The sequence below is a fragment of the Pseudomonas sp. NPDC087029 genome (assembly GCF_044745345.1).
Lineage (GTDB): Bacteria > Pseudomonadota > Gammaproteobacteria > Pseudomonadales > Pseudomonadaceae > Aquipseudomonas > Aquipseudomonas faucium.
The window spans coordinates 54,422-138,760 of record NZ_JBIVAB010000015.1 but is presented as its reverse complement, the minus strand read 5'-3'; the positions used below and the strand labels follow the sequence as shown (position 1 = coordinate 138,760).

The following is an 84,339-nucleotide window of genomic DNA, read 5'->3' as shown; positions in this document are numbered from 1 at the left end:
GCTGGCAACCATGGCCTATCAGGCATAGGCACGTTGCAACAAATGTAGGAGCGGATTTATCCGCGATGCGCCGCGCGGGCGGCGCTCGATCTCATGCTCGCCACAACTCTCACGGCTAGCCCATAGGGCTCGCCACAACCCTCACGGCAAGCCCCATCAATAGGGCTTGTCGCCAATGATGCCGGCGCGGTTCATCTTGCGGTGGCAGGGCGGGTAGTCCATGACCGCGTAATGCTGGGTGCTGCGGTTGTCCCAGATGGCAATGCTGTTGGGCTTCCAGCGCCAGCGCACCTGGTACTCGGGGATGGTCGCCTGGCTGATCAGGTAGCGCAGCAGCTCGGACGCCCCTGGGTTGAAGTCCTGCCCGAAGCGAACCCGCTCAGGCGTGTGGTAGTTGCTGAAGTGGGTGGCGAAACTGTTGACGAACAGCACCTTCTCGCCGGTTTCCGGGTGGGTGCGCACCACCGGGTGCTCGGCATCCGGGTAGCGCGCCTTGAGCGCCAGGCGCTTGTCGATGGGCATGGCGGCGCCAAAGCTGGCCTCGATGCTGTGCCGCGCGCGCAGGCCTTCGATTTTGGCCTTGACGTCCGCCGGCAGGCGCTCGTAGGCCACCACCATGTTCGCCCACACGGTGTCGCCGCCCACCGGCGGGCATTCGAGGCAGCGCAGCACCGCGCCCATGGAGGGGTTCTCGCGCCAGGTGGTGTCGGTGTGCCAGGCGTTCTCGTAGCGGTCTACCGGCGTTTCTGGCGACTTGTGGATCTGCACCAGGCCCGGGTGCTCGGGGTGGCTGCCGACCACCGGGTGGTCCTCCAGCTCGCCGAAGCGCCGGGCGAACGCCACGTGCTCGGCGTGGCTGATGTCCTGGTTGCGCAGAAACAGCACGCGGTGCTTGAGCAACTGCTGGCGAACCTCGGCGAACAGGCCGTCGTCGTGGATCGCGTCGGCCAGGTTCAGGCCCACCAGCTCGGCACCGATGGTGCAGGTCAGTTGTTCGACTTGCATGATGTGGCCCGCCCTTAGATGCAGAAGATCGATGAACCGGTGGTCTTGCGTGCCTCCAGGTCGCGGTGGGCTTGCACGGCGTCCTTGAGTTCGTACTGCTGGTTGATCTCGATCTTGATCCGCCCGCTGGCCACATGGTCGAACAGCTCGCCGGCCAGGGCGGCTTTCTCGGCCGGGTCGGCGATGTAGTCGGCCAGGGCCGGGCGGGTCAGCATCAGCGAGCCCTTCATCGCCAGGATCTGCGGGTCGAACGGCTCGATGGTGCCGGAGGCGGTGCCCACGCAAACCATCAGGCCACGGCGCTTGAGCGAGTCGAGCGAGCCCATGAAGGTGGTGCGCCCGACGCTGTCGAACACCACGTTCACGCCCACGCCGTCGGTGATCTCGCGCACGCGGCTGGCCACGTCCTCGCGGCTGTAGTTGATGATGTGGCTGCAGCCATGGGCACGGGCAAGCTCGGCCTTGGCCTCGGTGGACACGGTGCCGATCACGTTCAGGCCGAGCAGCTTGGCCCACTGCGACACGATAAGCCCGACACCGCCGGCGGCGGCATGCAGCAGCACGCTGTCACCCGGCTTGAAGGCGTAGATGCGGCGCAGCAGGTAGGACGATGTGAGGCCGCGCATGGTCATGGCCGCGGCGGTTTGGCAGCTGATGTTGGCTGGCAGCTTGATCAGCGGTGCGGCCGGGATGATGCGCTCGGTGCTGTAGGCGCCGAGGGTGTTGATGAAGCCTGTGTAGGTGACGCGGTCACCGACCGCGACGTTGCTTACGCCCGCGCCCAGGGCCACCACCACGCCAGCCGCCTCGACGCCGATGCCGTTGGGCATGGGGATCGGGTAGGTGCCATTGCGAAAATAGGTGTCGGCGTAGTTCAGGCCCACGGCCTCGTGGCGAAGCAGGACCTCGCCTGGGCCAGGTTCGCCCACCTCGACATCTTCGTAGCGAAGGACTTCGGGGGCACCGGTTTCGTAGAAGCGCACGGCTTTGGCCATGGGTGTGTTCTCCAGTCTGCATTGTTGTTGTGAGCGTTGGATCACGCTGGAACAGACTGTAGGGCGGGGGTGCAGCGGGGCGCTTCACATCGGGTGACAGGTGCCTGTCTTTTCATGACAGGGGCCTGACGGACACGGCAGCCAGTGCCCGCCAGCTGCCCGGGCTCTATTTAGGCATCAATACCGTGTCGATCACGTGGATCACGCCGTTGGCCTGCATCACGTCGGCAATCGTGATCGCGGCCTTGCCGCCATTGGCATCCACCACCCACAGCTTGCCGTCATGCAGCATGACGGTCAGCGGCTCGCCCTGGACGGTTTTGAGCATGGCCTTGCCACCGTGCATCTTGGCATCGGCCATCAACTGCTTGGAGGTGTGGGTACCGGCCACCACGTGATAGGTCAGCACCTTGGTGAGGTCGGCCTTGTGTTCCGGTTTCACCAGGTTGTCGAGCGCCCCTGCCGGCAGTTTGGCGAAGGCTTCGTTGGTGGGCGCAAAGACCGTGAACGGGCCTTTGCCGTTGAGGGTGTCGACCAGGCCCGCGGCCTTCACGGCGGCCACCAGGGTGGTGTGGTCCTTGGAGTTGACGGCGTTCTCGACGATGGTCTTGTTGGGGTACATGGCGGCCCCGCCGACCATCACGGTATCGCCGGCAAAGCTCGGTGATGCGGCAAGGCAGAGGGCTGCGAGGCACGTTGCGGCAATGCGTTGAACAAAGGTAAGCATGATGCGACTCCTCGATCGTTCGTGCCTTCGAATGAAGGTGTGCAATGTACGAGGCAGGCGCCGAAACGGATGCATCACAGCGACGATATCTTGCCCTGGGCGACGACCGGTCCTGTCGGCAGCCCGGTGGGCGAGCCGTTGGGTGGCTCCAGCGACACGGCCAGCACGGCGCCGTCGATGAGCGCGCCATCCAGCCCGGGCGGCACGTCGAGGCTGACGGCATCATCGGTTGGCAGCAGGCCCAGGGAATGCGGCTTGCCATCGGCGCCGATCAACCAGGCCTGGGCACTCTTGCCTTGCCAGTCGTGGCTGCGGGTCGGCACGAACAGCACGGTGCGGCCCTCGGCCAGTACCGTGGCGGCGAACAGGGTATTGCCGTCGTTCTGTTGCAGCCGGGCGAGCAGGGCGGGTGCCGAGGGCGGTGCAGAAGGCGCTTGCAGCAGCGCCAGGGAGGCCACCAGCAGGGCGGCGCACAGTGCCGCTGCGGTCCAGCGCCAGAGGCGGATGTCGTTCCAGCCGCCGCGGGGTTTGCTGGCGGTGCCGGCGGGGAACAATTGGCGCTCGATGGCGCGCCATGTGCCCTGCGGGGCCTGGACCGGGGCGATCTGTGCCTGCCAGCTGTCGAAGTGCCGCTGCCAGGCGGCGATGCTGGCCTGCAGGCGTGGGTCCTGCGCGGCGCGGGCCTGCAGCTGCAGGTGTTGCTCGCGGGGCAGCACGCCCAGCACGTACTCGGCGATCAGCAGGTCGGGGTCATTGTCATCCGGCTGTTGGTTGTCGCTCATAGGCCCAGGCACACTCGAAGTCGAAGCAAGCCGCGGCGAATCCAGCTTTTCATGGTCCCCAGCGGGATGCCATGGCGCTGGGCCAGTTCTGCGTACGAATAGCCTTCGAAGAAGGCCACGCGGATGTAGCGTTGCTGGTCGGCGTCCAGCGTCTCCAGGCAGCGGTCCAGCTGGCTGCCCTGGCGCTCGCGCTCGACGGTTTCACTGACGCTTTCCTGTTGCGGCCATTCGTGCACCGCATCGAGCGTTTCGCAAGGGTGCAGCACACGGCGCCGGTCAATGGCCTTGTGGCGGGCCATGCTGGCCAGCCAGGTCACGGCGCTGGCCAGTTGCGGGTTGAACGTGGCCGCCTTGAGCCAGGCATTGGTGTACACCTCCTGCAGCACTTCCTCGGCCTCGGCGCGGTTGCCCAAATAGTGCAGGCAGATGCCGAACAGGCGGGCGGAAGTGGCGTGGTACAGGGTCTCGAATGCCAGGCGGTTGCCTTGGGCGCAGGCCTGCAACAGCAGGTTCTGCGCCGTGGCTGTGCTGTTTGGCACGGATTGCGGATCGATCGTCACCTGGCTCTGCCCCCGCGCAGCTTTGCAGCTACTGTAGTCGGCTTTTGCCCCTGAGGTGGCCAAGCGCTCACTCCACCGCCTCGGCCAACCCCTGGTCCTCGCCCAAAAAGCCTCCGCTCTGGTGCTGCCAGAGCCGCGCGTAGGTGCCATTTCGGGCCAGCAGCTCGCTGTGCGTGCCTTGCTCGATGATGCGCCCTTCGTCCATCACGATCAGCCGGTCCATGGCCGCGATGGTGGACAGCCGGTGGGCGATGGCGATCACGGTCTTGCCTTGCATCATTTCATCCAGGCTCTCCTGGATCGCCACTTCCACTTCCGAGTCCAGCGCGCTGGTGGCTTCGTCCAGCAGCAGGATCGGCGCGTTCTTGAGCATCACCCGGGCAATGGCGATGCGCTGGCGCTGGCCGCCGGACAGCTTGATGCCGCGCTCGCCGACCAGGGTGTCGTAGCCACTGTGGCCCTGGCGGTCGCTGAGCTGCTGGATGAAGCCATCGGCCTGGGCATTGAACGCGGCCCTGCGGATTTGCGCATCGGTGGCATCCGGGCGGCCGTAGGCGATGTTGTCGCGGATCGAGCGGTGCAGCAGCGAAGTGTCCTGGGTGACCATGCCGATGGCGCTGCGCAGGCTGTCCTGGGTCACCTTGGCGACGTTCTGGCCGTCGATGCTGATGGTGCCACTGTCAACGTCGTAGAAGCGCAGCAGCAGGTTGATCAGGGTGGACTTGCCGGCACCGGAACGGCCCACCAGGCCGACCTTTTCACCCGGGCGAATGTGCAGGCTCAGGCCATCGAGCACCTGGCGCTCACCGTTGTAGTTGAAGCTGACGTTGTCGAAAGTCACCGCACCGCCTGCAGTCACCAGCACCCCGGCATCCGGCGCGTCCTGCACCTTGGGGCCGCGGGTGAGGGTGGCCATGCCGTCCTGCACCGTGCCGATGTTCTCGAACAGCGAGGTCATCTGCCACATGATCCAGTGCGACATGCCATTGATGCGCAGGGCCATGGCGGTGATCGCCGCCACCGCGCCGGTGCCGACCTGGCCCTGGTGCCACAGCCACAAGGCGTAGCCGCCGGCGCCCAGGATCAGGCCGACCACCAGCGCCTGGTTGACGATTTCGAACTGGCTGACCAGGCGCATCTGGCGAAAGCCGGTCTGCTTGAAGTCTTCCATCGCCGCCCGGGCGAAATGCGCCTCGCGCTTGGAGTGGGAGAACAGCTTGACGGTGGTGATGTTGGTGTAGGCATCGGAAACCCGGCCGGTCATCGAGGAGCGGGCGTGGGCCTGCTCCTGGCCGACCCGGCCCAGGCGCGGCACGAAGTACAGCATGGCCAGCCCGAACAGGGCGAGCCAGGCAATGAACGGCAGCATCAGTTTCAGGGCAAAGCCACCGGCCAGGGCGATGATGGCGATGAAGTACACGCCGATGCCAGGCACGATCTCGATCAGCGTGAACAGCACCTCGCGCACCGCCAGCGCGGTCTGCATCACCTTGGTGGTGACCCGCCCGGAGAATTCGTCGGAGAAGAACGACAGGCTTTGCCGCAGCATCAGGCGGTGGAAGTCCCAGCGCAGGCGCAGCGGCAGGTTGATCGCCAGCACCTGGTGTTGCATCAGGGTGCGTAACGCCACCAGCACGATACTCGCCAGCAGCACCAGGCCGATGCCCCACAGCACACGCATTTCCTCAGCGCCGACCGCGCCGCCCGACTGCCAGGTGGAGAGCAGGTCGACCACCTGGCCGAGGAAGGAGAACAGCCAGGCTTCGTAGATCGACACGCCGGCACTGAACAGCGCCAGCGCCAGGATGTAGCCGCGCGCACCGCGGGTGCAGGCCCACATGAACCGCACCAGGCCCGCCGGGGGCGGTGGGGCTTCGTCGGGCGGAAATGGATCGAGCCTTCGTTCGAAGATACGCAGCATGGTGATTTCCCTAATGATCAGCTGGGCGCGCTTGGGGCAACGTCGACGGCGCGCCGATCCGGTAACCATACATCAGGTTCATGCGTTTCTCTGTCCGAGGGGCCGCTGCGCAGGCCAATCGCCGGCAAGCCGGCTCCCACACAGGGCAATGTGGCTTCTCCTGTGGGAGCCGGCTTGCCGGCGATTGGGCTGCACGCGCTTACTTGCCGTGCTTGGCCTGCAGGGCCTTGGCTTGTTCCAGGTGGTGCTGCAGGGTCGGCAAGGCGTCGCTGGCGAAGGCCTTGAGTTCAGCCTTGTCGGAAGACGCCGCTTCCTTCGTGAACAGCTCCACCGCTTTTTCGTGGGCATCGACCTGGTTGTTGACGTAGGACTTGTCGAAGGACTCGTCGCGCCATTCGAGGATCATCTTCTTGACCTTGTCGGTCAGCGCCGCGTCATCGGGCACGCTGATGTCCAGGGAGCGGGCGATGTCGCCGAGCTTCTGGTTGGCCTTGGTGTGGTCGGTGACCATCTGCTGGGCGAATGTCTTGATTTCGGCATCCTGGGACTTCTCCATGGCCAGGTTGCCGGTCACCACCTCGGCGATCCCGGCCTCGGTGGCGGCATCGACGAAGTCATTGGAGCTGGCGGCCATCACGTGGAAGGAGGCCATGCTCATCAACAAGGTAACGCCGGCGATCTTGAAAAATGGCTTGCTCATCTTTCACTCCTCAAAGGGACGCGACTTCGATGTCGCATTCGGTTGAGCGGCGCTGGCGGGCAAAGGTTTAATTTTTCTACACCCACCGTTGGTCCCCCCGTTGGCTATCCCGATCGAATCCCTGCCGATTGGCGAAATCACAGTTTGTAGTCACGGTGGAGGCACCCGGTATGACGGTGATGAGCCCTGCAGGCACTCGCCAATTGGCGCAATTGGCAGTCGATGACCCGCAAACGCGTTACCAGGCCATGCTGCAAGGCCCCTACCCAGGGGGCCGTGAGTGGCTTGCCTGGCAGTTGCGCCGTACCGAGGCGCTGGCCGACGACCTGCCCGATACGCCCGCAGCGCTTGCCCAGTGGGCCAGCGCCCATGCAGCCAAGGTGGCCGGCGAGCACGCGGCTTATCTTCGCCAGCGCGCCGATGGCGCCCCCCGGCGCTACTTCGCCACTCGCGCCCAGGCCTTGTGGTTCGTGCAACAGGTCGCGCCGACCAAGCTGGTCGATGGCGCCTGGCTGCACGCCACCTTGCGTCACTGGCGCGACCCCCGTTGGCACGGGTTGATCCGCACCTTCCTCGAAGAACTCGGCGACGGCGACCCCCGTTGCAACCATGTGCTGATCTACCAGCGGCTGCTGGGCCGCCTCGGCTGCACCCAGGCCATGCCGCTGGAGCCCGCCAGGTACCTGCAGGGCGCTTTGCAACTGGCGCTCGGCGAGCACGGCGAGGCCTTTTTGCCGGAGGTGATCGGCTACAACCTGGGCTACGAACAACCGCCGCTGCACCTGCTGATTACCACCCACGAGCTGGCCGAACTTGGCATCGACGCTCATTACTTCCGCCTGCATGTGACCATCGACAATGCCGCCAGCGGCCATGCCCGCCGCGCGCTGGACGCGCTGCGCCTGCTGATGCCTGTCGACGATGCGCAGGCTTTCTATGCGCGGGTTCGGCAGGGCTATCGCCTCAACGAAATGGGCATCGATACACCGTCGCTGATTGCCAGCTTCGACCTGCAAGCGCAACTGGTGGCCGCACTGGAGCGCAAACGGGTATTCGGCCAGTGCATGCACGGCGACCACTGCCTGCTGCAAGGCCGCACCATCAACCAGTGGCTTGCCGAGCCTGCCGGGATGCCGGGCTTTTTGCGCGCACTAGAGGCGCAGCGCTGGGTGCGGCGCGGTGAAGACCCGCAGCACAGCCGTTTCTGGACCCTGATCGACGGCCCGGTGGCCGCCATGTTCGGCGTGTTCAATGCCTATGAAAAACAGCTCTGGTATGACTGGATCGCCAACGACTGGCCGGGCGTGACCTACCGGCGCGTGTCGCCCGGGCAGTGGGAAAAGGAACTGGCGCTGGAGCCCGAGCACGACACCTCGCAGGGCCTGCCTGGCGTCGAACGCATGATCGAGCAGATGTCCGCCGGCCGCCATGCCGAGCCCGAGGGCCTGCGCGCCACCCGCGACTTCATCCGCGCCACGGGCCTCGCCCACGGAGGGCCGCACTGATGTTGCTCGACCAGCAGCAGGCCCAGGCCGACCACGCGCTGTTGCAACTGGGGCGGCGCCTGCGCGCCGATGGCTATCGCTTCATCTGCCCGACACCGGCCACGCAGGCGCGGGTCAATGCCCGCCCCGAGCTGCACCAGGCCCATGACCTGCGCGGTGTGTTCGGCTGGAGCCGGCCCTTCTCACCGGCGTTGCTCAGCGCTGACGAACTGCGGCAACTGACCGCGGCCGGCGTGCTGAAAGAGCAGGGTGGCCTGCTGCGCAGCACGGTGCGCTGGTCGAGCCTCGATGACCTGCTGCTGGTGCATTCGGCCTGGCCTACCGACAGCAGCGACGCGGTGTTCTTCGGCCCCGACAGCTACCGCTTCGCCCAGGTTATCGGCAACCACCTGCAGCACCGTACGACGCCGCTGCAGCATGCCGTGGACATCGGCTGCGGCAGCGGCATCGGTGCGCTGATGATCGCCCGCGCCGCGCCCCATGCGCAGGTCAGTGCGCTGGACATCAACCCCATGGCGCTGCGCTATACCGCCATCAATGCGGCGCTGGCCGGTATCGCCACTGTGTCGGTGGAGCCCAGCGACCTGCTGGCCGGCATCACCGGCAGCTTCGACCTGATCGTGGCCAACCCGCCGTACATGCTCGATGCCGGCAAACGCACCTACCGCCATGGCGGCGGCGCCCTGGGCGCCGAGCTGTCGTTGCGTATCGTCGAACAGGCGTGCCAGCGCTTGGCGCGGGGCGGCACATTGCTGCTGTACAGCGGTGTCGCCATGGTCGACGGCCGCGATGCCCTGCATGAGGCGGTGCGGCAGCGCCTGCACGGGTCGGCCTTCAGCTGGGCCTACCGCGAAGTGGACCCCGACGTGTTCGGCGAACAGTTGCTCGAGCCTGGCTACGAGCAGGTCGAGCGCATTGCCGCTGTCGCCCTGACCCTCACCCGCAATGGCTGACCGGGCCATGCCTGCAACCTGCACGTTCGGCATCGAGGAGGAATACCTGCTGGTCGACCTTGCCAGCGGCCAGGTGCAGGCCAGGCCATCGAAGGCCGTGGCCCGTTGCTGCCGGGAGGCTCTGGGCGCGCATTTTGCCGAAGAGATGTTCTGCAGCCAGATCGAGCTGGTGTCCCCGGTGCTCGGCAACCTGCACCAGGCCCGCAGCTTCTTCGGCGAGCACCGCCAGCGCCTGAACCGCGCGCTGGCCGACCACGGGCTGGGCCTGTATGGCGCCGCCAGCCACCCCAGCGCCCAGTGGCGACGCCAGCAACCCCGCAGTAGCGGGCATTACCGCCAGCTCTTCGACGACTACCAGGCCGTGGCCCGGCGCAGCCTGCTGTCGGGGTTGCACGTGCATGTCGGCGTGCCTGCCGGGTGCGACCGCATGCAGTTGATCAACCGCGTGCTGTACTGGCTGCCGTTGTTTCTGCTGCTCAGCACCTCGTCGCCGCTGTGGAGTGGCGAGGTTACCGGCTACCGCAGCTATCGCCGGGTGATCTGTGGCGAATGGCCGTACATGGGGCTGCCCGAAGCGCTGCCGGACTGGAACGCCTACCTGCGCTACCGGGCGCTGCTGCAACGCACCGCAGCGCTGGATGCCAAGGGGGATTTCTGGTGGGCGCTGCGCCCGTCGCGGCGCTACCCGACGGTCGAGCTGCGCATCTGCGATGCCTGCCCGCGGCTGGAGGATGGGCTGGCGATTGCAGGTTTGTTCCGCCACCTGGTCGAGCATGAACTGCAGCCCCGCGCGGGTTCGCGGCCGATGACCCGTGAACTGCGCTGGGTCACCCAGGAGAACTACTGGCGGGCCTGCCGCTACGGGCGCCAAGGCACCTTCATTGGGGTTCACCAGGAGCAACCGGTGACTGCCACAGGCTGGCTGGCGCAGTTCGAGGCATTGCTGCCTGCGGCCTGCGTGGATGCCGAGCGCTCGTTCAGGCACGCGGCGCGGATCATCGCCGAGGGCACCAGTGCCGAACGCCAGCTGGCGGCATTCGAGCAGGCCCGCACGCAAGGTTTCGACTTGCGTGGGGCGATGCGGGCGGTGGTGGGGCAGGTGCTGGAGGATGCCCGGCATTGACCCGGCACCGCCGCTGGCGGTCAATCAACCGGCCGTGCCGTTGTCCAGGCGCAAATCTGCCGTGCCGAGCGCGGTCAGTTCCGACTCGATGTTCTGCGTACGGCATAGCCCCAGATAGACCAGGGCCGAAACCGCCAGGCCTATTGGCATGCTGATGTCTGCACCGCCCAGTTGCTCGGCGATGTAACCGGTGTACAGGCCCGTGTTGGAGAACGGCAGCATGGCGATGAAGCCCACCAGGTAGGCGCCGATGCCCCTCCAGTTCCAGCGGCCATAGATGCCATTGGGGTTGAAGATTTCCGTGATCGAGTAGCGCCCGTGCCTGACGGCGTAGAAGTCCACCAGGTTGATGGCGGTCCGAACGGGCAGCAGGTTGCCATTGAGCGAGGCGAAGGCCTCGCCGTCGCGGCTCAAGCCCCACCGTTTCAGGTACTGATCAAACATTGTGGGCGAAATCCACCTCATAGATGCCACGGGCAGCACGCACGGGCATGGCGCTTTCGATGGGCCTCACGTCAGCCAACTCCCAGGCCAGCCAGCCTTCTTCAAAGTAGCTGGCGCAGGCCGCCTGCATGTCCGCGAGCACGAATGGCCGCACCGCCTTCACGCGGACGATGGCCACGGCGATACCGTCGGCATCTTCATCGCCTTCGGCATGCAGGAAGCGGCCGTTTTCCACGATCAGCAAGTCTTCAGAGGGGGCGAGGTCAGCAGGCCAGCGGCGTACCTCGAGGGTTTTCTCGCCAGAAGCGATCCGGCTGCCGCTGGGGCGGACGATTGACAGGGCTTTGATGGTGCGCTCCTTGATTGAACCGGCGAGTCTGGCTGGCTGCCCCGAGGTTTGTCAAAACCACTGGCCAGGGACGCTGGCCCTAGCGCATCGCCTGTTCGCATTGCTCGTATATTTCAGCAATCATCGCCCGCTTGCGCCGGGTCTCCAGGCAGCACAGGTAGTAGCTGATATGAAAAGGCTGTTCGACGAAGTCGATCGCCTTGGTGCCCGGGCGGTCGGCATATTCCACTGCCGACACAAACCCCACGCCAATGCCCTGCACCACCGCATGCACGATGGCCTCGCGGCTGTTGAGCTGCATCTTGCAGTTGAGCTTGATGCCATGGGCCGCGCACCCTTCCTCCACCAGCTGCCGCGTGCGCGAACCTTGCTCGCGCAACACCACCGGCTGGCCGACGATATCGGCCACGCTCACCTGCGCCTGGCTGGCCCAGGGGTGGTCGTCGCGCACCACCGCGAGGATGGGGCAGGTGCGGTACAGCTGGGTAGTGAGCCGTGGGTCGAACTCCGACAGCGCCAGGATCGCCAGGTCGATATCGAAGTTGTACAGCCGCTCCAGGGTGCCGGTTTCGCTGCTGAAGGAGGTTTCCACGTCGATGTCGGGGTAACGCTGCATGAGTGCGTAGGTGAGGCTCATGGCAATGGGCGGGGACACCGCGCCGATGCGCAGCATGCCGTGCTTGCGCTGGCGGAAGCTGCGCAGCAGCTGGATCGCTTCGTCTTCCTGGCCGAACAGGCCCTGGGTGATGTCGTGGAGCTTGTCGCCTGCGGCGGTGAGTTCGATGAAGCGCCCGCGGCGGTGGAACAGCTCGACGGAGAAGGTTTTCTCCAGGGCGCTGACCTGCTCGCTGATGGTCGGCTGGCCGATGTTCAGCAGCTGTGAGGCCTGGGTGAAGCTGCCGGTGCTGGCCACCGCGTGAAACGAGCGCAGCCACTTGTGGTACTGGTACATGCAGGGCAGCTCCAGAAGGCGTGAACAAAGGCGGGCCAGCATAGAGCATCGGGCCCGCCACTCGCCATCGGCCCGCCCCATCGCGAGGGCGGGCCGACCCTGCGTGCTAGCAGCCCTGGGGCATCTCGCCGCGTGCCAGGCGCTGGTTGATGGCCTCGATCACCGCCGGCAGCTCGGCGATCGTGTCGATCAGGTAATGCGGGCGCGAGCCTTCGAAGGCCTGGCCAATGCGCGAACGGGCGTGTTCGAGCGCTGCCGCAGGGAGCGCCTTGTACTGCTCGTAGGTCAGGCCCAGTGCATTGCCCGAGCAGGTCAGCGCCACGGTCCACATGCCCGCCTTGCGCCCTTCGAGGATGCCCGGCCAGGTATCGTCTACCTTCACGCAGGCGGCCACATCATCGACCTGCAGCGCGATCACGTTGGCCAGGGCCTGGGCCGGGTAGGGGCGGCCATTGGGCACTTCGTCGGTGGCTACCACATGGTCGGCCACATAGCCGTTCTCGCGTGCCAGGGCCACCACCTTTTGCATGACGACGGCCGGGTAGCCGGAGCACGAGCCGATTTTCAGGCCCTTGCCGCGCAGGGCTTCGATGGCCTCCAGGGCGCCTGGGATCAGCGCCGAATGCAGGGCGATCTTTTCGATCTGCAGCGGCATGAAGCGCTCGTAGATCGCGGTCACGTCAAGGTCGGTGGGCGTGCGGCCGAAGGCGGCGCGGTAGCGCTCGGCAATCTGCGGCAGGTCGCATAGGGTGCGGATATGGTCCCACTTGCCCATGCCCATCGGGCCGCGGGCTTCTTCCAGGGACACCTCGACACCGAACTCGGCGAAGGCTTCGACGAAGATCTGGGTGGGCGCGAACGAGCCGAAATCAACGACGGTGCCAGCCCAGTCGAGGACGACTGCCTGAAGCCGGGTAGGTTGCGTGTAGTGCATGTTGATACTCCACTTTCAAGGGGCGAAGGGGCTGCCTAGCGGCGGATGAACAAGGCGACGGCGGCGCTGGAAAGGCACGCGGCCGTCACCACGATGAAAATCAGCGAAGTGTTGCCGGTGCTGTCGAGCATCGAGCCGATCAATGGCTCGGCCAGGCCGGCGAACAGGTAGGAAGAGAAATTCATGATGCCGGTGGCGGTGCCGGCGCGCTTGGCGCCGACCAGGTCCGGGCACAGTGCCCAGAAGCTGGACGCCGGGCCGTAGACGAAGAAGCCGCAGAGAAACAGCGCCACCAGGCCGATCGCGCTGTGGGCCGGCAGGCTCCACATCCACAGGCTGGTGGCAGCGCCCAGCAGCATGTAGAGCATGATCGCCAGGTAACGCTTGGAGCCGAACAGGCGGTCGGACACCCAGCCGTTGCTCAGTGCGCCGATGGCCATGCCCACCGGCAGCGCGACGGTGATCCACTTGGGGTCGATGAAGCCGTCGCCGTGCTTCCAGTCGGCGCCGAGGAAATGCACCGGCACCCAGACGATCAGCCCATAGCGTGCGGCGTTCTGGAAGCCCAGCGACAACGCGGCGATGATCAGGCGGGCGTTCTTCAGCACCGCCTTGTAGCGTTGCAGGGAGCTTTCCTGCTCGCCCACGGCTTCCTGGCCCTTGTCGTTGGCGTTGGCCACGCCGGTATCGGCCAGGGGCTCGAAGCCCATGTCCTGGGGGCGCTCACGGGCAATCAGGTAGAACAGGATGCCGCCTGCGAGCATCAGCAGAACGGGCAGGCGGAAGATCCAGCGCCACTCCAGTTGCAGCACTTCCAGCACCACGATCGAGGTGATGTACGACAGGATCGACGCGCACCCGGCCGCGAACACATAGAAGCCATAGACCTTGCCGCGCTCACCGGCGCTCCACCAGTTCGACAGCAGGCGGCTGCCCGGCGCCCAGCCCAGCGCCTGGAAGTAGCCATTGAGCCCCCACGGCAGGATCAGGCTGGCAAAGCCGCCGGCGAAGCTGGTGACCCAGTTGGCGGCGCACGACAGCACCGCGCCCAGGCTCATGATGCGCCGCCCGCCGAACTTGTCGGCGAGGTTGCCGTTGATCGCCTGGCCGATGGCGTAGGCCCACAACATGGCCGCCGAGGCCCAGCCCAGGGTTTCCTTGCTCAGGCCGAACTCGGCCTGGATGCCGGGGATGGCAAAGCCGAAGGTCTGCCGGCCGGTATAGAAGAACAGGTAGCAGAACATCGCGGCCAGCAGCATGCGCCACTGTGCCAGGCGAAACGAGGAGGCAGGTACGGCAAGGCTTGCATAGGTTTGCGCACGGTTCATGGTGGTTTTCCTTGTTGTTCGTTCCCGCCGGCCAGGCCGCGCAGGTGGGCACTCTTTTGCGGTGCATCAGGAAATGCCACGGCAGGCCGTGGCGGTGGGTTGCCTTGCCCTCAAGCGGCCTGGGCGCCGATGAAGTTCTTGCCGCGTGCCCCTTGCAGGGCATAGGCGATGATCTGCTCGGCCTCGGCCGCCGACACGCCGTAGTCGGCAAAATCGGTCTTCACCCCAAGCCCGTGGAGGAAGCTGCGCAGCTGCACCTGGGCCAGGGCCAGGTCGTCGCCGAACACCTGGCGCAGGGTGCGGTCGCGGGTTGCATCGCGGCCCCAGGCCAGCCCCAGCACCAGCGGCAGGATGAAGGAGCAGGCGATGCCATGGGGCAGGCCGTGGCGCAGGGTCATTTCGTAGGAGATGGAATGGGCGAGGGCGGTCTTGGTATTGGAGAACGCCATGCCGGCCTTGAGCGCTGCCAGTGCCATGCGTGCGCGCAGTTCCTGGTTGGCCAGGTCGCTGCGCAGCTTGGGCAGGCACTCCAGGATGTCGCCGATCGCGGAGATGGCAAAGCTGTCTGAGAGCGGGTTGGCGTTGATGTTCCAGATCGACTCCAGGGCGTGGGACAGGGCGTCCAGGCCTGTGGAAACAGTCACGCCGGCCGGCACGGTGAGCATCAGTTGCGGGTCGATGATCGCCACTTTCGGCCAGGTGCAGTCCAGGTGCAGGGAGTACTTCTTGTGGTTGGCGCTGTCCCAGATCGTCGCCCATGGCGTCACTTCGCTGCCGGTGCCGGCCGTGGTGGGCACGGCGATCAGGCCCTTGCAGCGCGCCGGCACGAACGGCTTGGCAGACGACAAGCCGCGCAGCAGCTCGTCGAAGCTGCCGTTCTCGGTGCCGACGATCAGCGCCTTGGCGGTGTCGATGGCGCTGCCGCCGCCGACGGCGATCACCGTTTCACAGCCCGGCGCCTCACGCCAGAAGCGTTCGTAGGTGCCGCGCAGCTGGGCGACGTCGGGGTTGGGCTGGACATCCTCGACGATGTAGGCCAGGCGCTCGCCGAGCAGCGCCTGGATACGCGCCAGCAGGCCCAGGCCGCGGGCCTCGGGGAAGATCACCAGCGCGACCTGCTGGCCGGCGGTGAGGGCATCGAGCTCGAGCAGGCTGGCGCAGCCGAAGCGGGTATCGACCGGGTTGTGGAAACGAGCAGTCATGGCGACTCCCTGGTTTTTGTTGTTGGAGGTTGTCGCCATCGTCGGGGCCGCCCTCGCATAGCTCAAATCGATTGTTTGCAGGTATCCATCGGCTGGGCCGATAGGGAGAGGCACGGGGCGTCTAGCTTGCAGTGATGAGGTCATGGCAAAGGCACGTGATCAGTGACGGGCAGTGCCCTGGATGGCGTAGCGCAGGCGGCTCGAAAGCAAGTCGGCAAGCACCACCATGAGGGTGATGACCAGGATGCAGGTGGCGGTTTCCTGGTACTTGAACAGCTTCAGGCTGCTCACCAGTTCAAAGCCAAGGCCGCCCGCGCCGACCATGCCCAGCACCGTGGCCGAACGCAGGTTGACCTCGAAGCGGTACAGCACCACGGCAATCCACGCCGTGACCACCTGCGGCAGCACGCCGAAGGCGATCACCTGCAAGGCGTTGGCACCCGTTGCGCGCAGGGCTTCGATCGGCCCCTGGTCGATCTCCTCGATGCTCTCGGCGAAGAACTTGCCGAGCATGCCCACCCCGTGCAGCGCCAGGGCCAGCACGCCGGGGAACGGCCCGAGGCCGACGGCCGAGACGAACACCAGGGCGAGGATCAGTTCGTTGATGCTGCGGATCACGTTGAGCATCTGCCGCGTGCCCTGGTGCAGCCAGCGGTTGCGGTGCAGGTTGCGGGCGGCGAGAAAGCCCAGCGGCACCGCCAGCAGGATGCCGAGCAAGGTGCCCCAGAGGGCGATCTGCAGGGTTTCCAGCGCCGGGCGCCACAGGCTTGGCAGAATGCTCAGGTCCGGTGGCAGCGAACGGCCGAGGAAGTCGCCGATCTGCGGCAGGCCGCTGGCCAGGTCGGCCCAGCTCAGTTGCGCGCCTTCGGCGCTCCAGTGCAGCACGCCGAGCGCCAGCACCAGCAGCACGCCGCTGCTTAGCCAGCCGCGCGCGCTGCGCGGGGTGTTGACCAGCCATTGATGGGTCTGCAGGTTCATGTTCAGGCTCCCGCACCGGCGCAGCGGGCGCTGGCGGTGAATTGAGGCAGCGGCTCGCTGGCCGCCGGGCTTTCGTAGATGCGCTGCAGGGCCTGCTCGTCCAGTTGCCCCGGGCGGCCGTCGAACACCAGGCGCCCGCTGGCAAGGCCGATGATGCGGTCGCCGAACTCCATGGCCAGGTCCACCTGGTGCAGGTTGCACACCACGGTGATCCCCAGGCTGCGGGCGGCGTCGCGCAGGTAGTGCATCACCAGGTGCGCGGTCTTGGGGTCGAGGCTGGCCACCGGCTCGTCGGCCAGGATCACCTGGGGGCGCTGCGCCAAGGCGCGGGCAATGCCCACGCGCTGCATCTGCCCGCCAGACAGCGAATCGGTACGCGCCGGCGCCTTGTGCTCAAGCTCCACCCGGCGCAGGCAGTCGCGCGCCAGGGCCACGTCTTCGCGGCTGAACACCTGCAGCAGCGAGGCCAGGGTGCTGCAGTAGCCGAGGCGGCCGGTGAGCACGTTCTTCAGTACCGACAGGCGCGGCACCACATTGTGGTGCTGGAAGATCATCGCCACGCGCCGGCGCAGCTCGCGCACATCGCCGGTGCCCATGGCGTCTATCCCGGCGACCTGCAACTGGCCGCCATCGGCCTGCGCCAGGCGGTTCATGCAGCGCAGCAGGGTCGATTTGCCGGCGCCGGAGCGGCCGAGGATGACCACGAATTCGCCAGCCTCGACTTCAAGGTCGATGCCCTTGAGCACCGGGTTGTCGGCGTAGCCTTTGCTCAGGCGCTGGATGCGGATCATTTCAGGCTCCGCAGGTTCAGGTCGAGCACCTTGGCGGTGTCGCGCACCACGTTGTAGGCGGCGTCGCTGGTGGGCTGGAAGCCATTGAGCAGGCCCTGGTCGCCCCATGGCACGTCCTTGATCGCGGCAAAGGCGCCGCGCAGCTTCTGCTGCAGTTCGGGGTCCAGGTTCTTGCGCCAGACCATGGGCGATTCGGGGATGTCGGGCGAGGTCCACACCACGCGCAGGTCGTCCTGCTTGACCTGGCCGCTGTTGATCGCCCCGCTGAGGATGCGATCGGCCACGGCGGCGGCGTCGACCTTGCGGTTGGCCACGGCGAGGATGCTGGCGTCGTGGGAGCCGGAGAAGATCACCCGCGAGAACAGCGCCTGCGGGTCGTGGCCGGCCTGCTCGAGGCCGGCCTTGGGGAACAGGTGGCCCGAGGCCGAGCTTGGGTCGACGAAGGCGAAGGTATGGCCCTTGAGGTCATCGAGGGTGCGGATCTGGCTGTCCTGGCGGGCAATGATCAGGCTGTGGTAGGCGCTGCTGGCGGTTTTCTTGGTCACGGCCACGGCGAAGGCTTCGGCCCCGGCGACCTGGTTGGCCAGCACATAGGAGAATGGGCCGAGGTAGGCGACATCCAGCTTGCCGGCGCGCAGGGCTTCGATCACGCCGTTGTAGTCGGTGGCGACGAAGGGCTTAACCGGCATGCCCAGGCGCTGTTGCAGTTGGTCGAGCACCTGCTGGCTGCTCTTGATCATCGCCTGGGAATCCTCCGAGGGGATCAGGCCGACGGTGAGCACCTGCTGGGCCTGCACCGCTGGCGCGAGCAGCAGCGGAACCAGGGCGAGCGGGGCAAAGCGGAACAGACGAGCGAAGGAAGTCATGGGGTTACCGGAGGGGTTGTTGTCGGTAACGCCAAGCTAGGGCTGTCATGTGACAGTCACCGCATCAGTTCAATATCGGTTTTCCCAGCCAACCATTCAAAGGATCTATGGATGTCCACGGCCCGCCTGCGCACCTTTCTCGCCGTTGCCCGCCATGCCAGCTTCAGTGCCGGTGCCAGAGCCATCGGCTTGAGCCAGCCGACCGCCACCAACCAGATCCAGGGGTTGGAGCGCGAGTTCAACGTCGAGCTGTTCCATCGGCGCGGCCGGCGCATCGAGCTGACCGACGTGGGCCGGGCACTGCTGCCGATCGCCCAGCAGCTGTCGATGCTCGAGACCGAGGCGGCGGGGCTGCTCAAGGACTCGGGCAAGCTCAACCGCGGGCATTTGAAGCTGGGTGCGGTGGGCCCGTTTCATGTGATCGAGATGGTGGACCACTATTGCCGGGAATACCCGCAGATCGAGGTTTCGATCCGCATCGGCAACTCGGCCTCGGTGCTCGAAGACCTGGAAAACTACGTGATCGACATCGGTGTGCTGGCGGGGCTGCACGATGACCCCAACTTCGTCGCGCACCTTTACGCGCGCCACCCGGTGGTGCTGTTTGCCCATGTCGAGCACCCGTTTGCGCGCCATGACCAGGTGCCGTTGCAGGCCTTGCAAGGCCAGCGCCTGCTGCGCCGCGAAAGCGGGTCGACCACCCGCCTGGCGCTGGAGCGGGCCCTGGAGCGGGCCCAGGTGACGCCGAAGGTGGCCATGGAAATCGGCAGCCGCGAGGCCTTGCGCGAGGCGGTGATCCGGCGCCTGGGCATTGGGGCGGTGTCGGAGGCGGAGTACATCGCCGACCCGCAGCTGAAGATGATCCGCATCGAGGGCGACCCGGTCTGCACCGAAACCTATCTGTATCACCTGGTCGAGCGCAGCAATAACCAGATCGTCAGGTCGTTTCAGCACTGCTTGAAACCGCAAATGAAATCTTTGCATGAGTGAACTTGAGTGTTTCCCATAAGCAGACTAATACTTAAGCACTGCCGGAAGAGGGATGGTCATGCAGATTCGATTCGTTGTGGTGCCCGCCGTACCCCGCCAGAAGGAGGTATTTCCGCGACGCATCGGCTTTCCCAGCGTGCTGGGGGAGGGGTATGACCTGTATGACACGCAGGACAAGGTTCGCCTGAGCCTGAATTTTCCGACGCGCGCTGAAGCGGAGTTCGACTGTGCATGCCGCAATGGTTGCCAGGATGCCAATGAGGCAAGTGTCGTGGGGAGTGTTTGAGGGTTGGCAGGAGATCGTTTGTGTTGGTGAGATCGCGCGCCGCCCGCGCGGCGCATCGCGGATAAATCCGCTCCTACATTTGTTGCAACGTGCCACGGTCTGTCAGGCCATGGTTGTCCGCTTTTAGCGCCCGCCGAGAAATCGCGTCGTGCCCCCAAGGCTGACAACCATGGCCTATCAGGCATAGGTACGTTGCAACAAATGTAGGAGCGGATTTATCCGCGATGCGCCGCGCGGGCGGCGCGCGATCTCATGGGCCCCATTCATCCCATGACGGCCACTGGGCCATCACACCCAAACCGCATCCCAATGCGGATAATCTCCCACCTTCTCCACCAACCCAGCTCTCAAGGGATTGGCAATGATGTATCTGGCGGCCATCACCACATCCTCTTCCCGGCGCAAGGCGCGATCGTGATAGCCAGCTTGCCAAACGGGAACAGATCGGCACCCGGCTTTGCGCAACATATGGCTTGATCGAGCCTTGAAGCGGCGCATCAAGTTACTCAGCGTTTCATCCTTCAGCGCGATCAGCCAATGAACATGGTCAGGCATAACTACCCAGGCCAGTGACTGGCAGCTGTTTTCTTGGTCAGCCTGGCGAAGGTGCCTTATCACTGTCCGGGCATGTTGGAAATCCAGGAACAAGGGACGGCGTTGTTGGGTGACGGTGGTAAGCAGGTAGATTCGGCCGGGTTCAGAGCATCTGCCGCGACGGAGCAGACAACCTTTGGGGCTGGGCATGTGATCATCCGTGAATGGGGTGTTCTGGACAGCCTAGCGGTGGTGATTTTTCGGGGAGCAAGGTTCTTTTGCAGGATGTGAGGCCAGGTGTTCGGGGTTAGAGATTTTGCGCCCATGCGATCGCGCGGCCTTTGTAGGAGCGGATTCATCCGCGATGAGGCCAGCCCAGCCAACACAAATCCCAACGCAATGGAACTGCCCCAACCCCACCCGAGTCGCATCCTTTAACCCCCGCAAAAAAAGGATGTCGGCAATGAAAACCATCACTCGACTGTTCACCGGCCTCGCCCTGGTCGGCGCACTGGGCGCTTCTGCAGCCTGGGCCGATCAACCCGGCGCCGACTGGACCGTGACCAAGGACCAGGCCGAAGCCACGCTCAAGGGCGCCGGCTACACCCAGATCACCAAGATCGAAGCCGATGACGGCCATTGGGAAGGGGAAGGCATGAAGGCGGACGGCAAACGCTACGAATTCCACGTCGACCCGCACACCGGCGCCATCACCAAAGACGAGCTGGATAACTGACCCGCTGCGCCGTTCGCCCAGCCCGAATTCAGACCGGGCGAACGGCGCGGTGCTCACACCGCCTGTGCGTGCGGCACCTGCACCGTGGTCTTGTTCAGGTCACCGCCCACCTGCTCCTGAACCTTGGACACGATGTACGCCCCGATCGGTATCGCCGAGGTCGCCGCCGGCGACGGTGCATTGCACACGTTCACGCTGCGCGCCGTGTTCACGAACAGGAAGTCGTCGATCAGCTTGCCTTCGTTGGACACTGCCTGCGCCCGCACCCCGGCCGGGTAGGGCTTCAAGTCTGCCTTGGTCAGGCTCGGGCAGTACTTCTGCACGGTCTTGAGGTAGGCGCCCTTGAGCAGCGAATTCTTCATCTCGATCAGCCCCGGGCGCAGGTTGTCGCGCAGCACTTTGCGGATGCCGCGGTGGCCAAGCATGCTGCCCAGGTCGCTCAAGGAGATGTCGGACTTGCGATAACCCTCGCGCTTCATCGCCAGCACCGCGTTCGGCCCGACCGTGACCGTGCCGTCGATCATCCGCGTCAGGTGCACGCCCAAAAACGGCATCGACGGGTCGGGGATCGGGTAGATCAGGTGGTTGACGATCTGGTTGTGCTGCGGCGGCAGCAGGTAGTACTCGCCCCGGAACGGGCAGATGGTGAAGCTCGGCTGCACGCCGAGCATGCGCACGATGCGGTCGGCCATCAGCCCCGAGCACGACACCAGGTAGCGGGTGCTGTAGGTGCCGCGGTTGCTGCTGACGACGATCGAGTCGGCGCGCTCGACCAGGCCGGTGACCTCGGTGTCGAACTGCACCGTGCCGCCTTTGTTCTGGAATTCCTTGCTCATCTGCGCGGTTACGGCGGCATAGTTCACGATGCCGCTGGAGGGCACGAAGATGCCGCCCAAACCGACGATATTGGGCTCGCGCTCGCGCAGTTCGCCAGCCGACAGCCAGTGACGCTCCAGGCCATTGGCCGCGGTGCGCTCCCACAGCGCGCGCATGCGCTCCATTTCCAGCTCGTTGGTGGCGACCAGCAGCTTGCCGCACTCGTCGTAGGCGATGCCGTGCTCATCGCAGAAGCGTTTGGTGGCCTTGTTGCCCTCCAGGCAGAACTTCGCCTTCAGGCTGCCGGGCGTGTAGTAGACGCCGGCGTGGATCACGCCACTGTTATGGCCAGTCTGGTGCTGCGCCGGGCCGCTTTCCTTTTCCAGCAGCAGCATGCGTGCGTGCGGGTACTGGTCGGCCAGTTGCATCGCCGTCGACATGCCGACGATGCCGCCCCCGATGATCACGAAATCGTACATGGGTGTGTTCCTTGAGGCTGGCCCCGGCGCTTGCACGCCGAGGCCAGCTGGCACGTTAGTTGGAGGTCTGGCCGCGGTGGTGTTCCATTTTCGGGAAGCTGAAGTAGCCACGCTGGCGCATCAGTTCGCGGCGCAGGCCCGGGTGGGCGACGAAGCGGTCACGGCCATGCAGCCAGAACAGGTTGTTGATCAGCAGGAACGAGCCGACCGCCACCGGGATCGACACCTTGCTCACGCTGTTCTCCAGCGATTCGCCCAGCTGGAACAGCCAGGTGCCTTCCTCGAAGTTGTCCGGCTGCACGAACTGGTCGATGTAGCGCATGGTCGGGCGGCCCACCGCGTCGGTGTCGAACACCGCGTGGAACACGTCCTCGCGGGTGTTCTTGCTCGGCGGTGCGGTCCAGCGCATCACGCGGCGCGCCAGCGGGTGCTTGTAGAAGGTGTCCAGCTCAGCCCAGTCGTCCAGGTGCTGCAGCAGCGAGTTGCCACCCTCCATGTTCTGCTCGTCGATCTTCATCATCAGCACGTAGTCGGTGATCTGGTTGACGAAGGTGCCGTCGTTGTGCAGCTCCATCACCCGGTGTGGCTGGCGCAGGTAGCTGTCGGAGTTGTCGATGTTCTCGACCACGAAGCGCGCATAGAACTGGCCGCTCATGGCATCGAAGTTGGAACGGCCCAGCAGGTGCGCCACGGCGGTGGAGAGCTTCACCATGTCTTCGGCCTGGGCAACGCTGTCCAGGCCCTCGGGCACCACCAGCAGGCCGCCGGTGCCGCGGTCGAGCAGGGTGTTGACGATGACCGGGCGCAGGGTGCCCTGGCAGATGTCATCGAGGATCTTGCCCACCTGGAAGCGCAGGAACGACTTGTACTCCAGCGCCTGCACCGGCCACTGGGCGACTGCCGCGACGAAGGCCTCGACGGTCTGCTTGCTGAAACGCAGCTCCAGCAGGCGGTCGGACTGCGGCGTCGATTGCAGGGTGAAACCGTGCAGCAGGGCAGGTTGCTCGAGGGCGGGCATATCGATGCGGGTGATGGCGTTCATGGCGGCTCCTGGGGATCAACTGGTCAAGTGATGGCGCCAAAATATCGCTGAAAATTCAAAATGTCTACATTTTAGTAAAACGTAATAATTAAATGTTTTTGTTAACGTTCTGCGTTGCCTGGTCGAGTTCGGTATGATAGGCGCGCCTTGCAAGAGAGCCCTGTGGATGGACCTGACCGATCTCGCTGAAACCACCTCCGATGCTGCCTATGCGCGCTTGAAGAGCGACATTCTCCGTGGCGCCTACCGCCCCGGCGAAAAGCTGCTGATGAGCGCCCTCAAAGACCGCTATGCCGTCGGCGTCGGGCCGATGCGCGAGGTGCTGGCGCGGCTGGTGGGCGAGCGGCTGGTCAGCGCCATCAACCAGAAGGGCTACCGGGTGGCGACCATGTCGCTGGACGAGATGGTCGATGTCTACAAGGCCCGTGCCCACCTGGAGGCGCTGATCGTCGGCCTGGCGGTGGAGAAGGGCGACGAAGCCTGGGAGGCGTCCATCGTGGCCACCTCGCACACGCTGTCGAAGGTGGTCGAGCTGCACACCCCGCAGGAAATGGTCGATGTCTGGGATGCCCGGCACAAGGCCTTCCACAACGCCATCGCCAGTGGTTGCGGGTCCAAGAGCCTGCTGCAGGCGCGGGCCTTTCTCCAGGACCAGGCCGAGCGCTACCGGCAGATCTGGCTCAAGCGCACGGTGCTGTCGGAAGAAGCCCTGCGCCTCAAGCGCGAGGAGCATGCCGAACTGGTCGGCACCATCCTCGGGCGCGATGCGGCCAAGGCCAGCAAGATGATGCTGGAGCACCTGATGACCCCGGTGCCGATCATCACCCGCATCATCGAGCGTGAAGCCGACATTCTCTAACCACGCCGCTATCACCCCCTCATTGCCCTGATGTCGCGAGCGCCGGAATGCACCCGGCGCTCGCGATCGTGTGTCCGCGTCGCTTGACTCGTGAAATTTTTCATGTATTTTTTCATGAAAAATAAGTCCAATAATTTCACGGTGGTGCTGAGCGATGACGATGCACGAAGAGGTCGAAGCCCTGGCGATCCTCATTCACGACTTGCGCAAGTTCAAGAACCTGACGCTGGGCGAGCTGGCCGAGCGCGTCGATCGTTCGGTGGGGTTTCTGTCCCAGGTCGAGCGGGGCGTGTCGCGCCCCACCGTGGCCGACCTGACCGCCATCAGCGAAACGCTCGGTGTTTCCACCGCGTACTTCTACAACCTGAGCAAGCCGCGTGAAGTCAGCTGGGTCACCCGCCCCCACGAGCGGCGCACCTTGTACCTGGCCTCGGGCATCACCGACGTGCTGGCCTCGCCGACCATCGCGGGCGCCTTTTCCATGCTCGACAGCCGCCTGGAGCCAGGCGCGACCAGTGGCGAGCAGTACCTGAGCGACCGCTCCGAGCAGGGCTGCTTCGTCCTCGAGGGCGAACTGACGGTGTGGCTCGACGATGGCGAGCCGGTGACCCTGCAGGCCAACGACAGCTTCCAGCTCAACCCCCACGCGCATTTCCGTTACGCCAACCTGACGGACAAGCTGACCCGCGTGCTCTGGGTATTCAATTGAATTCGTTCACATAACAAGGATAAGAAGATGAGTGTCATCTTTGCGGATCTGTTGACTGAAGTACGTGCCTTTCGCGCCAAATACCCGCAGGTGCGTTACGTCGACCTGATTGCACTGGACATCCCCGGGCACTTCTATGGCAAGCGCTACCCCATGGACATGCTCGAGAAGGTCGCCGCCGGCACCCCGCTGAAGCTGCCGCAGAACTGCGTGCTGCTCGGCACCCAGGGCGGCCTGTACCCGATTGGCGACTACTGCTTTGCCGACGGCGACCCGGATGCCCCGCGGCGCCTGGTGCCGGGCACCCTGAAGCCGGTGCGCTGGGAGCAGGAAGTGATCGCGCAGATGCTGATCACCTCCGATGGCACCGCCAAGCCCATCGAATTCGAACCGCGCGAAGTGCTGGCGCGGGTGATCGAGCGCCTTGCCAAGCGTGGCATCCGCCCGGTGGTGGCGTTCGAGCTTGAGTTCTACCTGTTCGACCGCACGCTCAAGGACGGCCTGCCGCAGTTCCCGCGCGATGCTGCCACCGAGGATCAGGACGACCAGCCGAACATGCACATCGAGCGGCTCTCGCGCTTCTCGTCGGTGCTCCACGAGATGGTCGATGTGGCCAACGAGCAGGGCGTGCCGGCCAACGTGATCACCGCCGAGCTTGGCCCGGGCCAGTTCGAAATCAACTTCTCCCACTGCGACGATCCGCTCAGTGCGGCGGACTGGTCGGCGCTGTTCTGCCGCAGCACCCGCGGCGTGGCGATGAAGCATGGCCACCGCGCCAGCTTCATGAGCAAGCCTTACCTGGACGCCCCGGGCAGCGGCATGCACGTGCATGTGAGCCTGTACGACAACGACGGCAACAACCTCCTGGCGGGCCGCGAGCAGCGCAACCTGCGCCATGCCGTGGCCGGTTGCCTGGAGCTGCTGCCGCACTGCATGCCGATCTTCGCCCCCAACCACAACGCCTACCGCCGCTACGGCGCCATGGTCAACGCCGCCAGCCGCGCCAGCTGGGGCTTCGAAGACCGCGATGCGTGCATTCGCATCCCCGAGTCCGACCCGCGCAACCTGCGCATCGAACACCGCCTGGCCGGCGCCGATGCCAACCCGTACCTGGTGCTGGCGGCGATCTTGACCGGCATGGAGCACGGCCTGGAGCGTGGCGTGGAGCCCATCGCCCCGCTCAACGACAACCGCCAGAGCGGCATCGACTTCCCCAAGGATGCCCTGAGCGCAGTGGCCGCCATGCGCCACCACCCGGTGGTCAACCAAGGCCTGGGCAGTGAGTTCGTGATGGTCTATTGCGAGAACAAGCGCCAGGAACAGCTGGATTTTCTGAATGAAATCAATGCACGCGAGTACCGCTGGTTCCTGTGACCCGCGCTGCACCTTCCAACCACAAGTTTGACCCTGACTTGCAAGAGTGATTTGCCGGAGGATTGATATGCCACGTGTGCCTGTTATCGGCATTACTGCATGCACCAGCATGATTGAGCAGCATGCAACCCAGACGATCAGCGAAAAGTACGCACGCGCTGCCGCCAATGCGGCCTGTGGCCTGCCCATCGTGATTCCCAGTCTCGCTGAGTTGATGGATACCGCCGACATACTCGACACGGTGGATGGCCTGATCTTCACCGGCTCGCCGTCCAATATCGAACCGTTGCACTACAACGGCCCGGCCAGTGCGCCAGGCACCCATCACGACCGCCTGCGCGATGCCACGACCTTGCCGCTGATGCGTGCGGCGATCGCCGCCGGTGTGCCGGTGTTCGGCATCTGCCGGGGCTTTCAGGAGATGAACGTGGCGCTGGGCGGCACCCTGCACCAGAAGGTGCATGAAACCGGCACGTTCATGGACCACCGTGAAGGCAAGGACGAGCCCCTGGCCCAGCAATACGGCCCGCGCCACAAGATGCACATCCAGCCCGGCGGGCTGATGGACCGCATGGGCATACCGGCGCTCATCGACGTCAACTCCATCCATGGCCAGGGCATCGATGTGCTGGCGCCCGGGCTGCGCGTGGAAGCCATTGCCCCGGACGGCCTGGTGGAAGCGATTTCGGTCGAGCACGCCAAGAGCTTCGCCCTGGCCGTGCAATGGCACCCGGAGTTCCAGGTCATGGACAACCCGCATTACCTGAAGATGTTCCAGGCGTTCGGCAAAGCCTGCCGGCAACGCTCGGTGTTGCGCCAACTGATGTTGAAGACCGCCTGAATAGACAACAGACATTTCCCGCAGCCCGGCTGCTCGACTTGATGGAGAGAGAACAATGACTGACAAGCACTCGCAGACCCTGGCCTGGCAGGCCATGAGCCGTGACCATCACCTGGCACCGTTCAGCGATGTCAAGCAACTGGCCGAGAAGGGCCCGCGCATCATCACCTCGGCCAAGGGCGTGTACCTCTGGGACAGCGAAGGCAACAAGATCCTCGATGGCATGGCCGGCCTGTGGTGCGTGGCGGTTGGCTATGGCCGCGACGAGCTGGCCGAGGTGGCCAGCAAGCAGATGAAGGAACTGCCGTACTACAACCTGTTCTTCCAGACCGCCCACCCGCCGGCGCTGGAGCTGGCCAAGGCGATTGCCGACGTGGCCCCGCAGGGCATGAACCACGTGTTCTTCACCGGCTCCGGCTCCGAAGGCAACGACACCGTGCTGCGCATGGTCCGCCACTACTGGGCGCTCAAGGGCCAGAAGGACAAGAAGGTCATCATCGGCCGCATCAACGGCTACCACGGCTCCACCGTGGCCGGTGCAGGCCTGGGCGGCATGAGCGGCATGCACGAGCAGGGCGGCCAGCTGCCGGACATCGTGCACATCCCGCAGCCGTACTGGTTCGGTGAAGGCGGCGAGATGACCGAGGCCGATTTCGGCGTATGGGCAGCCGAGCAGCTGGAGAAGAAGATCCTGGAAGTGGGCGAGGACAAGGTCGCGGCCTTCATCGCCGAGCCGATCCAGGGCGCCGGCGGCGTGATCATCCCGCCGCAGACCTACTGGCCGAAGGTCAAGGAGATCCTCGCCAAGTACGACATCCTGTTCGTCGCCGACGAAGTGATCTGCGGTTTCGGCCGTACCGGCGAGTGGTTCGGCACCGACTACTACGGTCTCAAGCCCGACCTGATGACCATCGCCAAGGGCCTCACCTCCGGCTACATCCCCATGGGCGGCGTGATCGTGCGTGACAGCGTGGCCAAGGTGATCAGCGAAGGCGGCGACTTCAACCACGGCTTCACCTATTCCGGCCACCCGGTGGCGGCGGCGGTGGGCCTGGAGAACCTGCGCATCCTGCGCGAGGAAAAGGTCATCGAGCAGGTTCACGAAAAAACCGCACCCTACCTGCAGCAGCGCCTGCGCGAGCTGGCCGACCACCCGCTGGTGGGCGAAGTGCGCGGCCTGGGCATGCTCGGCGCGATCGAGCTGGTGCAAGACAAGGCCACCCGCGCCCGCTACCAGGGCAAGGGCGTGGGCATGATCTGCCGCCAGCACTGCTTCGACAACGGCCTGATCATGCGCGCCGTGGGCGACACCATGATCATCGCGCCGCCCCTGGTGATCAGCCTCGAAGAGATCGACGAGCTGGTGGAAAAGGCCCGCAAGTGCCTGGACCTGACCTACCAGGCGCTCCAGTAAGGCCATGGCACCTCGGCAGGGCGCCAAACCCTGCCGCGGTGCCCGCCGGGCATGCGCTTGATTTGTGGAATTATTCAGGTATTTTCCATGCCAATAATTTCGCAACCTCTGGCCGCGCTCGATCATGGTTCACGAAGAAATCGAACAACTGGCAACCCTGCTTCGCGACCTGCGCAAGTTCAAAGGCCTGACCCTCGGTGAGTTGGCCCAACGCATCGGCCGTTCGGTGGGCTTTCTGTCCCAGGTCGAACGCGGCGTCTCGCGCCCGACCGTGGCGGACCTGACCGCCATCAGCGAAGCGCTCGGCGTGTCCACCGCCTACTTCTACAACCTGGAAAAGCCCCGCGAGCTGGACTGGGTAACCCGCCCCCACGAGCGGCGCACGCTGCACCTTGCCGGCGGCATCACCGATGTGCTGGTTTCGCCCACCATCACCGGTGGTTTCTCCATGCTCGACAGCCACCTCGAACCCGGCGCCACCAGCGGCGAGGAGTTTCTCAATGACAGCTCCGAGCAGGGCTGCTTCGTGCTCGAAGGTGAGCTCACGGTGTGGCTGGACGAAGGCGAGCCGGTGACGCTGCGCGCCAATGACAGCTTTCAGCTGCAATCCCACGCCAGCTTTCGCTACGCCAACCTCACCGACAAACCTACCCGCGTGCTCTGGGTGTTCAACTGAGCCGCCACCTGCCTGAGTAAGAAAAGCGCAGCCCAGGCTGCGCAAAGTACCCTCGCCGATCCCCGATCAAGCGGCGCGTTGCTCACCCTTGAGCACTTTCTTCTGCGCTTGCATGGTCTGCCCCAATTCCTCCAGCAGGTCTTTGCCCAGCAATGTCTTGGCCGTGGGGAACAACGCGTCTTCTTCTTCCTCGATGTGGTGCTCGAGCAGCTCCTTCAGCACTTTGACCCGGCCGGCGAATTCGAGGGTGCCGGTATCGGTGTGCAGCAGGTCAGGCAGCACCAGCGAGTCGACGGTGCGGTGTTCTTCCTTGGCCTCGTAATACATCTTCGCTTCCTCTTTGCCACCGGCCTGCTTGATGGCCGGGTAGAGGATCTGTTCTTCGAGTGCAGTGTGCACTTGCAGCTCCTGTTCGATGCGATGGAGCAGTTCGGCGCGCCGTTTGACCGCACGCTCGGTGGTGGAAGACAGTTCTTCGAGCAGCTTCTTGACCAGTTTGTGGTCCTGGATCAGGAGTTCGATGGCGTTCATGGGCAACCTCTTCGCGGATGGTGAACCCGGGCTCTCCTGGATGGGAGCCCGCCTTGTGCAGCAGAGCCGAGCGGCAGTGCCGTTCACAGAATGGGTTTGCCTCCCGTCACGGCATACCGCGAGCCTGAGATGTAGCTGGCCTCGTCCGAGCCCAGCAACACATAGATCGGGGCGACCTCCACCGGCTGCCCCGGCCGCCCCATCGGGTAGCCCGAGCCAAAGTTCTTCACCGCCTCGTCGGGCATGGTGGCCGGAATCAACGGCGTCCAGATCGGGCCAGGCGCCACGCTGTTGACCCGGATGCCCTTGTCTGCCAGCAACTGCGCCAGCCCGGCGGTGAAGTTGGCGATGGCGCCTTTGGTGGTGGCATAGGCCAGCAGCTTGGGCGAAGGGTCATCGGAGTTGACCGAGCTGGTGTTGATGATCGAGCTGCCCTTGGGCATCGACGGCAAGGCCCGCTTGCAGATTCGAAAGATGGCGGTGATGTTGACGTCGAAGGTCATCAGCCACTCGTCATCGTCGATCTCGTCAAGGCTTTCATGGGCCATCTGGAACGCCGCGTTGTTGACCAGGATGTCGATGCGCCCGAACTTCGCCACGGTCTGGTCGACGATGGCATGGCAGTGCTGTTTCTGCGCCAGGTCGCCGGGCAGCAGCAGGCATTGCCGACCGGCGGCTTCGACCCAGCGTGCGGTTTCCTGGGCGTCTTCGTGCTCATCCAGGTAGGCAATCGCCACATCCGCGCCTTCGCGGGCGTAGGCGATGGCGACGGCGCGGCCGATGCCGCTGTCGCCCCCTGTGATCAGCGCGATCTTGCCTTGCAGCCGGCCGTGGCCGGTGTAGCTCTGCTCGCCGCAGTCCGGGTAGGGCTCCATCTTGCGCTGTGAGCCGGGGACGCTTTGCGGCTGTGAAGGGAAGGGCGGGGTCGGGTAGTCACGCATGGTGCAAGCTCCTGCAGTCGAGAACACATACCTGTTCGAACGGGGCGCGCCGCCAGTGTTGGACGCGATCGCGGCTCGATACGACGGGCGGTGGTGGCCGGGCCCGGCTAACGCCGCTTGCGCTGTGCCTCGGTGATGAGAAAGCCGGCAACGAAGCCCAGTAGCGCAGCCCCCGCCAGGATCACGTAGCCGTTGTTCAGGCGCCTCCAGACGGCATTGGCGGGTGGCTGCGGTTCAGGCACCGCCACCGCAGGCGGCATGGCTTGTGGCACAGGCGCGAAGGTCGCGCTGTCTTGCATGGGCGTAAGCTGCAGCGCTGTGCCGTCAACCAGCTTCAAGGCCAGGCCTTCGATGGTGCCGGCCACGCGGTCCGCAAACACCGGTTCGCCCTCGGCATCGAGGCTGTCGTAGATGAACCGGGTGCCTTCCAGCCAGCCCACCGCCGTCAACAGCTCCGGGCCAAGGTAGTACTTGCCGTCCTGGAAGAACCCCGGGAACTGATGGGCGCGCTCGACATTCTCCACGCAGTAGCGCTCGCCCCGTTTCATGCCTGTGGCTTGATCGATCATGGTGCAAACCCCTCTCGGTAACTGGTTGCTTCGGGCTACTGGAAGTCGCTGCCCAGGGTGCCGGACGCCGCGCCGGGCACGAGAATGACCTTGCGGCAGTCGTCCTGCTTCTGATCGAACAGCTTGTAGCCCAGGGCGGCTTCTTCCAGGGCCAGGCGGTGGGTGACGATCAGTTCCGGTTGCAGGCGCCCGTCCTCGATGTATTCGAGCAGCTCGGGCAGGTACTTGTGCACGTGGGTCTGGCCCATCTTGAAAGTCAGGCCCTTGTCGAACGCGTCACCGAACATGAAGGCGTGGATGAACCCGGCATATACGCCGGGAACGCTGACCACGCCGCCCCGGCGTACTGCGGCGATGCTCTGGCGCAACGCCTTGCCGCTGCTGCCCTCGATCTTCAACGCGGTCATTACCGTTTCCGCCGTGCTGCCCTTGGCCTCGAAGCCGACGGCGTCGATCACGGCGTCCACGCCGCGCATGCCTGGGGTCTGGCGGATGATGCTGTCGGCGGGGTCGTCATCCTGTTCGAAGTTGATCGGTAGCACGCCGTAGGCTTGCTGGGCGTAGGCCAGGCGGTAGTCATTGTCGTCCACCATGAAGATGGCCTGGGCGCCGAGCATTCGTGCGCAGGCGGCGCTCAGCAAGCCGACCGGGCCGGCGCCATAGATCGCCACGGTAGAGCCCTGGCTGATCTGGGCATTGATGACCGCTTGCCAGGCAGTCGGCAGGATGTCGGAGAGAAACAGCACTTTGTCGTCGGCAAAGTGGGTAGGCACCTTGAACGGGCCGATATTGGCCTTGGGCACCCTCACGTAATCGGCCTGGCCACCAGGGATGCCGCCATAGAGATGGCTGTAGCCGAACAAGGCGGCCCCCGGCGGTATGCCTTTGCGGTTGATGATCGAGCCGCGGCCGGTGTTGGTGGTTTCACAGGCGGCAAACAGGTCGTGCTGGCAGAAAAAGCAACTGCCGCAGGCAATGACGAAGGGGATCACCACCCGGTCGCCGACCTGTAGCCCGGTAACGGCGCTGCCGATGTCCTCGACAATGCCCATGAACTCGTGGCCGAAGATATCGCCGGGTTCCGTTGCCGGAATCTTGCCCCGGTACAGGTGCAAGTCCGAGCCGCAGATGGCGGTGGCGGTCACCCTCAGGATGATGTCGTCCGCTTCCTGAATGCTGGGATCAGGGACGGTATCGACTCTGACATCGTTGGCTCCGTGGTAGGTCAGTGCTCTCATGGCGGGCAACTCCTGCGAACGTAGGAAGGCAAGGTGTATGCAGGTGAAGCCAGGGGCGGTGGCAAAGTTCAGAGGAAACTGTTCAGTGGCGCCCACTTGGGCAACGCCAGGGCCGATCTTGGCCTAGAGTTAGCGGCACGGCAGCTGGCGCAATGAAATTATCCTGCGCGCGCCACAACTATTTCCTACGGCGGATGTCATTTTCCGAAGCTGGCTTCCTTATCGGGAGCCAAACCGGCCTTTTTCAGGAGCGAAGCGCACATGGCAGCACTGCAGAACAGCACGTTGGACGCGATTGTCGGCAATCAGGCGCAGTTGCTGGGGGAGTGGCTCGCGGCGCTGGAAGCCAACGGCGCGGCACGCAATATTCGCGAGCAGGACCTGCGCCAGGAAACCCGCGACTTCCTGCAACTGGTGGTGGACGGCCTGCGCAAGGGCAGCGGCAACCAGGTGGGGGCCGAGGGCTGGGAAGAAACCCGCCACTTCCTCGAGAAACTCTCGGCCAGCCGTGCCCAGATCGGCCAGGAATCGCACCAGACCGCCTATTTCATCTTTGCCCTCAAGGGCCCGCTGTTCACCCTGCTGCAAGCCCACTACCGCGAACAACCGGCGCTGCTGGCCGAGCAGCTGTGGGAAATCTCGCAACTGCTGGACGCCTTCGGCCTGCACACCATCCGCACCTACCAGAAAAACCGCGAGGCGGTGATCAAGCGCCAGCAAGAAGAGCTGCTGGAGCTGTCCACCCCGGTGGTCAAGCTGTGGGAGGGCGTACTGGCCTTGCCGTTGATCGGCACCCTCGACTCGCAGCGCAGCCAGACGGTGATGGAGTCGCTGCTGCAGCGCATCGTCGACACCGGCTCCGAGATCGCCATCATCGACATCACCGGCGTGCCCACGGTCGACACCCTGGTCGCCCAGCACCTGCTCAAGACCGTGACCGCCATCCGCCTGATGGGCGCCGACTGCATCATCAGCGGCGTGCGCCCGCAGATCGCCCAGACCATCGTGCACCTGGGCCTGGACCTGGGCACCCTGACCACCAAATCCAACCTGGCCGACGCCCTGAAGCTTGCGCTCGCACGCTTGGGCACGGCCACTGGCGAGAAGGTGTGAAACGATGGAGCGCATTCCCATTCTGCAAATGGGCGAGTTCCTGCTGGTGACCATCCAGGTCGACATGCATGACCAGCTGGCGCTGCGCCTGCAGGACGACCTCACCGACCGTATCGACCACACCTCGGCGCGTGGCGTGCTGATCGACATCTCCGCGCTGGACATGGTCGATTCGTTCATCGGCCGCATGATCGCCAGCATCTCAGGCCTGTCGCGGATCATGGACGCCGAAACGGTGCTGGTCGGCATGCAGCCGGCGGTGGCGATCACCCTGGTGGAGCTGGGCCTGACCCTGCCCGGGGTGAGCACGGCGCTCAACGTCGACCGTGGCATGCACCTGCTGCGCCAGCGAGTGGGCCGCCCATGACCACTCGCCAAAGCGGCAGCCAACCGGTGCGCATCGAGCAGGACGTGGTACTGGCCCGCCAACTGGCGCGCAAGGTCGCCAGCGACTGCGGCATGCGCCTGGTCGATTTGACCAAGCTGGTCACGGCCGTCAGTGAACTGGCCCGCAACACCGTGGTGTATGGCGGCGGCGGGGACATGGACTGGGAAGTCATCGAAGAGGCCGGGCGGGTCGGCCTGCGCCTGGTGTTTCGCGACGAAGGGCCGGGCATCGCCGACGTCAAGCTGGCCCTCACCGACGGCTGGACCTCGGGTGGCGGCCTGGGCCTGGGCCTGACCGGCGCACGCCGGCTGGTCGATGAATTCGAACTGGACACAGCGCCCGGGCAAGGTACCCGGGTAACGATCACCCGATGGACGTGAACCTCAGCGCGAGCCTGACCCAGGTGTTGCGCCTGGACGATGCCAGCCAGGTCGGCCACGCCCGCCGGGTGGTGCAAAAGCTTGCCGAACAGCACGGCTTTGCCGCCAACGACGCCGGCCGCGCCGCCATCGTCGCCACCGAACTGTCGAGCAATGTGCTCAAGCACGCCGAACAGGGCGAGCTGCATGTGCGGGTGCTCGCCCATGGCGAGCATCACGGCCTGGAGCTGGTGGCGGTGGACCGCGCCAAGGGCTTCGACCTGCACAGTTGCCTGGTCGATGGCTATTCCACCGGCGGCACCCAGGGCATCGGCCTGGGCGCGGTCAGCCGCCTGGCCCAGGTGTTCGACGTGCACGCCGATGGCAACGGCGCGGTGGTGCTGGCGCGCCTTTACCCGCAAGCGCACCCGGCGCGCGACCTGCGCATCGGCGTGAGCCACCATTCGCTGCACGACGCCCCGGCCTGCGGTGATACCTGGCACGTGGCCCTCGGCGAGCAGCGCCTGAGCGCGCTGGTGATCGACGGCCTGGGGCATGGCGAGGAGGCCGAACGCGCCGCCAAGGCCGGCGCCCAGGCGTTCGTCCAGGGCCCGTTCAATGCCCCCGAGCTGCTGCTGGGTGACCTGCACCACGCCATGTCCGGCACCCGCGGCGGTGCCGTGGCCATCGCCCAGTACCAAGGGGCGGGCGACAAGCTGGCCTTCATCGGCATCGGCAATATCGGCGCCACCCTGGTCGGCGGCGAGCGCCCGCGCGGCCTGGCCTCGCACCCGGGCATCGTCGGCGGGCAATACCGCAAGGGCCAGGTGTTCGACTACGCTCACGTGAAGGGAAATCTGTTGATCATGTTCAGCGACGGCCTGCAGTCCCGTTGGAACCTTCAAGCCTACCCCGGCCTTGCCCACCGCCACCCGGCGGTGATCGCTGCGGTGTTGCATCGCGACTTCTGCCGAGGGCGGGACGACGTGACGGTGCTGGTCATCGACCTGGAGGCCGCGCATGGCTGAGCCAACCCCCACCCCCCGCAGCGAGCAAGAAGCTCTGCTGGCCCGCCTGCAGGCGGAAAACCAGGCCCTGCGCGCCGAACTCGAAGAAACCAACCAGGGCGTGCTGGCGCTGTATGCCGAGCTGGACACCCAGGCCGAGCAGCTGCGCCAGGCATCGGACCTGAAAAGCCGCTTCCTGTCGTACATGAGCCACGAGTTCCGCACGCCGCTGGGCTCGATCCTGAGCATCACCAGCCTGCTTTCCGACGAGGTGGACGGGCCGCTGGCCAAGGAGCAGCAACTGCAGGTGGCGTTCATCAGCACCGCCACCCGCGAGCTGAGCGACATGGTCGACGACCTGCTCGACCTGGCCAAGATCGAGGCCGGGCGCATCACCATTTCGCCGGCCTGGTTCGACATGCTCGATTTGTTCGCCGCCTTGCGCGGGATGTTCCGCCCGATCGTCGACGCCGGCACCGTGGACCTCATCTTCGAAGAGCCCGAGGGCTTGCCGCGGATGTTCACCGATGACAAGAAGCTGGCGCAGATTCTGCGCAACTTCATCTCCAACGCCCTGAAATTCACCACCCGTGGCGAGGTGCGGGTGTCGGCGCAGTTGCACGGCAGCGATCAGATCCGTTTCGCCGTCAGTGACACCGGCATCGGCATTGCCCCGGAACTGCTGGGCGGGTTGTTCGAAGACTTCGCCCAGCTCGACTCGCCGCTGCAGAAACGCCTGCGTGGCACCGGCCTTGGCTTGTCGCTGTGCAAGCGTTTCGCCGCGCTGCTGGGGGGCGAAGTAGGCGTGGACAGTGCGCCCGGTGTGGGTTCGTCGTTCTTCGTCATCCTGCCGCTGGCGATTGCCCAGGAGGGTGCGGATGAAAACTGACGCGCGCCTGCTGATCGTCGACGACAACGCCGCCACGCGTTATGCACTGCGCCGCCGCCTGGCCCTGCACGGCTACCAGGTGCAGGAGGCGGGCACCGGGGGCGAGGGGCTAGCGCTGATTGGCAGCGAGCAGTTCGATGCGCTGATCCTCGACGTCAACCTGCCCGATATGAGCGGCTTCGACATCGTCCGGCTGCTGCGCGCACAGCCGGCCACCGTGTTGCTGCCGGTGATCCATGTCTCGGCGGCATCGATCCAGACCGGCGACATCATCACCGGCCTCGATGCCGGCGCCGATGCCTACCTGGTGCACCCGGTGGACCCGGATGTGCTGGTGGCCACCCTGCGGACTTTGCTGCGGGTGCGCGACACCGAGCGAGCGCTGCGCGAAAGCGAAGCCAACTTCCAGGAAATCTTCACCAACGTTTCTGCGCCGATCGCGGTCCTCGGCAGCGGGCTCAAGGTGCAGGAGTGCAACCACGCGTTCGCCCGGCTGATCCAGGACAACCGCAACCCCGACGCGCTGCAGCAGTGCTTTGCCGATGGCCAGCAGGCCAACCTTGCCGCCCTGCACCAGCACCTGGCCGAGGGCCGGCGCTGGCGCGGCACCCTGGCCATGACGGTGGGTGGCGAGCCACGGGATACCGAGTGGCAGCTGTCACCCTACCGGGCGCCGGGGCTGTGCCTGGTGTTCGTCGAAGACGTCACCGAGCACCGCCACCGCGAACGCTCGCACCTGGCCCGCCTGGACGATGCCAACCTGCAGCTGGCGCGGGAAATGGCCCATCGCGAACAGACCGAGGCGCAGCTGCTGCAACTGCAGAAGATGGACGCCCTGGGCAGCCTCACCGGCGGCATCGCCCATGACTTCAACAACCTGCTGACCGGCATCATCGCCAGCCTGGAGCTGATCAACAAACGCGTGGCGCAAAACCGCCTGGAGAAGGTGCCCAGCTATGCCGACGCCGCGCTCAGCTCCGCCATGAGCGCCGCCTCGCTGACCCACCGCCTGCTGGCCTTTGCCCGCCAGCAACCGCTGGACACCCGCCCGGTGGACATCAACGAGCGGGTACGTTCGCTGGAAGAGCTGATCACCCGCACCATCGGCGAGCGCATCGAACTCAAACTCGAGCTTTCCAGCGAGCCGACCATCGCCCTGGTCGACCCGATCCAGCTCGAAAGCGCGGTGCTCAACCTGGTGATCAACGCCCGCGATGCCTTGGCCAAGGGCGGGCACATCTGGGTCAACACCTCGGCCAGTTGGTCCCATGGCGACCCCAACCTGCAGGACGGCCCCTATGTCGCGGTGACGGTGCGCGACAATGGCAGCGGCATTGCGCCGGAGCTTTTGCAAAAGGTCTTCGACCCGTTCTTCACCACCAAGCCGGTGGGCCAGGGCACGGGGCTGGGGCTGTCGACCATCTACGGCTTCGCCCGCCAGTCGGGCGGCCATGTGGCCATCCGCAGCGTGCTCGGGCAGGGCACCGAAGTCACCCTGATGCTGCCGCGCAGCAGCCAGCAGGAAGTCAGCGAGGTGCGCAACCCGCAGCTCGGCCAGCAGGGCGCCGGCGAGCATGTGCTGGTGGTCGAGGACATGGCCTCGGTGCGCCTGTCGGTGGCCGAGGTGCTGATCGATGCCGGCTATCGCTGCACCCTGGCCGAAACCATCGAGCAGGCGCTCGACCACCTGCGCGAGGATGCCGGCATCCACCTGCTGCTGACCGATGTTGGGCTGCCGGGCATCAGCGGCCGGGAACTGGCCGACATGGCGCGCACCTACCGGCCCGGGCTGCCGGTGCTGCTGATGACCGGCTACGCCGAAACGGCGCTGGACCGCCAGGCGTTCCTCGACACTGGCATGGACCTGCTGATCAAACCGTTCCAGATCGCCGAGCTGCTCGACAAGGTGCGACGCACCCTGGGCCAGGCAGGCTAACTGGCTGGCCCGCCCAGGGCAGCCCGCACCGGTCACTTCTTGCCAGGCAGCACCGAGCCAAGCACCTGCTTGGCCGTCTGCAGGATGACGCCGGCCTGGTCAGGGTCGCCCTTGAGCAAGGTGGTGGCGAACTTCTTCGCCTGCTCAAGCTTGATGTGCGGCGGCAGCGGCGGCACGTCGGGGTCGGTCTTGAATTCGATCAGCACCGGCCGGTCGGCGCTCAGCGCGCGCTCCCAGGCATCTGCGATGTCTTCTTCGCGGTCGACGTAGATGCCCTGCAGGCCGATGGAGATGGCGAACAGGTGGTACGGCACATCGGGGATCGACTGCGACGCTTCGAACTTGGGGTCGCCTTCCATCACCCGCTGCTCCCAGGTCACCTGGTTGAGGTCCTCGTTGTTGAACACCGCGCAGATCCATTGCGGGTTGTCCCACTGTTGCCAGTACTTGGCCACGGTGATCAGCTCGGCGAGGTTGTTCATCTGCATCGCGCCATCGCCCACCAGGGCCACCACGGGCCGCTGCGGGTGGGCGAACTTGGCGGCGATGGCGTAGGGCACCGCAGCGCCCATGCAGGCCAGGCCGCCGGACAACGAGCACTGCATGCCTTGGCGCACCTGCAGGTCGCGGGCGTACCAGTTGGCGCAGGAGCCCGAGTCGCTGGTGACGATGCTGTCATCGGGCAGGCGCGGCGACAGCTCGTAGACCACGCGCTGCGGGTTGATTGGGTCGGCCTTGACCAGGGCGCGCTTTTCCAGGGTCTTGTCCCAGCGGGCGCGCCAGCCTTCGACCTTGTTGCGCCAGCGGCGGTCGCGCTTGGGGGTGAGCAGCGGCAGCAGGGCGCGCAGGGTTTCGCTGGCATCGCCAACCAGGTTCACCTCCATCGGGTAGCGCAGGCTGAGCATGTCGGGTTGCAGGTCGATCTGCACGCCGCGGGCCTGGCCTTCCTTGGGCAGGAATTCGGCATAGGGGAAGCCTGAGCCGATCATCAGCAAGGTGTCGCATTCGTTCATCAGCTGGTAGCTGGGTTCGGTGCCAAGCAGGCCGATGGAGCCGGTGACCCAGGGTAAATCGTCAGGCAGCACGGCCTTGCCCAGCAGCGCCTTGGCCACGCCCGCGCCGAGCGTTTCGGCCACCGCGATGACCTGCTCGGTGGCCTGCAAGGCCCCGGCGCCGACCAGGATCGCCACCTTGCGCCCGGCGTTGAGCACCTCGGCGGCGCGCTGCAGGTCGGCCTCGAAGGGCACCACCTTGGGTTTGCTGTAGCCGATGCCGGAGTGCAGGGTGCCGTGGGCCCTGGCGGGTTCGTGGTAGGGCAGGTCCTGCAGGTCGTTGGGCAGGATCACCGCGGTGACGCGGCGCTCACCGACGGCGGTGCGCACGGCGCGGTCGAGCAGGTGGCGGACCTGCTCGGGGGTGGAGGCCTGCTGTACGAAGGCGCCGGCCACGTCCTTGAACATCGACAGCAGGTCCAGCTCCTGCTGGTAGTGCCCGCCAAGCGCAGCCCGGGCTTGCTGGCCGACGATGGCGAGCACCGGCTGGTGGTCCATGCGTGCGTCGTACAGGCCGGTGAGCAGGTGCGAAGCGCCGGGGCCGGAGGTGGCGATGCACACGCCCAGCTCGCCGGTGAACTTGGCGTGGGCGCTGGCCATGAAGGCGGCCATTTCCTCATGGCGTGCCTGGATGAACTCGATCTTGCCGTTGGCCCGGCTCAGCGCGCCGAACACGCCGTTGATGCCGTCCCCGGGGTAACCGAAGATGCGCCTCACGCCCCATTGGTACAAACGCTCAACCAGAAAGTCGCCTACCGTGCCTGTCATCGTCTGCTCCTGTCATGTACTCGATAGGGGTCTGGACTGGGCGCGTTTCGCGAAAGTTTCATCGGTCTTGGCTCAGCCGCCCGAACCCCCTGCGCCCGAACCGCCGCCGCTCGAACCACTGCCGCCGGTACCACTCCCAGAGCCTGTACCGCTGCCGCTGCTGCCGCCGGTTCCGCTACCCGAGCCGCTGCTGCCATCGCCGCCGGTGTTGTCCGTGCCGTTGTCCCGGGTGCCGCCGTTGCCGGTGCCCAGGCCATCGCCGGGTGTGCCGGAGCCGCTCGCGCCGCCCTGGCCGTTCATCTGGCCGCTGTCCAGGGGCTGGTTGCCGGGGGTGCGCTGATCGTTGAGGTCGGTGGCGGCCAGGGCGATGGGCACGCTGGCGCCGAGGCACAGGGCGAGCAGCAAAGCATGGGGTCTTAGGGTTTTCATGGTGAAGCTCCTGTTTTTGAGGTGGCTACCCAGTGTTCGGCCTGCCCGGCGAGGGCGGGTGCCCGCAGAGCGACGAAAGGCGTGCAGCGCGCTTGTACCTGCGGAACGACCGCGTCCACGGCGCAGTCCACCCAAGGTCGGAGCATCACTTTCCCGAGGCACCTGCGCAGATGACCTTCATCGTCTGGTTCGCCATGCTGGGCGCGGTGCTGTTGCTGCTCGCGCTCTCGTCCTCCTACCTGCGCTGGATGCCTGTCACATCCTCGGTGGTGTGCCTTGGCCTGGGCATTGCGCTGGGTGGCTCCGGCGTGGGCCTGCTGCACCTGGACCTGGCAAAGGCCAGCGGCTGGATGGAGCACCTGACCGAGGTGGCGGTGCTGTTCTCGCTGTTCTTCAGTGGCCTGAAACTGCGCCTGCCCCTGGCTGACCCGCGCTGGCGCATCGCGGTGTACCTGGCCGGGCCATTGATGCTGGTGTGCATCAGTGGCGTCAGCCTGGTGCTGCACTACGGCTTGCACCTGAGCTGGGGCCTTGCGGTGCTGATCGGCGCGATCCTGGCGCCCACCGACCCGGTGCTGGCCACGCTCGTGCAAGTGGTCGATGCCCGCGACGCCGACCCGGTGCGCTTCAGCCTGTCGGGGGAGGCGGGGCTCAATGACGGCGTGGCGTTTCCCTTCGTCATCCTCGGCTTGCTGTTGCTGCAGCCTTCCGCGCAGGAGGGCTTGGCCGGCTGGCTGCTCAAGGACGTGCTCTGGGCGGTGACGGCGGGGCTGTTGTGCGGCTACTGGATGGGGCGTGGGCTGGGCAAATTGACGCTGTACCTGCGCCTGCGCAACGACGACAGCACCGTGTCGCCCAACGATTACCTGGCCCTGGCGCTGATCGCCCTGGCCTACGTGGCCGCCGAGCTGCTGCAGGGCTACGGCTTTCTCGCGGTATTCGCCGCGGGCCTGGGGCTGCGCCAGGCCGAGGTACGCACCTCCAGCAGCCCGCAGGCGCCGGCCGCCGAGCACCTGGTGCAGCCGGTGGTGGGGCACCAGCATGTCGCGCCGGAACAAGCGGTGAAGGGAGATGTGCAAGGCCTGGGCGACTCGCAGATCGCCGCAGGCATCATGCTCGGCGACATGCTCGCCTTCGGCAGCCTGGTCGAGCGGGCCATGGAGGTGTTTCTGGTGACCTTGCTGGGCGTCGTGCTGCTGGAGCACTGGGACTGGCGCGCCGTGATCGTGGCAGGGGCGCTGTTTGCGCTGATCCGCCCCCTGGGCGTGATGCTCGCGCCGCTGCGCGGCAGGCTGAACCTGGCCCAGCGCGGCCTGCTGGGGTGGTTCGGGATACGCGGCATCGGCAGCTTCTACTACCTGTTCTATGCCGTGAACCACGGCTTGCTGCCGGCCGCCGCAGTGGAAAGTACCAACCTGGTGCTGTCGGTGGTGGCCTTGAGCATCCTGCTCCATGGGCTGAGCGTGCAGCCGTTGCTGGCCCGCTACGAGTCGCGCAAGGGCAGGGGTTGAGCGGCTACAGCAGCTGGTCGAGGGTGATCGGGAAACCCCTCACGCGTTTGCCCGTGGCATGGTGGATCGCATTGGCCACCGCGGCCGCGACCCCGACGATGCCGATCTCACCGACGCCCTTGGAGCCCAGTTCGTTGACGATGTCATCGTTTTCCTCGACGAACAGCACCTCGATATCGCCGCAATCGGCGTTCACCGGGATGTGGTATTCGGCCAGGTTGTGGTTGAGGACGCGGCCCAGGGCATGATCGGTCAGCGTTTGCTCGTGCAAGGCCATGCCCAACCCCCAGACCACGCCGCCGAGTATCTGGCTGTGCGCGGTTTTCGGGTTGACCACGCGCCCGGCCGCGATCGCGCTGACAACGCGGGTGACCTGGACCGTGCCAAGGTCCTCATCGACCTGCACCTCGACGAACACGGCCGAATGGGTGGCGGTGGCGAACGGTTGGCGCCTGGCACTGGGTTCGGCGTCGATCTGCGCCTCGAAAGCCCCCTCGCTGGAACCGGCGACGATATCCGCCAGGGCAAACCGGTGGCTTCCCGCGTGCAGATGGCCTTCGGCGAAAACGATCTGTTCGCTTGCCGTGGCCGCCACCTCGGGGTAACGCTGGCGGGCCTGTTCGAGTACCTGGGCGCGCAGCACCAGGCACGCCTGGCGCACCGCCGAACCCACGGACGAGACAGTGAACGAGCCGCCCTGAAGCGGTGCCGTCGGCAGTGAGGAATCGCCCAGCTTAAAGGTGACGTCCTGCACCTTGGCGCCGATGGCATCGGCGGCGATCTGGGTCATCACGGTGTAGGTGCCGGTACCGATGTCGGTCGTTGCGCTGCTGACCGTCACCTGCCCCTGGGCATCGATGCGCGCCTTGGCGCTGGCCTTCATCTGCAGCGCCTCCCAGACCCCGCCCGCCATGCCCCAGCCGACCCGTTGACGCCCCTTGCGCATGCTGCGCGGCAGCGGGTTGCGGCTGTGCCAGCCGAAACGCTCGGCGCCTTGCGCGTAGCACGCCAGCAGTGCCTTGCTGGAGTACGGTTTGCCTGTATTGCCGTTGCTGGGCGCAAAGTTGCGCCGGCGCAGCTCCAGCGGGTCGATGCCGGCTGTGCAGGCCAGCTCGTCCATGGCGCATTCCAGGGCGATCATGCCCGATGCGGCGCCCGGCGCCCGCATGTCCAGCGGGGTATAGACATCGAGCGGGGCGAGGCGATAGCTCAGTGCCACGTTGTCGCATTGGTAGAGCATGCCGCTCCATTCCACCAGATGCTCGGTGAAGTCTTCGAAGCGCGAAGTCTGGCCCACGGCATCGTGGGCGATCGCCAGCAATCGCCCGTCGGCCTGCGCGCCCAGGCGTACCCGCTGCTGGGTGCGCGGGCGGTAGCCGAAGGTGAACATCTGCTGGCGTGTCAGGGTGACGCGCACCGAGCGCTGCAGGTGCAGCGCTGCCATCACGGCCAACGGCAGCTGATACTGCGGGCGCAAGCCCGAGCCGAAGGCACCGCCGACGAATGCCGCGAGCACCCTGATCCGCTCTTTGGGCAGGCCGAACACCTTGTGCAGGTAGTCCTGGCAGTTTTGCGTGCCTTGGGTCTTGTCGTGAATCTCCAGGGCGCCGTCGGGTTGGTAGAGCACCGTGGAGGCATGCGGCTCCATCGGGTTGTGATGTTCGTTGGCGGTCAGGTAGGTGGCGTCTACCTGCACCGCTGCGCTGGCGTAATGGCCGGCAAAATCGCCGCGCGGGGGCGGCGTCTTGGCAGGTGCCGGGTGCGTCTGCGCCAGCGCGCCGAGCAGGTCGGTGGCGTGCGGCTCCTGGGCGTACTCGATGGTTATCAGCGAACCGGCGTACCTGGCGAGCTCCAGGCTGTCGGCGACCACCAATGCCAGCGGCTGCCCGCTGTACAGCACCCGGTCGTTGAACAGCGGCCGGAAGGCCGCGCCCTTGGCCGCGTCGGCATCCTTGTAGTCGTCGTCATAGCTGGAGATGTGCGGGCGCTGCTGGTGGTCCAGCACGGCCACCACGCCCGGCACCTTCAGGGCCTGGGCCGTGTCGATCCTGAGCACACGGCCCCGGGCGATGGTGCTGCACACCACGCTGCCATGCAGCAGCCCGGCTTGCGGGTATTCGCCGGCATAGCGCGCCTGCCCGGTCACCTTGGCCACGCCGTCGACACGGTCCAGCGCTTTGCCCACCACACGCGTGTTGTCGTTCATGACTTCGCCCCTCTGGCTGCAGCCTCGCCCAGCGCCCGCACGATCGCGCGCTGCGCCAGAGCTACCTTGAAACCGTTCTGGCTCAGTGGCTGCGCCCCTTGCAGCAGGGCATCGGCCACGCGGGCAAACAGCGCGGCAGAGGCCGCCTGGCCCGGCAGCATCTGCTCCACGGCAGGGTCGCGCCAGGGTTTGTGCGCCACGCCACCGAGCGCCAGGCGGGCGGCGCGGATCACGCCGCCGTGGATGTGCAAGGCGGCGGCGACCGACACCAGGGCGAAGGCATAGGACGCACGGTCGCGAATCTTCAAGTAGCGGTAATGGCTCGCGAACTGCGGCGGCGGCAACTCGATGGCGGTCACCAGTTCATCCGCGGCCAGTTGCGTGTCGCGCTCCGGGGTGCTGCCGGGCAAGCGGTGCAAGTCTGCGAAGGCGATCTGCCGCTGGCCGGCACGGCCTTCTACATGCACCACCGCTTCGAGTGCCGCCAGCGCCACGCACATGTCCGAGGGGTGTGTGGCGACGCAGGCCTCGCTGGCGCCGAGGATGGCGTGAATGCGGTTGAGGCCGCTGCGCGCCGGGCAGCCGCTGCCAGGTTCGCGCTTGTTGCAGGGCGTGCCGGTGTCGTAGAAGTAGTAGCAGCGGGTGCGTTGCAACAGGTTGCCACCCACGCTGGCCATGTTGCGCAGCTGCGGCGAGGCGCCGGCGAGGATGGCCTCGGACAGCAAGGGATAATGCTGTTCGACCTGCGCATGCCAGGCCAGGTCGGCATTGCTGACCAGCGCGCCGATCAGCAGGCCGCCGCTGGCGGTGGGCTGCACGCGGTCCAGGCCGAGCCCGGTGATGTCGATCAGGCGTTCGGGGCGCACCACGTTCTCCTTCATCAGGTCGACCAGGTTGGTGCCACCGGCGATGAACCTTGAGTGGGGCGTTGCCAGGTGCAGTGCTTCGCCGACTGACGCTGGCTTGTGGTAGCTGAAAGGGGTCATGGGCGTGAGCCTCCTTTGCCTTGGGCCTCGGCACGCATCAGCGGCAAGGCCTCTTCCACGGCCGCGACGATGTTGCTGTAGGCGCCGCAGCGGCACAGGTTGCCGCTCATCTGCTCGCGTATGGCAGCGCGTGTGGTGGCCCGGCCCTCCTGCACCAGGCCGATGGCGGAACAGATCTGCCCCGGGGTGCAATAGCCGCACTGGAAGGCATCGTGGGTGATGAATGCCCGTTGCATCGGGTGCAGCGCGTCGCCGCAGGCCAGCCCTTCGACGGTGACCACCTCGGCGCCGTCGCACATGACGGCCAGGGTCAGGCAGGCATTGATGCGCCGGCCATCGCGCAGCACTGTGCAGGCCCCGCATTGGCCGTGGTCACAGCCTTTCTTGGTGCCGACCTGGTCGAGCTGTTCGCGCAGCAGGTCGAGCAGCGTCGTCCACGGCTGAACCTGCAGCGCCAGGGGCTGGCCGTTGAGTGTCAGGCGGATGGAGTGCGCTGGGCCGCCTGGGGGAGAGAGTGCGGGCATGGCAAGTCCTCACGGTTTGGGGGGCGCACAGTGGGCTGTGTCTATGTGCTGCGACTGGTAGGGCTGGGCAAACGTTCAGCGCTACTGCCCGAACGCACGTCAGCGGCACCTGTTGGCCGATGATCGCCTCGGGCAATCATCGGCCATGCCGTAACGCGACCTAGTGCAAGCTACGGCGCCGCACCAGCCAGTAGGCTGCCGGTATCACGAACAACGACAGCAACGGCGCGCTCAACATGCCGCCGACCATCGGCACGGCGATGCGGCTCATCACCTCGCTGCCGGTGCCGCTGCTCCACAGAATCGGCAGCAAGCCCGCCACGATCACCGCCACGGTCATCGCCTTGGGCCGGATGCGCTGCACTGCACCTTCGCCAATCGCCTGCAGCAGCGCCGCCTGGCCGTGCTCGCCATTGGCCTGGCGCTCGGCCCAGGCGTTGTTCAGGTAGATCAGCATGATCACCCCGAACTCCGCCGCGACCCCGGCCAGGGCGATGAAGCCGACCCCGGTGGCCACCGACAGGTTGAAGCCCATCAGGTACAGCAGCCACACCCCGCCGGTCAGGGCGAAGGGCAGGGTGGCCATGATCAGCAGCGCTTCGCCGAGGCGGCCGAAGGTGAGGTAGAGCAGCACGAAGATGATCGCCAGGGTCGCCGGCACCACCCAGGCCAGGCGGGCGTTGGCCCGCTCCAGGTATTCGAACTGGCCGGAGTAGCTCAGGCTGGTGCCTGCTTCGAGCTTCACCTCGCGTGCCACCGCCTGGCGCAGGTCGGCGACCACCGACGCCAGGTCACGCCCGCGCACATCGATGTACACCCAGCCCGAGGGGCGGGCGTTCTCGCTCTTGAGCATCGGCGGGCCCTCGGCGATGCGCACCTGGGCCACGCTGCCCAGGGTGACCTGGCCACCCAGCGCCGTGTAGATCGGCAGCTGGCGCAGGGCCTCGACCGAGTCGCGCCATTCGCGCGGGTAGCGCAGGCTGATGGGGTAGCGCGCCAGGCCTTCGACGGTTTCGCCGAGGGTTTCGCCGCCGATGGCGCCGGCCACGATGGCTTGCACGTCGGCGATGTTCAGGCCGTAGCGGGCGGCGGCCTGGCGGTCGATGTCGAGGTCGATGTAGCGCCCGCCGGTCAGGCGTTCGGCCAGCGCCGAGGTCACCCCCGGCACGCCCTTGGCGGCGCGTTCGATGGCCAGGGTGGTGCGGTCGATCTGCGCCAGGTCGTTGCCGGCCACCTTGACCCCGATGGGGCTCTTGATGCCGGTGGCGAGCATGTCGATGCGGTTGCGGATCGGCGGGATCCAGATGTTGGTCAGGCCCGGCACGCGCACCCGGCGGTCGAGTTCCTCGACCAGCTTTTCGCTGGTCATCCCGGGCCGCCACTGCTCCTTGGGCTTGAGCCGCACGGTGGTTTCGAACATCTCCAGCGGCGCCGGGTCGGTGGCCGACTCGGCGCGCCCAGCCTTGCCGAACACGCTGGCGACCTCTGGCACGCTGCGGATCAGCCGGTCGGTGCGCTGCAGCAGCTGCGAGGCCTTTTGCGCCGACAGGCCGGGCAGGGCGGAGGGCATGTACAGCAGGTCGCCTTCGTCCAGCGGCGGCAGAAATTCGCCGCCCAGCTGGCTCAACGGCCAGGCGCTGCTGAGCAGGATCGCCAGCGCGCCCAGCAGGGTCAGCCAGGGCCTGCGTAGCACCGCGTCCAGGGCCGGGCGGTACAGGCGGATCAGCCCGCGGTTGAGCGGGTTGCGCGCCTCGGCGGGCAACGGCCCGCGGATCCAGTAGCCCATCAGCACCGGCACCAGGGTCACGGCCAGGCCGGCCGCGGCCGCCATGGCGTAGGTCTTGGTGAAGGCCAGCGGCGCGAACAGCCGGCCCTCCTGGGCCTGCAGGGTGAACACCGGGATGAACGACAGGGTGATGATCATCAGGCTGAAGAACAGCGCCGGCCCTACCTCCACCGCCGCATCGGTCATCACCTTCCAGTGCGCCTCGCCGCGCAGCGCCTGCCCGGGGTGGCGGGCGTGCCAGGCCTCGACCCGTTTGTGGGCGTTCTCGATCATCACCACGGCAGCATCGACCATGGCACCAATGGCGATGGCGATGCCGCCCAGCGACATGATGTTGGCGTTGATGCCCTGGTGGCGCATGACGATCAGCGCGATCAGCACCCCCACCGGCAGCGAGACGATCGCCACCAGCGACGAACGCAGGTGCCAGAGGAACGCCGCGCACACCAGCGCGACCACGATGAACTCCTCGATCAGCTTGTGGCCAAGGTTGCTCACGGCGCGGTCGATCAGCTGGCTGCGGTCATAGGTGGTGACCAGCTCGACGCCGGCCGGCAGGCTGCTTTTCAACGTGTCGAGCCGGGCCTTGACCTGGGCGATGGCCTCGCGCGCATTCTTGCCACTGCGCAGGATCACCACGCCGCCCACCGCCTCGCCCTGGCCGTCGAGCTCGGCGATGCCGCGCCGCGCCTGCGGCCCGAGCTGCACGCTGGCAACGTCGCCCAGGGTCACCGGGGCGCCGTTGGCCGCCAGGCGCAGGGGGATGGCGCGAAAATCGTCGAGGGTCTTCAGGTAGCCCGAGGCGCGCACCATGAACTCCGCTTCGCCCAGCTCCAGCACGCCGCCGCCGGTTTCCTGGTTGGCCTTGCCGATGGCGTCCGCCACCTGGCCCTGGGTGATGCCCAGGCTGGCCATGCGCAGCGGGTCGAGCTGCACCTGGTACTGCTTGACCATGCCGCCGATGCTCGCCACTTCGGCGACATCCGGCAGGGTCTTGAGCTCGAAGCGCAGGAACCAGTCCTGCAGGCTGCGCAGCTGCGCCAGGTCGTGCCCGCCCGTGCGGTCGACCAGCGCGTACTGGTAGATCCAGCCCACCCCGGTGGCGTCCGGCCCGAGCACAGGCTTGGCCGAGGGCGGCAGGCGCGACTGCACCTGGCTCAGGTACTCCAGCACCCGTGAGCGCGCCCAGTACAGGTCGGTGCCGTCTTCGAACAGCACATAGACGAAGCTGTCGCCGTAGGCCGAGAAGCCGCGCACGGTCTTGGCGCCGGGCACCGACAGCATGGTGGTGGTCAGCGGGTAGGTGACCTGGTTCTCGACGATCTGCGGGGCTTGCCCGGGGTAGGAGGTGCGGATGATCACCTGGGCGTCGGAGAGGTCGGGCAGGGCGTCGATCGGCAGGCTGCGCAGCGAGAGCATGCCCCAGGCCACCAGCAGCAAGGTGGCCAGCAGCACCAGGATACGGTTGGCCACCGACCAGCGGATGAGCTTGGCGATCATGGCTGGCCCTCCAGCCCGGTGCTCGCTTCGATGCCCTTGAGGCTGGCTTCGGAGTCGATCAGAAACTGCCCCGAGGCCACCACCTTCTGGCCGGCTTGCAGGCCTTGCACAATGGCGACCTGGCCGTCGCTCTCCTGGCCCAGCAGCACCTGTACCGGGCGGAAGCGGCCCTGGTCTTCGGCGAGCATCACCAGGTCGCGCTTGCCGGTGCGGATCACCGCTTCGGCCGGCAGCAGCAGGCTGTCATCGGCCTGCTGGCCTGGGCGCAGCAGCACCTGCGCGGTCATGCCCGGGCGCAGGCGGCCAGTGGGGTTGGGCAAGGCGATGCGCAGGCGCAAGGTGCGGCTTTGCCGGTCGGCATCTGCGAGCAGGGCGGTCAGCGTGCCCTTGAGGGTTTCGCCGGGGTAGGCCGGCAGGTGCGCCTCGAGGGCTTGCCCCTCCTTGAGGCCGCTGGCCTGCGCCTCGGGCACCGCCGCTTCGAGCCACACCGTGGCCAGGCCATTGATGCGCGCCAGGGTCGCGCCAGCGCTCAGGGCCATGCCGGGGCGCAGGTCCAGCGCCTGGATCACGCCGGCGCTCGGCGCCACCAGCGTTACCGCGTTGTGCACCTTGCCGCTGCGCGCGACCCGGTCGACCAGCTCGCTCGGCATGCCCGCCAGCAGCAGGCGCTGGCGGGCGGCGGCCAAGAGCGCGGCATCGCCCAGCTGGCGCAGCGCGAGAAACTCTTCCTGCAGGCCGGCCCATTCCGGGGCCAGCACGTCCGCCAGCGGCGCCCCCTTGGCCACCACGTCGCCCGTGGCCCGGCCATAGGTGCGCTCGACAAAGCCTGCGGTACGCGCTTGCAGCACGCTGAAATCCCGTTCATCGAAGGCCAGCACGCCGCTCACTTGCAACGCGCGTTGCAGCTTGCCACGGGTCACGGTGGCCAGGCGCACCCCGAGGTTCTGTTGGATGCCTTGGCTGATCTGCACCGCAGGTTGCTCGCTGTCGTTACCTGCTTCGGCATATTTGGCCACCAGCTGCATGTCCATGAATGGCGACTTGCCCGGCGCCGGGAAGTGCTGCTGCGGGTACATCGGGTCGTACCAGTACAGGGGCTGTTGCTCCGCTGCCGCGGGTGCCGGCTCTGGCTGGGCCGAGTGCCCCAGCCAGTAGCCCGTGCCGGCGCCAATGGCCAGGGCGAGGGTGGCGATCAGGCCGATGGATGGGGTGTTCATGTGCGTACCTCTCCATACACGAAGTGCAAGCGGGCTGCGGTCGCCGCCAGTTGCCCTTGCAGGTCGATGTCTTGTAACTGCGTCTCGACGCGCTGACGCCTTGCCGAGATCACCTGGTCGAGCGGCGACTTGCCCGCCCGGTAGTCGGCCAAGCTCAGGCGCACCCGTTGTTCGGCCAGGGGCAGCAGGGTTTCGCGGCTGCGCGCCACTGCCCGCTGCAGGCGCTGGTAGTCCGCCAGGTCCGCTTCGAGCTGCGCGGTGTGCTCACGCAGGGCGGCTTGCTGCTCGTCTTCCAGTTGCCGTACCTGGGCCTGGCGGGCGGCGATCATCGGGTCTTGCCGCGAGCCGCTGAACAGCGGCAGCTGGAAGCTGACCTGAACGCTGACCATGTTGCTGAACGCGGGGCCGCGGCGTTGGTAGTCGACCTGCCAGCCCCAGTCCGACTTTTTCTCGGCAATGGCCTGCTGCACCTGGGCTTGCGCCTCACGGGTCATGGCCCCGTAGGCCGCCAGCTGCGGGTGAGCGTGGAGGGTGTGCAGGTAATCGGCGGCGCGCACCGGCCATTGGGGAAACGCCGGCGCCTGGGCGTCGGCGTTCTGCCCGATCCAGCGCTTGAGCGCGGCGCGGGCCTGGGTGGCCTGGGCCAGCAGCTGGTCCTGCTGTTCCTCCAGTTGCGCGGCCTCCTGGCCGGGGACCAGTGCATCGGCAGACGAGCCACCGCCTGCGGCCAGGCGCGCGCGTACAGCGGCTGCCAGCAGGCGGTTCTCGCTGAACAGCGCGTCGAACTGCTGCAGTTTGCGTTGCAGGGTGTACGCCGTGATCCACGCTTGCGCGGTGGCCGCACGCACTTTCAGGCGCTCGAACAGCACTTCGGCATCCGCCCGTTCGACAGTGGCCTGCGCGGTTTCGACGCGGGCTTTGCGTTTGTCGCCGTTGGGCACTTCCTGCGCCAGGCCGACCACCTGCATGGTCATGAAGTCGCGGTTGGTGCTCCAGCGATCGCTGCCATCCACCGGCAGGTTCTGCAGGCCAAGGTTCAGCCGCGGGTCGGGCAGTTCGCCGGCGGGCAGCACGGCGTGGCGCGCTGCGGCCACCTGCTCCTGGCGGGCCTGCAGCGAAGGGGCGTTGCGCTCGGCCAGTTGCAGCGCAGCGTCCAGGGACAATGAAGCCGCCTGCGCTGAGAGTGTCGGCAGCAGGAGGATCAGGGCGGCCACCAGCGTGCGCCCTGAAGGGAGATGAAGGGGAGTCATGAACATGAGTCCTTGAAAAAACCAGCGCACAGGCGCATGCCATCGCTCAGCCGCCAAGGCAGAACGATGCTGTGAGGTTCAGGCAAGGAATCAGAAGCGCGGTGGGCGCCAGCGGTCGGGAGGGGCGCGGGATACCAGGCTCACGGCGTAGGTATCGCCGGGGCGCGGGGTGGCGAACGACAAGGCAGGGTCGAGCAGGCTGACTTCAAGTGCGCTGGCGGTGCTGCATTCCTGGCCGACCTTGCAGGCTTTGGAGGCGTGGTCGGCGGGCTTGCCGGGGGCCTGGTCCTGGCAGCAGTCGTGCTCCATGCCGGCCATCATGGCCATGCCCATGGCCTGCATGGGGCAGGGCGCCACGGCCGAGTCGACGCCCGCCATCCCGTTGAGGGGAAGCGAGAACATGAGCATCAGCAGGGTGAGCAGTCGCAGGGCGCGGGTCATGCGGGCGAGTCTAGGCGATTTCGGTTAGCGCGGCATTAACCAAATCGCCCCGTGTGCGCTTTACAGGTCCAGCGTGCCGTCCTCGCGCGGGGCGGCGTTGGTGAGCAGCCTGCTGGCGCTGGCCGGGTGGTTGGCCAGGCGGTCGCTGAGGTCCCAGATTTCCAGCATCTTGGCGTATTCGAAGGCGTGCAGCGGGTCGGCCTGCAGCCAGCGTTCGAAGGCCGCATGGTCGTCGGCGCAGCAAGCTTCATCGTGCAGGCGCAGGCACCAGCTGGCGGCTTCGCTGATGACGGTGTCGCTTGCCTGCGCAGGAGGGGGCGGTTTCATGTTCGGCTTCCTCTGTGACCGGGCCGCCACAGTAAGCAAGCAATTGCCAAAAAAACGTTAAAAAAACATCAGCAAATGGCATTGGTGAGGGCAGGCACCGGCTTGGCCGGTGTTCGCGGGGCAAGCCCGCTCCCACAGGGGTTTTATCCGGCACAATACGCCGGTTCATCATTCAGCTTGCAGGGATTGCCCATGCTTTACGTCGTCATGCTCGGAGGGCGTCATCCGGGCGCCAAGATCGAAGTCCACGATGTGGTCTTCGCCCACGCCGATTCGCTCGAAGCGGCCTACCCGCAATTGCGCAGCGCCTGGTTCGGGGCGGCCAAAGGGCTGCACGTCGATTCCTGGCTTGCGGTGGATGGGGTGGATGGTTATCGCGTCGAGCTGCGCCAGGAGCGGCCAGCAGCGGGCGCGCCGCGGTTGTACTTCATCAACCTTGGCGGCTACGAGCAGCAGGTGTTCGGCGAGGCCCACCGCTACCTGCTGGTGGTGGCTGGCAACAAGGCCGAGGCCAAGGCGCTGGGCAAGAAACGCATGCAGGCCGATTGGCTGAAACCGCATACCGATGCCCTGATCGATGTCGATGATTGCCTGGCCATCGACCAGGTGGCGGGGGCGTTCGTGCACCTGGTGCAAGGGCAGCATGCCGAGACGGTGGTGAGGAGTGATTACATCCTGCTTTGAGGGGGGACCGTGCGGGCCTCATCGCCGGCAAGCCGGCTCCCACAGTGGGGCAGCGGTGTCCTTTGTGGGAGCCGGCTTGCCGGCGATGAAGCCGGTCATGGCTCAGCAGCGCGTCCCTGCGCAGGGTCAAGCGATCAGAAGCTGTACTTGGCGGTGAGCATCAGGTTGCGCGGCGTGCCCCAGGTGTCGCCGGCGTAGTTCACGGAGCTGGCGATGGCGGAGTAGTACTTGCGGTCGAACACGTTGTTGGCGTTGAGCTGCAGGTCCAGGTGCGGGTTGACCTGGTAGCCGGCCATCAGGTTGGTGATGGCATAGGCGCCTTGCACCAGGCGGTACTGGCTGCCATCGGCGACGGTGAAGTCGTTGTAGAGGCGGCTCTGCCAGGTGATGTTGCCGCCGATGCGGGCCTTTTCCAGCGGGCCTTGCAGGCGGTAGTTGGTCGACAGCTTGAACAGGTGCTCCGGCGTGTCGGTGTCGAAGCGCTGGTTTTCCTTGGCCGGGTTGGCAGCGTCCTTGAGCGTGTGCACGCGGGCGTAGGTGTAGCCGGCGCCGACTTGCCAGTTCGGGGTCAGGGCACCCTGCAGTTCCATGTCGACGCCTTGGCTGCGCACTTCGCCGGAGGCCACGTAGCAGTTGGTCGGGTCGCTGCAGCCGTTCAGGTCGGTCTGCGCGACGGCGCGGTTTTGCTGGTCGATGCGGAACAGGGCGATGCTGGCATTCAGCGCGCCGTCGAAGTACTCGCCCTTGACGCCAATTTCGTAGTTCTTGCCCTCGATCGGCTTGACCGGGCTGCCCGAGGCATCCTTGTAGCTCTGCGGGTTGAAGATGTCGCTGTAGCTGACGTAGACCGAGTGGTGCGGGTCGAGGTCGTAGATCAGCCCGGCGTAGCGGGTGACGTTGCGGGTGACCTTGTAGTCGGCGCTGGCGCTTTCCTTGTTGTCGTAGTCGTACCAGTCCAGGCGGCCGCCGAGGATCAGCTTGAGCGGGTCGGCCAGGCTCAGGCGGGTGGTCAGGTACACGCCTTCCTGGGTGGTGACTTCGCGGGTGTTGCCGGTGTGCCTGAAGTCAGGCTTGGCGCCGTTGAGCGGCCAGTTGGTGTCGTAGGGGCTGTAGTTGCGCGTGTCCATGTCGTAGATGCGCTTGCTGGCCCCGACCACCAGCTCGTGGGTGCGGCCAAAGGCCTGGAACGGGCCGCTGAGGAAGCCGTCCACCCCGGCCTGGTTTTCCTGGTGTCTGGACTGGTACACGGTGCGCGACAGCGGCGCTTGCAGGCCAGCCCAGCGCGACTGGTAGGAACCGGTGAACGCGGCATCCTGCTGCGAGTAGTTGGCGTTGACCTGCAGCGCCCAGTCGTTGGCCAGGCGCTGGCGCACCTCGGCGAACACGGTGTTGATCTCCTGGTCCTTGTTCTCCCAGTCGGTACCGGGGTTGTAGGAGCGCGAGAAGCCCATGTGGTGGCCGTCCAGCGCGGTGGGCATGGCGCCCCAGAAGTAGTTGGTGTTGTCCTTCTGGTGGGAGAAACCCAGGGTCAGGGTGGTGTCTTCACTGAGGTCGGCCTCGGTGACGGCATAGAACAGGCCATGGTCTTCTTCGACGTCGTCGATGAAGCTGTTGGCGTCGCGGTACGACGCCACCACGCGGCCGCGCACCGTGCCGCTGTCGTTCAGCGGGCTGGAGGCATCGAGTTCGCCGCGGTAGTTGTCCCAGCTGCCGGCGGCGCCGGTGAGGGTGACCTTCTGCTCGGCCAGCGGGCGCTTGCGCACCAGGTTGATCGCCGCCGACGGGTTGCCGGCCCCGGTGACCAGGCCGGTAGCGCCGCGCACGATCTCGACCCGGTCGAACATCGCCAGATTCGGCTGGGCGCCCACCGTCCAGCCCTGGTAGCCGCTGGGGATGCCGTCATACATCAGGTTGTCGATGTCGAACCCGCGGGCCGAGTAGGTTTGCCGGCCGGGGCCGTTGGAGTAGTCGAGGAACAGGCCGGGGGTGGCGTCGACCATATCGTTGATGCTGGTCATGGCCTGGTCGTCCATGCGCTGGCGGGTGATGACGGTGACGGCCTGTGGCGTTTCTCGCAGGCTCAGCGGCAGTTTGGTGGCGGTGGCCATGGCGCCGGTGGTGTACGAGGCCGAGCCTTCGGTGGTGCTGCCCAGCTGGTTGGAGCTGATCTCGGTTGCGCCCAGTTCCAGCGTGGCAGGCGGTGGGTCTTGAGCCACAGCGGGGCTGGCGATGGCCATGCACACGGCGATGGCGAGCAGATTGCGAGCGGGGAGGGCGCGCGTGGGCGCAAAAGAGGACTGCATGGGCGACTACTTCCTGATTGCTAATGCGTGTGAGAATGATTAGCAATAAGTGTGTCAGGATTTGTCGCACCTGATAAGTCTGGTATGCCAGAAAAATCACAAATTTTTCACATTTGCGGGTTCTGCCTATTCGCCGGGCGAGATCTTTTTTCCGCGCTGGCCGGCGATTTCCAGCGCCTGGCCATCGCGCTGCTTGCCTTGCCGGGCCAGGCCTTCGAGCTGGGGAATCAGCATGCCCTCCGGCAGATGCCGCCAGAAGCGCCCGGGCATGTGCAGCCGCAAGGCATCGGGGTTTAGCCGTGCCGGGTTGAAGGTGTGGCGGTAATAGGTACGCCACAGCTCCGCACCAGGATCATCGGCATTACGCGCCCATTGCCGCCAATCGTCAGGGCATTGGCGCTGATATTCGAACGCTTGGCCATCGAAGCGAATGCCGTCCTGGGGCGTTGCGATCAACCAGCGCTGGCGCCCCAGGCGGTCGGCGAAGTGGGGGCTGGCGCTGTGCAGGATGTCGTGGGCGGGTTCGTGATAGGCCACCAGGTCAAGCTGCAGCTGTTCGGCCAGCTGCGCAGGCAAGGGCACGAAGCGCACGAAGGCATGCAGGTGGTGGGCTTCGCGGCTCACCTGCTTGATGCGCCGGTGCAGCTCGCTGCCCAGGCGGTCGCCGGCGAGCATGGCGGTGCGGTCGCCGTGGGCCACCCGCCAGAGCACTTCGTAGAGCAGGTTCCAGCGTTGCTCGCCGCGATAGCGGGCGGCTTGCTCCAGCAGCGGCAAGAGGGCTGCAGGCACCGTTGCGCGGAAGGGGCCGGGGCCCTCGGGGGGCGCCGCCGGTATGGCCAGCAGGTCTGCCATCGGGCCTTGCGACCAGGTCACCGCGGCCGGGTCGATGCCGTGCCCAAGCAGCTTGCGCGCCTGCTCGCGCCAGGTGTCGAAGCGTTCGTCGCAGTCGAGCGCGATCATCCCCACAGCCCCATCTGCACCGGCGCCTGCGGCTCGCGCAGGCGGGCGCGCAACAGCCCGCTGCGCAAGTCGGCGTCGGCTGGGCGGTAGTCGCTGGTGACGATGAACGGCCTGGCCTTGTCCAGCACGCAGCGCAGCTGGATCAGGTCGTCGTAGCGCACGCGCCGTTCACGGCGCAGTTCCACCAGGCGCTGCACGCTGCGCAGGCCGATGCCTGGGATGCGCGCCAGCAATGCCGGCTCGGCGCGGTTCACGTCCAGCGGAAACACCTCGCGGTTGGCCAGGGCCCAGGCCAGCTTGGGGTCGATGTCCAGCGCCAGGTTGCTGCCTTGGCCGAGCAGCTCGCCGGCCTTGTAGCCGTAACCGCGCAGGAGGAAGTCGGCCTGGTACAGGCGGTGTTCGCGCAGCAGCGGCGGGGCGGCCAGGGGCACGCTGCCGGGGCTGTCGGGGATCGGGCTGAAGGCTGAGTAGTACACGCGCTTGAGGCCGTAGCCCTGGTACAGCGATTCGGCGTTGCGCAGCAGGGTGCTGTCGTCGGTGGCATCGGCGCCGACGATCACCTGGGTGCTTTGCCCGGCCGGGGTGAAGCGCGGCGCTTTCGGCTCGTTGGCCACGGCCTGCTGGCCCTGGTGGATCACGCCCATGGCCTGGCGGATGGTGTGCGCGTGCTTTTCCGGGGCCAGGCGCTTGAGGCTGGCGTCAGTGGGCAGTTCGATGTTGACGCTGAGGCGGTCGGCCAGGCGCCCGGCCTCTTCGATCAGCAGCGGGTCGGCATCGGGGATGGTCTTGAGGTGGATGTAGCCGCGAAAGTTGTGCTCCTCGCGCAGCAGGCGGGCGACGCGGATCAGCTGCTCCATGGTGTAGTCGGCCGAGCGGATGATGCCCGAGCTGAGGAACAGGCCGCTGATGCAGTTGCGCCGGTAGAAGTCCAGGGTCAGGCGTACCACCTCCTCGGGGGTGAAGCGCGCCCGCGGCACGTTGCTGGAGCGGCGGTTGACGCAGTACTGGCAGTCGTACAGGCAGAAGTTGGTGAGCAGCACCTTGAGCAGCGACACGCAGCGCCCGTCCGGGGTGTAGCTGTGGCAGATGCCCATGCCATCGGTGGCGCCCAGGCTGTCGCTGCCGCGCGAGCTGCGCTTGGGGGCGCCGCTGCTGGCGCAGGAGGCGTCGTACTTGGCGGCGTCGGCAAGGATGCCGAGCTTGGCGATGAGTTGCATGGGGCGGTCTCGTTATACTGATTATTCATACAGTATTTGCCGAGGCGGCCGATTGCAAGAGGGGCGCGGATGGGCGGCGCCCCGGGGGCTACAGGGGTTTGCGCATGAACACCCGGGCAAAGCCGTGCTCGTGTGCCCGGTGGGTCTCCTGATAGCCGAGTTTCTGGTAGATCGCGATGTTCTCGGTCATGCGTTCATGGGTGTAGAGGCGGATGGCCTGGCAGCCGGCCTGCCTGGAATAGTCCTCGCAAAACTGCATCAGCGCCTTGCCCAGGCCTTGGCCTTTGCACGCGGGCAGCACCGCGACATTGGCCAGCAGCATGTCGCTGCCTTCGCGCTGCATCACCAGCACGCCTGCCACCTGGCCGGCCTCGAGCGCGACGTACACCTCGTGGTCTTCGACCACTTGCTGGTAGTCATCGAGCATCGGCCCTGGCGGTTTGCCGATCCTGGCGATGTAGGGCGAATAGGCGCCATCGACCAACGCGCGGATGGCTTCGACGTCGTCGCGCGTGGCGCGGCGCAGGGCAGGGGCTGGGTTCAACTGGGCGACCTCCGTGAAAGGCCCCGAGCATAAACCCTGGGCGCGGGGCGAGGATAGGTATGAGCGTGCCACGCTTCACTCCGCGCATTTCATATCCAAGCGCTTGCAGCCCCGTGATAAAACGGCCCTCGAACGCCCAATTACAATGCTGCGCAAACCGGCCCCGGGCCGCTTGCACGCCAAGGAACACCGATGTCTTCGAACCGCCTGTTTGGCACCTTCTGCCTGGGCAGCTACTTGCTGTCACTGTCCTACGGCACCACCTTTCTGCTGGCCATGACCTTGCGCGCCCATGGCGCCAGCGAGGCCGATGCCGGCTCGGTGATTTCCACGGCCATGCTCAGCACCTTCCTGGCCGTGGTGTTTTCCGGGCACCTGAGCGACCACCTTGGCGCCGCCAGGTCGGTGGCGGTTGGCGCGGTATTTCTCGCGGCGGCGTGCCTTGGGTTTGCCACCTGGCCGGGCAATGGCGGGGCGATGATGCTGTTCGGCTTGCTGCTGGGGTTTGGCTGGGGGGTGTTCTATACCCTCGGGCCGATCATCGTGGCCATGCTGATCGAGCCGCAGCGGCGGGTGAAGTACTTTGCCCTGCTTTCGGGCTGCATGATGACCGGCATCGGCACCGGGCCTTTGCTCGGGCGGGTGGCGCAGGCGCTGGGCTATCCGGTCGAGGCGGCCTTCGTGGTCGCGGCCGCGGCCAGTGTGCTGGGGGGCGTGATGTTCTGGCTGATGGCGCCGCGCCTGCAACCGCATCAGGGTGCGGTGGCCGTGAGCCGGATCAGCCCGGCGGCGGCGCGCTCGGTGCTGTCGTCCAAGGCGGCCTTCGCGATCCTGATGGTCGGCTTGGGCGGCGCGATCTTTGGCGGCTTGTCGAGCTTCCAGACTTCCTATGCCGCGCTCTTGCAGCTGGACTACTCGCTGTTCTTCATCGGTTTCATGTCGGCGGTCATCACCTGCCGGCTGCTGGTCGCGGGCTTTATCGTCAAGCGCGACCCCTACCTGATGGCGTGCCTGCTCACGGCGCTGATCGTGCTGTCGGTGCTGATGTTCATGTTCTGGGTGGCGAGCCCTGGCGGGTACCTGCTGGCGGCGATCGTGCTGGGGGTCGGCTATGGCCTGACCTACTCGGTGATCAACGGGCTGGCGGCCAACGAGGCGCCGGCGGGGCAGACTGCCCAGGCGCTGGTGCTGTTCAGCCTGGCCTACTTCATCGGTGTGTTCGGCTTTCCGCTGCTGGCGGGCAAGGTCATCGTCGAGGCCGGGATGGCTGCGCTGCTGCAATGGGTGCTGGCGATAGCCTTGCTGAACTGGTCGATTACCGTGGCGCGCCTGGCTTGGCGGCGCAGGCGCGCGGTGGCGGTGGCCTGAGGCATTTGCTTAGGCGGGGGGCATTTTGGGAGCTGGCTTGCCAGCGATCACCGGCAGAGCCGGTGCCATGCGCCGCGGCGTCTGCATCCACAAAGTCAGCGGCGTGATCGCGGGGGCTGCGTTATGATCCGCGCCCCGCACCGGAGCAGCCCATGGCCAAAGACATCGACAACCCCTGCGTTTCCCTCTGCCAGCTCAACAGCGAGCTGTGCGTGAGCTGTGGCCGCACGCGCGAGGAAATCCGCAAATGGCGTGGCATGAAGCGCCCGGAGAAGATGGCCACCGTGCAGCGCGCGGCCACGCGCATGAAGGCCATCGCCAAGAAGAACGCCAAGCAGCGCTGAACGGCGCAGTCAGCGCGCCACCATCCCACGCAACAGCAACTCGATCATCTGCCGCACCTGCAGGGCATGCCCGGCAAAGTCCGGCTCATCCTGGCTGGCCAGGCGCAGGAACTGCAGGTGGCCGTAGTCGTTGATCAGAAACGCCACGTAGTCCACATCCAGGTCTGCACGCAACAGCCCGCGCTGCTTGAAGTCGCTCAGCACCCGGGCAATCTCCTGCACCAGCACGGCATTGACCTTGCGATACGCCGCCGGCAGGCCTTCGCCTGACTGGCCGATGATCTGCGGCAGCAGCTCGCGCCACAGCGCCGCCGGCAACATGCCAAAGGCATGTTCCACCACTTGCCGCTCCAACTGGCACAAAGCCTCGGCGGGGTCGTCCAGGCGGCCGATGCGCTGGCGGGTGGCGACCATCGCGCGGGCGTCGGACTCGCGCAGCGTCTCCAGCACGATGGCCTGCTTGCTGGTGAAGTAGGCGAACACGGTGGGCGCCGACACCCCGGCAGCCTTGGCGATCTGCTCGACGGTGGTGGCCTGGTAGCCCTGGCGGGCGAACAGCGCCACCGCCGCTTCCCCGATGGCCTGGCGCCGCGCCGCTTTCTGTTGTTCCCGCAATCCACTCATGGTCTGCCTGTGCCCTGTGCGTGTTCTGCGCAGAGCATACCCGTTTTCTTGTGTCGCAATAAAATTTTATTGACTAAAACATCTTATCGAATAAAGATTTGCCTCGACCGGCGCAGACCGGCCCCTTGCTGCATTTTTCGAACTGCCCTGTACACAAAAAAAATTCTTACAGGAGCGTCACCATGCGTCACTTCCTCGGCACCTTGGTGCTCGGCAGCCTGCTGGCACCGTGCGCCCTGGCCGACTACCGCTTCACCCTCGGCCAGGCCCAGGGCCAGGCAAGCGTTGCCGCAGGGGCGGCGAGCATTGCCACCCATGGCATCAATTTTGGTGCCGGCCACAGCGACCAACGCAGCGGCCAGCCACGGGGCCAGGAGGCAACCTGGCAGGAGCTCTACCTCAAGCCCGGCGTTGCCCTGCAGTACGCCCGGAATGAGCAGCGCGTGCTGGAGACCGGCCTGTCCCTGGTGGCCACGCACACCTTTGGCGACGGCGATGCCGCAGGCTACACCCGCAGCGATGACGGCCAGGTGGCGGTCGAGCAGGCGTTCGTTGGCGTTCGCCAGGGCGACTGGGGGCTGCGCCTGGGCAACCAGGACTATCAGGTCGGCAGCGGTTTCATCGTGATGGACGGCAACCTCGACCTGTTCGGCGAGGGCGATTACTGGCTCGGCCCGCGCAGCGCCTTTCACGACGGCGCGCTGCTGAGCTACCAGCACGACAGTTTCAGCGCCCAGGCTTTCAGCCTGGCGGCCAGCGACCGCTTGCAGGGCGACTACCGCCTGCAAGGCGCCAACCTCGACTGGCGCATGGCCGACAGCGCAACCCTCGGCGCGCTGGCCATGGCCGTGCAATCCACCGGCCACGGCCGCAGCTTCGACGCCCCTCGCGAGGGCATGCGGGTCTACAACCTGCGCGCACTGGACGTTCACCTGCCAGGCCTGGCCGACCTCACCCTGGACGCCGAATACGCCCTGCAACGTGGCCATGGCGACGCCGTGCAGTACCACGCCAGTGCGGGCTACGCCCAGGCCAACTACCGCTTCAGCGCGCTGCCGCTGGCCCCGCAGCTGGGCTGGCGGCATGCCCGCTTCTCGGGCGACAGCGACCCCGGCGACAACCAACAGCAAGGCTGGGACCCACTGGCCAAGGGCTTCAGCGGCTGGAGCACGTGGCTGGTGGGCGACATCGTCGGCAACTACCTGCTGTTCAACTCCAACGAGCGCGTCGACCAGTACAGCGCCCGCCTGAGCCTGACCCCGACCCTGGCGCTGGGCGCGATCCACTACCGCTTCTCCCTCGACCAACCCAACTACCAGGGCATCGCCGTCGACCAGCGGCGCTTCGCCGACGAAAACACCCTGTACCTGGACTGGGCGCCCACCGAGCGCCTGTACGCCTCGGTGTCCTGCAACTGGGTCAAGCCCATGGCCGCGGCGCGCCAGGTGTTCGGCAACGACACCTTCCGCGCCCTGGAAATGTACCTGACCTACCGCTACTGACCGCTAACGAGAACGACCATGACCTTGCCTGCCGATTACCTGATCCACAACGCCCGCATCTACACCGTCGATGCCCACAAACCCTGGGCCCAGGCCCTGGCGGTGCGTGGCGAGCGCATCGTCCACGTGGGCGACAACGCCTCGGTGCAGGCCTTCGCCGGCCCGCACACCCAGCGCATCGATGCCGGTGGCAAGCTGGTGCTGCCGGGGTTCGTCGAGTCCCACTGGCATTTCAGCACCACCGCCTTCGCCTTCCAGGCCTTCATCAACCATGAAGACCCCGAGCAGATGCTGGCGCTGCTCAAGCGCTACGTCGACGAGCACCCCGACGAAAAAGCCATCACCGGCATGGGCTGGATCCAGGCCCTGGTGCCGCCGCACTTGCTGCGCCGGGAAACCCTCGACGCCATCTGCCCAGACAAGCCGGTGTGCCTGATGGCCACCGACTACCACACCATGTGGGTCAACTCCAAAGCCCTGGAAATCGCCGGCATCGACCGCGACACGCCGCCGGTGGAAGAGGGCGCCAGCTGGTTCGAGAAAGACCCGGTCACAGGCGAGCCCACCGGCGTGGTGGTCGATGGCGCCGCCTACTTCCTGCTGATGAAGCGCATCAGCGACGCCGGCTACCTGCCCACCGGCATCGACCTGTACCTGCGCTCGATTGCCGTGTGGCAGGAGAAGCTGGTGGCAGCGGGCATCACCACGGTATTCGACGCAGGCTTCCTCGACCCCAGCGGCGACCAGGACCTGCTCTACGAAACCCTGCAGCAGCTCGAACGCGAAGACCGCCTGAAGCTGAGGGTGGTCGGCAGCTACATCTCGCTGGGCGAAGAGGACGACCCGGTGGCCATCCTGCGCAGCATGCGCGAACGCTACCAGTCGCCGCTGGTGCGCGCCCAGGCGCTGAAGATGATGCTCGACGGCACCGAGATGAACCACACCGCTTACTTGCTCGAACCCTACTGCGACAAGCCCGACAGCTGCGGCGCCACGGTGATGCCGGCAGAGGTGTTCGAGCGCAACGTGCGCGAGGCCGACCGCCATGGCATCGACGTGATGATCCATGCCGTGGGCGATGCTGCCGTGCGCCTGGCGCTGGACGTGATCGAGCGCACCAATGAAGCCAACCCGCCGCGCGACCGCCGCCACGTGATCACCCACGCCTTCCTCACCCACCCCGACGACATCCCGCGGTTCCGACAGGTCGGTGCGCTGGCCAACACCCAGCTGCAGTGGGGCGTGGTCGATGCCTACTCCGAAGCCATCCGCCGCTCCTATGGCGATGCGCGCTGGCGCTCGATGTACAAGTTCCGCAGCTTCGTCGACCAGGGCGTGACCGTGTCCATCGGCATGGACGGCCTGGCCTGCCAGTGCCGTTGCCAGCACCGCCCGGTGGAGCACATCGAGTCCGGCCACACCCGCCAGCTGGCCGGCGAGCCCGACGCGCCGGTGATGCCGGACATTAATGAAAAGCTCAGCATCCCGCAACTGATCGCCGCCTACACCCTGCACGGTGCCTATCAGCTGCGCCTGGAGCACGAGATTGGCTCGCTGACCGAAGGCAAGCGCGCAGATGTGATCATCCTCGAGCGTGACCTGTTCGAGCTGAACAAGCACGACATCGGCAAGACCGAAGTGGCGCTGACCATGATGAACGGCCGCATCGTCCACAACGCCCTCTGACCCCGCCGCGGCCCCCTGCGGGCCGCGTTGCCTGGAACACGCCCCCATGAAAGCACGCACAGGTCTTGTGACCCGCACTCTGTTCATCTATATCGCCATCGCCTCGACCATGATCGTCGGCGTCGGCCCGGTGTTTCTCGGCATGCTCGCGCGCAAGTTCGACCTGCCGCTGGAGCAGCAGGGCTGGGTGCTGTCGATGGAAATGGCCGGCGTCATCGTCGGCACGCTGTTCAGCCCGGCGGCCGAACGCCGCGTCGGCACCCGCCTGTTGACCCTGGGCGGTGCCTTGCTGGGCCTGGCCGCCAACCTGAGCTGCGTGCAGGCGGAGGGCTTCGCCGGCCTGCTGGCCTGCCGGCTGGTGGCAGGTGTCGGTGGTGGCTTGTTGTACAGCAGCGCGCTGACCGCCCTGGGCCGGCTGCCGCAGCAGGCACGCTCCTATGGCGCGATGCTGTTTCTGCAGACCTTGCTGTTTGCGGCGTTCGCCTCGGTGTTGCCGGTGATTGCCGAGCGCTATGGCCTGAGCATGGCGATTACCGCGCTGGCGGCGTGGTTTGCGGTGATCGTGCTGATCTGCCATTGGCTGCCGGATGTGCGTGCGGTGTGCCCGCTCGGCACGGAGCAGGTCATCCAGCACGCGCCGGGCAGCGGCAAGGTGGGGCTGTATGCGCTGGTCGGCATGCTGTGCCTGCAGATGGGCATCTACTCGGTGTGGGGTTTTCTGGAAAACCTGGCGGTCGAGGGCGGCGTTGCCCCGGTGGATGTCGGCTGGGCCTTGGGTTTGGGCTTGCTCGGCGGCCTGCCGGGCTCGGCGTTGCCCAGCCTGTTCGGCCAGCGCCTGTCGAGCAATTTGATGATCGCGCTGGGTTCGCTGGCCGTGCTCTGTTCGCTGGCCATGCTGGCCCGTGGCGTGCACCAGGCCGGGGAGCTGGCGGTGGCGGTGTTCGTGATGAACGTTGGCTGGACGCTGGCGCTCACCTACTACATGGCCACCGTCGCCACCCATGACCCAAGCAAACGCCTGGCCCCGGCCATCGGCTTCGTCCAGGTGTCCGCTGCTGCCGTGGCGCCGGCGCTGGTGGCCGGGCTGCTGCCGTATTCGGGGGAGCAGGTGATCTACCTGCTGGCGGCATTCGCCATCGTCGGCGGCGGGTTGATGCAGTGCCTGCTGTTGCGCGCGCAGCGGGGGCTGGTTCAGGTGTGAGGGGCTTCTGGTATCGTTGCCGGCACGCCTGATTACCCCTAGGAGTCCCTTCATGAAAGCAGCCATCGTCCACGCCTTCGACCAACCCCCGCGCTATGGCGATATCGACGCGCCGCACGCGGCAGCGGGCGAGGTGCTGGTGCGGGTGCGCGCCGCCGCGCTCAGCCAGCTGGTGCGTGCCCAGGCCAGCGGCAAGCACTACAGCAGTGGCAAGACCTTGCCGTTGGTGCCGGGGGCCGATGGTGTCGGCCTGCTGGAGGACGGCACCCGCGTGTACTTCGCCTTCCCCCGCGCGCCGATCGGCGCCATGGCCGAGACCGTGGCCGTGGATGCGCGCTGCTGCGTGGCCATACCCGATGGCATCGATGACATCACGGCGGCGGCGATCGCCAACCCGGGCATGTCGTCGTGGTCGGCGCTGCAGGAACGGGCGGGGTTCAAGCCTGGCGAGCGCGTGTTGATCAACGGCGCCGCCGGTGCCTCCGGGCGCCTGGCGATTCAGGTGGCCAAGCACCTGGGCGCATCGCGCGTGGTAGCGACGGCGCGCAACCGCGCGGTGCAAGCTGAGCTGCGCGAACTGGGCGCGGATGCCTTCATCTGCCTGGACCAGCCCGCCGAGCAGCTGACCGCTGCCTTGCGCGATGAAATCCGCGGGCCGGGCGTCGATATCGTGCTGGATTACCTGTGGGGGCAACCGGCCGCGTGCATCCTCGATGCCCTGGGCGGCCACGCCAGCCGCGAGGCCGCGCCACGTGTGCGCTTCGTCAACATCGGCGCGATTGCCGGGGCGACCTTGCCGATGAACCCCAGCGTATTGCGCGGCACGGGCCTGGAGATGCTCGGCAGTGGCCTGGGCAGTGTGTCCAACGAAGGGTTGGTGAAGGTGGTGGGGCAGCTGCTGAAGGCGATCAAACCGGCGGGGATGAAGGTCGAGGCCCTGGCCGTGCCGTTGAGCGAGGTCGAAGCGGCCTGGCAGCGCAGCAGCGCAGAACGCATCGTGTTCGTCGTGTAGCTATTGCGGCATATCAGGCCAGGGCAGGCCGCTCACGCGGCCCAGGTTTCATGCAGATGACGCCATAGCACCTGCTCGCCCTGCAGGCTGAAAAGCGCCGTCGAGATCCGCGTCTTTGCCTCCTGGCCAGGCAGCCGGTGAGTTTCCCGGTAGCGAACCAGGGCACCGTCCGGCCACTGCGCCAAGGCCTGCATTTCGCTGAGCTCGATGCTCAATCCAGGCTGGCTGCCTGCACGCTGGGCGAACAGGGCTGCTACCTGCTGCAGCCCGACCTCCATACCTGAAGGCGAGACCATGGAGAAGTCCGGGTGGAACCGCTCGACCATCGCTTGGACCTGGGCCTCACCTCGGCAGAACAGCGCCTCGATCAGTTCGTGCAGGTCAATGACTTCTTGAAAGTAGGGATTCATGAGGTGGCGTCCTGGTTGGGTGGCCGATTATGCCTGAACACCTCGAGCATGACCGCAAGCGCCGGGTTTCCCGCTGGTCAGGCGGTCATGGCGGATGGCCTTTACGGGGCTATCGTTGCTTGTCTGTGCCACGACGAGCGACCGAGGGCGGTGCCATGAACACCAGTGATCTGCTTGAACAGTTACTGCGCGCCGGGCAAGGCTCGCAGGCGCAACAGCAACGCAGCGGCATGCCCGCGCAGGATGGCCTGGGCGGGCTGGGCGGCTTGCTTGGCGGTTTGCTTGGCGGCGGCAGTAGCAGCGGTGGCGGCGGTGGCCTGGGCGGCCTGCTCGGCGGGCTGCTGGGCGGTGGCAGCGCTGGCGGCAGCCCCCAGGGGCGTTCGGGCGGTACCAATTATGCGGCCCTGGCATCGTTGGGCATGATGGCCTTCCAGGCCTATCAGAGCTGGCAGCGCAGCCAGGCCGCGGCGCCGCAACAGGCGCTGCAGACAGTCGATCAATTGTCCGGCCCCGAGGCTGAAGACCACAGCCATGCAATCTTGCGCGCGCTGATTGCCGCCGCCAAGGCGGACGGGCGCATCGACGAGCAGGAAGAGCAGGTGATCTACGCCGAGATCAAGCGCCACACCAACGATCCGCACCTGCAGCAGTGGCTCGATGACGAAGTCGGCAAGCCACTGGATGCGGCCGAAGTGGCCCAGGCGGCCAAGGACCCGGCCATGGCCGCGGAAATGTACCTGGCCAGCGTGATGCTGGTGAATGACCAGGGCGACGCCGAGCGCGCCTACCTCGACGAGCTGGCCAGCGCGCTGCAGATTGAACCGGCGTTGCAGGTGCACCTGGAGCAGCAGGCCAAGGGCGGAGCGTGACCAGGCGTCACTTCAACGGCTAAGGGGTCTTTACGTGGGGAGGCCGAGCTTCAGGCCATAGCGCGTCAACGCAAGTGGCTCGCCGTCTTCTTCGACCACGCGCTGGCTCGCTTGCTGCGCGATGAAGCCTTGCCTGAGGTAAAAGCGCTTGGCGCGCACGTTGCCATCAAGCACCCAAGCGCTCACCTGCTCGAAGCCGCCAGCGCTCAGCGCCTGTCGTACCTGCGCCCACAATGCTTCACCAATGCCTTGCCCCCAGGCCGCTGGGTCGAGGTATATGGCCATGAGCTCACCCATGTCTGCAGTGGCGCCCTCATCGCGGCTCGGGCCGAAGGAGCACCAGCCCACGGTTTGGCCATCGAGTTCCGCTACCCGTATTGACGGTGTGTTCTGTGCGATGGCCTGGGTCAGGAACGCCACGCGGCGTTCGACAGTGGTGCTCAGGGCGTTTAGGTAATTGGCTGACAGCAGGCCCTGGTAGGCGCTCTGCCAGCTGCGGATGTGCAGGGTGGCGATGGCGGTCGCGTCGTCGGGGACGGGTTTGCGAATCAGCAGCCCTGGCAATGGGGTTGAGTGGGTCATGGGGTTACGGCCTTTTTGCGCCTGTGATGACCGAGGCTGCTGCAAGTAAGGCGCCAGGTGCTCAGGGGCGGCTTTGGCAGAGCAAACATCCCTCAACTGTCGCGCTGGAGACACCACGGCAACAGCTTTGTCGGCTGCTTTACACTGAGTTTGCTGTTGAACTTGGGTGAGCAAATATCTTGTGAGCGCGTGCGTGTAGCGTCATTGGCACTGACTGGCCACAACGATTTGCGCAGCTTCTGATCGACAGCTGTGTGCGAACCTTCTATTTGGCTGCCTGTATCGTTACAATTCGCGGGTTGCACCCAAACACCCCCCCAAGCGTCGTCCGGCATTAACGACGACGCCAACCCTGGCGATGCTCCCTGCCCAGGGCTTTCACCCTCGACTGAGCCAAGGCTCAGTCGAAACCCTTGATTGGCGCTGCGGGAACCGCGGTGCATCTCGCCGACACGCGTGGTACCCCTGCGCTGTCGGCCTCTCGCCCGGCCAACGGAGCCGTGTCCAGAACCGGCAATCCTGCCCCGCACGATCAGTGTGGTCGCCGTTATCAGGCCCTTTCCTGGCTGGGCGTTTCATCAGCGGAACCGAGCTACCCAAGGTGGTTCGAGCCCCGCTTTCAAATGCGCTTTCCACGGCGTCTGCACGCTTGGCCCACGCACTTGTGCGGGCGCCGGGCGAGCCTGCTTTGGGGACCGCTGCCCAAACGCGCCCATGCGCGCGTGCATGAAACAACCGAATGGATGGAATTCGCTCCGACTGTAAGGCAAGCCTGAGCAGGCGGCGTCGAATGAAGTACGCAACAGGAGAAAGCTCATGCCCTTCGTACCTCCCAAGGATCAACACTGCAACGGTGATGATCCGACCACCCCAGCGACTGCTGGCCCCTGCGTGAAGTCGATGCCAGCACTCGAACGCAGCAAATTTGGCGGCACGCCTCGCCGCCCTGGGCGGCCAGGCGACGCTGACGACCCTCCGGTATCGCGCAGTGACCTCAGCAAAGGTCACGACCAATTGGTCGTACATCGGGAGGCGCGCATCAACTGGCGCGTGCTGCTGATTTCGTCAATGGTGATCCTGGCGTTTTCCATTGCCACGATCCTCATGCCCGATGCAGCACGCTCGACGATGAAGCACACCACCGACTGGATTGCGACGAATTTGGGTTGGTACTACGTGCTGACGATGACCCTGGTCATCGGCTTCGTGCTGTGGGTCGCGTTTTCCAAAGAAGGGGACGTGCGCATCGGCCCTGACCACTCGCGGCCGCAGTACAAGCTGGTGACCTGGGTCGCCATGCTGTTCGCCGCAGGGGTCGGCATCGACATGCTGTTCTATTCGGTCACAGGCCCGGTCGTGCAGTACTTGCACCCGCCCAGCGGCGAAGGCGGTACTGCCCAGGCCATGCAGGATGCGGTGGTCTGGACCATGTTTCACTATGGCATCGCCGGGTGGGCGATGTATGCCCTGCTGGGTATGGCCATGGGTTACTTCGCCTATCGGTGGGACATGCCGCTGTCGATCCGCGCCGCGCTCTACCCGCTGTTTGGCAAGCGCGTGCGCGGCCCCTTGGGCGATGGCATCAGCATCATTGCGCTGGTTGGCACCGTATTTGGCGTCGCCACGTCGATGGGTATCGGCGTGGTACTGCTGAGCGTTGGTTTTTCGCTGTTGTTCGGCCTGGAACAGGGCCTGTCATTACAGATCGCATTGGTGCTGGGGGCTGTAGCGCTGACCATTGCCGCCACCACCTCCGGGGTTGACCGAGGCATCCGCTGGATCGCCGAGCTGAACCTTTGGAGCGCCGTGGCGATGATGCTGTACATCCTGATAACAGGGCAGACGGCGTTCTTGTTGAATGCACTGGTGTCGAACATCGGCCAGTTTCTCGTCAGCTTCCCCGCGCGCACATTCCAGACGTTTGCCTACGAGCCCGACGGGGCCGGCTGGATGGCGGGGTGGACGTTGTTTTTCTGGGCCTTCTGGCTGGCCTGGGGGCCCTTCGTCGGCGTGTTCCTGGCGCGAATCTCGCGCGGCCGCACCTTGCGTGAATTCGTCCTTGCGGCAGTCACAGCGCCAGTGCTTTGCGACTTCATCATTGTCTCGCTGTTCGGCAACAGCGCACTGTTCCAGGTGCTTGAGGGCAACACCGAGTTCGCCACGCTGGCGATGGACAGCCCCGAGCAGGGTTGGTACGCACTGCTGCAGATGTTCCCTGGCTCGATGTTTCTGATTGGCCTGGCAACGCTGTCCGGCTTGCTGTTCTACCTCACCAGCGCCAACTCCGGAGCGATGGTGATGTCGAACTTTTCTGCAACGATCCCTGACCCTGCCCAAGACGGCCCGAGCTGGCTGCGTATCTTCTGGGCCTTGCTCACGGCCATGCTCACGGTGGCGATGCTGGTCGCAGGCGGGGTCACGACCATGGAGTATGCAACGCTGATCTTCGCGCTACCGGTGACGATCATCGCTTATCTGGTGATGGCATCTTTCTACAAGGTATTGCGCATGGAACGTGCCGAACGTGAAGGGCGCGTGCTGCGCCGGCCCTCGATGGCGGCTGGCGGCGGGCAGGTCCCGGAGCGCTCGTGGAAGCAACGGCTTGAGCACCTGCGGGCGTACCCAACGCTGCGCCAGGTCACCCAGTTCCTTGACCGAACAGTGGGCCCTGCGCTGGACGAGGTCGTCGCTGAATTTCGCCAGCAGGGCTATGACGTCATCCGCGAAAGCCTGGTCAATACCCGCGGCGTCGAGGAACCGATGCTGCGGGTATCGATGGACAGCTTCCGGGACTTCCATTACCACGTCGCCATTGTCGAGGCGCCTGTGCCCATGTTCAGTGGCCGCATGACGCGCGAGATCGATGTCTATTACCGTTTGGAGGTGTTCACCCAGACGGGGTCTGGTGGTTATGACTTGATGGGCCTGACCAAGCAGCAGGTCATGGACGATGTGCTCAATCGCTATGAGGCCCACTTGGCGTTCCTTGTTTTCTCCAGCGAGAACGCCACCCCCTCCGTGCTGACACCCAGGCATTGCCTTGATCGCTGATGGCGCACGGTAGCGGCAGGCGAAGAAGAGGGCCAGCGCCTTCGCGTGGCCCCTTGGGCCTGTGTCAGAACAGGTCCTGCAGGGTTTGCTGCGTGGCGTTCAGCGATGGGTCACCCCCCTGCGTGGTGCTCATCGCCGGCGCGCTCTCGGCCTTGAACACTTCCATGGCCGTCTGCGGCCCCTGCGCCGATGCCGCCGTCCCGTCCGCCGTGTTGATCAGCCGGGTTATCACCCCGTCGGGCATGGGCTGCGAGTGGGGGGCCGTTCCGGCAAGTGCCGCCTGCATGTAGTCCATCCAGATGGGCAGGGCGATGGTCACGCCCCATTCGCGCCGCCCCAGGCTTTGCGGCTGATCGAAACCTGCCCAGACGCTCGTCACGTAGTTGCCGTTGTAGCCGGTGAACCAGGAGTCCTTGGCTTCGTTGGTGGTGCCCGTCTTGCCCGCGATGTCGGGGCGATGCAGGGCGGAAGCGGCGCGGCCGGTACCTCGCTTGATGACATCCTGGAGCATGCTGGTGAGCAGGTAGGTCGTGCGGCTGTCCACGACCTGTTCTGCGGCTACTTCAGGTGCCGGGTTGTCGGCGCTGGGCGCGGAACGCGGGGTGGCCTTGAAGACGATGCGGCCTGCGCGGTCTTCGACCCGGTCGATGAAGAAAGGCGTGACCTTGTAGCCGCCGTTGGCGAGCACGCTCCAGCCACCGACCACCGCCATGGGGGTCACGGAGGCCGTGCCCAGGGCAAGGGAAAGGTTGCGCGGCATGTCGTTGGCGTCGAAACCGAAACGCGTGATGTAGTCGATGGTCGAATCGACGCCCATGGCTTGCAGCAGGCGTATCGAGATCATGTTCCTGGAGCGATACAGCGCTTCGCGCAGGCGAATGGGGCCGAGGAAGGTGCGGTTTTCGTTCTGCGGGCGCCAAGCTGGCCCCGCGTAGTCGCCGCCCAGCACGATGGGCGCGTCGTTGACGATGCTCGCCGGCGTATAGCCGTTGTCGAGCGCCGCACAGTAGATGAAGGGCTTGAAGCTTGAGCCCGGTTGCCGTTTGGCCTGTACCACGCGGTTGAAACCGCTCTGGTTGAAATCGAAGCCACCGACCAGGGCCTTGATCGCGCCATTGCCCGGCGCTACCGACACCAGCGCGCCTTGCGCATCGGGCACCTGGCTGAAGCGGCGCTGGGAGCCTGCCCGCTCAACGCGGATCACATCGCCCGGCCTGACGATGTCTGCAGGCCGTGCCGGTTGGCGCCCCTGTGCGCTGTGGTTGATGAAGGGGCGGGCCCACGCCATCGTCTGCCAGGCGACGTCGTGTTGCTGGCCGGCCTGGTCGAGCACGGTGATGCGGTCGGCGAACACCTTCGTCACCGCCACAGCTTCCAGGCCGCCCAGTTGCGGATACCCTTTCAACCTTTCCTGCCATGCCGGGCTCAGGCTGCCGGAGAGGTGGCCTTCGGGGCCGCGATAGCCGTGGCGCTTGTCGTAGGTTTTCAAACCGTTCTGCAGTGCAGCGTTGGCCGCCGCCTGCAGCGTGCCGGAGACCGTCGTTACCACGCGAAAGCCTTGCGTATAGGCGTCATCCCCGTAGCGGCTGACCATCTGCGCCCGGACCATTTCGGCGATGTAGGGGGCACTGACCTCGGGTGCAGGCGCGTGATAACGCGCGGTCACGGGGGCTGCCAGCGCGGCGCGGTAGCGGGCCTGGTCGATGCTTCCCAGCGCGTACATTCGCCCCAGAATCCAGTCGCGGCGTTGTTTGGCCCTTGCCGGGTTGTTGATAGGGTTGAAGCGTGAGGGCGCCTTGGGCAAGCCCGCGATCATCGCGGTCTGCGCCAGGGTCAGTTGGGACACTGGCTTGCCGTAATAGATCTGCGCGGCGGCTGCGATGCCATAGGCCCGTTTGCCCAAGTAGATCTTGTTGACGTAGAGGTTGAAGATTTCGTCCTTGGTCAATGTGCGTTCAATGCGCAAGGCCAGCAGTATCTCGGTCAGTTTGCGTGAGAACGTCTTCTCTTTGCTCAAGAAGAAGTTCTTCGCCACCTGCATGGTGATGGTGCTGCCGCCGGAGCGCACGTGCCCGCTGCTGATCAACTCCAGGGCCGCACGCAGCAGGCCTGTGGGGTCGACGCCACGGTGATGGTAGAAGTTGGCATCCTCCGCAGCCATGAAGGCGGCCAGGAAGTCGCCGGGGATTTGCGAGGAGGGCAGGGGGATACGGCGTATCTCGCCAAATTCGGCGATCAGCTTGCCTTCTGCGCTGTATACCTGCAGCGGCTCTTGCAGTTGCACGGCCTTGAGGGTTTCTACATCGGGCAATTGTGGGTCGAGGTACAGATAGGTGCCGCTTGCACCCAGCACCAGCACGCTGGCAAGTGCCAGGGCACACCAGCCCAGGGCCTTTGAAAGCCGCATTCGTTGCTCCTTGAGTGGGTATTTCGATGGCGGTGGGGAGCGTCAGAGCATTCCAACGCGTGCGTCGGTCGGGGCGTTTTGCAGGGCATGCGCGACGTCGAATTCCGGTTTGAGCTGCCCGTGTGCATCCAGTAGCCAGGCGTCCATGACCTTCCTGACCACCGGCCCTGCGACCCGGGCCCCGGCTTCGCCGTTCTCGATCATCACGGCGACCACGATGGCCGGGCGTTGCGCGGGGGCAAAGGCGACGAAAAGGGCGTTGTCGCGGTGGCGTTCGCGGGTCTTGTTGCGGTTGTAGCGCTCGCCCTGCCTGATCGCGATGACCTGCGCGGTGCCACTCTTGCCGGCCATTCGGTAGGGCGCGCCCTGGGCTGCCCGGCGCCCGGCACCGCGCGGGTTGTGCATGACCATTTCCATGCCCTTTGCCACCTCGCGCCAGGTGTCCAGGTTTTTCAGGGTGATGTTGGGCAGTGGGTGGGGGTCGGCCGGTTTTTGCCCGCCAATCGACAGCGCCAGGTGCGGCCGATTCCAGATGCCTCTGCTGGCAATCAGGCTGGTGGCCTGGGCCATCTGCAGCGGCGTCATCTGCACATAGCCCTGGCCGATGCCGGCGATCAGCGTTTCGCCGGGGTACCACTGCTGGCGGCGGGTGGCGCGCTTCCAGGCTGGGGAGGGCATCAGCCCGGGCGCTTCCTCGAACAGGTCGATCGACACCCGCTGCCCCAGGCCGAACGCGGTGAGGTAGCTGTGCAACCGCTCGATACCCAGCCTGTGGGCCAGGTCGTAGAAGTAGGTGTCATTGGAGCGCATGATCGCGTCGTACATATCCACCCAGCCGTCGCCGGCCCGATTCCAGTTGCGGTACTTGTGCCGGTAGTTGGGCAGCTCGTAATAGCCACGGTCGAATACCCGCTGGTAGGGGGTGATGACGCCACTGTCCAGCCCTGCCACCAGCACCATCGGTTTGATGGTCGAGGCCGGGGGGTAGAGGCCGCGTAGCACGCGGTTGAACAGCGGCATGTCGGCTGAATCGCGCAAGGCTGCGTAGGCCGGGGCAGTGATGCCCTTGACGAAAGGGTTGGGGTCGAAGCTGGGCCGGCTGACCATGGCCAGCACTTCGCCGGTTGCCGGGTCCAGAGCGACCACAGCGCCACGCCGGTCGCCCAGGGCCTGCTCGGCAGCACCTTGCAGTGACGCGTCGATGGTCAGCACGATGTCCTGGCCTGGGGTCGGGTTGTGCCGGCCCAGCACGCGGATCACCTTGCCTTGCGCATTGGTTTCCACTTCTTCGAAACCCATCTGGCCATGCAGGGCGTTTTCATAGAAGCGCTCGATGCCGGTTTTGCCGATCTGTTCCGTGCTCAGGTATTTTGCGTGGTCGAGTTGCTTGTACTCTTTTTCATTGATGCGCCCGACATAACCCACCGAATGGGCGAAGTGTTCGGCCAACGGGTACACCCGTGAAAACTGTGCGTGAACATCTACGCCCGGCAGTTGAAATTGATTCACTGCCACCCGTGCGATCTGCTGTTCGGTGAGGTCCGTCATCAACACGACGGGCTCGAAGGCTCTGCCCCTGCGGTGCAAGGCCCGGTCCAGCTTGTCGCGTTGACTGGCGCTCAAACCCAGCACCTGGCACAACTGGCTGACGACGGCCTTGGTATCGCCCGCGCGTTCGCGGGTGATGGTCAGGTTGAAGGTGGGGATGTTGTCGGCCAGCACGACGTTGTTGCGGTCATAGATGATGCCCCGTGCTGCTGCGAGTGGCCGCACATGCACGCGGTTCTTTTCTGCGACCGCAACGTGTAGATCATGCTGAGTGACTTGCAGGAAGTACAACCGGCACACCAGTGCGGTTGTCAGGGCCAGGACCAGTATGGCGCTGGCGATAATTCTTGTTTTTACAATCCTGTGGCTGGCTTCCCTGTCCTGTAGTTCGGTGGGATGTGTCATCTGGAAATACTTACCGCTTTTTGCAGGCCTTACGCTTTTGGGTTTTTTATTCTAAGGCGCGTGAAGTATTCATCAATGCGCACTTCGGGCTATCTGATATCAACCCGGTTGATGTCACACAAGGGCTATTGCGGGCTCAGGTCAGGCAAAAGGTTTTATCCACCAGTTCGATGATCATCGCCTTGACCCTTTGCAGCGTGCTGTCGTGCTTGCTGCCCACTCGCGTGCCGATTTCCAGGTCGTAGGAGGGCATGGGCACGGGGCAGGGGAATGTTTGCAGCGTGCTGACCCTTTCCATGGCGCGTGCCGCGTGGGTTGGCACCGTGGTGATCAGTTTCGAGCCCATCAGCAGAAACGGCACGGCGGCAAAGTGCGAGGTCGAGGCGTGGATACGGCGTTTGTAGCCTACGGCATTCAAGCCTTCGTCGACGATGCCGACGAAACCCGCCGACGAGACCAGCAGGTGGGGCCGCTGGGCGTAGTCTTCGGCGGTGGTGGGCAGGGTGTTGTCGGCATCGGCAATGCCCAGGTAATTGCCCCGGCCAAGGCGCTGCCGGGCGATCAGCGGCGACGACATCCCGCCCGCCGACAAGGCGATGTCTATCTGGTGACGCATCAGCATGTCCTGGACCAGGCCGCTGTGGGTCTGCCGAAAAATCACCCGCAAGCCCTGCAGGTGCTCGTCGATCTGCGCTACCAGGCTTTGGCCCAGGGCGATTTCACTGTCATCGGACAAACCGAGGGTGATCGTCCTGCCCTTGATGTCCTGGTCACCGCCTGAAAGCGCAAGGGCTTGCCGGCAGCAATTGAGGGCCTCGCCAATCAGCGGTGCCAGCTCGTTGGCGCGCCGGGTCGGGCGCAGGCCACGGCCGGTGCGCTCGAACAACGGGTCGGCGTAGATTTCACGCAGGCGGCCAAGTGCGGCACTGACCGCAGGCTGGGTGACGCCCAGGCGTATGGCCGCGCGGCTGGCGCCGCCTTCTTCGATCAGGGCGACGAAAACCCTGAGCAGGTTCAGGTCGACACTTTCGATATCAAAGCTTTTCATATCAGATATCTTGATAGTTGATTGATTAATAGTATAGGGGTGCGGACAATGCCCGGCAAATAGTTAGCTAATGCATGAATCGGTTATTGGTTGGGCAGGTAAATTGATATTGATGAACGCAAGCAAAGTTGTTGCGGGCTTACTGCTGGCTATTGCTGTCGGCACGTTGAATGCCGCCTCCATCGCGCCACAAGGTGAGTTGCACGGCAGTGTAATGACGCCGCTTGGCAAGCAATTGATAACTGAACTTCAAGTCGCGCTGCAGGGGCATAACTATTATCAAGGCGATATCGATGGTTTGTTTGGCAGCGAAACACAAGAGGCCATCTATCTGCTGCAGTTGGACCACGCGTTGCCCTTGACCGGGAGCGTCAATGTGCAACTTCTGGAATGGCTCGGTATTGAACCCCCCGCCTGGCTGTTGCCCTGATTCATCGCTGTGAGTGTTTAGATGCGTTCCCCTTCTAGAACGCTGCCCGGTTATCCGTGGCGGTTCAGGCTCGTGGTCGGCCTTGTACTTATTCTTGCGTTGACGCTGTGCTGGCGCATTGTCGAGCTGCAAATCGTCGATAACGCCTTCCTGCGCCAACAGGGTGATGCGCGCAGCCTGCGTTATCTGACCCACCCCGCGCCCCGAGGGGTGATCACCGACCGCGCCGGGCACCCGCTGGCTGTCAGCACCCCCGTGGTGACCCTGTGGGCTGACATGCGTGAACTGTCTGCCGAGCAGGCCAAATGGCCGTCGCTCGCCCAGGCGTTGCAGATGCCGCTTGCGACGCTCGAAAAACGCTTTGCGCAAAACCGCCACAAGGCGTTTTTCTACCTGCGCAGGCGCCTGCCCCCTGACCGGGCCGGGCAGGTGTTGCAGGTGGTCCACCAACAGCACATCAAGGGTATCTACAGCCTGGAGGAATCGCAGCGCTTCTATCCTGCAGGTGCCATCGCCGCGCAGGTCGTCGGTTTTACCGATATCGACAACAACGGCCGCGAGGGCGTGGAGCTGGCCTACGATCAGGCCCTACGTGGGGTCAGCGGCAGGCAGCATGTGGTCAAGGACCGCAGGGGGCAGGTGATCCAGGACCTGGGCGTGAGCCGGCCTGCAAAACAGGCGCAGGACCTGGCGCTGTCCCTGGACATACGCCTGCAGTACCTGGCGAGCCGCGAGTTGGCCAAGGCCGTGGCCGACAATGGTGCCGACGCCGGAAGTGTCGTGATCCTCGATGTCGAGACCGGGGAGCTGCTGGCCCTGGCCAACTACCCCAGCTACAACCCCAACAACCGTGCACAGGCCAGCCCATCAGCGATGAGAAACCGAGCGCTGGTGGACGTGTTCGAGCCTGCCTCGACGATGAAACCCTTCTCGGTGACCGCTGCACTGGAAAGCGGGCGCTGGAAACCGTCCGACACCGTGCTGGTGAGAACCGGCAGCCTGAAGGTGGGCAGGTTCACCATCCGGGATGCCTCGCGCACCGCCGGCGAGCGGCTCGACATGGCCGGGATCCTGGTGCGCTCCAGCAACGTTGCGATCAGCCAGGTGGCATTCGACATTGGCGGCGAGACGATTCATGGCCTGCTGCAGCGCGTGGGCCTGGGGCAGACGACCGGTACGGCGTTCCCCGGGGAGCGTTCGGGCGTGCTGCCCTGCCGACGCCAGTGGCGCGACGCCGAAACCGCGGCGATGTCCTACGGCTATGGCGTTTCCGTCACCGCCGTGCAGTTGGCCAAGGCCTACGCGACCCTGGTCAATGGCGGCAGAAGTGTGCCGGTCTCGCTGTTGCGTGTCGGCGAACCTGCGCACGCACGTCAGGCGATACCGGCACCGGTGGCCAATGCGCTGAAGCACATGCTGGTACAGGTTGTCGAAGCGCCCAGGGGCATTTATCGGGCCAAGGTGCCGGGCTACCACGTGGGCGGCAAGAGCGGTACCGCCAGGCGGCCCAGCGCTACCAGCAAGGGCTACCAGCACAAGGCGTACAGGGCGATGTTCGCCGGGTTCGGCCCTGCCGCTGCGCCGAAATTCGTGGTGGTCGTGATGATCGACAACCCGTCCACGCACGGCTATTTCGGTGGGCTGGTATCGGCGCCGGTTTTCAGCAAGGTCATGGCGCAGGCGCTTCGGCTTTACAGCATCGCACCGGACAATCTGCCCTGACCTGTGGCCAGTACCGGCCTCATCGCCGGCAAGCCGGCTCCCACAGGAATATCACCGGCCTTCAGGCCTGCGTGGGAGCCGGCTTGCCGGCGATGGGCGCTTCACACCGCCGCGCTGCGCTCGCGGATATCAATGTTCAAGATGCGGTCGTTCTCGCTGTAGTCGACCGGGCAGTCGATCACGTGCACGCCTGGGGTCTTGATGCAGTGCTCGAGCAGCGCCAGCAAGCCTTCGGCGCTTTCCACGCGGTGGCCATTGGCACCATAGGCTTCGGCGTATTTGACGAAGTCCGGGTTGCCGTAGTCCAGGCCGAAATCGGTGAAGCCCATGTTGGCCTGTTTCCAGCGGATCATGCCGTAGCCGTCGTCACGCAGGATCACCACGGTGATGTGCATGCCCAGGCGTACTGCGGTTTCCAGCTCCTGGCTGTTCATCATGAAACCGCCGTCGCCACACACCGAGATCACCGGGCGGTCCGGGTACACCAGGTGCGCGGCCATGGCCGATGGCAGGCCGGCGCCCATGGTCGCCAAGGCGTTGTCCAGCAGTACGGTGTTGGGCTTGTGGGCCTTGTAGTTGCGGGCGAACCAGATCTTGTAGATGCCGTTGTCCAGGGCAACGATGCCTTCGGACGGCAATACGCGACGGAGGTCGGCAACTAGGCGTTGCGGATAGACGGGGAAGCGTGCGTCGTCAGCGCCTTCAGAGATCTGCGTTTCGTTTGCTTCACGGATGGCCATCAGACGGGTGAAGTCCCAGTGCGAGGTGTCAGTCAGGGCTTCATGGATCTGCCACACAGCGTTGGCGATGTCGCCAATCACTTCGATCTGAGGGAAGTACACGGCGTCGACTTCGGCGGCACGGAAGTTGATGTGAATGACTTCAGTGCCACCGCGAACCATGAAGAACGGCGGCTTCTCGATCACGTCATGGCCGATGTTGACGATCAGGTCGGCGGCTTCGATTGCACGGTGTACAAAATCACCGGACGACAACGCGGCATTACCGAGGAAGCAGGGATGGCGCTCGTCAACCACACCTTTGCCCATTTGGGTAGTGATGAACGGGATGCGAGTCTCGTCGATGAGTTGCTTGAGGACTTTGGCGGTCATCTTGCGGTTCGCACCGGCGCCGATCACCAGCAGAGGGTTGCGGGCTTTGTGCAGCTTCTCAACGGCCGCTTCGATCGCCTTGTGCTCGGCTAACGGTCGACGGTGGAGGCTCTGAGGGATCGGTAACGCATCGGTCTGCTCGGCGGCGATGTCTTCAGGTAGCTCCAGGTGCACCGCGCCCGGCTTCTCTTCCTCGGCCAGGCGGAACGCTTCACGCATGCGCGACGGGATGTTGTCGGCGGAGGCGAACTGGTGGGTGTACTTGGTGATGGGGGCCATCATGTCGCACACATCGATGATCTGGAAGCGGCCCTGCTTGGACTTCTTGATCGGCTTCTGGCCGGTGATCATCATCATCGGCATGCCGCCTAGATATGCATAGGCGCTGGCGGTGACCAGGTTGGTCGCGCCGGGGCCTAAGGTTGACAGGCTGACGCCAGTCTTGCCGGTCAGGCGCCCATAGGTCGCTGCCATGAAACCTGCAGACTGCTCGTGACGAGTCAGTACCAACTTGATCCTGGATTTACGCAGGGATTCCAGCAGATCGAGATTTTCCTCCCCGGGGATGCCGAACACATACTCAACACCTTCACTTTCCAAACATTGCACAACGAGATCAGCTGCCTTGGCCATCTATTGGTCCTGCCACTGTCGAGAGTGAGCCACGCGGGCAGAGGACGAGGCCTTTACCCGGTGCCGAATGAATTTCATGGAAAAGAGCAAACGCTTGGATTATTCGGCCATTCGGGGAAGTACCAGGGTGGCGTCAATGGCAACCAAGGCATTCAGTGCGAGCGCCGACACGCCGACCGTGGCGCGTGCGGGGTAAGGCGCTGCAAAGTAACGGCTCATGATTTCGTTCACGGCCGCAAAGTGCGAGAGTTCCGTGAGGTAGATAGTGAGTTTCCCTACGTCAACAAAACTACCGCCTGCGGCCTGTGCGACGGCCTGCAGGTTCTCGAGCACCTGAACGGTTTGGGCTTCGATCCCTTGCGCCAATTCCATCTTTTCAGGGTGAAGCGCGATTTGCCCGGTCAGGAAAACCAGGTCACCCATGCGCACGGCTTGCGAATACGGGCCGATAGCTTTCGGCGCCTGATCACTGTGGATAGCGATTCTGCTCATCAGATTTGATCCTGTCTTAGGGGGCGAGCCAACCTGCCTGCCAATGCTCGTCTTGCAAAATGAAGCGGGCCCGCTGGTGGATATCCTGGGAAAGGTCGAGCCACTCGATTTTTCTCAAATGGACAACCACCAGTGCGAAATTTTCAAAACCCTCCACGTGCGTTTCATAGGCTGCGCAAGGTGAAGAAATCGCCTCGCCTGGCAGGCGCCCATGGCGAAAGAGCGCCTGAGTACTGGCTCGGGCCTGCTCCCAGTGCTGGGCAAGGCGCGAAACATCCGACACAGGTTCAGCCTGGCCTTCTATCCGAAGCTGCAGCTTGCCGGTCGGATCTACGCAGGTCATAGCGACTCTGGGTTCGGCACGTATCTCTGCGAGCTTCGCCGAGCGCTTGTCCGCATAAAAGATGATCGACCTCGTCGACTCATCGGCATGGCGCAAGACCACCGTGCGTACCTTGGGTTGCCCTTCGATATCGACGGTGGCCAGTTGCATCAAGCGAAATGGATTTGGCGTACTGCCAACCGGTATGGATAAATCCGACCAGACCTTGGCCAATATCAGATCAAGCATGGCAATCGCCTAGAGGAGAAAGGGCCGCGTACCGAGTGCGGCCCGGAGATACTCAGACGCTGCGGGTAACGCCGCCGTCGACCTTGATGTTCTGGCCGGTAATGTAGGCGGCCCCGTCGCTCGCCAGGAAGGCGATGGTGGCGGCAATTTCTTCGCTGGTGCCATAGCGCTTGAGCGGCACACCTTCGCGACGTTGTTCGGTAGCAGGAAGACTGTCGATCCAGCCCGGCAACACGTTATTGATGCGAATGTTGTCGGCGGCATACTTGTCAGCAAAGATCTTGCTGAACGACGCCAGGCCGGCACGGAAAACCGCCGAAGTTGGGAACAGTTCGCTTGGCTCGAACGCCCATGCCGTAGAAATGTTGATGATCGCACCGCCGTTCTGGCGCTGCATGTACGGCGTCACCAGTCGTGCAGGGCGAATGACGTTGAGCAGGTAAGTCTCCATGCCTTGGTGCCAATCTTCGTCGCTGATCTCGAGGATCGGTGCCCGCGGGCCATGGCCGGCGCTGTTGACCAACACATCGATACGGCCCCATTTCTGAATGACGGCGTCGACCAGGCGCTGCAGGTCTTCGATTGACTGGTTACTGCCGGTTACGCCAATACCGCCGAGCTCCTGCGCCAGGGCCTCGCCTTTGCCAGAGGAAGAAAGAATACCGACATTGAAGCCATCGGCAGCCAGTCTGCGCGCAGCTGCCGCCCCCATACCGCTACCACCGGCCGTGACGATTGCTACTTTTTCTACTGTCATAGATCCTCCTGAGTGAAGTGTGGATAGGTTGTTTGTGGAATGAGAGTAGCGGCGCTCGGTCTTTCTAAGAGAGACAGCAAGCCTTTTAAATGACAGTAGAAAATCTATTGGCGAACAGTATTCAGGTGAAGCGTATCGACGGTTGACCACGGCCAGCCGGCGACCGGGATCGCACGCAGCATGACGCTTTGAATCTGCTAACTTGAACGCCAAGTACGCACCGCAAAAGCTTAGGACCGGCCATACCCATGGCTTCCCTGCCAAAGGAGTCACCCCATGTCGAAGCTCTATCCCAGTATTGATCCTGAGGGGCTGGTCGAGTATTCGGTGGTCTACACCGATCGCTCGCTCAATCACATGTCGCAGACCTTTCAAGGCGTGATGAGGAACATTTCCACGACCCTGAAACAGGTCTACAACGCCCAGGCCGTTGCGGTAGTGCCGGGCAGCGGGACCTTCGGCATGGAATCGGTAGCGCGACAGTTCGCCACCGGCAAGCAATGCCTGGTAATCCGTAACGGCTGGTTCAGTTATCGCTGGAGCCAGATCCTCGAGGTGGGCAACATCCCGGCGGCCACCACGGTGCTGAAGGCGCGACCGGTCGACACGGGCCGCCAGGCAGCCTACGCACCCCCGCCGCTGGACGAAGTGCTGGCAGCCATCGAGGCGCACAAGCCCCAGGTTGTCTTTGCCCCCCACGTTGAAACCGCATCAGGGATCATCCTGCCCGACGAATACCTGCGCGCCGTCGGCGACGCCGTGCATGCGGTGGGTGGGCTATTCGTGCTGGACTGCATTGCCTCAGGCACGCTGTGGGTCGATATGCACAAGTGCGCAGTCGACCTGCTGATCAGCGCACCGCAGAAAGGCTGGAGCGCCTCGCCTTGCTGCGCCCTGGTGATGCTCAGTGCCCTGGCCCTCGAGCGCATTGAGCAGACGCAAAGCAGTAGCTTTGCCTGCGACCTGAAAAAGTGGCTGCAGATCATGCAGGCCTACGAACAGGGCGGCCATGCCTACCATGCGACCATGCCCAGTGACGCGCTCGCGCGGTTCAGCGACGTGATCAACGAGATGCACGCCTACGGTTTCGACAAGCTGCGCGACGAGCAACAGGCGCTGGGTAACCGCGTGCGCGCCCTGCTGACCGGCAAAGGCTTCAGAAGCGTGGCCGCCGCCGGGTTCCAGGCCCCGGGCGTAGTGGTGAGCTATACCGATGATGGTGATATCAAGAACGGTAAGAAGTTTGCCGAGCACGGCCTGCAGATAGCCGCCGGGGTGCCGTTGCAATGTGACGAACCGGCCGACTTCCAGACTTTTCGCATTGGTTTGTTCGGCCTCGAGAAAGTGCGCAATATCGAGCGCACGGTCAGCATTCTTGAACAGGCACTGGACGAAGTGATGGTGAACTAAAGCCCGCCTAACGGGTTGCAGTTGTCCGCTTTGGGTCCGACCCGAAGCAGACACCTGCAACCGGGGCCGCTTCGCAGCCCGTCGCCGGCAAGCCGGCTCCCACAGTACAGCGCAGGCCTGAAGGAGGGTGTGATACTCCTGTGGGAGCCGGCTTGCCGGCGATGAGGCCGGTACTGACCACAGAGCTTTGGATCGTTGCGCGCAATCCAAGCTGAGTGCTCTCACGCTCTGATAAGACCCACCGGTCTGGCCCGCTTGCAGGGCAATCTTGCATAACTCAAAATCGCCGCTTAGCTCACCTCTCGGAAGCCGCGATGCCTGACATATTGCTGAAGCCGGAATTGCCTGGCGTAGCGCTTAAGCGATGGCGTTTGCTGCACCGCGTCAAACAGTCCCATGCGGCGAGCTTGTTCAACGTCACTCAATCAACTATCTCTCGCTGGGAGAGTGGTGTACTGGCACTGGACCCGTTCTCCCGCAGCACTTTGGAGAAGCTACTTACCGCTCGTCTTGATACCGCCGCAGATCAGGCATTGGCGCGGCTGGTGAAAGAAAGCGTGCGGCCCGTTCATCTCATGTGCGACCTGACGCATAGATTGCTAGCGTGCTCGCCCTCACGCGCAGCCCAGTTCACCAGCCCCGTCAGCACACTGCTGGGGCAGTCACTGTGGCGTTTCGCTTCGCCGCAGATCGTTGCCAAGGAATTGATGCTGGACGAACTGGGGTGGCGGGAAGCACTCGCGCCCCCAGCGCTGGAATTTGCAAGCGGTACCAATGATTCCTGCCTTGTGCCCATCAGCCACAGTCTCTGTCGCTGGACACGTATCCCGCTCTCGGATGGCTCTGCTGCACGTCTGGTGGAAACGCTGTGATCGATTGCGGCGCATAGCGCCCGCATTTTTTATGCGTGGACGCTGCGTACTTTCAGCTCTAGGCTGCTCTGATCCAGTCAAGGCAGCCCACAGTTTGCCAACAGTGCCAGGAGCAATCATGGATATCGAGAAGCTTAAAGGGCGTCTCGCCTTTCTAACTGAAGCGGAAAAACTCAAGGATGTACTCAGAACGGCCCATACCTCTTCCGGTCGTACCGAGAGCACGGCTGAACATAGCTGGCGCCTCTGCCTGATGGCCATCGTTTTCGAGGATCAACTGGCCGGTCTCGATAAGCTGAAACTCATCAAGATGTGCGTCATCCATGACTTGGGCGAAGCCATCAATGGCGATATTCCCGCTGTTAGCAAGGACGCGTTTCCCGACAAGAGCCAACAGGAGCGAAACGACCTTCTCCTCTTGACCCGTACACTGGATGACACGGTTAAAGCTGAAATCCTTGCGCTGTGGGATGACTATGAAAATGCACGTTCGCCCGAGGCCCAGGCCGTCAAGGCGCTAGATAAGCTGGAAACCATCCTTCAGCACAATCAAGGCAAGAACCCGCCAGATTTCGATTACGCGTTCAACCTAAGTTACGGCAAGAAATACACGGATGCCTATCCACTGTTCGAGGTGCTTCGCGGCCTTCTCGACGAAAACACCAGGAAAAATATCCAAAGCCCTCAAGATCGCCATGGCGAATGACCTTGCACAGCGGGTTGCATACTAGCCAAG

At 65.2% G+C, this 84,339-nt stretch carries 78 protein-coding genes and 2 pseudogenes; 33 read left to right on the top strand and 47 right to left on the bottom strand.

Annotated elements, in window-relative coordinates; all coding sequences use genetic code 11:
• Positions 1-156: 156 nt before the first annotated feature.
• The 7 genes from ACIPG5_RS21220 to ACIPG5_RS21190 all read right to left on the bottom strand — a co-directional run bounded on the left by ACIPG5_RS21220 (position 157) and on the right by ACIPG5_RS21190 (position 6,690).
• Complete coding sequence (locus ACIPG5_RS21220; protein WP_176517499.1) at positions 157-1,005, bottom strand: TauD/TfdA family dioxygenase; 849 nt, start codon at positions 1,003-1,005, stop codon at positions 157-159.
• A 14-nt stretch (positions 1,006-1,019) separates the two neighbouring features.
• The gene (locus tag ACIPG5_RS21215; protein ID WP_176517498.1) at positions 1,020-2,000 is read right to left on the bottom strand and encodes a quinone oxidoreductase; all 981 of its coding nucleotides are present in this window, start codon (positions 1,998-2,000) and stop codon (positions 1,020-1,022) included.
• Between the two features lie 166 nt (positions 2,001-2,166).
• Positions 2,167-2,727: a fasciclin domain-containing protein gene (locus ACIPG5_RS21210; RefSeq protein ID WP_176517497.1), complete on the bottom strand. Its 561-nt coding sequence runs from the start codon at positions 2,725-2,727 to the stop codon at positions 2,167-2,169.
• A 74-nt stretch (positions 2,728-2,801) separates the two neighbouring features.
• Positions 2,802-3,509, bottom strand: coding sequence for an anti-sigma factor domain-containing protein (locus ACIPG5_RS21205; RefSeq protein ID WP_176517496.1), 708 nt, complete (start codon positions 3,507-3,509; stop codon positions 2,802-2,804).
• The gene (locus ACIPG5_RS21200; RefSeq protein ID WP_219824873.1) at positions 3,506-4,048 is read right to left on the bottom strand and encodes a sigma-70 family RNA polymerase sigma factor; all 543 of its coding nucleotides are present in this window, start codon (positions 4,046-4,048) and stop codon (positions 3,506-3,508) included. The genes ACIPG5_RS21205 and ACIPG5_RS21200 overlap by 4 nt, the downstream gene beginning before the upstream one ends.
• Positions 4,049-4,136: 88 nt before the next feature.
• Positions 4,137-5,990, bottom strand: a complete 1,854-nt coding sequence (locus tag ACIPG5_RS21195; RefSeq protein WP_401377901.1) for an ABC transporter ATP-binding protein — start codon at positions 5,988-5,990, stop codon at positions 4,137-4,139.
• Between the two features lie 199 nt (positions 5,991-6,189).
• Positions 6,190-6,690 (bottom strand): DUF4142 domain-containing protein, encoded by a 501-nt coding sequence (locus ACIPG5_RS21190; protein WP_176517493.1) that lies wholly within the window; start codon positions 6,688-6,690, stop codon positions 6,190-6,192.
• 170 nt (positions 6,691-6,860) lie between these two features.
• On the opposite strand from ACIPG5_RS21190, the gene ACIPG5_RS21185 reads away from it, so the two are divergent.
• From ACIPG5_RS21185 to ACIPG5_RS21175, 3 genes are read left to right on the top strand one after another with little or no spacing between them, the layout of a single operon-like run.
• The gene (locus ACIPG5_RS21185; RefSeq protein ID WP_401377898.1) at positions 6,861-8,195 is read left to right on the top strand and encodes an iron-containing redox enzyme family protein; all 1,335 of its coding nucleotides are present in this window, start codon (positions 6,861-6,863) and stop codon (positions 8,193-8,195) included.
• A complete protein-coding gene (locus tag ACIPG5_RS21180; protein WP_401377895.1) occupies positions 8,195-9,148 on the top strand; it encodes a methyltransferase in 954 nt (317 codons plus the stop codon). Before ACIPG5_RS21185 ends, ACIPG5_RS21180 begins: the two co-directional genes overlap by 1 nt.
• 7 nt (positions 9,149-9,155) lie before the next feature.
• The gene (locus ACIPG5_RS21175; protein WP_401377893.1) at positions 9,156-10,271 is read left to right on the top strand and encodes a carboxylate-amine ligase; all 1,116 of its coding nucleotides are present in this window, start codon (positions 9,156-9,158) and stop codon (positions 10,269-10,271) included.
• Between the two features lie 24 nt (positions 10,272-10,295).
• Here ACIPG5_RS21175 and ACIPG5_RS21170 read toward each other — a convergent pair whose 3' ends face one another.
• The 9 genes from ACIPG5_RS21170 to phnD form a co-directional block, all read right to left on the bottom strand.
• Positions 10,296-10,715, bottom strand: a complete 420-nt coding sequence (locus ACIPG5_RS21170) for a cytosine permease (RefSeq protein ID WP_401377891.1) — start codon at positions 10,713-10,715, stop codon at positions 10,296-10,298.
• On the bottom strand, positions 10,708-11,049 hold the full coding sequence (locus ACIPG5_RS21165; RefSeq protein ID WP_401377913.1) for an ASCH domain-containing protein: 342 nt from the start codon (positions 11,047-11,049) through the stop codon (positions 10,708-10,710). The genes ACIPG5_RS21170 and ACIPG5_RS21165 overlap by 8 nt, the downstream gene beginning before the upstream one ends.
• Before the next feature lie 94 nt (positions 11,050-11,143).
• A complete protein-coding gene (locus ACIPG5_RS21160; RefSeq protein ID WP_176517484.1) occupies positions 11,144-12,016 on the bottom strand; it encodes a LysR substrate-binding domain-containing protein in 873 nt (290 codons plus the stop codon).
• A 106-nt stretch (positions 12,017-12,122) separates the two neighbouring features.
• Complete coding sequence (gene phnX, locus ACIPG5_RS21155; RefSeq protein WP_286913501.1) at positions 12,123-12,950, bottom strand: phosphonoacetaldehyde hydrolase; 828 nt, start codon at positions 12,948-12,950, stop codon at positions 12,123-12,125.
• Between the two features lie 35 nt (positions 12,951-12,985).
• On the bottom strand, positions 12,986-14,278 hold the full coding sequence (locus ACIPG5_RS21150; protein ID WP_176517482.1) for an MFS transporter: 1,293 nt from the start codon (positions 14,276-14,278) through the stop codon (positions 12,986-12,988).
• Positions 14,279-14,388: 110 nt separating this feature from the next.
• Positions 14,389-15,480 carry an iron-containing alcohol dehydrogenase PsrA gene (psrA, locus tag ACIPG5_RS21145; RefSeq protein WP_176517481.1) on the bottom strand — a complete coding sequence of 364 codons (1,092 nt, stop codon included), beginning with the start codon at positions 15,478-15,480 and terminating at the stop codon, positions 14,389-14,391.
• 159 nt (positions 15,481-15,639) lie between these two features.
• Positions 15,640-16,458, bottom strand: a complete 819-nt coding sequence (phnE, locus tag ACIPG5_RS21140; protein WP_176517480.1) for a phosphonate ABC transporter, permease protein PhnE — start codon at positions 16,456-16,458, stop codon at positions 15,640-15,642.
• A gap of 2 nt (positions 16,459-16,460) precedes the next feature.
• Positions 16,461-17,249, bottom strand: a complete 789-nt coding sequence (gene phnC, locus ACIPG5_RS21135) for a phosphonate ABC transporter ATP-binding protein (protein WP_176517479.1) — start codon at positions 17,247-17,249, stop codon at positions 16,461-16,463.
• Positions 17,246-18,115, bottom strand: coding sequence for a phosphonate ABC transporter substrate-binding protein (phnD, locus tag ACIPG5_RS21130; RefSeq protein WP_401377884.1), 870 nt, complete (start codon positions 18,113-18,115; stop codon positions 17,246-17,248). Before phnD ends, phnC begins: the two co-directional genes overlap by 4 nt.
• Positions 18,116-18,226: 111 nt before the next feature.
• Between phnD and ACIPG5_RS21125 the strand changes: the two genes are divergently transcribed.
• Together ACIPG5_RS21125 and ACIPG5_RS21120 are read left to right on the top strand one after the other, a co-directional pair.
• Positions 18,227-19,105 (top strand): LysR substrate-binding domain-containing protein, encoded by an 879-nt coding sequence (locus tag ACIPG5_RS21125; RefSeq protein ID WP_176517477.1) that lies wholly within the window; start codon positions 18,227-18,229, stop codon positions 19,103-19,105.
• Positions 19,106-19,157: 52 nt separating this feature from the next.
• Entirely contained in the window at positions 19,158-19,391 is a 234-nt protein-coding gene (locus tag ACIPG5_RS21120; protein ID WP_176517476.1) for a hypothetical protein, read from the top strand.
• 288 nt (positions 19,392-19,679) lie between these two features.
• Here ACIPG5_RS21120 and ACIPG5_RS21115 read toward each other — a convergent pair whose 3' ends face one another.
• Positions 19,680-20,135 (bottom strand): REP-associated tyrosine transposase, encoded by a 456-nt coding sequence (locus tag ACIPG5_RS21115; RefSeq protein ID WP_236237217.1) that lies wholly within the window; start codon positions 20,133-20,135, stop codon positions 19,680-19,682.
• 253 nt (positions 20,136-20,388) lie between these two features.
• Between ACIPG5_RS21115 and ACIPG5_RS21110 the strand changes: the two genes are divergently transcribed.
• Positions 20,389-20,661 (top strand): PepSY domain-containing protein, encoded by a 273-nt coding sequence (locus ACIPG5_RS21110; RefSeq protein ID WP_176511463.1) that lies wholly within the window; start codon positions 20,389-20,391, stop codon positions 20,659-20,661.
• Positions 20,662-20,714: 53 nt separating this feature from the next.
• Here the strand turns inward: ACIPG5_RS21110 and lhgO are convergent, their stop codons facing one another.
• Together lhgO and glaH are read right to left on the bottom strand one after the other, a co-directional pair.
• Positions 20,715-21,956, bottom strand: coding sequence for an L-2-hydroxyglutarate oxidase (lhgO, locus tag ACIPG5_RS21105; protein WP_176511464.1), 1,242 nt, complete (start codon positions 21,954-21,956; stop codon positions 20,715-20,717).
• A gap of 55 nt (positions 21,957-22,011) precedes the next feature.
• A complete protein-coding gene (gene glaH, locus ACIPG5_RS21100) occupies positions 22,012-22,998 on the bottom strand; it encodes a glutarate dioxygenase GlaH (RefSeq protein ID WP_401377879.1) in 987 nt (328 codons plus the stop codon).
• A 166-nt stretch (positions 22,999-23,164) separates the two neighbouring features.
• Between glaH and csiR the strand changes: the two genes are divergently transcribed.
• The 6 genes from csiR (at position 23,165) to ACIPG5_RS21070 (ending at position 28,871) form a co-directional block, all read left to right on the top strand.
• Positions 23,165-23,857, top strand: coding sequence for a DNA-binding transcriptional regulator CsiR (gene csiR / locus ACIPG5_RS21095; protein ID WP_176511466.1), 693 nt, complete (start codon positions 23,165-23,167; stop codon positions 23,855-23,857).
• Positions 23,858-24,011: 154 nt separating this feature from the next.
• The gene (locus tag ACIPG5_RS21090) at positions 24,012-24,566 is read left to right on the top strand and encodes a helix-turn-helix domain-containing protein (RefSeq protein WP_176511467.1); all 555 of its coding nucleotides are present in this window, start codon (positions 24,012-24,014) and stop codon (positions 24,564-24,566) included.
• Positions 24,567-24,593: 27 nt separating this feature from the next.
• Entirely contained in the window at positions 24,594-25,940 is a 1,347-nt protein-coding gene (locus ACIPG5_RS21085) for a glutamine synthetase family protein (RefSeq protein WP_401377875.1), read from the top strand.
• 67 nt (positions 25,941-26,007) lie between these two features.
• Positions 26,008-26,781, top strand: coding sequence for a gamma-glutamyl-gamma-aminobutyrate hydrolase family protein (locus ACIPG5_RS21080; protein WP_176511469.1), 774 nt, complete (start codon positions 26,008-26,010; stop codon positions 26,779-26,781).
• A 55-nt stretch (positions 26,782-26,836) separates the two neighbouring features.
• Complete coding sequence (locus tag ACIPG5_RS21075) at positions 26,837-28,195, top strand: aspartate aminotransferase family protein (RefSeq protein ID WP_176511470.1); 1,359 nt, start codon at positions 26,837-26,839, stop codon at positions 28,193-28,195.
• 121 nt (positions 28,196-28,316) lie between these two features.
• Positions 28,317-28,871 (top strand): helix-turn-helix domain-containing protein, encoded by a 555-nt coding sequence (locus ACIPG5_RS21070; protein ID WP_176511523.1) that lies wholly within the window; start codon positions 28,317-28,319, stop codon positions 28,869-28,871.
• A gap of 66 nt (positions 28,872-28,937) precedes the next feature.
• On the opposite strand, the gene ACIPG5_RS21065 is transcribed toward ACIPG5_RS21070, so the two are convergent.
• From ACIPG5_RS21065 to ACIPG5_RS21050, 4 genes and pseudogenes are all read right to left on the bottom strand, one after another.
• Entirely contained in the window at positions 28,938-29,402 is a 465-nt protein-coding gene (locus ACIPG5_RS21065) for a hemerythrin domain-containing protein (RefSeq protein ID WP_286913526.1), read from the bottom strand.
• An 83-nt stretch (positions 29,403-29,485) separates the two neighbouring features.
• Complete coding sequence (locus tag ACIPG5_RS21060) at positions 29,486-30,343, bottom strand: SDR family oxidoreductase (RefSeq protein ID WP_236237213.1); 858 nt, start codon at positions 30,341-30,343, stop codon at positions 29,486-29,488.
• Between the two features lie 304 nt (positions 30,344-30,647).
• A pseudogene (locus ACIPG5_RS21055) lies at positions 30,648-30,912 on the bottom strand (short-chain dehydrogenase); the annotation flags it as partial.
• Between the two features lie 35 nt (positions 30,913-30,947).
• Complete coding sequence (locus ACIPG5_RS21050; RefSeq protein WP_401377870.1) at positions 30,948-32,150, bottom strand: zinc-dependent alcohol dehydrogenase; 1,203 nt, start codon at positions 32,148-32,150, stop codon at positions 30,948-30,950.
• Between the two features lie 261 nt (positions 32,151-32,411).
• Between ACIPG5_RS21050 and ACIPG5_RS21045 the strand changes: the two genes are divergently transcribed.
• The 6 genes from ACIPG5_RS21045 to ACIPG5_RS21020 are packed head-to-tail and all read left to right on the top strand — an operon-like array spanning position 32,412 to position 37,842.
• Positions 32,412-33,263, top strand: a complete 852-nt coding sequence (locus ACIPG5_RS21045; protein ID WP_314616810.1) for an STAS domain-containing protein — start codon at positions 32,412-32,414, stop codon at positions 33,261-33,263.
• A gap of 4 nt (positions 33,264-33,267) precedes the next feature.
• A complete protein-coding gene (locus ACIPG5_RS21040; RefSeq protein WP_176511476.1) occupies positions 33,268-33,630 on the top strand; it encodes an STAS domain-containing protein in 363 nt (120 codons plus the stop codon).
• Positions 33,627-34,031 (top strand): anti-sigma regulatory factor, encoded by a 405-nt coding sequence (locus tag ACIPG5_RS21035; protein WP_176511477.1) that lies wholly within the window; start codon positions 33,627-33,629, stop codon positions 34,029-34,031. Before ACIPG5_RS21040 ends, ACIPG5_RS21035 begins: the two co-directional genes overlap by 4 nt.
• Complete coding sequence (locus tag ACIPG5_RS21030) at positions 34,022-35,038, top strand: ATP-binding protein (protein ID WP_401377866.1); 1,017 nt, start codon at positions 34,022-34,024, stop codon at positions 35,036-35,038. Before ACIPG5_RS21035 ends, ACIPG5_RS21030 begins: the two co-directional genes overlap by 10 nt.
• Positions 35,031-35,906: a sensor histidine kinase gene (locus tag ACIPG5_RS21025; RefSeq protein WP_401377863.1), complete on the top strand. Its 876-nt coding sequence runs from the start codon at positions 35,031-35,033 to the stop codon at positions 35,904-35,906. The genes ACIPG5_RS21030 and ACIPG5_RS21025 overlap by 8 nt, the downstream gene beginning before the upstream one ends.
• Positions 35,896-37,842: a response regulator gene (locus ACIPG5_RS21020; RefSeq protein WP_401377860.1), complete on the top strand. Its 1,947-nt coding sequence runs from the start codon at positions 35,896-35,898 to the stop codon at positions 37,840-37,842. Before ACIPG5_RS21025 ends, ACIPG5_RS21020 begins: the two co-directional genes overlap by 11 nt.
• Before the next feature lie 32 nt (positions 37,843-37,874).
• Here the strand turns inward: ACIPG5_RS21020 and ACIPG5_RS21015 are convergent, their stop codons facing one another.
• Both ACIPG5_RS21015 and ACIPG5_RS21010 read right to left on the bottom strand, forming a co-directional pair.
• Positions 37,875-39,662 (bottom strand): thiamine pyrophosphate-requiring protein, encoded by a 1,788-nt coding sequence (locus ACIPG5_RS21015; RefSeq protein ID WP_286913533.1) that lies wholly within the window; start codon positions 39,660-39,662, stop codon positions 37,875-37,877.
• 72 nt (positions 39,663-39,734) lie between these two features.
• Positions 39,735-40,091, bottom strand: coding sequence for a hypothetical protein (locus ACIPG5_RS21010; protein WP_401377857.1), 357 nt, complete (start codon positions 40,089-40,091; stop codon positions 39,735-39,737).
• 170 nt (positions 40,092-40,261) lie between these two features.
• On the opposite strand from ACIPG5_RS21010, the gene ACIPG5_RS21005 reads away from it, so the two are divergent.
• Positions 40,262-41,602: a sodium:proton antiporter gene (locus tag ACIPG5_RS21005; protein WP_176511483.1), complete on the top strand. Its 1,341-nt coding sequence runs from the start codon at positions 40,262-40,264 to the stop codon at positions 41,600-41,602.
• Positions 41,603-41,606: 4 nt separating this feature from the next.
• Here the strand turns inward: ACIPG5_RS21005 and ACIPG5_RS21000 are convergent, their stop codons facing one another.
• The 8 genes and pseudogenes from ACIPG5_RS21000 to ACIPG5_RS20965 form a co-directional block, all read right to left on the bottom strand.
• The gene (locus ACIPG5_RS21000) at positions 41,607-43,808 is read right to left on the bottom strand and encodes a xanthine dehydrogenase family protein molybdopterin-binding subunit (protein WP_401377853.1); all 2,202 of its coding nucleotides are present in this window, start codon (positions 43,806-43,808) and stop codon (positions 41,607-41,609) included.
• Positions 43,805-44,794 carry an FAD binding domain-containing protein gene (locus tag ACIPG5_RS20995; RefSeq protein ID WP_401377850.1) on the bottom strand — a complete coding sequence of 330 codons (990 nt, stop codon included), beginning with the start codon at positions 44,792-44,794 and terminating at the stop codon, positions 43,805-43,807. Before ACIPG5_RS20995 ends, ACIPG5_RS21000 begins: the two co-directional genes overlap by 4 nt.
• Complete coding sequence (locus tag ACIPG5_RS20990; RefSeq protein ID WP_176511486.1) at positions 44,791-45,318, bottom strand: (2Fe-2S)-binding protein; 528 nt, start codon at positions 45,316-45,318, stop codon at positions 44,791-44,793. Before ACIPG5_RS20990 ends, ACIPG5_RS20995 begins: the two co-directional genes overlap by 4 nt.
• Positions 45,319-45,478: 160 nt before the next feature.
• Positions 45,479-48,604, bottom strand: a complete 3,126-nt coding sequence (locus tag ACIPG5_RS20985) for an efflux RND transporter permease subunit (RefSeq protein WP_401377847.1) — start codon at positions 48,602-48,604, stop codon at positions 45,479-45,481.
• A gap of 8 nt (positions 48,605-48,612) precedes the next feature.
• Positions 48,613-49,821, bottom strand: a pseudogene (locus ACIPG5_RS20980) (efflux RND transporter periplasmic adaptor subunit); the annotation flags it as partial.
• Positions 49,818-51,071 carry a TolC family protein gene (locus ACIPG5_RS20975; RefSeq protein WP_401377844.1) on the bottom strand — a complete coding sequence of 418 codons (1,254 nt, stop codon included), beginning with the start codon at positions 51,069-51,071 and terminating at the stop codon, positions 49,818-49,820. The pseudogene ACIPG5_RS20980 and the gene ACIPG5_RS20975, both read right to left, overlap by 4 nt.
• A gap of 90 nt (positions 51,072-51,161) precedes the next feature.
• Positions 51,162-51,512 carry a hypothetical protein gene (locus tag ACIPG5_RS20970; protein WP_314616824.1) on the bottom strand — a complete coding sequence of 117 codons (351 nt, stop codon included), beginning with the start codon at positions 51,510-51,512 and terminating at the stop codon, positions 51,162-51,164.
• A gap of 60 nt (positions 51,513-51,572) precedes the next feature.
• A complete protein-coding gene (locus ACIPG5_RS20965) occupies positions 51,573-51,839 on the bottom strand; it encodes a DUF4880 domain-containing protein (protein WP_176511490.1) in 267 nt (88 codons plus the stop codon).
• A 192-nt stretch (positions 51,840-52,031) separates the two neighbouring features.
• On the opposite strand from ACIPG5_RS20965, the gene ACIPG5_RS20960 reads away from it, so the two are divergent.
• The gene (locus ACIPG5_RS20960) at positions 52,032-52,523 is read left to right on the top strand and encodes a DUF1543 domain-containing protein (protein ID WP_401377840.1); all 492 of its coding nucleotides are present in this window, start codon (positions 52,032-52,034) and stop codon (positions 52,521-52,523) included.
• 134 nt (positions 52,524-52,657) lie between these two features.
• Here the strand turns inward: ACIPG5_RS20960 and ACIPG5_RS20955 are convergent, their stop codons facing one another.
• The 4 genes from ACIPG5_RS20955 to ACIPG5_RS20940 form a co-directional block, all read right to left on the bottom strand.
• The gene (locus ACIPG5_RS20955) at positions 52,658-54,826 is read right to left on the bottom strand and encodes a TonB-dependent siderophore receptor (RefSeq protein ID WP_401377837.1); all 2,169 of its coding nucleotides are present in this window, start codon (positions 54,824-54,826) and stop codon (positions 52,658-52,660) included.
• A 126-nt stretch (positions 54,827-54,952) separates the two neighbouring features.
• On the bottom strand, positions 54,953-55,792 hold the full coding sequence (locus tag ACIPG5_RS20950) for a TIGR03915 family putative DNA repair protein (protein ID WP_401377834.1): 840 nt from the start codon (positions 55,790-55,792) through the stop codon (positions 54,953-54,955).
• The gene (locus ACIPG5_RS20945) at positions 55,783-57,003 is read right to left on the bottom strand and encodes a putative DNA modification/repair radical SAM protein (protein ID WP_176511494.1); all 1,221 of its coding nucleotides are present in this window, start codon (positions 57,001-57,003) and stop codon (positions 55,783-55,785) included. Before ACIPG5_RS20945 ends, ACIPG5_RS20950 begins: the two co-directional genes overlap by 10 nt.
• An 88-nt stretch (positions 57,004-57,091) precedes the next feature.
• On the bottom strand, positions 57,092-57,547 hold the full coding sequence (locus tag ACIPG5_RS20940) for a GNAT family N-acetyltransferase (RefSeq protein WP_401377831.1): 456 nt from the start codon (positions 57,545-57,547) through the stop codon (positions 57,092-57,094).
• Between the two features lie 192 nt (positions 57,548-57,739).
• Here ACIPG5_RS20940 and ACIPG5_RS20935 point away from each other — a divergent pair, with 192 nt between their 5' ends.
• Positions 57,740-58,915, top strand: a complete 1,176-nt coding sequence (locus ACIPG5_RS20935; protein ID WP_401377828.1) for an MFS transporter — start codon at positions 57,740-57,742, stop codon at positions 58,913-58,915.
• Positions 58,916-59,067: 152 nt separating this feature from the next.
• Positions 59,068-59,259 (top strand): DUF1289 domain-containing protein, encoded by a 192-nt coding sequence (locus ACIPG5_RS20930; protein ID WP_176511497.1) that lies wholly within the window; start codon positions 59,068-59,070, stop codon positions 59,257-59,259.
• Positions 59,260-59,268: 9 nt separating this feature from the next.
• On the opposite strand, the gene ACIPG5_RS20925 is transcribed toward ACIPG5_RS20930, so the two are convergent.
• Complete coding sequence (locus ACIPG5_RS20925) at positions 59,269-59,883, bottom strand: TetR/AcrR family transcriptional regulator (RefSeq protein ID WP_401377825.1); 615 nt, start codon at positions 59,881-59,883, stop codon at positions 59,269-59,271.
• A gap of 182 nt (positions 59,884-60,065) precedes the next feature.
• On the opposite strand from ACIPG5_RS20925, the gene ACIPG5_RS20920 reads away from it, so the two are divergent.
• The 4 genes from ACIPG5_RS20920 to ACIPG5_RS20905 are packed head-to-tail and all read left to right on the top strand — an operon-like array spanning position 60,066 to position 65,284.
• Positions 60,066-61,385, top strand: a complete 1,320-nt coding sequence (locus ACIPG5_RS20920) for an alginate export family protein (protein ID WP_401377822.1) — start codon at positions 60,066-60,068, stop codon at positions 61,383-61,385.
• Positions 61,386-61,403: 18 nt separating this feature from the next.
• The gene (locus ACIPG5_RS20915) at positions 61,404-63,071 is read left to right on the top strand and encodes an amidohydrolase (protein ID WP_176511500.1); all 1,668 of its coding nucleotides are present in this window, start codon (positions 61,404-61,406) and stop codon (positions 63,069-63,071) included.
• A gap of 46 nt (positions 63,072-63,117) precedes the next feature.
• A complete protein-coding gene (locus ACIPG5_RS20910; RefSeq protein WP_401377819.1) occupies positions 63,118-64,272 on the top strand; it encodes an MFS transporter in 1,155 nt (384 codons plus the stop codon).
• A gap of 52 nt (positions 64,273-64,324) precedes the next feature.
• Complete coding sequence (locus ACIPG5_RS20905; RefSeq protein WP_401377816.1) at positions 64,325-65,284, top strand: zinc-binding alcohol dehydrogenase family protein; 960 nt, start codon at positions 64,325-64,327, stop codon at positions 65,282-65,284.
• 32 nt (positions 65,285-65,316) lie between these two features.
• On the opposite strand, the gene ACIPG5_RS20900 is transcribed toward ACIPG5_RS20905, so the two are convergent.
• Positions 65,317-65,694, bottom strand: a complete 378-nt coding sequence (locus ACIPG5_RS20900; RefSeq protein ID WP_401377814.1) for a DUF4440 domain-containing protein — start codon at positions 65,692-65,694, stop codon at positions 65,317-65,319.
• A gap of 155 nt (positions 65,695-65,849) precedes the next feature.
• On the opposite strand from ACIPG5_RS20900, the gene ACIPG5_RS20895 reads away from it, so the two are divergent.
• Positions 65,850-66,563: a tellurite resistance TerB family protein gene (locus ACIPG5_RS20895; RefSeq protein WP_236237187.1), complete on the top strand. Its 714-nt coding sequence runs from the start codon at positions 65,850-65,852 to the stop codon at positions 66,561-66,563.
• Between the two features lie 30 nt (positions 66,564-66,593).
• Here ACIPG5_RS20895 and ACIPG5_RS20890 read toward each other — a convergent pair whose 3' ends face one another.
• Positions 66,594-67,145, bottom strand: coding sequence for a GNAT family N-acetyltransferase (locus ACIPG5_RS20890; protein ID WP_236193725.1), 552 nt, complete (start codon positions 67,143-67,145; stop codon positions 66,594-66,596).
• An 816-nt stretch (positions 67,146-67,961) separates the two neighbouring features.
• On the opposite strand from ACIPG5_RS20890, the gene betT reads away from it, so the two are divergent.
• Positions 67,962-70,196: a choline BCCT transporter BetT gene (gene betT / locus ACIPG5_RS20885; protein ID WP_401377811.1), complete on the top strand. Its 2,235-nt coding sequence runs from the start codon at positions 67,962-67,964 to the stop codon at positions 70,194-70,196.
• Positions 70,197-70,260: 64 nt separating this feature from the next.
• On the opposite strand, the gene ACIPG5_RS20880 is transcribed toward betT, so the two are convergent.
• The 3 genes from ACIPG5_RS20880 to ACIPG5_RS20870 all read right to left on the bottom strand — a co-directional run bounded on the left by ACIPG5_RS20880 (position 70,261) and on the right by ACIPG5_RS20870 (position 75,604).
• The gene (locus ACIPG5_RS20880) at positions 70,261-72,603 is read right to left on the bottom strand and encodes a penicillin-binding protein 1A (protein WP_401377809.1); all 2,343 of its coding nucleotides are present in this window, start codon (positions 72,601-72,603) and stop codon (positions 70,261-70,263) included.
• Between the two features lie 42 nt (positions 72,604-72,645).
• The gene (gene mrdA, locus ACIPG5_RS20875) at positions 72,646-74,556 is read right to left on the bottom strand and encodes a penicillin-binding protein 2 (RefSeq protein ID WP_401377806.1); all 1,911 of its coding nucleotides are present in this window, start codon (positions 74,554-74,556) and stop codon (positions 72,646-72,648) included.
• A 136-nt stretch (positions 74,557-74,692) separates the two neighbouring features.
• Positions 74,693-75,604, bottom strand: coding sequence for a LysR family transcriptional regulator (locus tag ACIPG5_RS20870; RefSeq protein WP_401377803.1), 912 nt, complete (start codon positions 75,602-75,604; stop codon positions 74,693-74,695).
• A gap of 70 nt (positions 75,605-75,674) precedes the next feature.
• Here ACIPG5_RS20870 and ACIPG5_RS20865 point away from each other — a divergent pair, with 70 nt between their 5' ends.
• Positions 75,675-76,034, top strand: coding sequence for a peptidoglycan-binding protein (locus ACIPG5_RS20865; RefSeq protein WP_401377800.1), 360 nt, complete (start codon positions 75,675-75,677; stop codon positions 76,032-76,034).
• A 21-nt stretch (positions 76,035-76,055) separates the two neighbouring features.
• On the top strand, positions 76,056-77,756 hold the full coding sequence (locus ACIPG5_RS20860) for a peptidoglycan D,D-transpeptidase FtsI family protein (protein ID WP_401377798.1): 1,701 nt from the start codon (positions 76,056-76,058) through the stop codon (positions 77,754-77,756).
• A 101-nt stretch (positions 77,757-77,857) separates the two neighbouring features.
• Here ACIPG5_RS20860 and ACIPG5_RS20855 read toward each other — a convergent pair whose 3' ends face one another.
• The 4 genes from ACIPG5_RS20855 to ACIPG5_RS20840 form a co-directional block, all read right to left on the bottom strand.
• Positions 77,858-79,501, bottom strand: a complete 1,644-nt coding sequence (locus ACIPG5_RS20855) for an acetolactate synthase large subunit (RefSeq protein ID WP_401377795.1) — start codon at positions 79,499-79,501, stop codon at positions 77,858-77,860.
• A 99-nt stretch (positions 79,502-79,600) separates the two neighbouring features.
• On the bottom strand, positions 79,601-79,993 hold the full coding sequence (locus ACIPG5_RS20850; RefSeq protein ID WP_176511513.1) for a Rid family detoxifying hydrolase: 393 nt from the start codon (positions 79,991-79,993) through the stop codon (positions 79,601-79,603).
• Positions 79,994-80,009: 16 nt separating this feature from the next.
• Positions 80,010-80,564 carry a pyridoxamine 5'-phosphate oxidase family protein gene (locus ACIPG5_RS20845; RefSeq protein WP_401377792.1) on the bottom strand — a complete coding sequence of 185 codons (555 nt, stop codon included), beginning with the start codon at positions 80,562-80,564 and terminating at the stop codon, positions 80,010-80,012.
• 52 nt (positions 80,565-80,616) lie between these two features.
• Positions 80,617-81,321 carry an SDR family oxidoreductase gene (locus ACIPG5_RS20840; RefSeq protein ID WP_286915517.1) on the bottom strand — a complete coding sequence of 235 codons (705 nt, stop codon included), beginning with the start codon at positions 81,319-81,321 and terminating at the stop codon, positions 80,617-80,619.
• 276 nt (positions 81,322-81,597) lie between these two features.
• On the opposite strand from ACIPG5_RS20840, the gene ACIPG5_RS20835 reads away from it, so the two are divergent.
• From ACIPG5_RS20835 to ACIPG5_RS20825, 3 genes are all read left to right on the top strand, one after another.
• Entirely contained in the window at positions 81,598-82,731 is a 1,134-nt protein-coding gene (locus ACIPG5_RS20835; protein WP_401377789.1) for an aminotransferase class V-fold PLP-dependent enzyme, read from the top strand.
• A gap of 314 nt (positions 82,732-83,045) precedes the next feature.
• The gene (locus ACIPG5_RS20830; RefSeq protein WP_401377786.1) at positions 83,046-83,603 is read left to right on the top strand and encodes a helix-turn-helix domain-containing protein; all 558 of its coding nucleotides are present in this window, start codon (positions 83,046-83,048) and stop codon (positions 83,601-83,603) included.
• Positions 83,604-83,721: 118 nt separating this feature from the next.
• The gene (locus ACIPG5_RS20825) at positions 83,722-84,309 is read left to right on the top strand and encodes an HD domain-containing protein (protein ID WP_176511518.1); all 588 of its coding nucleotides are present in this window, start codon (positions 83,722-83,724) and stop codon (positions 84,307-84,309) included.
• Positions 84,310-84,339: the final 30 nt, after the last annotated feature.

Bases quoted from the DNA above. Each gene is read 5' to 3' on its own strand.
- ACIPG5_RS21220 (WP_176517499.1), bottom strand. From the start codon at position 1,005: ATGCAAGTCGAACAACTGACCTGCACCATCGGTGCCGAGCTGGTGGGC.
- ACIPG5_RS21215 (WP_176517498.1), bottom strand. From the start codon at position 2,000: ATGGCCAAAGCCGTGCGCTTCTACGAAACCGGTGCCCCCGAAGTCCTT.
- ACIPG5_RS21210 (WP_176517497.1), bottom strand. From the start codon at position 2,727: ATGCTTACCTTTGTTCAACGCATTGCCGCAACGTGCCTCGCAGCCCTC.
- ACIPG5_RS21205 (WP_176517496.1), bottom strand. From the start codon at position 3,509: ATGAGCGACAACCAACAGCCGGATGACAATGACCCCGACCTGCTGATC.
- ACIPG5_RS21195 (WP_401377901.1), bottom strand. From the start codon at position 5,990: ATGCTGCGTATCTTCGAACGAAGGCTCGATCCATTTCCGCCCGACGAA.
- ACIPG5_RS21190 (WP_176517493.1), bottom strand. From the start codon at position 6,690: ATGAGCAAGCCATTTTTCAAGATCGCCGGCGTTACCTTGTTGATGAGC.
- ACIPG5_RS21185 (WP_401377898.1), top strand. From the start codon at position 6,861: ATGACGGTGATGAGCCCTGCAGGCACTCGCCAATTGGCGCAATTGGCA.
- ACIPG5_RS21180 (WP_401377895.1), top strand. From the start codon at position 8,195: ATGTTGCTCGACCAGCAGCAGGCCCAGGCCGACCACGCGCTGTTGCAA.
- ACIPG5_RS21175 (WP_401377893.1), top strand. From the start codon at position 9,156: ATGCCTGCAACCTGCACGTTCGGCATCGAGGAGGAATACCTGCTGGTC.
- ACIPG5_RS21170 (WP_401377891.1), bottom strand. From the start codon at position 10,715: ATGTTTGATCAGTACCTGAAACGGTGGGGCTTGAGCCGCGACGGCGAG.
- ACIPG5_RS21160 (WP_176517484.1), bottom strand. From the start codon at position 12,016: ATGTACCAGTACCACAAGTGGCTGCGCTCGTTTCACGCGGTGGCCAGC.
- phnX (WP_286913501.1), bottom strand. From the start codon at position 12,950: ATGCACTACACGCAACCTACCCGGCTTCAGGCAGTCGTCCTCGACTGG.
- ACIPG5_RS21150 (WP_176517482.1), bottom strand. From the start codon at position 14,278: ATGAACCGTGCGCAAACCTATGCAAGCCTTGCCGTACCTGCCTCCTCG.
- psrA (WP_176517481.1), bottom strand. From the start codon at position 15,480: ATGACTGCTCGTTTCCACAACCCGGTCGATACCCGCTTCGGCTGCGCC.
- phnE (WP_176517480.1), bottom strand. From the start codon at position 16,458: ATGAACCTGCAGACCCATCAATGGCTGGTCAACACCCCGCGCAGCGCG.
- phnC (WP_176517479.1), bottom strand. From the start codon at position 17,249: ATGATCCGCATCCAGCGCCTGAGCAAAGGCTACGCCGACAACCCGGTG.
- phnD (WP_401377884.1), bottom strand. From the start codon at position 18,115: ATGACTTCCTTCGCTCGTCTGTTCCGCTTTGCCCCGCTCGCCCTGGTT.
- ACIPG5_RS21125 (WP_176517477.1), top strand. From the start codon at position 18,227: ATGTCCACGGCCCGCCTGCGCACCTTTCTCGCCGTTGCCCGCCATGCC.
- ACIPG5_RS21120 (WP_176517476.1), top strand. From the start codon at position 19,158: ATGGTCATGCAGATTCGATTCGTTGTGGTGCCCGCCGTACCCCGCCAG.
- ACIPG5_RS21115 (WP_236237217.1), bottom strand. From the start codon at position 20,135: ATGCCCAGCCCCAAAGGTTGTCTGCTCCGTCGCGGCAGATGCTCTGAA.
- ACIPG5_RS21110 (WP_176511463.1), top strand. From the start codon at position 20,389: ATGAAAACCATCACTCGACTGTTCACCGGCCTCGCCCTGGTCGGCGCA.
- lhgO (WP_176511464.1), bottom strand. From the start codon at position 21,956: ATGTACGATTTCGTGATCATCGGGGGCGGCATCGTCGGCATGTCGACG.
- glaH (WP_401377879.1), bottom strand. From the start codon at position 22,998: ATGAACGCCATCACCCGCATCGATATGCCCGCCCTCGAGCAACCTGCC.
- csiR (WP_176511466.1), top strand. From the start codon at position 23,165: ATGGACCTGACCGATCTCGCTGAAACCACCTCCGATGCTGCCTATGCG.
- ACIPG5_RS21090 (WP_176511467.1), top strand. From the start codon at position 24,012: ATGACGATGCACGAAGAGGTCGAAGCCCTGGCGATCCTCATTCACGAC.
- ACIPG5_RS21085 (WP_401377875.1), top strand. From the start codon at position 24,594: ATGAGTGTCATCTTTGCGGATCTGTTGACTGAAGTACGTGCCTTTCGC.
- ACIPG5_RS21080 (WP_176511469.1), top strand. From the start codon at position 26,008: ATGCCACGTGTGCCTGTTATCGGCATTACTGCATGCACCAGCATGATT.
- ACIPG5_RS21075 (WP_176511470.1), top strand. From the start codon at position 26,837: ATGACTGACAAGCACTCGCAGACCCTGGCCTGGCAGGCCATGAGCCGT.
- ACIPG5_RS21065 (WP_286913526.1), bottom strand. From the start codon at position 29,402: ATGAACGCCATCGAACTCCTGATCCAGGACCACAAACTGGTCAAGAAG.
- ACIPG5_RS21060 (WP_236237213.1), bottom strand. From the start codon at position 30,343: ATGCGTGACTACCCGACCCCGCCCTTCCCTTCACAGCCGCAAAGCGTC.
- ACIPG5_RS21050 (WP_401377870.1), bottom strand. From the start codon at position 32,150: ATGAGAGCACTGACCTACCACGGAGCCAACGATGTCAGAGTCGATACC.
- ACIPG5_RS21045 (WP_314616810.1), top strand. From the start codon at position 32,412: ATGGCAGCACTGCAGAACAGCACGTTGGACGCGATTGTCGGCAATCAG.
- ACIPG5_RS21040 (WP_176511476.1), top strand. From the start codon at position 33,268: ATGGAGCGCATTCCCATTCTGCAAATGGGCGAGTTCCTGCTGGTGACC.
- ACIPG5_RS21035 (WP_176511477.1), top strand. From the start codon at position 33,627: ATGACCACTCGCCAAAGCGGCAGCCAACCGGTGCGCATCGAGCAGGAC.
- ACIPG5_RS21030 (WP_401377866.1), top strand. From the start codon at position 34,022: ATGGACGTGAACCTCAGCGCGAGCCTGACCCAGGTGTTGCGCCTGGAC.
- ACIPG5_RS21025 (WP_401377863.1), top strand. From the start codon at position 35,031: ATGGCTGAGCCAACCCCCACCCCCCGCAGCGAGCAAGAAGCTCTGCTG.
- ACIPG5_RS21020 (WP_401377860.1), top strand. From the start codon at position 35,896: ATGAAAACTGACGCGCGCCTGCTGATCGTCGACGACAACGCCGCCACG.
- ACIPG5_RS21015 (WP_286913533.1), bottom strand. From the start codon at position 39,662: ATGACAGGCACGGTAGGCGACTTTCTGGTTGAGCGTTTGTACCAATGG.
- ACIPG5_RS21010 (WP_401377857.1), bottom strand. From the start codon at position 40,091: ATGAAAACCCTAAGACCCCATGCTTTGCTGCTCGCCCTGTGCCTCGGC.
- ACIPG5_RS21005 (WP_176511483.1), top strand. From the start codon at position 40,262: ATGACCTTCATCGTCTGGTTCGCCATGCTGGGCGCGGTGCTGTTGCTG.
- ACIPG5_RS21000 (WP_401377853.1), bottom strand. From the start codon at position 43,808: ATGAACGACAACACGCGTGTGGTGGGCAAAGCGCTGGACCGTGTCGAC.
- ACIPG5_RS20995 (WP_401377850.1), bottom strand. From the start codon at position 44,794: ATGACCCCTTTCAGCTACCACAAGCCAGCGTCAGTCGGCGAAGCACTG.
- ACIPG5_RS20990 (WP_176511486.1), bottom strand. From the start codon at position 45,318: ATGCCCGCACTCTCTCCCCCAGGCGGCCCAGCGCACTCCATCCGCCTG.
- ACIPG5_RS20985 (WP_401377847.1), bottom strand. From the start codon at position 48,604: ATGATCGCCAAGCTCATCCGCTGGTCGGTGGCCAACCGTATCCTGGTG.
- ACIPG5_RS20975 (WP_401377844.1), bottom strand. From the start codon at position 51,071: ATGACTCCCCTTCATCTCCCTTCAGGGCGCACGCTGGTGGCCGCCCTG.
- ACIPG5_RS20970 (WP_314616824.1), bottom strand. From the start codon at position 51,512: ATGACCCGCGCCCTGCGACTGCTCACCCTGCTGATGCTCATGTTCTCG.
- ACIPG5_RS20965 (WP_176511490.1), bottom strand. From the start codon at position 51,839: ATGAAACCGCCCCCTCCTGCGCAGGCAAGCGACACCGTCATCAGCGAA.
- ACIPG5_RS20960 (WP_401377840.1), top strand. From the start codon at position 52,032: ATGCTTTACGTCGTCATGCTCGGAGGGCGTCATCCGGGCGCCAAGATC.
- ACIPG5_RS20955 (WP_401377837.1), bottom strand. From the start codon at position 54,826: ATGCAGTCCTCTTTTGCGCCCACGCGCGCCCTCCCCGCTCGCAATCTG.
- ACIPG5_RS20945 (WP_176511494.1), bottom strand. From the start codon at position 57,003: ATGCAACTCATCGCCAAGCTCGGCATCCTTGCCGACGCCGCCAAGTAC.
- ACIPG5_RS20935 (WP_401377828.1), top strand. From the start codon at position 57,740: ATGTCTTCGAACCGCCTGTTTGGCACCTTCTGCCTGGGCAGCTACTTG.
- ACIPG5_RS20930 (WP_176511497.1), top strand. From the start codon at position 59,068: ATGGCCAAAGACATCGACAACCCCTGCGTTTCCCTCTGCCAGCTCAAC.
- ACIPG5_RS20925 (WP_401377825.1), bottom strand. From the start codon at position 59,883: ATGAGTGGATTGCGGGAACAACAGAAAGCGGCGCGGCGCCAGGCCATC.
- ACIPG5_RS20920 (WP_401377822.1), top strand. From the start codon at position 60,066: ATGCGTCACTTCCTCGGCACCTTGGTGCTCGGCAGCCTGCTGGCACCG.
- ACIPG5_RS20915 (WP_176511500.1), top strand. From the start codon at position 61,404: ATGACCTTGCCTGCCGATTACCTGATCCACAACGCCCGCATCTACACC.
- ACIPG5_RS20910 (WP_401377819.1), top strand. From the start codon at position 63,118: ATGAAAGCACGCACAGGTCTTGTGACCCGCACTCTGTTCATCTATATC.
- ACIPG5_RS20905 (WP_401377816.1), top strand. From the start codon at position 64,325: ATGAAAGCAGCCATCGTCCACGCCTTCGACCAACCCCCGCGCTATGGC.
- ACIPG5_RS20900 (WP_401377814.1), bottom strand. From the start codon at position 65,694: ATGAATCCCTACTTTCAAGAAGTCATTGACCTGCACGAACTGATCGAG.
- ACIPG5_RS20895 (WP_236237187.1), top strand. From the start codon at position 65,850: ATGAACACCAGTGATCTGCTTGAACAGTTACTGCGCGCCGGGCAAGGC.
- ACIPG5_RS20890 (WP_236193725.1), bottom strand. From the start codon at position 67,145: ATGACCCACTCAACCCCATTGCCAGGGCTGCTGATTCGCAAACCCGTC.
- betT (WP_401377811.1), top strand. From the start codon at position 67,962: ATGCCCTTCGTACCTCCCAAGGATCAACACTGCAACGGTGATGATCCG.
- ACIPG5_RS20880 (WP_401377809.1), bottom strand. From the start codon at position 72,603: ATGCGGCTTTCAAAGGCCCTGGGCTGGTGTGCCCTGGCACTTGCCAGC.
- mrdA (WP_401377806.1), bottom strand. From the start codon at position 74,556: ATGACACATCCCACCGAACTACAGGACAGGGAAGCCAGCCACAGGATT.
- ACIPG5_RS20870 (WP_401377803.1), bottom strand. From the start codon at position 75,604: ATGAAAAGCTTTGATATCGAAAGTGTCGACCTGAACCTGCTCAGGGTT.
- ACIPG5_RS20865 (WP_401377800.1), top strand. From the start codon at position 75,675: ATGCATGAATCGGTTATTGGTTGGGCAGGTAAATTGATATTGATGAAC.
- ACIPG5_RS20860 (WP_401377798.1), top strand. From the start codon at position 76,056: ATGCGTTCCCCTTCTAGAACGCTGCCCGGTTATCCGTGGCGGTTCAGG.
- ACIPG5_RS20855 (WP_401377795.1), bottom strand. From the start codon at position 79,501: ATGGCCAAGGCAGCTGATCTCGTTGTGCAATGTTTGGAAAGTGAAGGT.
- ACIPG5_RS20850 (WP_176511513.1), bottom strand. From the start codon at position 79,993: ATGAGCAGAATCGCTATCCACAGTGATCAGGCGCCGAAAGCTATCGGC.
- ACIPG5_RS20845 (WP_401377792.1), bottom strand. From the start codon at position 80,564: ATGCTTGATCTGATATTGGCCAAGGTCTGGTCGGATTTATCCATACCG.
- ACIPG5_RS20840 (WP_286915517.1), bottom strand. From the start codon at position 81,321: ATGACAGTAGAAAAAGTAGCAATCGTCACGGCCGGTGGTAGCGGTATG.
- ACIPG5_RS20835 (WP_401377789.1), top strand. From the start codon at position 81,598: ATGTCGAAGCTCTATCCCAGTATTGATCCTGAGGGGCTGGTCGAGTAT.
- ACIPG5_RS20830 (WP_401377786.1), top strand. From the start codon at position 83,046: ATGCCTGACATATTGCTGAAGCCGGAATTGCCTGGCGTAGCGCTTAAG.
- ACIPG5_RS20825 (WP_176511518.1), top strand. From the start codon at position 83,722: ATGGATATCGAGAAGCTTAAAGGGCGTCTCGCCTTTCTAACTGAAGCG.